Source organism: Chryseobacterium sp. MDT2-18, from assembly GCF_030815285.1.
Classification (GTDB): domain Bacteria; phylum Bacteroidota; class Bacteroidia; order Flavobacteriales; family Weeksellaceae; genus Kaistella; species Kaistella salivictor.
In genome coordinates, this window is sequence record NZ_JAUSWQ010000010.1 from 1 (window position 1) to 115,343 (window position 115,343).

Genomic DNA, 115,343 nt, shown 5'->3' on the forward strand with positions numbered 1-115,343 from the left:
ACCTATGAAAAATGAGTGGCGTCGCTGAACACCGAATAGCAAAAAGGCCTAACATTTTTACGTGTTAGGCCTTTTTTCTATTCGGCATAATGTTATGCGGCGTTTCTTATCCCATCCAAGTTTTCCATTTCTCAATCACTGTCCATTTTCCATTAATCTTTTGTAAAAAAAATGCCATTCCGTTTCCGCACGTGTTACCGCAGGAATAATTTGACTCAACATATGCAGTTTTTTTATCTTGTGAAAGATAAGGAATTGTAAAAGTATAATAACTCTGATAATTTCCATTTGCATTTTCCTGCTCATATTCTTTTTTTGTGGAGTGATGAAACCCTTTCAAAATTGTTTGAGGTAATTTTAAAGAATCAGGATTTGAATTTTGCGACAAAAGATATTGTAAATCTTTTTTGTCAAATCCAAGGGGTTTAGATTGAGGTCCCCATAAATGAAATAAACTTAATATATCCATATTATATGGTGGAACAATATATAGCGAATCTTTTTTAATGTATTTTCGTGAATCTATAATTTCTTTTTTATAAATATCTTCAATGATAACAGTATTATTAATTTTTGTTGCCTCAATTTTATCATCAATAATAACAACTCTAATTATATCATTAATTTCTCCAGAATTTTCGGCTAATACAAAACTTTTGTCTTTTGAGCAAGAACTAAATAAAATCAAAATCAAGAAAAATACTTTTATTTTCAAAACGGCTTTTTTAAAATGACGCATAACTCGTTTATATGTATGACACAGTCATACAAAGCCACCCGATTTGGGTGTATATGTATGATTATCGTCATACATTATTGCCTCGCTAAAATAGCGAAAATATTGTACAAATCATCAAACGGACTTTTTATCTGCTGCAGGCTCTTGGTGCTCACATGAGTGTAAATCTTCGTTGTCATTCTGTGTCCAGACAGTTCCTGAATATACCGGAAATCCGTCCCACGCGCTAAGAAGTGCGTGGCGTATCTGTGCCTCAGCCGGCTTGGTGATTTCAGCTTTAGTCAGCGTACGAATGGCAGTGAGGTCTGCTTTCATTAAGAAGATATAATCTGTAAATTTGCAGCATATCCCTTAACAAAATATGACAGAATTTATTCAGCAGCCGTGGCCGTGGTATGTCGCGGGACCACTGATCGGACTTACCGTTCCGGCGCTTTTAATCCTCGGTAACAAATCATTTGGAATCTCTTCTTCGCTGCGGCATATCTGTGCATCGTGTCTGCCGGCCAATATTCCCTTCTTTAAATACAACTGGAAAAAAGAAGTATGGAATCTCTTTTTCGTCTTTGGGATCTTCCTGGGCGGCGTGATCACCATGCTTTTCTTTTCAGATCCCCATCCCATAGATGTTCATCCGGATTTGGCTAAGGAACTTGCAGGATATGGCATCACCAATTACAGCAACCTGGTTCCCGTGGATCTCATGAACTGGGAGTCTTTATTTACACTGAGAGGTTTTGTGATGATGGTAGGCGGCGGCTTTATGGTAGGATTCGGTACCCGTTATGCCGGAGGATGTACCAGCGGACATTCGATCATGGGAATTGCCAATCTGCAGCTTCCGAGTTTAATTGCTACAGTCTGCTTTATGATAGGCGGATTTCTGATGGCCAATGTGTTACTACCCATTATTCTTTCCCTTTAAAATTAAAAAAATGCAGAAAAATATAGAAACCAAAGACGATCTGGAACTGAGATCACTGGATACCATGTGTGTGAACGAAAGCCGGTTACAGCACCGCGGGTATCATAACATTAAATATCTTGTGCTGGGCATCCTGTTCGGAATTCTATTTATAAAAGCGGAGGTGATCAGCTGGTTCCGCATCCAGGAAATGTTCCGCATGCAGTCTTTTCACATGTACGGCATCATTGGCAGTGCAATTCTGGTGGCGATGATTTCCATCTGGCTGATCAAGAAATTCAATATCAGAACGATTTACGGGGAAGAAATCATCTTCCATAAAAAGACCTTCAATAAAGGCCATATCTATGGAGGATTGATTTTCGGTTTCGGCTGGGCGCTTACCGGTGCATGTCCGGGGCCGCTGTTTGCGCAAATCGGTACCGGCGCTACCGTGGTCGTGGTAACACTGCTCAGCGCGATTGCCGGAACCTGGGTGTATGGCTATATCAGAGAGAAATTGCCGCATTAAATTGTAATCTACCGGAAAAACCCTGCAAAATGAATACAGAAAGAAAAGAGCACTGGGAAAAGGTATATGAGACGAAAAACCCACACGAAGTAAGCTGGACCCAGGAAGTTCCGGAAACTTCACTGGCGCTGATCCACTCGTTTGGATTAGACCGTTCCGCAAAGATGATCGATATCGGCGGTGGCGACAGCAAACTGGTGGATTTTCTGCTCGATGAGGGGTTTGAAAACCTCACCGTTCTGGATATTTCCGCTAAAGCGCTTGAAAAAGCAAAGAAAAGGTTGGGCGAAAAAGCCGGAAAGGTGACATGGATCGTGAGCGACATTACCGAATTTAAACCGGAAACGACCTACGATGTTTGGCACGACCGCGCGACTTTCCATTTCCTGACCGAAGAAACGCAGGTTAAAAAATATGTGGATATTGCTGAACAGGCGGTAAGCGGTTATCTGGTGATCGGGACATTCTCAGAAAATGGTCCGGAAAAATGCAGCGGTCTTCCGGTCAGACAATATACCACAGAAACACTTGTCTCTGTTTTCGCAGAAGGTTTCGAAAAACTAAGCTGCAGAACGGAAAATCATGAAACTCCGTTTGGAACGGAGCAGAACTTTGTGTTTTGCAGTTTCAAACGGAGCGGAGGATAAAAACAGGATCTTTTAAATAATGCAGTGCACGGCTGCGAAGACTTTGAACCGCCGTGGCCAGCTTTCGCAGGTTATCTTTTACCCAGGGTGATTATTGTTGAAAACAATCCCTAACGTACACTGATTTGCAATTGTTCTTCTTTACAGTATCCGGATTTATTGATTGATCTGTATTGTGAGTTCAGGACGGGGACAGCCTCGTTTTTCCTTCTGGGTTTCTGTATCAATGCTTGTACTGTGCTTGTACTGTGCTTCCACCTATCTGCAATATTCCTCCAATATAAGTCCAATAAAACTCCAATAGAATATTGGAGGAGCAATGCTTTTATAATGGTTTTTAATTGTATCTTTATCGGACTTAATCCGCTGATCGTTAGTAGAAATAGAGTTTTTCTGACGGGCGCTTGATGTTAATCCAACTCACAAGGAAATCGTTATGGCAAATTTAAAGAAAAACGGCAACCTGAGCGGTGCCATCGGCAATATTGTTTTTGTAAATGATGGCGACCGCATATTCGTGCGCTTGAAACCCGACAGCGTGAAGCAGTCGCCCCAAACCAAAGCGGCAGCAGGAGTTTTCGGACTGGTAAGCGCCAGGGAAAAGACGTTCCGGCTGAAATTATTGAAGGAGTTGGGCATTCCTGCGCTGCAGTATTTTGCGGCCCGCCACCGCGCAAGAATCCGGAAAACCATCATCGGAAATCCTGCAATCAGCCCAGGATTTGGTGATCCCCAAGGTTTGACAGGGTTCTCGTTTAATCCGAAAGCAGAATGGCAAAGCTGCACCAACTTTTTTCCGGAGGTAGAAAGGGTTTCGAACGGTGAAATGAAGGTGCACCTGCCCGAACTGAAATGGAAAACCCAGATCATCCCTCCCAAAAATTGCCGTGCAGCAGTACTCACGCTCTTTGCAATGACCGCCGACCTCAATAGCCCGTCAGTTCCCCTAAAAGTACTTTCGAAAATAGAAATGGAAATCAGCGCAACCGCCGCGGTTTCCGCCCGGGAATGGAGGATCCCGGTAGAACCGCCCGCAGGATGGCTGCTCATCGTAGGCTGCGTGAAGTTTAATACGACCCACCATGCCACAACAGTGCAGCAACAGTTTTCGGCAACTTATCTATGGGCGGGTCTGACGGAGGAGTAACACGGCAAGTCCGGCAACTGACAAAGAACATCCGCTGCTCCTGCATCATACTTTTCTTTCTAAGGAAGCAGCAGTCAGCGCCGCGTCTTCCTCACAATGCGGTGTTTGCCGCAAAAAGCAAACTGTTCTGATCCATCCGTTCCCTGCACAAAATATCCTGACTCTTTGAGCAATTGAAATACCTGCTCTTCATAATTACTGTATTTTCAAAATTCATTCTTGCTGATACATCAATGACGGGATTTTCTGCAATTTCAATATCAATAAACTTTGCTCAATGAATCATCAGTTGCTGGAGAATAGAGGTTGGTGGTGGGCTTTTTTTACAATTTCTGCAAGTACAGGATTAAGATAAATCTGGTTTAAAACCTCTTTAAATTTGCTTATAAAAAAAAATTTTCTTTTACCCCGACTCTAAAAGGCGGAAAAATTCATCAAAATTAAAGCCTTTAGAAATTGGGAAAATTAATTTTGTTAAATTTTAAACTGGCGCTTAGGTTGTCCCAGATAAAATTCAAGGTGAAAGCCTCGTCTGCATGATAACCCTTCGTTCATTGAAATACAGTTCATTGAATTTCAGTTTATTCAAAATTATTTCTGAACTTTTATACTGATGAAGTGGATCTAAGATTTATTGAAGAAAACAGGGCAGTTGCAATGCGTTTGGTCTGCCTCCAAAAGCTCATATCGTATTGGTAGGTACAAAAAAAGCTGCGGAATAACCGCAGCTTCTTTGAATAAAAAGGTCGTTTAGTGTTCTTCGTTTCCGTCAGCGCCGTGAGCGTGACCGTGCGCCAGCTCTTCCTCTGTTGCCGGTCTCGTGGAAGCTACTTCGATATCAAAGTGTAAGGTTTTCCCCGCCATCGGATGGTTAAGGTCAACCGTTACCCCTTCCGGAGTAACTTCTAAAACAACGCCGCTTACATGGTTTCCCTGAGCGTCCTGTAAAGGCAGCATCGCGCCGATTGGCGGCATTCCCGACTGTGCAAACATTTCTGCTGGCAGCTGCGCAATTGCGTTTTCGATGATATCGCCATAGCCTTCTTCCGGCGTGATGGTGAAAGATTTCTGATCTCCTGCAACCATTCCCTGAAGGTGTTCTTCAAACTTCGGCAACATCATTCCTACGCCATACAGGAAAGTGAAAGGGTTTTCGGCATCAGTTTTTTCAATGAAAGTTTTTTCACCGTTCTCTTCAATGGCGTTCAGCGTGTAATGAAGCGCTACTACGTGGTTTTTGTCTATTGTCATAAGGTAATGTTATCAAGGAGTTCTACCTCCTTTTTATTAAAATTGTATGTTTTAACGGGTAACTTTTAGGTTTATCCTATTGGGTGCAAAGGTACTGATTTCAAATAAAATACCAGTGGACAGAGAAATGAAGTTCTTTAATTCTTTCAGAATATAATTGTAAATTGCATAGAGGTTATTCAAAGAATATTGAACCGGAAATCCGAAAAATAGAAGAGAACACGTTTTATAGATCCTCTTTTTTATGACACGCGATGGCAGAACCCATTAATTAAAATACAGATTATGAATTCATTAGAAACCCTTTTCAGCCCTTATCAACTGGGCAGTATTACCTTAAAGAACCGCATTGTTATGGCACCCATGACGCGAAGCAGGGCAACCGGAAATATTCCGAATGATCTGATGGCCCAGTATTATGGCAGCCGCGCCAGCGCAGGATTGATTATTACCGAAGGAACCGCTCCTTCCCCAAACGGTTTGGGTTATGCCAGAATACCGGGTATCTACAGCGACGGACAAATTGCAGGCTGGAAGAAAGTCACCGATGCCGTCCATCAGGCTGGCGGTAAAATTTTTGTACAGCTGATGCATACCGGCCGGATAAGCCATCCATTGAACATGCCCGAAGGAGCGGAAGTCATTGGAGCTTCTCCCATAGCAGCAGTAAACACCCAGATGTACACCGATCAGGAAGCTATGCAATCTCTTCCTGTCCCAAGAGAAGTGGCAACAGTCGAAATCCCCACGATTATTGCTGAATTTGTACACGCTGCAAAATCAGCGGTTGCTGCCGGATTTGATGGGGTGGAACTGCACGCGGCGAACGGCTATCTGCTGGAGCAGTTTTTAAATACGGCTTCCAATCAGCGTACTGATGCGTACGGCGGTTCCATAGAAAACCGCAACCGTCTGGTGCTCGAAGCAGCTGAGGCCGTAGCAGATGCCATCGGTAAAGACAAAACAGGGATCAGACTTTCTCCTTTTGGAGCTTTTGGTGAAATGTTACCCGATGAAACGACCGGGGAACAGTACGCCCAATTGGCTGCAGGATTGAAAGCTATCGGTATTTTATATATCCATGTGGTCGATCATTCATCCATGGGGACGCCAACTGTTCCGCAATCTGTAAAAGATGCGATAAGAAAAGAATTTGGAGGTACCATTATTCTTTCCGGAGGATACGATGCGGACCGTGCTGAAGCGGATCTTAAAGCCGGAAAAGGGGATTTGGTCGCATTTGCAAGACCTTTTATTGCCAATCCCGATTTGGTGAAGAAGTTTGCTGCAGGAGCCGCTCTGGCTGCTCCGGACCCCGATACTTTTTATACCCCGGGAGAAAAAGGATATACTGATTATCCGGTTTCAGCAATTTAAATTGAGCATATAGCATTATATAACAAAGCAGGTCCGAATATTTCCAGGCCTGCTTTATTATTTCAAACATCAGTACTAAACTGCCAGATAGCCGCCATCTACCGCGTAATAGCTTCCCGTAACGAATGAGGCTGCATCCGAGGCCAAAAACAGACACATCGCCGCAACTTCCTCTGCTGTTCCGAGCCTGCCGAATGCGTGCTTGGATTCCAGATGGTTAATGGCTTCTTTCCCCATGCTTTCTTCATTGACCATACCGGTATAAATGAAACCGGGGCCTATTGCGTTGACGCGGATGTTTTCAGGACCGTGTTCCCAGGCTGCGGTTTTCGTTAAACCTACTACGCCGTGTTTGGCTGCCACATATCCCGCAGAATTTGCAAAACCCGCCTGTCCTAAAATAGAAGCAATATTGATAATGCTTCCACCACCGGCTTTCAGCATGGCGGGGATTTGGTATTTCATCCCGAAGAAGACGCCGGAAAGATTGACTGCAATTACCTTTTCCCAACCTTCCACAGACATTTCCTCTACTTTGTTGATCTCGCCTCCAATTCCGGCATTGTTTACTGAAAGGTGCAGAGCACCGAATTTTTCAACGGTTTCTTTTACCAGTCTTTCATGGTCTTCCGGACTTGCTGAATTGGCCTTCACGAACAGGGCTTCGCCGCCATTGTTTCTGATCAGTGCTGCCACTTCATTTCCGTGAGTTTCATTGAGGTCACTTACCGCCACTTTTGCACCTTCTTTTGCAAACAGCAATGCGGTTGCTTTACCAATCCCTGAACCCGCGCCGGTAATAACGGCGACTTTGTCTTGTAACTGTCCCATATTTTTGGTTTTTATTTTACTCAAATTTACGGATTTAAAGACTTGGAATTACTGAAATTGGTCACTTTAACAATGATTGATGACAGTCAGAATTTCAGAGAACAGCGGAAATACGCCTGTCCGGCAATGGTGATCCTGGAATGGAATCATAAGCAGGTGAATAACTGCACCGTGCCAATATTTTAGCAGGAGCAATCAGGAAGATGCTTCGGCGGGAAAGAAGGGAATGCTATTCGGTCTGCAACCCGACGGTCCCCGATTCTGTGAGGCGCAGAATGCCTTCCGTTAACCTTTCGGGATGTTCTGTAAATCCTTTAAGTTTACTCGATTTCCCTTTAATGATAATATCCTGAATCTGTTTTTCGGTGAGTTTCTTTCCGAACACGATAAATGGAAGTTTGAAACCACAGCTTTTATAACTGGAACAGCCGATGGCGGTTTTACCTTTCATCAGTTTGTTTTCCCTGCATTTCGGACAATCGGTTTCTTCCCAGATAATGGCAACCGTTTTTCGCGGCGTGGGGTCTTTCTTTTCTTTGGGCTGCACTTCCTGTTGAAAGGAAATTACTTTTGCCTTTTCGTTGATGACTTTTCGGGTGAGATCGGTCACCATTGCAATCAGTTCCTCTTTAAACTGACTGGCTTCATATTCGCCGCGCTCTATTTTACGGAGTTTAAATTCCCATTCTCCCGTTAATTCAGGGCTTTTTAACAGTTCATCCTGGATCGTATCGATCAGTTCGACGCCGGTGGAAGTGGCGAAGATGTTTTTTTTCTTACGCTCGATGTATTTTCTTCGGAAAAGTGTTTCGATAATATTCGCCCGGGTAGAAGGTCTTCCGATGCCGTTGTTTTTCATCATTTCGCGCAGTTCTTCATCATCCACCTGTTTTCCGGCGGTTTCCATGGCCCGGAGTAAGGTTGCTTCTGTATACGCTTTTGGCGGACTTGTTTTTCCCTGATGGATGAATGGTTTGTGCGGTCCTTTTTCCCCGGCTTTAAATTCGGGAATCAATTGTTCTTCCTCTTTTTCTTTTTTCTCGGTATCGTCTTTTTCTTTACTGTACACTTCGCGCCAGCCCAGTTCCAGAATTTGTCTGCCGGTTGTTTTAAAGGGAATGGTGCCAACCTGGCCTTCCACCAAAGTATTTGAGATTTTACATTCGGGGTAAAAAACGGCGATAAACCGTTTCGCGACCAAATCATAAATCAACTTTTCTTCTCTGCTTAAACTGGAAGAAGGCGGGATTTCGGTCGGAATAATCGCGTGGTGATCAGTCACTTTGGTATCATCAAAAACAGTTTTAGATTTGGGAATCGGCTGGGCTAAAAGCGGAGCGGTTAATTCCCAGTAAAAATTCATGCTCTGCAGAATAGCCGGTATCTGCGGATGCAGACTTTCGGAAAGGTAAGTGGTATCCACACGCGGATAGGTCGTATGTTTCTTTTCGTATAAACTCTGAATATATTTCAACGTATTCTCCGCAGAAAAACCAAATTTACGGTTGGCTTCCACCTGTAAAGCCGTCAAATCAAAGAGTCTTGGATTTTTCTCTTTACCTTCTTTAATTTCAAAAGAGATGATTTCGAAAAGATTCTGTTTCAGGTATTCCAGCCCTTTTTCGGCTTTTTCTTTCGTTTTTAAACGGTCGATGGCCGCATTGAAAATGACGTCGCGGTATTTGGTTTTCAGTTCCCAGTATTCTTCGGTATTGAAGGCGTCAATTTCTTTTTGTCGCTGAACGATCATGGCGAGAGTAGGGGTTTGAACCCGTCCAATGGAAAGAACACTTTTGTTGCCGCCAAATTTTCGGGTGAACAAACGGGTGGCGTTGATTCCCAAAAGCCAGTCGCCAATAGCGCGTGCATTCCCGGCCTGATAGAGGTTATGATAGTCTTCCGAAGGTTTCAGGTTGGCAAATCCTTCTTTAATGGCCACTTCGGTCAGTGAAGAAATCCAAAGTCTTTTGATGGGCTTTTTGCATTTCGCTTTGTGCAGAACCCAGCGCTGTATCACCTCACCTTCCTGCCCGGCATCCCCGCAATTGATGACTTCTTCGCAATCAGCAACTAGTTTTTCGATGATTTTAAACTGTTTTTCAACCCCCGGGTTTTCTATTAATTTTATCCCGAAAGGCTCCGGAATGATGGGAAGGAAAATAAGGTTCCACGATTTAAGATGCGGACTGTAATCATGTGGTTCTTTGAGGGTACAAAGATGACCAAACGTCCAGGTTACCCAATAGCCGTTGCCTTCGAAGTATCCCTGTTTGGGTTGGTCGGCTCCCAAAACTTTGGCAATATCCCGGGCAACACTTGGCTTTTCAGCAATACATAATTTCATAGTTCAGCTTCATTTTTTGGGCGACTGCAAATTTCAGTAATTTTTTCTAAACTATGGGTTCAAACCTGGGAAAAGAAATTCTTTCTGATTTCAAAAAAGGGTTTAGAAAACCGAAAGCTTAATGGTGGCCTTTAAACTGTAATTTTAACACCAACGCCAGGAATGTTTTTACAAAAGCGCGTCTGTTTAAATTTGTTTTAAAAACTGCAAGAATCAAAAAAGCGATAATCTTTTTTTAAGTTTTTCAAATGAACTAACAATTGTATTTACATTTCCAGAGAAAATCTTAATAATTTTAATTTTTTAACACCAATAACACGAACAATAATAGTTGTCTGTAAAAGCAGGTAATCTTTAAGTATTCCCACCAAAAAAACGCTCCCGAAAAATTCAGGAGCGTCAGTATTTTTAAATGAGTGGATTACAGATTCATAAAAAATTTCGGATTGACCGGCGTGTTGTTTTTGTGAACTTCGTAATGAAGATGAGGTCCGGTGGAACGGCCTGTATTGCCGGATTTTGCGATTACATCATTTACCGTTACCACATCATTTGCTTTGACCAGTATTTTAGAAAGATGGCCGTAGAGGGTATCCAGACCATTTCCGTGCGAGATAATGACACAGTTTCCGTAGCCGCTTTTTTCGCCGGCAAAAATTACTTTTCCTGAGGCCGCGCTCCGCACGTCGGAACCGTGAGCCACCGCAATGTCAAGCCCTTTATGGAATTTCATCTGGTCTTTTTCGGAGGGGGCGTTATTTTTCTCGGCTAATGGTTGGTTTGGATTGGGAACGATCATTTTTTTAGTCACATTTCCTACGCTGTCTTTTACTTCGATGTACTGTGGTTCAGCTTTTACGGAATGCACGGACGCCAACATCACCGTTTTTTCCGGGAACGGATTTTTTCTTTTTCCAAATTGTGAGGAAATGTAGCCGTCGGTAGGGATTCCCAAAGGAACCTGTTGTAATTTCTTCTGCAAATCCACCAGATACTGGCTGTACCGGTTGGTTTGTTTTGCCAGATAAACCGTATTGGAAATACTGTCTTTTGCGAGCATCTCTATTTTACCGTCAGATAAATTCTTTGCGGCCAAAAAGGAATTCAGTTCCCGGACGGTGTGGTCAACTAAAGTCAGGTTGTTCTTTAACTCCAGGTAATCGATGCTGTCTTTTTCAGTTTTAACCGGTACTAAATTGACCTGGTACGATTTATCGTCTTTTTCCGAATAGAGCTTTCCGATAAAGAGAGCCTGTCCGAAAATGACCAATACCAGGACTCCGAGGATTAAACTGATGTTTTTTTTACTGCTTATAAAATTCTTCATTATTAAACACTTAGTTGTCAAAAAATTGAGACTGCAAATTTATAAAATATTTTTAAAAGCTGTTTTTCTTGCGGGCACTGTGCGGGATGATTTTGTTCAGTTTATTACAAAACAATTGTTTGTCCTATTTCAGAAACCTTTAATATCTTTGTGCGGAAGATTCCCGTTTGTTCAGAACTTCTGAACAGCACCAAAGTTTTTTTAATTATGACAAAAAAGAAAGCCCCAAAATCGCAGACTCAGAACATTCCCGTTGGAGTAGTAGGAAGTGGTAGTTTTGCAACCGCAATCGTGAAAATGTTGGTCGAAAACAGCAAACTGGTTCACTGGTGTGTGCGGAATGAATATGTAAAAGGGGCTATTGAGCAACGCGGTCATAATCCCAATTACTTAACCTCGGTTTCTTTTGATCAAAAAAATCTGAAGGTCACTACCGATATCAATGAATTGGTCTCAGCGTGTGAAGTAGTGGTTCTGGCAACGCCGTCCATTTATCTTTCAGATGCAATGGATAAAATGACCTGCGATTACGGGGATAAAATTTTTGTTTCTGCCATTAAAGGAATTGTTCCCAAGGTAAATGATGTTGTGGCGCATTACCTTCGTGATGAATTTAAAATAGGCTTCCGCAATCAGGCGGTAATTGCCGGTCCCTGTCACGCGGAGGAAGTAGCTATGGAAAGGCTTTCTTACCTTACCATTGCCGTTGCGGAAGCGGAGGTTGCCGATAAATTATTTTCTCTGTTTTCTTCTGACTTTATCAATGTTCATTGCAGCAAAGATATTTTAGGGAATGAATACAGTGCGATTCTGAAAAATATTTATGCTGTTGGCGCGGGAATTTCTAGCGGTTTGGGATATGGCGATAACTTTACGGCTGTTTTTGTTTCTAATGCGGTACGGGAAATGGAGATTTTCCTGGAAGCAGTGTATGAAGTTCCGCGGGATGTGAATGAGAGCGCTTATCTCGGTGATTTACTGGTGACGGCGTACTCGCTGTTTTCCCGTAACCGGAATTTAGGAAATCTCATCGGAAAAGGGTACACGGTAAAATCGGCCATTCAGTCGATGAACATGATTGCCGAAGGATATTACGCAGCTGATTCAGTGTATCATACGGCAAAAAGCAAACAACTGAAAACACCGATTATCGATACCATTTACGGTATTTTATACAAAGAGAAAAATGCCGAAACTGAATTTAAAAAATTAACCTTACTCTTAAATTAGTGAAAACCAAGACTAAATATAGTGCGCAATCCTATTCAGTTTTAGAAGAGCGGTTGAATATTTGGTCTCATTTTATCGGTTTGCTCCTGAGTATCGTGGCATTCATTTTATTGGTGTTTCGCGCACTGGATTTAGGAAGTCAAAGGGCTCTCATCAGTTTTTCGATCTTTGGTCTGAGCATGATTGTCCTTTATCTGGCTTCTACATTATATCACTCCTCCAAAAATCCGAAAAGAAGATACCGCCTCAATATCTTTGATCACGCCGCGATATATGTTTTAATTGCCGGAACTTATTCGCCGTTCGCTTTGGTCTCGCTGAATGGCCACGAGGGGTATACGCTTTTTGCGGTCGTTTGGGGAATTGCCCTGTTTGGCGTCATTTTTAAAATTTTCTTTACAGGAAGATTTACCGTTTTATCCACTGCTCTTTACGTCGGAATGGGCTGGTTGATTATTTTCAGTTTTGACAGTCTGATGTATCATCTGGATTTCCGCGGATTGGTTTGGTTGCTCTCTGGCGGCATTTCCTATACCATCGGTGCGGCTTTGTACAGCATTCACCGGATAAAATTCAATCACGCCATTTTTCATCTGTTCGTTTTATTAGGAACGTTCTGTCATTTTATGTCGGTGTATTTTTATGTAATTCCTGTGTCCGGGAAGTAAGATCCTGTTTGTTTTCATCTAAGATCCTTTTTAAATTTGCTTTAAACATTCTCTTAGAGCCTGTTTAAAAAGGATAAAAATAGTTAAACCGCAAAATGAGCAAAAGAAAATCTAAAAAGAAAACACTCTAAAGACCAAAAAAGACAACTTTTTTGGACAGTTTCCTTATTTGCTCTTTTTGAAAAACTTAAAAGAAATATCCCTTTTGTGCCTTTTGTGGTTTTTACACAAATTTAAACAGATTGTAAAATAAGACAGTAGCATTTCAGTGCAGATTCAGTATTCTGAATTTTAACTGATCAAATCCAGGCGGGCGGTTATCCTATTTTTTTATAAATAACGGTTTAAGGAATTTTTAACAGCTTTTGTTTGAGCTAAAACAAAACTTTTACCGAAATTCGTTATCTTAAAATAGAATGATATGCCTACATCAGCCAATTATAAAGCCCTTCAATCCCATTACGACGTTGTTTTAATCGGCGGGGGAATTATGAGTGCCACCCTCGGAACCATGCTTCATGAACTTGATCCCAACCTGAAAATTGTGATTTTTGAAAGACTCGGCCGCTTTGCCCGGGAAAGTTCAGCGGCGTGGAATAATGCAGGAACAGGACATTCTGCCTTCTGTGAACTCAATTATACGCCGGAGAACGAAGAGGGTTCCATCGATATTTCCAAAGCTGAAAGTATTGCCGAACAGTTCGAAATTTCGAAACAGTTCTGGTCCTATTTACTTTCTAAAAAATATATTGACCGGCCAAAAGACTTTATTAATTCCTGTCCGCACATGAGTTTGGTTTTCGGAAAAGATGATGTTGATTTTTTAAGAAAGCGTTACGAAAAAATGATTCAGTCTGAATTATTTAAAGGAATGGAATTTACCACAAACCACGACAAACTGCGCCAATGGATTCCTTTAATTATGGACAAAAGAAAAGATAACGAAGTTCTTGCAGCCACGAAAATGGATTTGGGAACCGATGTCAATTTCGGAACATTAACGCGGAAAATGGGACGGTTTTTAGCAGAAGATTCCCAGACCGATGTTTATTTATACCATGATGTGAAAGATATTGATCCTTTGTCTGACGGAAAATGGTCGGTGAAAGTCAAAGACCGGATGCATTATAAATTGAGCGATGTCACCGCCGATTTTGTATTTATCGGTGCCGGAGGTTACGCCCTTCCGCTGCTCGAAAGTTCCGATATTCCCGAAAGTGAAGGTTATGGCGGATTTCCGGTTTCCGGCCAGTGGCTGGTTACCCATAACCCGGAATTAATCGCAAAGCACCAGGCAAAAGTCTATACCAAAGCCGGTGTGGATGCTCCGCCAATGAGTGTTCCCCATTTGGATCTGCGGATTATCGACGGAGAAAAAGCGCTGCTCTTTGGACCGTTTGCCGGATTCTCTACCAAGTTTTTGAAGGAAGGAAGCTACCTGGATTTACCGGAAAGTGTCAATCAAAAAAATATCAAATCCCTGTTTGGCGCATGGTGGCATAATCTGCCGTTGACGAAATATCTCGTACAGCAGGTCGCGATGACCAAAGTACAGCGCATGCAGCATTTAAGAGAGTTTGTAAAAGATGCGAAAGCAGAAGACTGGGAATTGAAAATTGCGGGACAAAGAGTTCAGATCATTAAAAAAAGTGAAGAAGAAGGCGGAAAATTAGAATTCGGGACAGAAGTCGTTGTGAATAAAAGCGGAACGATCGCCTCCCTGCTTGGTGCTTCTCCCGGGGCTTCTACGGCAGCATTTGCAATGCTTCAGGTCTTAGAGAAATGTTTTCCTGAAAAAGTGCAAAATGAATGGAAAGAAAAATTAACAGAAATGATTCCGACCTATGGACAGAAATTGGCAGATAATCCCGAACTTATCAAAAATATAAGAAAGTATAGCAAAGAAATACTCGAACTCGATAATTAGCAATTACTCATTTCCATTACCCATTGCTTATTTAAAAATGACAACCATTACCAAACCCAAAATTTCACCGGAACTGCTGGCAGCACTTCAGCCCAAAGTAGAACTGGAAAAGCAGGTCATCGTACACTGCTGTTTTCCGGCGACTCCTTTTTTGGATATGCTGATCCGTATCTGGCCATCTACCTTTCTGATTGATGAGAGCTTGGGACATAAAAGCACTTTGATTCACCACGAGAATATTTCTCTTTTTCCTTACTGGACAGAAGTCCCACCCATGAAAGATTATTGGTTTACCCTGGTTTTTTCCGGGTTGCCAAAAGCGTGTACTAATTTTGATTTAAAAGAAGAAATTCCGGAAGAAGGTGGATTCTGGATCAAAAATATTAAAAGAAATAAAACCGATATTTATAAAGTAAAAATTAATTAGAATGAAGAAAATCTATTTCCTGTGGATGATTCCCTTTTTGCTGGGAAGTTGCAACTCGCGATATGACGTAGTTTCAGTAAATAAAATGAACAAAGAAAGAAAACAGATTGCCCAGGATTTTGTTGAAACCTATTTTAAAAAATGTGAAAATAAAGACTATTCTGCATTTGAAGGATTTAACATTTCGAAAAAATTCCAGGCAAAGTTGTCCCCGGATTCCCTAAAAAGATCCTGCAATTACCTTTATTATAAAAATGGAAAAGTAACAGTAGAAAAGTTGGTTTCTGCCCATACTACAAAGTCGCCCAAAGATTTCATGGATGTTTTAAATTTTAAATTAAAGACTGAAAAATCTACAGAACCGGTTTATCTGCATCTCGGAATGTACCGGGATCAGAATTATATCGAAATGCCTTTTTACGTTTCTGCAGACGAAAGTTACTACGAAACCATCAGAAAAAAATACTACAAGAAATGAAAAATTTCTTCATTCTAATGATGGGTTTTCTGCTGACCTCCTGCGTTTCAAACATTCAGGAAAAGGAGTTTTCTGATGTTGAAAAGTTTCAGACAGAGTTGAACGCAGAATATTTAAACCCAAAGGAAACTCCCTTGAGGGGAAGTAATTTTACCAATTTCAAAAAGCATCCTTTCTTTCCTGTTGATTTAAAGTACCGCGTTTCTGCCAAATTCATCAAAACTGAAAATCCAGTAGCTTTTGAACTTCCCACGTCTTCCGGAAAAACCAGAACCTATCGGGAATTCGGCAAAGCGACATTTGTTTTAGATGGTCAGGAATTAACTTTAACGCTTTATCAAAACTTAGCATTAATAAAGACGAAAAAATACAAAGACTATCTATTTCTTCCCTTCCGGGATTTGACTAACAGCAAAGAAACCTATGGTGGCGGGAAATACATGGATTTGAAAATCCCGAAAAACGATGTCATTATTTTAGATTTCAACAAATCCTACCAACCCTATTGTGCGTATAACGCTTTCGATTACAACTGCCCGATTGTTCCGGCGGAGAATTTTTTACCGGTCAGAATTGAAGCAGGCGTTAGGTATGAAGATGTTTATCACCATTAAAATATCGGGCAAGTCTGGCGGCGCGGCGTAATTTGGCTCGATAGTTTCTATTCTTTAATATTAAACTTATGCTATGGAAGTTTCTCTTAAAAATCAAGTCGCCATAATCACCGGTTCTTCCAGCGGAATCGGAGCCGGGATTGCCCAGTCGATGGCAGCATCAGGCGCTACGGTTGTCATTAATTATCCCTCAGAAGGTTCTCTGGAAAAAGCCAGTGCCATTCTGAAAAAAATCACCAATAATGGGGGAAATGGAATCGTTTACCAATGCGATGTTTCCAAAGAAGACGAGGTTGTAAAAATGTTTCAGGAGGTTGTAGAACAATTAGGTACCGTTGATATTTTAGTTAACAATGCCGGAATTCAAAAAGATGCGAAGTTTACCGAAATGAATTTGGATCAATGGAATGCCGTGATTGGGGTTAATTTAACCGGTCAGTTTTTATGCGCCCGGGAAGCCGTGAAAGAATTTCTCAGAAGAGGAATTGATCCCTCCCGTTCGGTCGCCTGCGGAAAAATCATTCATATTTCATCCGTACACGAAATTATTCCCTGGGCTGGCCATGCCAATTACGCGTCGAGTAAAGGGGCGATCAGGATGTTGATGCAGACTTTGGCGCAGGAGTATGGCGCAGATAAAATCCGCGTGAACTCCATTTGTCCGGGCGCGATTCAGACTTCAATCAATAAAGATGCGTGGCAAACATCGGAGGAATTGAATTCTTTGCTCAAACTGGTTCCGTATAACAGAATTGGTCAGCCTCAGGATATTGGGAATCTGGCGGTATTTCTGGCGAGCGATCTGGCAGATTATATTACAGGAACCAGTATCTTTATCGATGGAGGAATGACCACGTTCGAATCTTTCTCAACGGGCGGATAAATTTTCCTTTTTTTAAGGATTGTAAAAAATTTTCAAGATTTTTATAAGGTGGTTTTGATCATCAGTAAAACTGCCTTTCTCACTGCATAATCATTGTTTCCGATGGAAGAATTTCTACATAACCATTGGCTTTAAAACTCAAAACAGGATGACTGAAGAAAATAAAAGACTCCCCGATATTGCCTGGAAAAAATGGGGTCCGTACGTCAGCAATCGCGAATGGGGAGTGGTTCGCGAGGATTACAGTGCCGATGGTGATGCCTGGAATTACACCAGCCACGATACTGCCGAAGCAAAAACTTACCGCTGGGGCGAAGAGGGAATTTGCGGAATTTCTGATGATAAACAGCTGCTCGTTTTCTCCTTAGGTCTCTGGAACAAAAAAGACAGCAGGATCAAAGAGCGGCTGTTCGGCTTATCCAACAGCCAGGGAAATCATGGGGAAGATGTGAAGGAATATTACTATTATCTGGACAATACGCCCACGCATTCTTACATGAAGATGTTGTATAAATATCCTCAAAACGCTTTTCCTTATGAAGATTTAATCCTTAAAAATGAACAGGCCGGAAAAGAAAATCCGGAATATGAACTCATCGATACCGGGATTTTTGACCGGAATGAATATTTTGATATTTTTATTGAATACGCCAAATCTTCTCCCGAAGATATGCTTATCAAAATTACGGTGACCAATAAATCGTCGAAAGACGCTCCTTTGATTCTTCTGCCCACCATCTGGTTCAGGAATACCTGGAGTTGGGGTTACGATGATTACCGGCCTCATTTAAACGCGGTAAATTCGGATCAGATTGCAGTTAATCATAAAGAATTAACCATAAAAAACATCTACGCTAAACAAACTTCTGACGTTCTTTTCTGCGATAATGAAACCAATTATAAGCGGTTATTTCAGTCTATAAATGCCGGAAAATATTGCAAAGACGGCATCAATGATTTCATTATTAATGGAAATGAAAACGCCATTAATAATGAAAATAATGGCACCAAGGCCTCTTTCTTTATCGATGAAACAATCCCTGCAAATTCGACACAGGTTTTTGAATTCCGGTTATGCGACCGGGATCTTGACCAGCCGTTTGCAGATTTTGATGTAATTTTTTCACAGCGGAAAACAGAAGCCGATGATTTTTATAAAGAGGTACAGAAGGGCGTAAAAACCGATGATGAAAAATTGGTACAGCGGCAGGCGTTCGCGGGAATGTTGTGGAGCAAACAGTTTTACCATTACAATATTGAAAAATGGTTAGAAGGTGATCCTGCTGAAATCCCGCCCCCGAAATCCCGAAGACATATCCGCAATGAAAATTGGGAGAATTTTAATTCTCTGAATATCATTTCGATGCCCGACAAATGGGAATATCCGTGGTTTGCGACCTGGGATCTGGCCTTTCATACTTTGAGTTTTTCTATTATCGATGCTGATTTTGCCAAACAGCAGTTGAAACTGTTGACCCTCGAATGGTTTATGCATCCGAACGGTCAGTTGCCGGCATATGAATGGGATTTCAGCGATGTCAATCCGCCGGTTCATGCCTGGGCAGCTTTCAGGGTTTTTAAAATTGATGAAGTCCTCAAAGGAAAACCTGACCTGGAATTTCTGGAAGGGGTTTTTCAGAAACTGTTGATGACCTTCACTTGGTGGGTCAACAAAAAAGACAATAATGGAAATAATATTTTCGAAGGCGGCTTCCTGGGTTTAGACAATATCGGAATTTTCGACCGAAATGAAACCCTGCCGTATGGGGAGAATTTAGAACAGGCCGACGGTACCAGCTGGATGGCGATGTTCTCACTGAATATGATGAGAATCGCCATGGAACTGGCTTTGTATAATAAAGTATATGAAGATATGGCCACCAAATTCTTTGAACATTTTTTAAGTATTGCCAATGCACTTGACAATATGGGAGAAAATGATTTTTCGCTGTGGGATGATCAGGACGAGTTTTTTTATGACGCGCTGCAGTTGAAAGACTGTACCAATATGTTTATGCGGATCCGTACCATCGTAGGTTTGATTCCCATGTTTGCCGTAGAGGTCATCGATGAAGAAATGCTCGATAGATTACCCGCTTTCAAAGAAAGAATGGACTGGGTCTTGAAAAACAAACCGAAGTTGGCTGCCCTCGTTTCCCACTGGCAGGTGAAAGGCGACGATTCCAAACATTTACTTTCTTTACTGAGAGGCCACCGGCTGAAAAAACTGCTCGAAAGAATGCTGAATGAAAAAGAATTTCTGAGCGATTATGGCGTGCGGGCTTTATCAAAGGAATATGAAGAAAATCCGTTTCATATTAATTTAGACGGAACCGATTATACCGTGAAATATCTCCCGGCAGAAAGTGACAGCGATATGTTTGGCGGCAACAGCAATTGGCGGGGACCCATTTGGTTTCCCATTAATTTTTTAATTATTGAAAGCCTGCAGCGCTTCTTCTTTTATTACAGTCCCGATTTTAAAGTAGAATGCCCGACCGGCAGCGGAAATTACCTGAATTTAGATGAGATTGCAGATTTTCTGGGAAAACGGTTGGCTGCGATTTTTTTAATGGATGAAAACGGGAAACGTCCTTTTAACAGACAATATCCGAGATTTCAGGAAGATCCAGACTTCAAGGATTACATTTTGTTTTATGAATATTTTCATGGTGATAACGGCCGTGGAGTAGGAGCATCGCACCAAACCGGCTGGACGGGCTTAATCGCAAAAATTCTGCAGCCACGGTTTTCTAAAATTCCGATGGAAAAAGTGCAGACGGAAATGCCTGATCAATCTGGTGTAAAAATTGATGCTCCATAAGGGAATCTTTAACTTAAAAATCATGGAACCAACTGATAAAAATAAACCCGCACCCATCGTAATTATTGCAATCGCTGTGATTGTCCTGATGATTATTTTCTATTTTATTCTCCTCATGTATTTCCCGAATATGTTCGAAAGTTTAGATATGGGAAAAAAATAAACCTGAAGAAATAAATGATGGATGTTTCAGAGCCTGTCTCAATTTGCTTAAAAAAAGAAATTTTCTTTTTCTTCAACCGTAAAGGGTGGAAAAGAAATGAAGAGAAATTAAGATTTTATTCGGGATTGCTGCGCAGATCTTCCTGAACTTTTTTGCAGCGTAAAAACTTCAGGACAACTGTTGACTTTATGACTATGCGGTTTAAAAAATAATTCACACCATCTTTTGCCACCTTTTGAATAACGAATTAAGATAAAGCTTTTGCCTCTTTTGCGGTTTTAAAAAAACTAGTATGCCTGTTTATTTTTAAACATTAAGACATGAAGAGAAATTAAGATTTTGTCCGGGATTACTGCGCAGATCTTCCTGAACTTTTTTGCAGCATAAAAACTTAAGAACAACTGTTGACTTTGTGACTATGTGGTTGGAAAAATAATTCACACCACCTTTTGCCACCTTTTGAAAAATAAATTAAGATAAAGCTTTTGGCTCTTTTGCGGTTTTAAAAAAAAACTAATATGCCTGTTTATTTTAAATTAAGAAATGAAGAGAAATTAAGATTTTATTCAGAGAATGGAAATGAATGATAGCATTAAAACTTAAACAGACTCTAAGTTTTAGAGTCTGTTTAAATTTAGTTAAACTACATTTATATTTTTGCCAGAAATTCCTCAAAAGCCGGAAATACAGAAACAGTTCCATCGGCCAATATTGTTTTGAGCTTTAAAATTTCTATTTGATTGATGGAATTTTCATCGAACGGCTTTTGCACGCGGACATAATTTTCGGTGAAACCGAACATGATTCCGTTTTTATTTTCATGCTCCCAAAGGACAGGAAGTGTTTTTCCAAGCTGGGTTTCGTAGAAAGCCATTTTCTTTTTCTCTGAAAGAATTCTCAGCATTTTATTTCTTCGCTTTCTTTCAGGAATTGGAATAACACCTTCCATTTCTGCAGCTTCTGTATTTTCTCTTTCTGAATAGGTAAAGACGTGGAGATAAGAAATAGGTAATTCATTCAGGAAATTATAAGTTTCCAGGAATTTTTCCTCTGTTTCTCCGGGGAATCCTACGATGACATCAACTCCAATACAGGAATCGGGCATCACCTGGCGGATTTTAGCCACCCGGTTAGTGTAGATCCCCGTCAGGTACCGGCGTTTCATTTTCTTTAATAAATCATCGCTTCCACTCTGTAAAGGAATATGGAAATGAGGCACAAAACGCTTGCTTTTCGCCACCAGTTCTATGCTTTCGTCTTTCAATAAATTCGGTTCAATGGATGAAATACGGATTCTTTCAATGCCTTCCACCTGATCTAATTCTGAAATTAAATCCAGAAAAGTATGTTCATGTTTTTTGTTTCCAAATTCACCTTTTCCATAATCGCCGATATTCACACCAGTTAAAACGATTTCGCGAATTCCTTTTTGGGCGATTTCAGTGGCATTTTTTACGACATTTTCTATGGTATCGGAGCGGGAAATTCCTCTGGCCAAAGGAATCGTGCAATAGGTACATTTGTAATCGCAGCCATCCTGTACTTTCAAAAAAGCGCGGGTTCGGTCGCCAATCGAATAACTTCCGATGAAGAAATCAGCTTCATCAATTTCGCAGGAATGAATGATTCCGTGGTTTTCTGATTTCTGCAAATCATCCAGGTAACTCAAAATATTGAATTTTTCCCTGGCTCCTAAGACCAAATCAACGCCTTCAATTGCAGAAATTTCTTCCGGTTTCAATTGGGCATAACATCCTAAAATAACGACCAAACCATCGGGATTGGCTTTCATAGCACGCTTTACATGAAACTTGCATTCGCGGTCTGCATTTTCGGTCACCGAACAGGTATTGATGATGTAGACGTTGGCGGGCTCATCGAAATTGACTTTCTGGTAACCGGCACCAGTAAGCTGACGGGCAATGGTTGAGGTTTCTGCAAAATTGAGTTTGCAACCTAAAGTATGAAAAGCGGCGGTTTTTAAGTGTAAGTGTTCCATAATTGAATGGTGCAAATTTAAAGATTATTTTTTTTGCAGGAAGGTAATTGGTGAGAACTTGGTTTTTGAGTGATTGGGTTTTGAGTTTTTTGAGTTTTTTGAGTTTTTGAGTGGTGATGTGGTGAATGGTGATTTGATGTTGTGATCAGGCGGATGTAAAAATAAGACGGTATGTTTTCAAAGCTGGGCAGTCTTGTGTAATTTGTGAGGGGGTTTTTGGTTTAAATTAGAAAAGAATCCAATGTTTTTTAAAACGGATTGAGGGATTGAGCAATTGAATTCAGATTTTTGTTGAGCGGAAAGACTTTATTATAAGGAGTTTAGTGGATCAAAATTGGACAAAGTAATTATTAACAATAATTTAATAAACCATCGATATAATTATGATAAATAAAAAACGTATCTTTGCAGCCAATTTATAGACGATCTTTTACATGAATTTATTTACGGAGACCAATTTAAGCCCTGAAATCTTGAAGGCAATTGGCGAAATGGGCTTTATTAGCCCAACAGAAATCCAAAAACAGACTATTCCTTTTATCTCTACAGATACACGCGATCTAATCGCACTTGCGCAGACGGGAACAGGCAAAACAGCAGCGTTTACGCTTCCGATTTTGGATATGATTGACGACGGGAGTCGCAAAATCCAATTATTGGTGCTTTGTCCAACCAGAGAACTTTGTTTGCAGATTACCAAAGACATTATTAATTATTCGAAATACATGCGGAACATCAAAACTACAGCAGTTTATGGTGGAAGCAGTATCAGTGATCAAATCAGATCGCTACGGGACAAACCACAGATTATTGTGGGGACGCCAGGTAGGGTGATTGACCTGATCAACAGAAAAGCCCTTGATTTCTCTGAAATCCAGTGGTTGGTGCTTGATGAAGCTGATGAAATGTTATCAATGGGTTTCAAAGATGACTTGGCAACTATTTTGAACGAAACACCGGAAACCAAACAGACTTTCTTATTCTCGGCAACGATGAATAGAGAGGTGGAAAGAATTTCTAAAAACTATTTAACGAATCCTCACCGAATTGTGGTGGGCTCTTTAAATGAGGTTAAGAAAAATATCAAACACGAATATTACGTGGTAGGGTACAGAAATAAAAAAGAAGCTTTGAAAAGACTGATCGATGCAAATCCAAATCAGTATTCGATTCTTTTCTGCAGAACCCGTATGGAAACTCAGGAAGTCGCTGACTTCTTGATGCAGAACGGTTACGCCGCAGATGCACTTCACGGTGATTTATCTCAGGCGCAACGGGATACGGTGATGAAAAAATTCCGTTTGAAAAATATCGATATCCTGGTTGCAACCGATGTTGCCGCGAGAGGATTAGATGTAGACTCACTGACCCACGTGATTCACTTCTCTTTACCTGATGATCCTGAAGTATTTGTTCACCGTAGCGGTAGAACAGGTCGTGCCGGAAAAGACGGTATTTCAATTGCATTGATTAAACCGGAGGAATCCAGAAAGTTAAAGCAGATCAAACAATCTACCAAGATTGAAATTATTGAGAAGAAAATTCCGACCGGTAAAAAAATTATCGAAGCACAGGTTGCCGGCGTATTTGAAAAATTATTTACAGAACACGAAAATCTAGTTGAATTCGACAATGAATTGATTCCGGATTTATCAGCCTTTACCAAAGAAGAACTGGTACACCAGTTATTGCAGTTGCAGTTGAGAGACATGGCGCTTTATTATAAAGATAAAGACGATTTGGTGGATCAGAAATTCAACAGCGATGACCGTGGCGGTGACCGTGGTAGAGATCGCGGCAGAGACCGTGACGGAAGAGGCCGAGACCGTGACAGAGGAGACAGAAGAGATAGCGGAAACCGTTTCAGCAATAACCGTGATGGAGGAAGCAGAGATGGTGGAAACCGCGATTCCAGAGATAGAGACGGAGGAAACAGAGGCGAGTCCCGAGACAGAAAACCGAGAAGAAACGATGGAGATATGGTAAGGTTTTTCTTTAACTTAGGAAAACGGGACAACCTGAAAAAAATTGACATGCTTGAAATCATCAACAAGTCAACTGAAAAATCAAGAAAAAGACCAGATATTGGTAATATCGAAATCTTGGAAAAATTCTCTTTCTTTGAAGTAGAAAAATCATTTAAAGACGAAGTTCTTAAAGGATTAGAAACTCAGAAGTTTAAAGGAAAAGATATGAGAGCAGAAGAATCTAACTAATTTTTCTTTCTTATTCAATACAAAACAGTTTCATTATCATTAATGGGACTGTTTTTTTTTTGATTAACGTTTGTGGCCTGTTGATTGATGGAGTTGCTTTCTTTTGTTAGGAACTATTTCACAATGTTAATAAAGATTAATATTAAAATGAAAAACTTATCAGTCTTTTTCGGAAATTTGCAGCACTAATTATTAAATGAATTATAATGGGAATCGGAAATATTTTTAAAATGTTCCAGCCGAAAGACAAAGTGTTTTTTGTACTGTTTGAAAAAGTTGCTGAAGAACTGGTAGCGATGTCAAAAGAATTTCACGAAAGTTTACTCGATTTTGATATCAATGATGATACCATGTTGCAGCACATGAGTGATTACGAACACCGGATGGATGATCTCACTCATGAGATTTTCGTGCAGCTGGGAGAAAATTTTATCACTCCCTTTGACAGAGAAGACATCAGTCATTTGGCCAGTGGTTTAGATGATATTGCTGACTTTATGTATGCTTCTGCTAAATATATTTATTTATACAAAGCACCACTGGATCCTGCTTACACCGAGTTTACACTGTTGATTTACAAATCATGTCTCGAAGTTCAGCTTGCCCTTAAAAACCTGAACGATTTCAAAGATCCGAAAGCCGTTAAAGAATCCTGTATTAAAATTAACTCTTTCGAGAATATTGCCGATGACGTTTTAAGCCAGGCGATCGTAAAATTGTTTGAGACCAACGATGCATTATTGATTATTAAAGTAAAATCAGTTTTGGAATATCTGGAAACAGTGACTGACAAAGCAGAAGATGTAGCCAACACGATTGACAGTATTTTGATTAAATACGCCTAATCTATTCCCTAATTTACTATAAACAAAAGAATGGATTTACCGATTCTACTCATCATCATCATTGCATTAGCACTGATTTTTGACTATATCAACGGATTTCATGATGCCGCGAACTCTATCGCGACCATCGTTTCAACAAAAGTTTTAACTCCTTTCCAGGCAGTTCTTTGGGCTGCCGTCTGGAATTTTGCAGCCTTTTTCCTTGCTGCCTATGTAATCGGCGAATTTAAGATCGGGAATACCATCGCCAAATCAGTGAATACCGATTTCATTAATCTGGAAGTCATCTTTGCCGGTTTGGTTGCAGCAATCGCCTGGAATTTATTGACCTGGTGGTTTGGGATTCCTTCTTCATCATCGCACACCCTGATCGGTGGATTTTTAGGAGCAGCTTTAATGCATGCTTTGGTGACTGACTATCATCTTATCGCGTTGGCACAGCCCAACCTGGATGTCTTTGATAAGCTGATTCTATCCTTTAAGCAACTCTTTACACAAGACATTGTCAGGTATGATAAAGTGATTCCGATCTTTTTATTCATTTTCTTGGCGCCATTGATAGGTTCTGCGATATCCATTTTGATCACCCTGTTTATCGTCAATGTCTCCAAAAGATCCAGTCCCCGTAAAGCGGATAATGTCTTCAAGAAACTACAGTTGGTTTCTTCCGCCTTATTCAGTTTAGGACATGGTACGAACGATGCACAGAAAGTAATGGGAATTATCGGAGCAGCCGTTATTTTTCATCACACGCATACCTTACAGGATCCTGTTTACCTGGCTTTAGACAGTACCCACCAGTTCAACTATTTTGTAGAACATTATTTCTGGGTTCCTTTTACTTCATTTTTAATGATTGCTTTAGGAACAATGAGTGGGGGTTGGAAGATTGTAAAAACCATGGGTACCCGAATTACGAAAGTAACGCCCCTGGAAGGAGTTGCCGCTGAAACGGCCGGAGCAATAACGCTTTTCATTTCAGAACATTTCGGGATTCCGGTTTCTACCACGCACACCATTACCGGTGCGATTATCGGGGTAGGCGTTACCAAAAGGGTTTCTGCAGTTCGCTGGGGAATCACGGTAAGTTTGCTTTGGGCCTGGATTTTAACCATTCCAATTTCAGCCTTCGTGGCAGGACTTACGTACCTGATCGTGGTCTTTTTAAAATAATCAGGACTTTTTATAAAATTAGAGCCATTTCGAAAGAGATGGCTTTTTTTGTGGAACAAGTCGATAACAACGCAGTGATGGAGTGATTGGGTGATTGGTTTTTTGAGTGAGTGATAAATATTAAAGTTTGCAGATGATTTCGAATAATTGAAAATCAGCCAATTGTATTTCTTTAACAAACGAAGAGTCTTTGTCTCTCTTTAGTTGAATGTAGTTTTTAGTTCATTTAATTTAATCTTGCGATGCAAGACAAAGTTTAAAATGTTTTATTGTGTTTATCTTTTTGTGCCGCATGTAACTTTTTAATAGGGTGACCTGGACAATTGACACCATGTCCTGAAAAATAGGAATAATTCCGTAATTTTGCGGTATGAATCAAGATACGATCTGTGCGATTGCGACCGCAAATGGAGTAGGCGCTTTGGGAATTATCCGCCTTTCCGGAGGGGAAGCCGTGAAAATTGCGCAAAAAACTTTTAAAGGAAAAAATCTGGAAGAAGTACCGTCGCATACGGTGCATTACGGCTATATTGTGGATGGAAATAGCCAGGAGGCAAAAGGAAAGAACAAAGATGAAAGAACAAAGATAATAGAGGACAGACCGGAGACGGAAGATGTTGAGCAATTCACCATTCAGAATGAATCGTCCGTCACCCAATACCCGACATCCAGCGATACCGAAGAAATTATCGATGAAGTGATGGTTTCTGTTTTCCGCGCACCCAAAACCTTTACGATGGAAGATGTGGTGGAAATATCTTTTCACGGCTCGCCGCATATTGCAAAGAAAATTCTGGAAGTTTTGGTAAAACACGGCGCCAGGTTGGCGAAAGCAGGTGAGTTTACCATGCGGGCTTTTATGAACGGCAGAATCGATTTGGCACAGGCAGAATCCATCGCTGATCTGATCGCGTCGGAAAATGAAGCCTCGCGGAAAGTGGCTTTGAATCAGCTTAAAGGAGGAATTACAAGTGAAATCTCCATCTTGAGAAATGACTTGCTGAATTTTACTTCGCTCATCGAACTGGAACTGGATTTCGGGGAAGAAGATGTAGAATTTGCAGACCGTACCGCCATGAATAAACTGCTGCAGAATCTTCGGCATAAACTGGGCGCTTTGATCGAGAGTTTCCAGTACGGAAATGCGCTGAAAAATGGAGTAGAAGTGGCCATCATCGGGAAACCGAACGCAGGAAAATCCACACTTTTGAATGCTTTGCTGAAAGAGGAAAGAGCCATTGTGTCGGAAATTGCAGGAACAACCCGCGATACCATCGAAGAAGTGATTCATCTGAAAGGAACGGCTTTCCGTTTTGTGGATACCGCCGGACTTCGGGAAACGACGGATGTTATTGAGAAAATTGGGGTGACGAAAGCGAAGGAGAAAATTGCCTCCGCGAAAGTGCTTTTGTATCTCTACGATGAGCAGGATTCTACGCCTGAAGAAGTGATTGCGTTTGTAAAGGAATTTCACCGCGAGGATTTAAAAATTGTATTGGTGCATAATAAAGTGGATTTGACGAACGACGAAATTCCAAACGAATTTGACTCGACCTTAAATCTGGAATTGTTTCCGGACTATTGTGATGAGTTATTAAGGATTTCCGCACGGGATCAAACCGGAATTGAAGCCGTAAAAACAGTCCTGATCGATTATGTAGAAAATTTAAAAGACCAGGAAAGCAATGTGATCATCACCAATCAAAGACATTACGACGCGTTGCGGAAATCTCTGCAGTCTGTCCTTCAGGTAGAGGAAGCAGTAAGTTCCGGAATTCACACCGAACTCTTGGCGTATGAACTGAGAAACGCTTTGGAGCAGTTGGGCGAGATCTCCGGTGAGTTCACAAATGACGAAGTATTGGGGAATATTTTTTCAAAATTCTGTATCGGAAAATAAATTGCTTTTCTTTTGGTTTCTTTTGTGTTTTTTTGTTTGATTTACAGTAGTTTATGTGAATTTTATTTTCTCTTGTTAGCGTTTATTTTATATATTTGTACATCCCTCACTAGAAGTTATTTACCACTCTCTCAAAATTCCTTATTTCAATAAATTTAAAGCAGCTTTAGGAAATGCTTTTGATGAAGGTTATCTTACAGTCAATTATGCTGCAAAAATAAAATCATTTGAGCAAGTTGAAATCCAGAGGGAATACTTGATATTTGAGGAATTACAATCTCTAGCAAAAGCAGAATGTAATATCCAGTGCTAAAAAAAGCATTTTTATTTTCTTGCTTATCGGGATTACGCAGGTCAGATATTAATACTTTGACTTGGTCAGAAGTTCCTGATGAAGGTGAGTTTTCTAAAGTCAATTTTAGGCAAGAGAAAACAGGTGGAGTTGAGTATTTGTATATCTCTGCACAAGCCATAGAACTTCTTGGAGAACGGCAGGATCCTCAGGATCTAGTTTTCAGAGGGTTGAAATATGGGATGACTTACAACACTGAAATTATTCGTTGGTGTAATCGCGCGGCAGTTCCTAAACATATTACTTTTCACTCCGCACGGTATACCAATGCAGTTTTGTTATTAGAAAACGGAGCAGATATTTACACTGTTTCTAAGAGGCTTGATCATCGAGAATTGAGAACAACTCAAATTTATGCAAAGATCGTGGATTCAAAAATGAAAGAGGCGGCTGAGGTTATTTCAGAATTATATATTGAAATGTAGATGATAATTTTTTTTGTGTTGCAATTCAAATCCTAATTTTTGACTCTTAAACTTTTCATTAAAGCGAATTTAAATTCAGAGTAATAGTTTTTAATCTTATTTGATAGTGTTTATATTGTAAATGATTGATTGCATTGCGTATATGGTTTTTGATGTTGACTTTTGTTTAAATTAATTAAACGAAACAAATGGAAAAGAATGAGGTTATTCTGCACAAACTTAACCGAAGTGAAAAGCATATTTTCGCTCTCAAAGCTATTCTTAATGTTAGGATTTTTAAAATCCTATATCTATAAACTCATACATGAGAATTTAATTCCCTTTTCAAAACCTAATAGAAAATTCTTTTTTTGATAGGAAGAAAATAGATGAGTTTCTGCGTCAGAATGCAAATAAATCGAAAGAAGAAATAAACAGAGAAGCCATAGAGTTTTCTCTGAAAAATAAAATTTAACCCACGGAGCCACATTTTCATTAATTTTATGAAGAAAACTTATTTCTTGGCAATCCAATTTCATGCTCTTGGGGATAAGGTTTTCTATGCGTCATACTCACGTCTTCATGTAGGTTTCTTGCGGTTTCTAAAGATTTTTCTTGGTCCATCGAATATCGTGGGTCAGGTATAAAAGGCATTTTTGCCATCTTATGAATCGTTATTGTCGGAAAATGAAAATCTACTTCTACCGTACCCAACAATAAATAACAGCCGCCACCTTGAAAAGGATATTGTTCCAGAACATTGGGAAAATGAGCCGTGTCAAAATATTCACCCTCGGCATCGATCCAGGTTCCGAAAAACATGGTTCCTCGTTTGGTGGGAACATGTTTTCTTGAAATCAGATAAGCCAGCATTTTCACTTGTCGCTTATGATATGTAATTAAATCTTTAGCCATGACTCTTCCTCTGTATCGGGTTTGTAAGAGGTCAAAAGGATTGAATGAAACGGGAAATCCTAAGGTCTCAATTTCATCAAATGCATCTTCAAATGGGTTTCTTTTTATTTTCGGAAGTTGATAGTTTTTCTGAGGTTCGTCCAGTAATGTTGGATGTTTGAAAACCACTTTATGCTTTCCTAAAATAAATCTGGCTTCGATCAATAATTCGTATTTTTGTTTTCCTGTGAATCTGAATGCGCCGACGAAAATCAGAACCTGTAAGGTTTCGATACCCATTGGAATCCTTTTTGTAAAATTCTCTAAAGAAGTATAATGGCCATTTTCCTTTCTTTCTTCAGGAATCAATTCCGCTAACTTTTTTTCTAATTTTTCTATGTGCATTAATCCTAAATAAACATCAGTTCCATAGACAGTGGTCCTGAATTCACTGAAGTTCACACACGGATTATGAATGGTTGCACCGGACATTTTCGCTTCGTGAACATACACTTCGGTTCGGTAAAATCCGCCACCATTATTAATGGCACACACCATAAATTCAATAGGGTAGTACACCTTCAAATACAAACTCTGATAACTTTCCACGGCATAAGAAGCAGAGTGGGCTTTACAAAATGAGTATCCGGCAAAAGATTCAATCTGTCTGTAAACCTCTTTTGATAATTGTTCGGGATGTCCGAGTTCTTTACAGGATTCAAAAAAATGATCTTTCACTTTTTGTAATGCCGATAAAGACCTGCCTTTACCGCTCATCGCTCTTCTCAAAACATCACCATCGGGAGCAGATAGACCGCCAAAATGCAGAGCTATTTTAATCACATCTTCCTGATAGACCATAATTCCATAGGTTTCCCCGAGTTCCTTTTTAAATATATCATGAATGTATTCGAACTTTCTGGGATTATTATGCCGGAAAATATATTCCTTCATCATTCCGCTCTGTGCAACACCAGGTCGTATAATAGAAGATGCAGCTACTAAAACTTTATAATTATCGCATTTTAATCTTCTTAATAATCCACGCATCGCAGGACTTTCAATATAAAAGCAGCCAATGGTTTTTCCGATGCTCAAAAATTCATTGCATTTTGTTTCATCTTTTGAAATGGTGGTGTCTTTAATATCAATGATAATTCCTCTCTTTTCTTTGATCAATTCTACGGTGTCTTTGATGGTTCCCAATCCTCTTTGGGATAGAATATCGAATTTTTCCAAACCGATTTTCTCAGCCGTGTGCATGTCGAACTGTACAATCGGAAAACCTTTAGGTGGCATTTCCAAGGCTGAATAATTGGTGATTGGTTCTTCGGAGATTAAGATTCCACAAGAATGCATGCTTCTTTGGTTCGGATATTTTTCTAACAGTTTCCCATATTGGTGAACTAATCTGAATACCGAATTATCATCATGTTGATCCATAGGTTTTCGGGTCAGTATATCCAATTCTTCTTTTGGTAGTCCAAAAGCTTTACCTACCTCTCTGAAAATAGATTTGTATTTAAACTCCACATTCGTTCCGCAGAATGCTACATGATCCTTCCCATATTTATGGAAGATATATTCCAAAATAGTATCTCTGTTTTGCCAACTCCAATCGACGTCAAAATCAGGCGGCGTTTTTCGGTTAAGATTTAAGAACCTTTCAAAATATAAATCCAATTCCAAGGGACAGATATCTGTAATTCCGATGCAGTAACTTACAATGGAGTTTGCACCGCTTCCTCTTCCCACGTGCATAAATCCCATGCTGTTGCTGTACTGGATAATATCCCAAGTAATCAGAAAATAGGCACAGAAGTTAAGCTGCTCAATCACCGCCAATTCTTTTTCTACTCTTGCTTGCGCTTGAGAATGATCTGCTGAATATCTTTTGCTCAGACCTTCATAAGCTAGCTGCCGCAAAAGTTTAGAATCATTTTCCTTGCTTCCTGTGAAATGCTTCTTGTTTTTAGGAATTGAAAAATCAAAATCAAAGCAGCATTCATTGACCACGAATTTGGTATTCTCAATGATTTGCGGATAATATTTATATTTTTCTAAAAGCTGTTTCTTGTTCACAAATGTTTCGGTGTCTTTACAATAATCACCCTCTGAAAGTTTCGTGATTAGCGTATTATGATCGATCGCTCTCAATATTTTATGCAATTCATATTCTTCATCAGTTTTGAAGGTAACTGGATGCAGAATAACCATCTTGTGAACCAAGTTTTTCAGTTCAGATTGCATCAAAAGGTTTAGTTCATCCTGTCTGATTCCTATAAATTCATGATCCAATAATCTTTCGGGAATATTCTGTAAAGGATAAATAACAAAAGTGTTTTCAAACTCGGGATTCGCTTTAGGAATTAAAACTCCATCACAATTGTATGCAGTTAAAAGTCGGTTGATTTCCCCAATCCCTTGTTGATTCTTTGCCAAACAGAGATAATACAATTCATTTTCAACCCGTATTTCAGCACCTACGATGGGCTTAATGTTGTTGACAGTACATAATTTATAAAAATCATAGATCCCCGTAACCGCATTAATATCCGTCAAGGCCAGGGTTTTGATACGATAATCAAGAGCCTGCTGAACCAAATCCTCAACAGAAATAGTTCCGTACCGAAGACTGTGATAGGAATGACAATTCAAAAACATAATTAACTATTTTATTAAACCTGATGCTCTTCCTACACTGGCGGTACCAAATCTATTTTTAATTTTATCCATCGTTTGATACAGGAGATCAATTCTTCTGTGTCTTCAAAAAGATTCATCTGATGACAGCCTTCTACCAAACCGGTGAACTTTACCCCAATCAATCGAATTCTCATACGTCTGGGATATACTTTTTTGAAGAGTTCTAAAACATACCTGAGCAATGTGTGATCCGCTGAGGTATGGGCAATTCGGCACTGCTTGGTCTCGAATAACCTCAGTGACCAAATGAGATATATTGGAATAATATTCCATATCACCTTTGATGACTTTTGCTTCGGGACATAACCTTAATGCCATTTTAATGGACATCGCACTTCGAACGCCAAAATATCTCGCTTCATAAGAGCAGGATGCTACCAAACCACGGTCTCCACCTCCGATAATCACAGGTAGTTTCTCCAATTCAGTATTTTTAAGTCTTTCACAGGAAACAAAAAAGGTATCCAAATCCATGTGTACAATTGCACGATTCATTTTACAAAACTATCACTATTTGTATCAAATTTAATTATATTTGTTGCTATAAATTATACCAATGTCAATTTTATCAGATAACATGCGCTTTTTGAGAACGAAGCAAAAATTCTCCCAACAAAAAATTGCAGACATACTTTTTATTACACGAGGTCGTTATGCAAAATACGAGGATGGAAGCTCGGAACCACCGATAGAAATTTTAATGAGAATTTCAAAGTATTTCAGTATTAGTATTGATCTTTTAGTTGGCGTAGATCTTAGAAAATATCTTTTAGAAGAAATGCTCAATCTTCCTGATAATCGTATTTTAGTTCCGATAACGGTGGATACTTCAGGGAATAATCAAATTGAAATTATTCCACAAAAAGCTTCGATGGGTTACCTGAATGGTTACAGCGATCCTGATTATATCGAAAGTTTGCAAACCATTTCTTTACCATTTCTTAGAAACGGAAAATACCGTGCCTTCCCGGCAAGTGGCGATTCAATGCCGCCCTATAAAGACGGAACTTATATTGTCGGAAAATACGTTGAAAATTTAACTGACCTAAAAACCGATAAAACCTATGTTTTTATCACGATAAATGATGGAATTATTTATAAAAGATTTCAATTTCATGAAGGCAATTTCATCTGTGTAAAGTCGGATAATAGCTTTTATGAACCTCTAAAAATACCCCTCATTGAAATTAAAGAAATTTGGGAATTTGCATGTAGTATCAATACTGAAGAGTTTGATGCTGAAGAGTTTTCAGGGCAAAATGTTCGTGGTTTGTTTTTAGAATTAAAACAAGAAATTAAGAAGATTGGTCAAAAGCTTTCAAAACAAGATTAAGATTTAATAGCTATGTTTTAGTAAAGCTAGTGGAAAGTTCGGTGGTAATTGACTACCTAGATTCGGTTTAAAGTGGCCATGTAAATTCGGTTTAAATTGTCCACCTCTTTTTTTGGGTAAAAACGACTGTTTTTCATGTGCTAATTTGTATTCATATATAATTAATTTTCGGCTCTGTTTATTCCTCTTTTTTGCGCATCGATTCTCCCTTCAGTTCGAGGCGGTGAGATTGGTGAAGCAGCCGGTCTCAAATAGCATCAGCAATGTTTTTTTCACCAATAATATCATACTAACCCTGAACCGGGATCTGTTAAGTTACCATAAAGAAGCATTGTTATGACGGTCTTCATTGATTTCCAAAAGGGTAATAATTCTGAGTCTCAACAAAAGTAAAAAAAGTGATTTATGATTTTACAGGAGTCACTTCTGTTTTGGCCGGAATGTCGGGCGGGAAATCTCTGACGGTTTATTATGTTGCTGAAAACGGCAAGAAATAAAAATGTGAGTGCTGTGATGAGTTTTTGGAACAACGATCAGATAAATCCTGAAACCGGGCTTCCACCTCTTTTGGAACAAATGATTAAACTGCAATAATCTCATTACAGCTAAAAACTAAAGTTCCGTTTTATCCGGCGGAAAATTGGGAAGAAGTTAAAAAGCAGAACAAAAAAAAGCTTCGAAAGAAGCTTTTTTTATAGATTTACTTGATTACTTTGATATCTATCGCAGAAAGTCCTTTCGGAGATCTTTCTATTTCAAAGGAGACCTTGTTGCCTTTCTTTACCATTTCTTCGCAATTGTTGCTGTGGAAGAAAATGTTTTCTTTGTTTTTGTCTTCGGTAATAAAACCGTACCCTTTTTCACTTAGAAAGGTAACGATCCCTGATTTAATTGGGTTTTCAGCTTCAATGGGCGCTGCACCCAACTGAATGTTGCTTACATCAATTTTGTTATCGTTACTTCTGTCAGGAGGGGTGGTTGTAAATTGCCCGTTGACATCAACGTACATAATCATGTCGTCTAAGCCTTTTCCTTTGTCATTGCTTTCTTTGCGCTCCTCACGGCGCATTGCTTTTTCTTTTTGCTTCTGAAGTTTTTTCTTAAAGTTTTCTTTTTTGGAGAAAGAATCCGCCATATATTTTTTTAATTTTTAGATTATCGGATAAGGTACAAAATAAATTAACACAATGCAACATAAATGATAAATATTGCATTCCGCAGAGTAAGACAAGTCTGCTCTTTTAATGCCTTAAACTACCATGGATAAGCATAAAACCTGATATCACCTGGCGGTAAAATAAATAACGTACTGTACAGCCGAAAGTAATAGTCACCGGCTTAAAATTATTTTAAACATAATAAGAGACAATATAATAACCCGTGTCTTTTTGAACTGAAAAAAAATATCTCTCACAGATTTAAAATGTGTTTACTTTATTTTGTTTTAAGCTGCCAAATCAGCGGAAACTATTATTAAAGCCATATAGCCATATCAAAAAATACAATTTTTAATACTTAAAAGTACTTAAAAAATCTTTATATTCAATCTAAGATGGTCTTTTCGGCAACATAATTTTTACTTAAAGAAGAAAAAAACTGATGCGACTAATGTGGTTTAAAATAAAAAATTGAAAGACTCTAACACTATCTTACCTTTTCGAACAGAAAAAGTTTGCCGCCGGTAAATGCATAACGCTGCATTAGATTCCCTTCTAAAACCATCGTTTTACTGGTAACATTAATGATAGAAATATAATTGCCCGAATTGTATTTTAAATAATTTTCTTTGTTTTTCGTCTGAGGATTTTTGCCAAACTTAAATTTGTATTTCACCCAGTCTTCTTTTTCGGTCTGGCAATGGACCGGTTGAAATTTCTCTTTATTAGACTTGAATTCGATGACCTCAAAACCTTCTGTACATTCGCTTTTAAAATTATTTGTCGGATCACTGTCCTGCGCAAACCGCTCGTAGGTTCCGTTGTAAACACCTACCACTTTCCAGGTTCCGTTTAAACGGTCTTCATCTATTTTTCCCTCTGCTTTTTGAACGGCCCAGCTTATGCCTTTTACAGTTCCTTTCACAGCGGAATACCCGATTTTAGCAGTCGTAGTAACAATCTTTGCAGCAGTAGAAACCACGCAGGAAGTGAGCACGAAACTCAGTAAAAGTAGAAGTCCGATTTTATTTGTTTTCATAATAAATGTCTTTATTTGACTGCAATTTACAGTAAATTTTAGTGAGGAAAAACGAAAAGAGTTCATCTTTTATGGTCAGACCTCAAAATGGTAGAAAACGAACAGTAAAATTGAAGACCTTCGAAATGAATATGTTGCAATGATTCTACGCTAAAAAATGCCAGATTCTCGTGACCACAAAACAGACAGTCAATCCATAAATAACAGGCAGAATGGTCGCAACAAAAGTCCATTTTCTGCTGCCGGTTTCTTTATAAATCGTATAAATGGTGGTGCTGCACGGATTATGAAGCAAACTGAAAAGCATCAGATTAACCGCGGTAAGCGTCGTCCATCCTCCGGCGTGCAATAAATGGGCGATTTCTGAATCACTTCCTTCAAACATCACGCCTGCTCCGGCGCCTAGGGCAGTGTTTCCAATAGTTAAAGTAGTAAGCATTAATATTGTTGGAATTACAATTTCGTTGGCAGGGATCGCTACGATATAAGCCAGCAGGATAACGCCGTTTAAACCGAGAAACATTCCGAAAGGGTCTAATCCGGTAATCATCCACAGTGCAATACTTTGATCGCCGACCGTTATATTGGAGATGAGCCAAATTGCCGCTCCGGCCGGTGCCGCAAATACAACGGCTCTCCATAATACAATTAAGGTTCTGTCAATTAAAGAAGTGTAAACGGTTTGTAAAACATTCGGAGGTCGGTAAGGTGGAAGTTCTAAAGTAAAGAATGACGATTCTCCTTTTAATAATGTTTTTGATAAAAGCCAGGACGTAAAAAAGGTAAAGGCAATTCCCAAAACTGCAATTCCTATAACCGCCAACATCGAAACGGTGCCTGCCCATTGACTGGGAACCAAAACGCCTAAAAATATGGTTGCAATAATAATCTGAGTAGGCCATCTTCCGTTACAAAGTGAAAAATTATTGGTAATAATTGCAATCAGCTTTTCTCTCGGACTGTTGATGATTCTGGTTGCGACAACGCCGGCAGCATTACAGCCAAAACCCATACTCATCGTTAAAGCCTGTTTGCCATGAGCTCCGGATTTTTTAAAAATACGATCCAGATTAAAGGCGACCCTCGGTAAATAACCAAAGTCTTCCAGCAAAGTGAATAAAGGAAAGAAAATAGCCATTGGCGGCAACATGACGGCCACGACCCAAGCCGTACCGAGATAAACGCCATCCACCAGAAAACCATTGAGCCACCACGGAAAGTTCAGGTTGGTCGCACCGTTTTTCAAAAACGGATGAATGGTATCTAATAATAAAGACGCCAACATTTGGGAAGGATAATTGGAACCCACAATGGTAATCCAGAGGATAACGCCTAACAGCAAAAACATAATAGGAAAGCCCCAGATCCGATGCGTCACAATATGATCAATGGCTCTGTCAACCCGAAATGAACGTTTGGACTGATCAGAGGAAACAGAATCTTTAACCAACTGCGCTGATTGTGCATAAATACTTTCTACCAGGTCATTTCGATACTCATCGCCCAGTTCAGTCCGTAAATTTTCAGCGGTTTCTAAAACAGGATTCAAATTCTGCCCGGATATTTCAGCAGAAAGCCGTCCTTCTTTTAATCCGGTAATAATGCTTTCATCATCTTCCAGTAATCGGATGGCGAGCCAGTGGGCATTTGGTAAATTAGAATCTAACTGAGCTAACAGACTTTCGATTTCAGAAACGGCTTTTCCACTTTGAGCAGATAATTGAAATGAATGGTGTTTGGCCGTTATAAAAGTTCCGTTGGCAACCTGTTTAATCGCTGCTAAAAGTTCAGGAATTCCTTTCTTGGAACGCGCACTGGTTGCCACCACGGGAATTCCTAAATCTTTAGATAATGTTCTTACATCAATTGAAATTTGGTGGCGGCGCGCTTCGTCCATTAAATTGAGACAAAGCACCACTTTATCGGTAATCTGTAAAATCTGCAAAACCAGACTTAGATTTCTTCGCAAACGGCTTGCATCGACGACCACAACGGTAACATCGGGCTGCCCGAATAAAACAAAATCTCTGGCAACCTCTTCATCTTCTGAAGTCGATAAAAGGGAATAGGTCCCTGGTAAATCGACGATTTTATAGTGACGGTCCTGATAAGAAAAACTCCCTTCAGCGCGCACTACCGTTTTGCCGGGCCAGTTTCCGGTATGTTGTTTTAGACCGGTTAATGCATTAAAAACAGTGCTTTTTCCTGTATTGGGGTTGCCAGCCAGTGCAACCGTATAATCTGAATTTCCCGCGGAAATACCCATTTTCATGAGTTCTGCAGATGGATTTAATTCGCAGGTATCACATGCTGTTTTCATATGGACTCTTTTACTTCGATTAAAACGTTTTGTGCATCTTCATTTCGCAGGGAAATTAAGGTGTCGTGAATGCTGTAGGCAATAGGGTTTCCGAGCGGACTGATATTCTGAACGGTAATTTCTGAACCACGAACGAAGCCCAGATCTTGCAGCCGCTGTCTGACTTCCCGGCTGCAGTTCGTTGAGAGACCGATGATTTCGGCGATTTGATCTTTTTGTAATATACCTAAATTTTTACCTGGTTCCATCCTGTTTTTTTAAAACTTCTACTTCTGATTAGAAAGGCTAAAATACAAAATTAGATTAACCTAACAATATGTTTATTTAAATCTAACAAGTTTAAAAAAATGGATCGGTGGTTGTTTGAGATAAAAAGGATTTTTTCCGGCAGAAAAAATTGCCGGTTCACAACAAAATAAACAGCGGATTGAAGATTTTAAAGTAGTTTTTTATTTCCATAAAAAAGTCAAAGAGCCAATCAAGGTACGAAATAATTAAATGAATTTAAGTTAAAGATGATTTCTTTCACCAAATATTGCTGATAATTTCCCTGCGATGCTGCATTGTTATGGTATTGTTAAAAAAATGATATTTATTACCTCAAATTTAAAATATAATATATAATTTAGCCCGCCCTAATAGAAAGTAACTAGTGCTTTTTTTTGATAAGGGATATTAAATATTTTTATAATGACCATCAAAGGACAAATTGTTGAAATCCCGGAGAATTCTCCTCTTTACAAAAGAGAGATTTCTGCGTTTTTGTCGAAAAAAGAATCGCTTCTCTGGGAATCTCAGAAGAACAGGTATTCTTTATTTGATGGGTTTCTGGTGGGAGAACATGCTGGAGTTGATCATTTTAAAACAGGTCAGCGAAAAGGAATCAATGTAGGTGGAAAAAAAAAGCCGCTTTATGTGATTGCCATCGATAAAGATGAGAACCGTCTTTTTGTAGGCGCTGGCGAAAACCATCCCGGACTTTGGGCAAATGTCCTGTCGTTCCCGGAAACCTTTTTTCACTGGAACCGGCAAATATCATTTACTCCGAAAGAACGGGAGAACGGAATCGCAGTAGAAGTGCTGGCTTCAGCTGTTGAAGAGAAAATACCGGCGAAACTGTATATTTTTGATGATACCGTTTTTTTTGAATTTGACAAGCCAGCTTTAATCACTATTAGAGAAAATCCGGTCTCTGTTTTTTACCGGAATACAATCATAGCAAATACAATTAATTAATTATAACATGAAACTAAAACTATCTTTTTTAGCAAGTATCATTTCGTTTTTCGTGTACGCCCAATCCGCACCTGCGTATTATTCCGGCGTTAACTTCAATAAAACCAAAAATGAACTGAAGGCAGAACTTGCCACATTAATTACAGCTACTCACACCAAAACCATTTCTTACAGTGAGTTGCAAACCCTGATGAAAACCAGTGATGTGGATCCTGAAAATCCGGCTAATTTGCTTTTGATTTATGGTTCTCAGAGCTCAGGAACCCATCAGAGAAGCCGCCCTATTGGTGGGTCATGGAACCGGGAACACGTTTATGCAAAATCACAGGGAACACCAAATCTGGGAACTTCCGGTCCGGGAGCGGATGGTCACCACCTTCGCCCTGCCGATATTTCTTTGAACAGCAGCAGAGGACATTTATCCTTTGATGATGGAGTAGGTCCGTTGGCCGGAAAAACAGCACGTGGTGGCTGGTATCCCGGGGACGAATGGAAAGGGGATGTCGCAAGAATCCTGATGTATATGTATGTAAGATACAATACAAGATGTCTGCCTTTGGGAATTACCATGAATCCAAGTACATACTCGGCAGACTTCCCGGATATTTTATTGAAATGGAATGTCGAAGATCCGGTTTCAGCTTTTGAAATGCAAAGACAGAATGTGGTGGCAAACACGCAGAAAAACAGAAATCCATTTATCGATAATCCTTATTTGGCAACGGTAATCTGGGGTGGTCCCGCTGCAAAGAATACCTGGCCGGATACTTTCAATGGTGGCGGGACTTCAGGAGATACCGAAGCACCGTCAACTCCAGTGAATCTTTCGGTTTCAGGAGTAACTTCTTCAAGTGTTGCTTTAACCTGGACGGCTTCTACCGACAATATTGCGGTAGCAGGATATGATCTGTTTGTGGATAATATTTACAAAACAAGCGTATCTTCTAATAATGCGACAGTTACAGGATTAAACTCTGCAACCACTTATTCTTTCTATGTTGTTGCAAAAGATACTTCCGGTAACAAATCTGCAAATAGTGACACTGTTCAGGGAACTACCGAAGCAGGTACCAGCCCGGGAACAGGTACATCTTGTGGTACTGAAGATTTTGAAAATATTCCGTCTACAGGAGGTACTCCTCCGGCTTCTTCATACGGCGACAGAACGTGGTCTGGAAACGGTATCGTCTGGACAGCCACCAACGCAAGAACCGACACCCAGATCTATATCGACGGGGCGGGTAACAAAGCAATTTGTGTTAAAAAAGGAGTTTTGAAATCTTCTGTGATCTCAGGCGGTATCGGAACACTGAAAGTGAAAACCTATCTGCCGTTTGCTGATTCGGCAGGAAATTATATTCTTAAAATTAATGGCGTGGTAAAAGGTCAGATTCCTTATTCTAAAACAGCAAAGACCCAAACAATTGAGAATATCAATGTTGAAGGAAATGTTGTTATTGAATTGATTGACGAAGCGACAAGTAACAGAGTTTCGTTTGATAATCTTTCCTGGACTTGTTATTCTTCGATGGCGACTGATGATGTTTCGGCCAAAAACCAAAAGATTACCATTTATCCAAACCCTGTAAAAAACAATGAGTTTTTCATCAGCGGAATCGATAAAAATGAAACCGTAAAGGTTTATAGTTTGAATGGACAGTTGTTACAAACCATCAATAATGTTAATGACAAAGAAAAAGTGAATCTTAAAAAACTTCCAAAAGGAGTCTATTTTGTGACTACAAAAACACAGTCTGCTAAAATTATCGTCGATTAATTCAGGGATTTCCTGATTGGCAAATAGCAAACAGCAAGGCCGGGAGATTTTTCTTCCGGCCTTTTTGTATTTTAAATGAAAGAGATACTTAAACCCTTAAAACTCCGCGAAATCCTCTGGCAGCATAATAAGATTCAGCGCCGTTATGATAAATAAAAATGGTGTCATACCGAAAATCCCCAAACAGAGCACCGCCCAACTTCCTGATTTTTTCCGGGGTTTTCAGCCAACTCGAAGTTTTGGTATCAAACGTTCCGAGTTTTTGTAATTCCCGGTATTCTTCTTCATTCAGGATTTCAATGCCCATCGATTCTGCGGCATCAACCGCATTGTTTTTTGGTTTGTTTTCCTTCCTTTTATCGAGTGCTGCTTTGTCGTAACAGAAGCTTCTGCGGCCTTTCGGACTTTCGGCGGCACAGTCATAGAAAAGATATTCTCCGGATTTCGGGTCAACGCCCACTGCGTCCGGCTCACCGCCGCTGTTTTCCATCTGGAGTAAAGATTCGCATTTCTTTGGGTTTTTGGAAAGTTTATCCTGGATATCTTCCCATTTCAAATCCTGATGCCGGTTCAGATTTGACCCAAAACGTTCCTTTAAAATCTGGAAAAGTTCATCATAATTGTTTATTGCAGCCATGTTTTTTTACTATTTAATTTTTGATGAATTAAATTTTACTCAGTTGAGTATCGGTTCTTTCATTCTGTGCACATTATTTTAATCCTTAAAATTACGATGTTTTTTTTACTTTAATTGCAAGTATCCGGTCACTTTCTATTCACTTTTACTTTGTTGTTAATTGAATTAAGCACTGAGTTTTTTGATTCCGTTCAATGAATTCCTTTTCGCAGCTGGAAGAAATTTATTGGCAAATCCTGGAATCATTGATAAGGTTTTTTCGTTAATATCTCTAAATTTTTCTTAAACTTTTTTGGTGTTTTTTGATAATGTTGCTGTTGGTCGATTTAAAAAGTCGTTCATCTATTTGCTGTTTCAGGTTTGAAAAATTATTTGAAAATTTACCTTATCAAATAGGCAACTTTGAAATAAGCCAATCTCTACTTTCTGTAAAATAAAGTAGCAAAGCATCTGCTGAATTTGATGATACAATTTTCAATCAAGATGCATTTCTACTTTGTCTTCAATTAATAAATAACCGTTAATTAGTACAAAATGAAACATTTAAAATTAGCCAGTCTCTTATTTTTAATCGGAATTTGTAGACAAATATCAGCTCAAACAGGAAGTCCAATACCTAATTCTTCCCCCGCAGATAATTCTGGGGTAAGAATTTCGGTGAGAGGGGGTTACGATTTTCCTACTTTTAAACATGATACTCCGTTTATAGATCATAAAGGCGGATTTGAAGCAGGTGCTTCTTTAGATTATTACTGGAACTGGTTCGGTATCGGTGGAGATTTTGATTATATTCAAAACAAACCGAAAAATACATTTCCAACAGTAAATTTAATTACCGCTTCCCAACAACCGATCAGTTCGGTAATTCTGGATGAACATAGAATTACCCGTTTGTTTTACGGGATAGGTCCCGATTTTCGATTTCTGATCAGTCCAGGGTCTGATTTCGAACTCAAGGTAAGAGCGGGATTGTCTTCTATAAAAGGCGGGGAAACGAGATTAAGAGGATTTGATAACTCGCCTGCAAATACTGACGGGATCCTGCTTAATTACCATGGTGGATTCGATGAGAAAAATGTTTTTGCGGGGAAAGCTTCTTTGCAGTTTAATATATTCTTTAGCAATAATATAGGTTTTACCGTCGGTGGTTATTATATGAACCATTTTAAAACATTTGATTTGAGAAACACAGCATTAAATGTTACTGATGCCTACTACGGTATTAACCCATCAGATGGAGCTCCTGTTACAATCAGTCCTGCTAACTTTGTACAAAGGGTTCAACCTACGAAAGAATCTTTGCAGTCGTTTGGCATTTTCGCAGGTCTGGTATTCAAATTTAATAAAAAAACAGAACAGGTTATGCCCGAACCAGCATCCTTGGAATGTGTCGTTACGGTAATGGCCAAAGATAAATATTCCCGGAAAGCAATTCCGAAAACCGACATCATTTTGCTGGATGAACATGGAAACACCATACAAAGTGGTGTCACTGATCAATTGGGTTCAATCACTTTTACTTCGGTTGTAAAAGGAAATTACATGATTACCGGAAATTATCAGGGAAGAGATCTGAACGGGAATATGATTGATGTTTCTGAGTTTGGTAATTGTACCATTGGTGGTATTACAAAAGAGATCTTGATGGTCAATGATCGTTTTGCGGTAATCGGTAACGCGACCGACTGTAAAACAGCTGAGCCCATCGCTAACGCAATAATAATGGTGAAAAATAACAGTTCCGGATATGTGGAAACGGTAAATACCGACCGTAATGGTGGATTTAGTTTCACTGCAATGCCGCAAACTTCTTACACAGTCTATGGTAAAAAATCAAACTTTATGTCGCAAACGGTAACATTAAATACGAATGATTATAGCTTGAGCGATTCGCAGACGATTCCGATGGAGGTTTGTATGGATAAAGCGGGCTGTAACGATTCTATTATTCTTAAAAATATTCTTTACGATTTCGATAAATCCTTCATTCGGGAAGATGCCAAACCCGAACTCAACAGACTCGTGCAGTTTATGAAAGATAATAGCGAAGCGAAGGTTGAACTGTCTGCATATACCGATTCGAGGGGATCAGATGCTTATAATCTGAAACTTTCTCAACGAAGAGCTGAAAGCGCTGTAGAATATATTATTTCACGGGATATCAGCAGATCCAGATTGGTTGCGAAAGGATATGGCGACAACCACCTGCTCAATAAATGTGCAAAGGGCGTTCTTTGTACAGAAGCAGAGCACCAAGTCAACAGACGTACACAGATGAAAGTGATTTGCCCTAATGCAAAATAAGTTCCCAGAAAGACCGCATCAAAATCATGATGCGGTTTTTTTTAATTTCTCTAATCTCCGTTCAGCATTGAGGTTTGATTTAAAAGTTCTCCATCCATAAAAAGAACTTTTGGCACAGTGTGAAAGTAATATTGGGTTTCGCTTTTATGAGGTACAGGATAAAAAAAAACAAAACACGGCGGCGTATTTTGTTTTTATAGTTATTGATGATCTTAATTTTATTTCACCGGAATATTCGCTAAAATTTCCTGTAAGAATCCCCAGAATTTCTGAACGGAAGGAATATTCGCTCTTTCATCCGGCGAGTGTGCGCCACGGATTGTCGGCCCGAAACTTACCATTTCCATATCGGGATAATTGGCACCGATAATTCCGCATTCCAAACCGGCGTGGCAAGCCACCACCTGAGGTTTTTCACCGAAATCTTTTTCGTAGATTTTCTCCATAATCTGTACGATTTCAGAACCGGGTTTTGGCTTCCAGCCAGGATAAGAACCGCTGAATTCTACGTCCATTCCTGCTAATTCATAAACAGATTTCAATTGTTCAGCCACGGCAAATTTTCCAGATTCAACGGAAGAACGGGAAAGATTTAAAATTTGTAATGCTCCGTTTTCCAGTTGTACTCTGGCGATATTGTTTGATGTTTCTACCAAATCTTTCACATCGGGCGACATTCTGTAAACGCCGTTGTGAGCTGATTTTAAAGCCAGAATTACTTTTTTCGAATCTTCTTCAGAAATTGCTTTTTCCGGTGTTGAGAAATTTTCGATATTGATGTGCAGATCTTTTTCTACAGAAGCGAATTCCTCCAGAATCGAAGTTTTCAAAATTTCAGCACCTTCCATAAATTCGACGGAATTCCGCACTGATAAAACCACGTTTCCTTCTCTCGGGATTGCATTGCGCAAACCACCACTGTCGATAGAAATTAACTGGATATTCTGGTTGTAAAGTCCGGTATATAAAAGCCTGCCCAAAAGGATATTCGCATTGCCGAAACCTTTGTGGATATCCATCCCGGAATGGCCGCCCTGTAGCCCTTTTACTTCTATTTTTACAATCTGTCCTTTAGGATCTTCCACACCGTAAGTTTGCGAAGCGGTGACATCTACGCCACCAGCGCAGCCAATATCGATTTCGTCATCTTCTTCGGTATCCAGGTTCAATAAAATCTGGCCTTCCAACTGTCCCGGTTTTAATCCGATTGCGCCAGTCATTCCCGTTTCCTCATCAATGGTGAAAAGCGCTTCCAAAGCAGGATGAGCAATGTCGTTGCTTTCTAAAATACTCATGATGGAGGCGACACCCAATCCGTTATCAGCTCCCAAAGTTGTTCCTTTTGCTTTTACCCAATCACCATCAACTTCCATTTTGATTCCTTCTGTTTCGAAATCAAAATCGATATCATTGTTTTTCTGGCAAACCATATCAAGGTGAGACTGCAAAACAATTGATTTTCTGTTTTCCATGCCCGCCGTTGCAGGTTTTTTAATGATCACATTGCCAACTTCATCAACCGTAGTTTCTAAATTCAGCTGCTCACCAAAGTTTTTAATAAATGCGATTACTTTTTCTTCTTTTTTCGAGGGACGGGGAACCGAATTCAATGCTGAAAAATTCTTCCAGATGATCTGCGGTTCGAGTTGTGATAATTCCATTTTATAATTTATTTAGCTCAAAATTACAAATAAAAAAACGCTCCTGAAATTTTCAAAAGCGCATTAGTTTAATTTTAAGACTATTTAACAGCCGCATTCTCCGTAAATCGGCGTGACTGTTTTCTCACCTTTTTTATTTTCTACGGTCATTGTTCCTTCGAACATCATCACTTCTTGCAGGCCTTTTATTTTTTTTCCTTCGATGGTTACCGAAAATTCATCATTCTTAATGGTTTTGCTAAAGTTTTCAGGATCAAAATCACCTTCTTCCATTTTAATTTTTACATTTTTTCCATCAATTTTCAAAAACGCACTGTTGCCGTAATCGTCAATATAAACGTATTTTTGATCGTGAAAGTCTTCTTTTGTTTTAGAAAAATAGCAGGAACAACCATTGACTTCGGCGGGAAAATCAAATGTTTCGAGGTTGATTTGGTTTAAAGTTTCCGGTACGTTTACAGAATCATTTACAATTTGTAAAGAGTCGGTGGTTACTTTGTTTTCCGAAATTTTCTCTTCTTTCTTGCAGGAAAACAACATTATTAAAGAAGCGATAATCATCAGTTTTTTCATTCGGTCTATTTTTTATTAAAGTTTATTTATTTTATCCGCGGGATCTTTCCAGCAAAACCATCATTAAAAAAGACAAAACGACCAACGATTCGTCCTGGTCATCGATGTCTTTTAAACGGTCAAGCTGAAACCTTCTTCCAATGAAAGAAGGCATTTTTTGTAATCGGAAATATGCTGTTCCGCCGGCATCTTTTACCGTGTAGGATGGATTGAGGAAATATCCGGTAAACATGCCGATAATGGGGATTTCGCTTACCAGTCCGTCCATAATTTTCACCCAGGCATTGTCTTCGCTAACGCTGAATTTAAGTTGGTCATTTTCATCAAAAAGTTCATAATGCGATTTCCAGAAAGAGCGCATTCCTTTTCTGGCGAGCCGGCCGTAATTTTTATTATTCAAAAGATCGCTGATGGAATAACTCGCATTAAAATCTAACCAGCGGTCGGCTTTAATTCTAAACAGTTCCTGAGATTTTGATTCGTCATTGAAAACAAGAACATCTTCTTTGAGTTTGAACATTTTCTGGCGAACGTAAGCTACATAATTTCCATTTTTATCGGTAATGTTAAAATCACTGGACAAAGTGGTAATTTTAAATTTAAAATCAAGAGGATAATTCAGATTTTTAAGGACCATTTATTATTTTTTTTAAAGATAATAAAATCTCCGAAACTTGGAACTTCTCTTATTAAACTTTATTTTTGTGAAATGGATTATCCGAGCAAAGTTTTAGCAAAAGCCGTGGATGAAATTTCCGGGTTGCCGGGAATTGGCAAAAAGTCAGCCTTACGGTTAGCCTTGCATCTTTTAAAACAGCCCGAAAGTCAGGCAATTGCTTTGGGGGATTCCCTGAAAAAATTAGTCACCGATATTAAATACTGCAAAAACTGTCATAATTTTTCGGATGCGGAAATCTGTGAGATTTGTGATAATCCCAAAAGAACAGAAGAATTATTGTGTGTCGTAGAAGATGTCCGCGATGTAATGGCGATTGAGAACACCGGCAAATTCCGGGGGAAATATCTGGTGCTTGGCGGTAAAATTTCTCCGATGGAAGGAATCGGTCCCAATAAACTGAATATTTCGTCCATCGAAAAAAAATTGGAAAACGGCATCGTTAAAGAACTCATTTTCGCCTTAAGTGCCACCATGGAAGGCGATACCACCGCGTATTATATTTATAAAAAATTCAAAAGTTCACCTGTTCGTTTTTCGACCATTGCACGGGGAATTTCGGTAGGTGACGAACTGGAATATGCCGACGAAATTTCTTTGGGAAGATCGATTCAGAATAGATTGCCTTATAATGAAAAAGATTAATATTGGCCATTGATGTTTTTAATTTAATAATTTAAAGCGCATGATTTCTGTAATAATTCCTGTTTATAATTGCGAAAAAAGCATTGAAAAAACTTTTATTTCCATAAAAAATCAGACTTGGAAAGGCGATTTTGAAATTATTGTTGTGAATGACGGCGCTACAGATGGCAGCAAAAATGTCATTGAAAGTTATCGGAGAAAAAATCCTGATCAGGATATTATTTTAATAAACCAGGAAAACGGCGGTGTGTCTAAGGCCAGAAATACAGCCATGAAAATCGCAAAAGGTGATTACATCGCTTTGTTAGATTCCGATGATGAGTGGTTGCCGGAAAAGATAGAGAGGCAGATGGAATTTCTGGAAAATAAAGATTTTAATATTGACTTTCTAGGAACAAGAAGAATAAACCATCAATTGCTTTATCCATATAAGGTAGATGAAAATAATCTGTCAGAAATTACTTTTCGAAGATTAATGTTGCGAAATGAAACACAGCCTTCTACCGTTATTTTTAAACGTAAGGTTTTGCAGAACAGCGGTTTGTTTGATGCTGATCAGCGATACGCCGAGGATTTGAATTATTGGTTAAGGATTTCCGAAAATAATAAAATGTATATTTTAAATGAAGAACTTCTTTTCGCTGGTTCTGGAAAAAGATCTTTCGGCATCTCGGGTTTATCCGCAAATCTCGAAGCAATGGAAAAGGGTTTCCAAAAAAATTTGAAGGAAATGTTGTTGCAGAATCGGATAAGATGTACCGAATATGCTTTATATGTTGTGTTTTATAAATTAAAATACGTGATTAGAATAAATCGTAATGCTTATTTAAAGCTAAAGGGAAGATGAATTTATCTATTATTATCGTTAATTATAATGTTACAGAATTATTAAGGAAATGCCTTTCCTCAATAGATTGTTTTGTTCAGAATGTTAATTATGAAGTTATTATCATCGATAATAATTCTTCTGATGCCTCTTGGCAAGACTTAATAACTGAATTTCCAAAGTTCAAGTTTATTGCTTCAGAAACAAATGAAGGTTTTGCAATTGCTAATAATAAAGCGGTCAAAGAAGCAGTAGGAAATTATATTCTCTTACTCAACCCCGACACCGAATTCGAAGATTACGATATGACAGAAATTATTGACTTTGCGAATTCCAGAGAAAATTTTGGTTGTTTGGGTGTTCATTTGCATGATGCGGAAGGGAATTTTCTTCCGGAAAGCAAACGGTCAGTTCCGGATATGTTTAATTCTTTTGAGAAACTGTTCACCAGTTTTAAGAAAAACACGTCAAAATCCTATTATAGAAATGATATTGGCGAATATGAAGTTGCAGAAGTGGATGTGGTAACTGGTGCGTTCCTTTTGATAAAAAAATCGACCTATGTAGAAATCGGTGGCTTAGATGAAAAGTACTTCATGTATGGCGAAGATATTGATCTGTGTTTTACCTTAGTTCGGAAAAATTATAAAAACTGGTATTACGGGAAATCTTCAATACTGCATCACAAAGGTGAGAGTACGGTAAAAGATCTGAAATATCTAGAGCGGTTTTATGGTGCGATGCAGATTTTTGTTGATAAATATTATAAAAAACAAAAACCAATACAATATGGTTTTCTGTACGCGGGATTAAAACTAAGACATACCTTAGAGAAAAATAAAAGAAAAAGAGATTCAAATTAATGAATCTCTTGGTTGTATTTAAATTACTTTACTTTTCTATTTTCCTGCAGGAGCCGGGACTGGCATTGTAGCAGAACTGTTTGTTCCGGGAGCAGTTTGTGGCGCAGGAGCTTCTCTCTTCGCTGGGGTCTGCTGGAAACTGGTAGTTGGTTTTGCAGTCAAAATAACACTTAACAAAATCAAGACTACAATAATTGCTCCTAAAGTCCAGGTTGCTTTTTCCATAAAGTCATTGGTTCGCTGAACGCCAAACTGGGCAGAAGATGTTCCTCCGAAAGTTCCCGAAAGACCGCCACCTTTAGGGTTTTGTGCCATAACCATAATGATTAGTAACATACTCGCAATCATGATAAGAACCATGAATAATGTAAATATAGTGCTCATTTTTTATTCTGAATTTTAGTGTGCAAATATAAAGCTTTTTTTGTAATTATTTAACATTAATAAAGAATAGTTGTAGATTTTTTCGAAAACTCAAAAGTCTGGAAATTGCATAGCAATAGGGATCAATGAAATTTTTGTGGTTCACACATTTAAAGGTAAGATTTTTATGACTTTGTTGTTCAAGAAATTACCGACGCAAATACAGCAAGGCGAAACAGTATGCTGTGTAAAAAGATCGCTTACTTAGATCCAGTTTAAATTTATTTTAAAACCACAACAGCCACAAAAGCTAAATCCTTTTTTTAAGTTTTTGAAAAGATCAAAAAGAAAAATGGCCTAAAAAGTTACTTTTTTTGTTCTTTTGGAGTTTCTACTTTTATATTCTTTTGTGGCACCATGGTTTTTAAATATTTTAATCATTTTTAAACCAGCTTTTAATTTTATTTTTCTCAAATTCAAATTTCGGTTTCAGACTTTTAAAAAGGCTATAAAATACGTACCTTTGTCTGTCAAATTTTTTATGAAAATGGAGTATTTAAAAGGACTGAATGAAGCGCAATATGAAGCCGTAACTACCCTGGAAGGACCGTTGATGGTTCTCGCCGGAGCCGGATCCGGTAAAACGCGCGTGCTTACGATGCGTATCGCTCATTTGATTACCAATCTGGTGGATCCTTTTAATATTTTGTCCTTAACTTTTACCAATAAAGCGGCAAAAGAAATGAAGGAAAGGATCGCAAAAGTAGTCGGTCAAAGTGAAGCGAAATCCCTTTGGATGGGGACTTTTCACTCCGTTTTTGCGCGGATTTTGAGGTCAGAAGCCCATTATATTGGTTATCCATCGAACTTTACCATCTATGATTCTCAGGATTCTTTGAATGTCATTCGAAAAGTATTGAAAGACCTTAAAATCGATTCCGATTTATACAAACCTAAAAAAGTTCAGGCGAGAATTTCTTCTTATAAAAATAATCTGATCACCGTAAAAGCCTATCTCAATAACCCGGAGCTTATTGAAGCCGACGAAAAAGCCAATATGAAAAGTATCGGCGTGATTTATCAGAAATATGTCGAGGCTTGTTTCAAAAACGGGGCGATGGATTTCGATGATTTACTCTTAAGAACCAATGAATTGTTAACGAGATTTCCAGAAGTTTTAGCGAAATATCAGGACCGGTTCCGTTATATTTTGGTCGATGAGTACCAGGATACCAACCATTCACAGTATTTAATTGTGAAAGCTTTAGCTTCTAAATTTGAAAATATTTGCGTCGTAGGAGACGATGCGCAGTCCATTTATTCTTTCCGTGGGGCGAATATTTACAACATCTTAAACTTTAAAAAAGATTATCCGGATGCGGTGACCGTTTCGCTGGAACAGAATTACCGCTCCACCCAAAATATCGTCAATGCCGCAAATGTGGTGATTTCTAAAAACCTGCAGCAGTTTAAGAAAAACGTATTTAGTGATAATGAAGAGGGTGAAAAAATTAAAGTGTACCGTTCACTTTCAGATGCGGATGAAGCCAATTTTGTTGCTTCTAATATTTGGCAACAGCATAATTCTGAACAGAAAAAATTTACTGATTTTGCGATTTTATACCGCACCAATTCTCAGACGCGGGCCTTCGAAGATGCGTTGAGAAGAAAGAATATTCCGTATAAGGTTTTCGGCGGATTGTCCTTTTACCAGAGAAAAGAAGTGAAAGATTTAGTAGCGTATCTACGGATTTTAATTAATGAAAATGATTCCGAAGCGCTTTCCAGAATTATCAATTATCCGGTCCGTGGAATTGGAGAAACTACGCAAAACAAATTAATCGTCTTTGCTGATTCTCAAAATATTTCGGTCTCGCAGGTTTTGGATAATCTGGGGTTTTATGCGCCTAACTTGAAATTAAATAATGGAATTTTAACAAAGCTTTCTGATTTTTGGTCGATGATTAAAGCATTTCAGGTCATGTTGAAAACCGAAAACGCATACTACGTCGCTATGGAAGTTGCGAAAAGAACGGGCCTTATCAAGTTTTTAAAAGACGATCAAACTCCCGAGGGAATTTCCCGGGTAGAAAATATTCAGGAACTGATGAACTCGATGCAGGGTTTTATCGAAGAGCAGCAACAGATAGAAGATGGTGATCCGTCGCTTTCCAGTTTCCTCGAAAATATCGCTCTTTCAGCAGATACGCAAACCGACAAAAATGAAGAGGGCGACCAGGTTTCACTGATGACGATTCACCTTTCAAAAGGTTTGGAGTTTCCGGTGGTTCACGTGGTTGGATTAGAGGAAAATCTCTTCCCGAGTTTTATGAGTTCATCCACCAGAGAGGAGTTGGAGGAAGAAAGACGGTTATTTTATGTTGCGTTAACCAGAGCTGAAAAGGAAGTGTTTTTTACCTACGCGGTTTCCCGTTTTCAATGGGGGAAAATTACGAGTGCAGAACCTTCTAGATTTTTAAGTGAAGTTGATGAGCAGTATCTGGAATTCGTTAATCCTGCGACCGAAAGCCGTTTCATGAATAATTCCGGTTTAAAATCGAATATTTTTGATGATGAACCTGCAGAGCCGAGATTCTTTAAAAAGAAAGAACCGAAGAAAACAATTGAAAGAAATGAGCCGCTTCCGGTGCCGCAAAATTTAAAACCTGTTGCGACGGCAAGAATCATCAACCCAAGTGGGAATTCTTCCCAGGATATCGAAGTGGGCGACAGGGTTCGTCACGACCGTTTTGGTGTAGGAGAAGTAATTTTCCTGGATGGAACTGATGCTCAAAATATCAAAGCAAAAGTGAAATTCCAGCATGAAGGCGAAAAAAATCTCATTTTGAAATTCGCGAAGCTGACGAAAATTTAAGGTGCAGTAAAAAAACTTTAACGGTGCGGTTTCAGAATTAAAAGACTGCGTAAAGCGATCAGATGATTGTGAGAATATGGAAGAAGTAATCCAAGAGAGTAACGCAGAGCCAAAATTTATAATTGTTCTTTGTCCTAAGATTCTTTTTTTATTAATTCGATCATTTTTCAGTTTTTAATGGAAAGTTGAAAACAGGAAATCGAGGAATATTATTTTAAATCGATGTCGATGGTTTTCTGATTCTTTTTTACTAATTTTGAGTAAAACTAAAACCTATCATCTTGAAACTCAACTCCATCATTGTCGATGATTGCGAGATTGACCGGTTGACGGTATTATCTTACGCCAAAAAATTCCCTATTCTTAATGTAATCGGAGTTTATTCTTGTGCTGAACATGCATTAAAAGCAATCAGGGAAAATGTAATTGATGTATTGTTTTTAGATATTGATCTTCCGGATTTATCAGGTGTCGAACTTCGGAAAAGTGCTCAGGAAGTTCCGGTATGTATTTTCATTACTTCCCATTCAGAATTTGCTGTAGAAAGTTTCGAGCTGGATACTTTAGACTTCATTGTAAAACCCATTAAATTTGACCGTTTCGAGAATGCCGTCAAACGGGTTGAAGAATTTATGGAGATTAAACTAAAAGCCAATTTGTTTGAATCAAGTTTAGGCAGCGATGTGATTTATATTAAAGAAGGTCATGAACAAACGAAAGTGAAACTTCACGACATTTTCTACATCGAAGCCCTCGGAGATTACTCTCTGATTATTACTTCACAGAAAAGACACTGTGTTTTATCAAGTATCGGCAATCTTTTAAAAGAGGTTGATTTTCAGTCATTTGTTAGGATTCACCGTAGTTTTGCAGTGCAGAGACAATTTGTTCAGAAGATCAATATGCACGAAATTATTTTGAACAATGAAGCTGTTATTCCCGTTGGAAGAAGTTTTAAAGACAACCTGAATCTGTTGATATAGCAAAGTTTCTATTTATTTCACCAATTCTTCAAACAGTCGCTCAAAAGTTCCATCTAAATCCTCAGTTTTCCCGGGATGCGGTCGCGAGGTTTGGATCACAGAGCTTCTAACTGCCGTTAACCACCGGAATCTTTCAGGAATGTCGAGTAAAGCGATCGGGCCGCCTTCTTTTTCTCCGCCTGCAACGTGTTTGAAATTTTCTAAATTTTTAAAAATATCTTCGAAATCGAGTTTGCTTTTCATAGACCGAAACTTTTCTGTACAAAGGTGAAATTCAAAACGGATGTATTTTTCTTTTTTCGAAAACATAATCAGGCCGATATTGAAAAATTCTTCTCTTTCAACTTTCGGTACGAGCCGAATGACTGCATATTCGTAAATTTTAACCTCTTGCATGTTGAGCTTCGTTTATAAAGTTTACAGAATGATCGCGGCGTGTTTTCAGGAAATTGAAATAGACTTCTTTAATCTGTTCCGGCGAATCGTCGGTATCGTTCCAGTCCAGCCAATCCAATGGAATTAATGCTACAATATCGTGCAGAATTTCATCAGTCAAAACGGATTTTGCAAACTGATCTGCTTCATCGAGCATGGTTGCCTGAGAAAGAAGAACGTGGTCTTTAATATAAGCAAATGGACTTAAAGCATGTTTCTCAAAATTCATCCACGAATGATGGAAATACAGGGAAGCTCCATTATCAATAAGCCAAAGTTCTTTGTGCCACATCAAAAGATTAGTATTCTTGAAAGTACGGTCGATATTGGTAATGTAACCATCTAACCAAACAATTTTCGATGCTAAAAAGGGATCAACTTTTACAGATGGATCATAAGCAATTGCTCCGGAAAGAAAATGCAGTCCCAGATTTAACCCTTCGGAAAACTTCAGCAAATCCTGAATTTCTTCATCGGCTTCTGTTCTTCCGAAATCGACATCGAGGTTGGCGAAAACCAGTTCGGGAATTGGCAATCCTAAAACCTGTGAAATTTTTCCACCCAATAATTCCGAAATCAACATCTTAACGCCGTGACCCGCACCACGAAATTTTAAGACATATTTAAAATCATCATCGGCTTCAGCAAGTGCGGGCAAAGAGCCGCCTTCTCTCAGAGGTAGAATATACCGCATGACGGTGACTGTTCTTAAAGACAAATCTTTCATAGAGGACAAAAATAAACATAAAAAACTTTAGAAATAAAAAAAAGTTGCCGCCAGCAGTAGGCCTGGTTGAAAATTTCAATCTTTTGTTCATGAGTCTTTGTCGTTTCTGAAACTTTGGTCCTTAAACATAATGTTGTAAACAAGAAAAAGACCGAGTCCGATTGCAATCATGAAAAAAATGAAAGGCAGAATTCCATATCCTAAAATAGAGTAGGAGGACGGGATCCTCATAAGTAATGCAGCTCCAATAATCATCGCGGCAATAATTAACCCCGAGGTAATGCGGTTAGCAACTTTTTGAAAACCATCGGTTAAGCGTGTTTCATCGATGGCATTAATCTTAATTTCAAATTCGTTATTGGCTAATTTTTCTGTGATTTTATTGAGGCGGCCCGGTAAATTTTCAGCGAGTTTTTTATTGTCTAATAATAACCCGTACACATTTTCAGGTTTTAATTCCTGTTTTATTTTTTTATTGACCATTCTTTGAATAAATTTTTGAATGGCTTGCTGTAAATTATACTTGGGAGTTAATACCGCAATGATCTGGTCTAGGTTTAATAAGATTTTCCCTAAAATATTCAGTTCCACCGGCAGTTTTATTCCATCGTCTGCGGCAATTCTATTCATCTGCAGCACAATTCTACCGGTTTCCATATCTTCAGCTTTCGTGCTTGTGCTTTCTAAGACAAGTCTATTGATGTTTTTTCTGAAGTTTTCAATATTTGCCGTCGCAGAATTATAGTCGCTCATTTCTAACAATGCTTCTGTAATGGCGTCGCCGTCTTTTTTGCTCATTCCGACCAGTAACATCATTATTTTTTCCATCATTTTAGGGCTGAATTTTGCCACCATTCCCAAATCCATCAAAGCGATTTGGTCATCGGAAGTTAAATGAATGTTTCCGGGATGTGGATCGGCGTGCGCAAAACCATCTACAATAATCTGTTTTAAATAAGCTTCAACAAGATCATCAATTAATGGATTAAAATCAGTTTCTAACTTTTTTAAATGACCGAGTGACGTGATTTTTTTACCATCTATAAAATCCATCGTCAATACTTTAGAAGATGAATATTCGACAACAGGTCGGGGAATGACGAGGTTGCTGTATTCTTTTAAATTTTCTTTAAGGACAATTAAATTCTGTGCCTCTTTATGGTAATCAAGTTCGTTGAGAAGAATGTAGCGCAACTCTTCCACAACATCGTCAATTGCATACTTTTTTGCCTCTTTGGAATGTGAGACCGCTATTGCCGCCATCTGTTTCAAAGCATCCAGATCATCGAAAAAATTCTTGCGGACCCCAGGCCTTTGAATCTTTACTGCAACCTCACGGCCTGTATGTAGAACAGCTTTGTGAACTTGGCCAATAGACGCACTTGCCAACGGAACGGGATTAAAATCAACAAATGCTTTGCTGATTTTAACGCCGATTTCTTCTTCAAAAATCTTTTCTACTTCTTGATAAGAAATGGTTTCTACATTATCCTGTAATCCAGCAAGTGCAACCAAGTAGTTGTCAGGCAATAAATCGGGTCGTGTTGAAAGAAGTTGTCCTAATTTAACATAGGTTGGACCCATTCTTTTTAAATCTTCCACAAGTTCTTCCGGTTGGTCATTGAAATCATCTTTGGGAATTTCTTCCAAGGTCATCTCATTCATTGCAGAATTCGTTGTAGATTTCACAATATCACTGTTGTAGTATTTGAGAATGAAACCAAAAAACTTGGTGTATTTATCGAGTTGTTCTAATGCCATAACATTTTTTTCTTGTACAAAGAAAAAAATGTACCATTAGAGCAATTTTATAGTGAAATGAGCAAATGTTTATCAAATTGATAAAAGTGTTGCTGCGATTTACCATTAAACTTAATTCAGATCAGTCGTTATGATAAGGTTTTCCCTGGAGAATCTGATCGGCGCGGTAAATTTGTTCTACAAAAAACAGGCGGATCATCTGATGGGTGAACGTCATTTTAGAAAGCGACATTTTCTCATTAGCCCGTGCATACATTTCATCTGAAAAACCGTATGCACCTCCGATAATAATGGAAACTTTTTTCACAGAGGAACTCATCCAGTTATCGATTTTGGCAGCGAATTCGCGGCTGGTAAACTGTTTTCCTTTTTCGTCGAGAAGGACAATGGTGTCGGAGTTTTCAATTAAATTTAAAAACAATTTTCCTTCTTCCTTTTTGAGTAAATCAGGACTGAGGTTTTTGGCGTTTTTTACATCGGGAATTTCGATGAGCTCAAAATTCCAGTATTTTGGCAGTCGGTTTTGGTAATATTGGACCAGATTGGTAATTTCTTTATCATCGGTCTTGCCCATGCAGACTAAATTAATTCGCATTTCATATCTTTGTTTTGCAAATATAAATTAATGGACATTAAAACTCCGCAATTCATCATCAAAATAAAAAATTTTCTGGATAAGATTCATATTCCCTTTTTAGGAATTTCTCTTTGGAAAATGTTTGAAATTTATGGACAAGGTGTTTTTAAAATGCAGATTGGCAGAAGCGCAGCGAGTATTTCGTGGAGTTTCTTCCTGAGCCTGTTTCCTTTTATACTGTTTTTACTTTCGCTGCTGCCCTATCTTCCGCATTACGATAAACTGCAGTTTTATATTTTTGAAGTATTGATGCAGAATATCTTGCCGGCCCGCATGCAAAGCGATGTTACGGGATATATTCAAAATTTTATTATTCCGAATATCAAAAATATCAGCAATATGACGATTGTGTTTGCAATGGTTTTTGCGGTAAATGGAACACATTCTTTGATTAACGGTTTTAATTTCAATACCAATTTACAACGGGGTCTTGTTAAAGAATATCTGGTGGCTTTCGTGATCACCATCGCATTTATTCTGCTGATTATTGCTTCCCTGTTGGGAATCTATTACAGTGAAGTGGTTCTGAAACTATTTACACCCCAAATTAATATTTCCTGGTTGGTCGATAATATGTCGAAGATTATTGGATTTATTTCGTTCCCGATCTTTTACTTTATTTTGTTGGCGCTTTTTTATTGGGTAGGTTGTTTGAAGATTACTACCTTTAAGCAAGCTGTTCCCGGTGCTATTTTAACTACAGTTTTATTTGTGCTGGTTACTTATTTCTTTGCCATTTACGTGAGAAATTTTGCGAGATACAATGTTCTTTATGGTTCCATCGGAACGATTATTTTGGTAATGGTTTGGGTGAATATCAATATTATTTTAATTTTATTAGGAAATGAATTGAATATTGCCATTAAAAGAGTTCGTGTCGAAAAAATGATTGCCGAAGAAATGACCTCAAATGATTTGCAATTCGATAAAGATTTGGTTTCAGAAACCGAGGATATTGAAGACCGCAATCATATTACTGTGGATCAATGATTGACAAGTATTACATCAAAATTTTCTAGGGTTAAATAAAGAAAAAATCTTTGTTCAAAGATAAAAACCGCCTGTTATCCTACGCTCTATTGCAGAATTTCCTTCTTTTTTCCAATATACTTTAACAAAGAAAAACCCGCGAATCCTGAAATTGCAGAAGCGACCAAAATGGCAAATTTGGCTTCATCCTGAATTTCAGGATGTCCTTTGAAGGAAAGTAAACCAATAAAAATAGACATGGTAAAACCAATTCCTGCCAGAAGTCCCGCGCCCAACATTTGAGACCAGGAACTTTTATCGGGTAAACTGCTGATTTTTAATTTAATGAAAATCCAGGAAAACAAGTTGATTCCAATGATTTTACCGAAGATTAATCCAAAGATAATTCCGTACCCAAAGTTGCTGAAAAGTCCGTCCACCATCCCATCTTTAAAAGTGATATTCGTATTGGCCAACGCAAAAATCGGCATGATCAGAAAGTTGACGGGTAAATGTAATTTCTGCTCTAATTTTTCTAAAGGTGAAATTTCAGTGGTAGAAGTATTGGTTGGAATCGTAAAGGCTAAAAGCACGCCTGCAATCGTCGCATGAATCCCCGAATGGTGCATGAAATACCAAAGAAATAAACCGGGAATTATATAGTAAATATGTTTTTTGAATTTAAAGAAATTCAGCAGGATTAACAGCACAACCACTGCAGCGCTTAATCCCAGATATTCCCAGTGAAGCTGGTCGGTATAGAAGATGGCGATCACCATAATTGCACCTAAATCATCCACAATTGCCAGAGCAGCCAAAAATATTTTTAAAGAAAGTGGTGCCCGTTTCCCAAGCATCGAAATAATGGCGAGAGAAAACGCAATGTCTGTCGCCATCGGGATTGCCCAGCCATTTGCATATTCGGTTCCGTGATTGAAAAAATAATAAATTAAAGCGGGAACCACCATTCCGCCGATTGCCGCGATAATGGGTAATGATGCAGATTTAAAGGATGAAAGTTCACCTTCTACGATTTCCCGTTTGATTTCTAAACCAACGAGCAAAAAGAAAATAGCCATCAAACCGTCATTAATCCAAATGCTCAGCGGATAATTAAGATGAAAAATTTCAGTTCCGATATGAGTATCCAGGACATTTTGAAATGAAACTCCGAGCGAAGAATTCGCAATAAAGAGTGATAGTAAAACACAAAGAATTAACAGTATTCCAGAAGATTGTGAACTGTGAAGAAATTTTTTAAAATATTCGGTGATGAGCATAGGTTTTATTTAGTGGTGTTTTTACATCCGTTTTACACGGGAAACACCGTTGATATTTTTGAGTTGTTTGAAAGTCTCGTCCAATTGGCTTCGGTTTCTCACTTCCAGATTAATGCTGCCTAAAAAGACGCCGTTATTAGATTCAATCGACATGCTTTTCATGTCCATATTCATGTTGTTGCTTATGACTGCCGTAATGTCGTTGATCATTCCCATTCGGTCGAGGCCTTCAATTTCAATTTTTATTCTGTTTTTGAAACTTTCCTCATTGACCCATTTTGCCGGTAAAACCCGATAGTCATATTGGGCACGGAGGTTTATCGCGTTGGGACAGTTGTCATTATGCACTTTAATTCCTTCAGAAATAGTGATGAATCCAAAAATTCTGTCGCCCGGAATTACGGTACAGCATTTCGCATACGAATAATTCATTTTCTGCTCATCTTTTCCGAAAACAATCATGTCGAGATTGGTTTCCGGGGTTTCGGTGAAGAGCTCGTTTTTCACGGGCGATTTGCGGAAACGCTGTAGGATATTACTGAAAATTCCTTTTCCTTCGGTATATTTTTTAATGTCACCGATGTCTAAATCACCATTTTGAAATTTGAGAAATAATTCCTGAGAACTTTTTAACTCAAAGAATTTCTGCATTTTATTAATTTCCTCATCGTTGAAATTAAGTTTGGCATGGCGCATTTTCCTTTGCAGGATTTCTTTTCCTTCTTCCACCAAACCGTTATTCTCAGAATTCAGAATGGCTTTTATCTTTGATTTGGCTTTCGAAGTGACTACAAAATCCAGCCAGTCAACTTTTGGTTTTTGGTTTTGTGAGGACAGAATATCAACCTGGTCGCCATTTAATAAAACATAAGAAATAGGGACTAATTTACCGTTTACTTTCGCGCCAAGACATTTTGTTCCTAAATCCGAATGCACCGAAAATGCAAAATCCAAAGCAGTAGAGCCAATCGGCAGCGTTTTTATTTCCCCTTTTGGCGTAAAGACAAAAACTTCTTTTGAATACAAATTAAGTTTAATATCATCTAAAAGTTCTGTCGTGGTCATCGACTGCTGATTTTCCAGCACTTCACGGATTTCTCTTACCCAACGTTCAAAGTTTTTTTCATCAGAACTCTGTTGGTAACCTTCCTTGTATTTGTAGTGAGCTGCGACACCTTTTTCGGCGATATCATCCATCCGTTCGGACCGGATTTGAACTTCAATCCATTTTTTATCGGGACCTAAAATGGTGAGATGCAGACTTTCATAACCCGTAGAACGCGGCTGAGAAATCCAATCCCGCATACGCTGAGGATTACTGTGATAAAGGTCCGTAACGATGGAATAGATTTTCCAGGCGAGAAATTTTTCGTTTTTGGCATCCGATTTATAAATAATTCTGATGGCGTAATTATCAAAAACCTCATCGAAAGTTACTCCCTGTTTGAGCATTTTACGGTAAATGGAAGAAATTGCTTTTGCTCTTCCTTTGATGGAAACATTTAGATTTTCATCTTCTAACTGTTCCGATACCTCTTTTTTAAATTCTTCGATGTATTTTTCGCGGCTTTCTTTCGCCAGTTCTAATTTCGAGGAAATGTCGAAATAGACTTCCGGATTATTAAATTTTAAAGAAAGATCTTCTAATTCTGATTTGATGTTGTACAAACCGAGGCGGTGGGCAAGCGGTGCATAAATATAAACCGTTTCCGAGGCGATTTTTTTCTGCTTCTCCGGCGTCATACTTTCCAGGGTCCGCATATTGTGCAGCCGGTCTGCAATTTTAATTAAAATCACCCGGAAGTCTTCGGAAAGAGTGAGCAAAAGCTTGCGGTAATTCTCTGACTGTATCGAAATATTCTGGTGATTCATCACCGCAATTTTGGTCAGTCCGTTGACAATATCTGCAATTTTTTTTCCGAATATTTTTTTGAGATCATCGTAAGTATAATCAGAATCTTCGATTACATCGTGAAGAAGTGCACACGCAATCGATGTAGCACCCAACCCAATTTCGTTGGCCACAATTTTTGCTACCTCAATCGGATGATAGATGTAAGGTTCGCCTGTTTTTCTGCGCTGGTCTTTATGGGCATCTAGAGCAATATCGAAGGCTTTCCGGATGAGTTTATTCTGTTCCTCATCCAGGTTGCGATACGTATTGGTGATTAAATCTTTATACCTTGCGAGAATTTCTTTATTTTCCTGTTCTAAATCGTAAACCATTTATGTAAGCCAATTAGGACACGAAAATAAGAAAAAAAGTCCAAAATGGTGGATAAAACCCAAAAAATGTATAGAAAGGAACTGGGTTTAGAATGAAGCCTGGACATCCGGAAATCATATCCGGAGTGATTATAAACAACGGGTGTCTGAGAATGCAAGCCTCAAAAAGTACAGAGATTTTTCTTTAGAGAAAAGTGATTTTACGGAAAGGGAAGGTTTAAAATGAGGTAGTCAACTGATCTTTAAACAATAAAGAACCTTTCAAATTTTGAAAGGCTCCCGGTTAAATCTGTTAAATAGTTGTAATATGAGGTTTAAATATGGTTCGCGAAAAATTCGCTGGCTTTTTAATTTACAATAGATCCGCAGAAAAAAATGCTAAAATACATGAACAAAATTATGATTCTGTGGAATTTCCAAAATTGACTTCAGCATTGATTCCTTCAGATTGACCGCGGTAATTAAGGCTCGGTGCATTGAAGATCTCTGCTTTTGCACGTAACGCCACTATTTTTTTTAGAATATCTAAAGATTTTGCATCGCGAAATTTTATATGTTCAAAATAGTTTTGATGAATGCAGTTGTTTTTTGAAAAGACTTCATTTACCTTTTCGATTTGTTCCGGATCTTTTACTTTTACACTGACCACCAAACTGTCGTCTTCAAGTTCGGTTTTGTCTTTAAAAAAATATTGCCAGATAGAGGTTTTTACTTTTTTATGAATTTTCTCTTCATGCAAATATAGAATGTAATCCTGATTCTGAATACCTGCATTTTCCAAGTCCTGACCAATTTGGTGAGACTGACTTTGGCTTTCAAATAAGCCTGTGATGATTGATGCCATTATTCTAAATTTTAAATTTACAATACAAAGTTTACATATTTAATGCGAAAAATACAAGTAAAAACGATAGTTATTATGTATTAATTGAAAACGAAAGGATATATTGTTAATATATTTAACTATTAAAAAATATAATTCTTTATATTTGAGCACAAAAAAAGTAAAAATGAAGAAGCTGATCCCTTTTGTTCTATTGATTTCTCAGTTTTGTTTTACACAGAATATTTCACATAATTTAGATGCTGCAACCAAGAAATTATTAGCTTCTGCCTCTGCATATTCCTCAATTGTTTCAATATATGTGGCGGACGATGGCGGTAATTTGGTGTATGAAAACAACGGTAATACGGGACTTTCCAGCGCTTCTACGCAAAAGATATTTACGGCCGCTGCAGCTTTAGAAACTTTAGGCAAAGATTTTCAATATGTCACCAGAGCCTATTATTCCGGGACGATTTCTTCAGGCTTTTTAGCGGGCGATCTTTTCATTACTTCAACCGGTGATCCCACTTTGGGAAGTTGGCGATATGATGGATATAAACCAGAAAATTTTAAACAAAAATTAATTCAGTCTTTAAGGGAAAAAGGGATTTCCGAAATTTCCGGTGATTTGATTATTGACGATTCCTATTTCGATTTTCTCGCGACTCCCGGCGGTTGGCCCTGGAATGACCTTGGGAATTATTACGGAGCAGGAGTTTGGGGAATCAATTGGCGCGAAAATCAGTTCGATATGCAGATACTCGGCGGCGAAATCAAAAAATTAAATGTCGATTTAACCAATGTGAAATGGGTGAATGATATTGAAACAGGCGGAACTTCTGACCAAAGTTTAATTTATACTGCGCCTCATTCGAACGTAGCTTATATTAACGGAATTTTGCCTTCTAAAGGGATTACGGTTTCCGGAGCAACTCCAAATCCTCCTTTAACTTTAGGACAGGAAATAAAAAGTTGGCTGAAAGAATCCGGAATTGAATTTAACGGAAAAGTGACTTCTGCCTCTCAACAGAGAATTGATGGGGAGAAAATAACTGCCGTTCCCAAGAATAATCTTTTGCTTGAATATAAGTCGCCGACTTTAGATAAAATTATCTTTTGGTTTATGCGGAAAAGCATCAATTTTTATGGGGAAACTTTAATTAAAACGTTAGGAAAAGAAAAGAAAAATGAAGGAAGCTTTGATGCAGGAATTTCCTACCTGAAAGATTTCTGGAAATCGAAAGGAATTAATCCGGCCATGATCAATTTTGCAGACGGCAGTGGACTTTCTCCGCAAAACTACGTTTCGGCAAAAGCAGAAGTGCAGTCGTTGCTTTACAGCAAAAAACAACCTTGGTTTAATGAATTTTATGAAGGATTTCCGACTCAGGGAAATGGCATGAAATTGAAAAGTGGAACCATGAAAGACACCAAATCATTTGCCGGCTACCATACTTCGAAAAACGGAAAAAAATATGTTTTCGCAGTCATTATTAATAATTATCAGGGCGGCAATGTCAGCGACGCATTATTGCAGGTGCTGAACGTTTTAAAATAGTTGTATTTTCGTGCAATGAAGAGACGCGGAATTTTTTCGAAACTCAATAACTGGATTATTTATATTTTGCTTACATCGGCCGTTGCCGGCGTGGTAGTGGCTTCTGTTGTTCTGATTAATTATTTGCGGAAAGAGGAAATCAAAAGGATTGAACTTTTTGCGACCACGATCAAATATCAGCAGAATGAAATCATCGAAGATCCCATGACTTTGGATTTGATTCTGCAGATTAATAAAACCAATAATACAATTCCTGTAATTGTTACCGATAAAAATAAAAAGCCACTGGGTATTGATTTTCAAAGAAATATCCCGGAAGAGATTCAGAATGATCCTCAGAAAATGCAGGCTTTGATCAATAAAATGGCGGGTTCATACAGTCCTATTGAACTGCAGATGCCGGATGGGAATAATCAATATGTTTATTACACCAATTCCAATTTGTTAAATAATTTACGGTATTCTCCCTATATTTTAGGACTGCTTATTTTGGCTTATATTTTCTTTTCTTTCTGGTTTCTGCGGACGATCAAGAAAACCGATGAAGGTTACGTGTGGGCTGGTTTGGCAAAGGAAACTGCGCATCAGATCGGAACGCCGCTTTCATCAATGATCGGTTGGATCGAAATCCTGCGCATGGAAAATGAAAACAGTGAAGGCGTAAAAGAAATCGAAAATGACATCAACCGGCTCAAAACAATTTCGGAAAGGTTTTCGAAAATCGGTTCCGTTCCCGAGCTTAATGATTTGAATATCAATGAAACAATTCAACAGAATTACGATTATCTGAAATCGAGAATTTCGCGGAAAGTAAGTTTTATGCTGATCTTGCCAAAAGAACAGATCCTGATTCCACACAGCAGAATTCTGCTGAGCTGGGTGATTGAAAATATTGTTAAAAACGCCGTCGATGCGATGAGAGGAGAAGGCCGCCTTGAAATCGAACTCTACGAAAAAAGCAAAAACATTGTGATCGATATTAAAGATTCTGGCTCAGGAATGACAAGAGCCCAAGCAAGAAATGCTTTCAAAGCAGGTTATTCCACTAAAAAAAGAGGATGGGGACTTGGTTTGTCTTTAGCAAAAAGAGTCATTAAAGAATACCACCGTGGCGATATCAAAATTGCACAAACCGAAATTGGCGTGGGAACAACGTTCAGAATTACCATGAGAAATTCTTAGTTTTTGTTTGTTTTACCAAAAGAAAAAAATGCCGTTTCCAGAAGAAGCGGCATTTTTTATTTTATAAAACGAGGTGTATTTTTTATACCGTTTATTTTTGCTGAGAATAATAAATGTAATAATTCTCATCAAATTTTACAGGATCTGCGGACGATAATGCCACCGTTTGCCAATTTTCAGTCGGATTGATTTCCTGGTTACCGTTAATTCTGAGCGGCAATTTTAAATCCTTTACAATCTGCGTATAGCGGTATTTTAAAGTATTTCCGGTTTGTGAATATTCTAAAGTCGGAATTTTGGTCGTTCTTAAATATTGGTCAAATACAGTAGAGAAATCAATCCCTGATTTTGTAGAAATATAATCTTCAACCTGTTTCGAAGTAACGGTTTGATGATAGAAATCTGTATTCAAACCACGCAGTATTTCTCTGAATTTTTCATCATTATTAATGACTTGGCGAATCGTATGAATCATATTGGATCCTTTGTAATACATATCACCGCTTCCTGATTTTGCAACTCCGTAAGGACCAATAATCGGTTCGTCATTTCTAATGTTTTTACGGATTCCGACCACGTATTTTTCAGCTGCTGCTTTGCCCATAAAATCCTCTACAAACAAGGTTTCCGAATAGTTGGTGAAACCTTCATGAACCCACATGTCTGCCTTGTCTTTTGCGGTGATATTATTGGCAAACCATTCGTGACCGCTTTCATGAATGATGATGAAATCCCAGTTTAACCCAACTCCGGTTCCTGATAAGTCACGGCCTAAATAACCGTTTTCGTAATTATTTCCATATCCGACTCCGCTTTGATGTTCCATCCCAAGATACGGCGTTTCTATCAGTTTATAAGAATCTTCGTAGAAAGGATAAGGTCCGAACCAGTGTTCAAAGGCTTTCATCATCGGCTTAACCTGTTGGAACTGCTTTTCGGCTTTCTCCAGATTATAGTCCAAAACCCAGTAATCCAAATCAAGCGCACCTTTTTCGCCCGCATACGTTTCTTTAAAATTGACGTATTTCCCAACATTAGGAACGATAGAATAAAGATTGATTGGATTCTTAACTTCCCACGTATAAACCTTTTTGTCTTTTTTAGATTTTTGGGCAATCAATCTTCCATTCCCTACACCAACCAAATCTTTTGGGGTAATGATTTTCATAATCATTCCATTGTCGGGTTCGTCACTCCAGAGGTCTTTTGAGGGCAGCCATACCGAAGCGCCGATTCCTTCCTGCGCCACCGACATCCACGGATTTCCGTGGGCATCTTTCCTGAAAACCCAGCCACCGTCCCAAGGCGCATTTTTGGCAATAACAGGATTTCCGGAAAACTGTATGGTGAAAGAATGCGTTTCACCTTTTTTATAATTTTTCTTCGCCGTAATGAAAACAAAATCACCTTCTCTTTTTGAAGAATATGATTTGGCGTCAGAACCGATGATTTTATAATTCATCGGCTGCTGCAGATCAATTTGAAATACAGGATTTTTAATGTCTTTTAAAATTTCAAAAGTAATTTTGTTGGTACCGGAAACCGACTGATCTGCGAACTTGGGTTCCACAGAAATTTCATACTTTTTGACATCCCAGAAATTCCTGAATTCGGTATTAGAGCCTTTTAACGAATCTTGTTTTGTGAATTGCTGTGCAGAAAAAACCGCAGAGGTAAAAATAAGAAGGGCAAGAGTTTTTTTCATTTTTAAAGAAATAAGTGGAGCAAATATAATTATTATTTTGTTTGGGGAATCTTTGGAACGTTATGTGTAAGTAAAATTCAGTATTTTTGAAAAAATTTTTGAATGAAGATTAGAATTATTTCCACCGTTTTTGCTTTGGTTTTTCTTGTTTCCTGTAATAAAGACAAGGAAATCCTCAATACTTTAAATGACTATAATCTTTCGATGGAAAGCAAAGGATATCATTTTGGTGATCATTTAGAGCTTCCGAAAGAGGTTACCGATAATGCTGAAAGTATCTCGATTAGTTTTGGTGACAAAGAAACCTCAAAGCTGGTAGTTGATCCCGCATATTTTACTTTAGGAGATAATCAGGTTACTTTTAATATAAAGAAAAAAGGCGGTGAGATTTTAAATCAGGATGCAACCATTAATGTTTTTGCTAAAAACCCGGAAACAAAATTATCTTACGAAATTATAAAAGAATACCCACACGATCCCAAAAGTTTTACGCAGGGTTTCCAAATCGAGGGCAGTACGATCTATGAATCGGACGGGCAAATGGGCGAATCCAGAATCTGGAAATATACTTTGGGAACAACCACTCCAATTGTACAGACTGCGCAGGCGGATGACGTTTTCTCGGAAGGTTGTGCGATTGTTGGCGATAAAATTTACCAGTTGACCTGGAGAAATAAGAAAGGATTTGTGTACGATAAAAATTCCCTGAAATTAATAAGTGAATTTCTTTATCCCAACGTGATGGGAGAGGGTTGGGGCTTGACTTACGACGGCAAAAATCTGATCGCTTCCGACGGAACAAAAAATATTTATTTTCTGAGTGTTTCTGATCCATCAAAAATGGTGCGGTATATTTCTGTCGCAGGAAATACAGAAGCCTATGATCAGATCAATGAATTGGAATATCACAAAGGATTCATTTACGCCAATGTTTGGCAGAAACCCATTATCCTTAAAATAAATCCCGCAAACGGGGAAGTGGTTGGCAAATTCGATTTTACCGAAATCGCAAAACTGAATACCAAAGATGCAACCAACGATGTATTAAACGGTATCGCGTTCAAAGGTGATCATATGTTGGTTACCGGAAAATTATGGTCTAAGATTTATGAGGTTTCGATAAAATAAATGAATGCTGAAGATTGGTGAAATTGTATGCCTGTTGTTATTTTGTTCACTCACTGCGCAGAAAACGCTGCCGTTTGATACTTTAAGAGTAAGCACCGCCAAGGATCTTTTTGCAGATGATTACGGAAATATTTATCTGTACCAAAACAAAGATTTCAGTTTTACCAAATACGATTCACTGGGAAACCAAAAAGCGAAACTGATGTTGACTTTGCCGTTTCGGATTCAGTCGGTGCAGAATCCTTTAAATATTCCCTCGTTTTCTGAAAATGCACAGGAATTAAAGTTTTTCGACCAAAATTTAAATCAGATTCAAACCATTAATTTGCGGCAGAAATTTGGTTTTATAAAAACCGCTTATGTCGAAGATCTGCAGCAGGTGTGGCTGTTAGATGAAAGTACGAAACGGCTGATCCAGTACAATTTCCGGGACGACCGTATCATCAATACCTTTTCATTTGATTTTAATTTTGAAAATGTCGCCGATCTTTTAATTTTCGAAAAAAAGGTTTATTTCTTATTTGGTGATCATCTGTCGGTTTATAATTTCAAATCAGAGAAAACAGCTGATTTTGAGCTGGAAAATGGCCGGAAACTTCGACGCGAAAATGACCGGATCTTTGTTGTTTCCAAAACCGCCATCTATAAAATAGAAGAGCACGCTTTGAAAACGGTTTTTAAGGCTGACAATTCGCAAATTGTGGATAAAAACTCTGCTTCTTATTTTGTTATCAAAGGGAACAAACTTTATCTTTACCCCCTCGAAAAAGAGGTCGGAATTAAATAGCAGTTTTCTTTCAGTTGAATAACAGAAATTTATTAAGTGTTTAATTCAACGACTTTTTTTCGAATATAAATTACTGATTCATTAAATAAAATTTAGAAATGCACATTGCTGTTACAGGAAATATCGGCGCGGGAAAAACGACTTTAACCACTATGTTATCAAAACATTACGGTTGGGAAGCGCAATTTGAAGATGTAGATCATAATCCTTATTTGGAGGATTTTTATGCCGATATGAGCAAATGGAGTTTTGCCTTACAAATTTATTTTTTGGGAAGTAGATTCCGCCAGGTAAAAGAAATTCGGGACAGCGGAAAAAGCGTCATTCAGGACCGTACGATTTATGAAGATGCACACATTTTTGCTGAAAATCTAAATGACATGGAATTGTTGACTGACCGTGATTTCGCCAATTATTCCTCCGTCTTTCATCTGATGAAAAGTTTTGTTTCGGCACCTGATTTATTGATTTATTTAAAGTCTGATGTTCCCAATCTGGTGAAGAAAATCTACAAAAGAGGGCGTGATTATGAAGCGTCAATTTCGATTGAATATCTTTCAAAACTGAATCAGAAATATGAAAGTTGGATTGCGGAATATAGCGAAGGAAAACTATTGGTCATCGAAGTAGATGATTTGGATTTTGTGGAGAGACCTGAAGATTTTGGTTTAATTCTGCAAAGAATAGAAACTGAGTTGCACGGATTGTTTTAAATTTTTCTTTAATATGGGAAAACGAAGTACCATCATTTGAGGTGTTATAAATAGTTTCAAAATCTTTGCGCTAACTTTTTAATTTAAATAAAAATGATTAAAATTCTTCATAATAATTCCTGTTCGAAAAGTCGCGGTATCTTAGAATATCTGGATGAAAACGGGATTCCTTTTGAAATTATTGATATCATCAGTCAGCCGCTGACCGAAATGGAGCTTCGGACTGTTTTGAAGAAACTTCACTGTCCGGTAAAGGATTTGGTGAGAACAAATGAGAAGTTATATAAAGATCAGTTTAAAGATCAGAATTTATCGGATGAGGATTTGATCCAGATGTTGATTCAAAATCCGGAGTTGATTCAAAGACCGGTAATCATTAAAGGTTCGGTGGCAATGATCGGCCGTCCTATCGAAAATGTAAAACTCTTTATCGAGAATTAATTAAATTAACGTTTTGAAAGCATCGTCGAGATGTGAATATTTAAAATCAAATCCATGCGATTTGATTTTTTTGTTGTCTGCCCGGCTGCCTTCTAAAATAATCGAACTCATTTCTCCGAAAACTGTTTTCAGTACAAAAGACGGAACGTTCAAAGGAAGAAAAAACTTGTCCGAAGCTTTTGCCAGTTTTTTCATGAAGTCTATATTCGTTATGGTTTCATCAGCGACCGCATTGTATTTTCCATTGATTGCAGAATTTTCAACAGCGGTTACATACATATTGACCAGATCATCGATATGAATCCAGTTCATCCATTGTTTACCGGATCCCACGGCAGAACCCACATTCAAATCGACGGTTTTTTTCAGCATCGGAAATGCTCCTCCTTCTTTTGATAAAACCATGGCTGTCCGCAAACAAACCACTCTGTCAGAAATTTCAGAGAATTGGTCCGCAGCTTTTTCCCAGTCTTCACAAAGTTTTGTAAGAAAATCAGTTTTTACAATTCCGGAATTTTCAGTTAAAATCTGGTCAGAAGTAAACGTTCCGTAATAGTTAATTCCCGAAGCAGAAATGAATGATTTTAAATGGATTTTCTTTTTCCGGCAATAATCAAAAAGCAGGTTGGCAGAATCAATTCTGCTGGAATGCATTTCTTTTTTATAATCGGCAGTCCATCTTTCGCTGATGTTTGCGCCCGCCAGATGAATAATGCAGTCGAGATTTTCAAAAGCTTTTTCGTCGATTTCTTTTTTAGCAACATTCCAGTAGAATTCATTTTTCTCATTACTTTTTGAGCGGCTTAGAATTCTTACAGAATGTTGATGCGCTTCCAGTTTTTTGACTAGTGCTTTTCCGACCAGTCCTGTTCCGCCTGTGATTAATATGTTCATACCGTTAATTAAAGGGACATCACTCCTTCGATTTCGCCCACTTTTTTATAAACGGAAATTACATGTTCAGCATCCAGGACAAAAGCCATAATACTGAGCGAGGTATATTTTGCGTTTTTGCTGTCCCGTGTTGTCAGGGTAAATTTCATATCATCAAAAACACGGTAAATTTCTGTGATTTTTTTTTCTTCATTTAAAACAATGAATTTGAACTGATAATCTTCGGGGAAATTGTGAGTGGCTTCCAGTTTTTCTTTTAAAGAAATGTAGAAATCTTCTGGGCTTTTATGATCTTCGTTTTCAATAATATTAGCCATTTTATATTTATTTTAGTTAAAAAAAATCCGGACTGAACCGGACTTCAAAGATAGTTAAATATATTTTTTATCGCGATCCGTTAAGTGAATTAAGAATCGTATTTGAATTTTGCTGCTCATGATTTTCAATAATATTAAAAAGCCCGTTGACCATTTGCTGAGCGGCGAATTTGCTTATTGACCCAGTCGCTAAATTATTGCTGTTCTGACCACCGAAAATACTTCCTAAAATATTGGTTCCTGACAATGCAGAATTCAAAGACTGCACTAATCCGAACTCGTTCAGTTTTGCATCAACCTTTGGTGCGATCGCGGCCATCAATTGTGCCGAAGTTCTTTCCCGTAACAGTTGTGTTGCGGCGCCACTTCCTCCCTGTACGATTCTTGCGGCATCTTCTGCTGTTAAAGAATTGACGGCATTTATCAAAATTGGCCGTGAAATATCAACGGTGAATGCTGCTGCGCTCGCGATATATTCTTTTTCTTTTTGAACCAGATTATTTAACCCTACTTTTTGCAAAGTATTATTAATATCTCTTAACTGTTGTGGCAATGCGGCTTCGATGAGTTGATTTCCCAAAAAACTGTCTTTACTGCTGAAGATATTTAAACCTTTCGTAATACCGCCTAATAAAATTTGTTTTAATACAGCTAAGCCAACACTTGAGGTTGCTATAGCCATACATGACTGTGTCGTAGTTCCGATTGTTGCGATGGCCATTGTGGCCACTAATATTGTATTTCTTCTCATAATGATTTTCTTAAGTAAGTATTTTTATTGTAGTCAAATAATACGCCAAAAAAATTACGGGTAATGATTAATGTCATTAACAAAAATTATAATAAAATTATATTCTCGTTAACATTGCATAAATTTTATATAACTTTGAAAGAGTTAGAACTAATAGGGTTATAAACAGATAATGGCTTTATTAAATATAGATAAAACTTTAAATATGAAAAACAGTAATCTAAAATTTCCTTGTTTAATAGCGGCGCTATACTTCGGTGTTAATGTTAGCGCGCAGGAAACTCGCAAGGACACCGCAATCAAAGAACAACTCATTGAGGAAGTGGTGATGATTGGTTATGGAACGAGAAAAAAAGTGGATAATACTACTTCAATAAGCTCAATCAATGCAGAGGAACTCAGTAAAACAAAGGTTTTAAATGCGACGCAGGCAATCCAGGGAAAAGCGGCAGGAGTTACTGTAATTGCTTCTGATTTGCCAGGCTCGACACCATCAGTTATTATTCGTGGTTTGGGTACGGCACTGAGTGGTAGAAATCCGCTGTATGTAGTTGATGGCCTTTTTGCTGATAATATCAATAATATCAATTCCAATGATATCTTAACGTACGACGTCCTGAAAGATGCTTCTGCACTTGCAATCTATGGAAATAGAGCCGCAAATGGTGTGATTATCATCACGACAAAATCCGGAAAAGGTAAAAAGATTTCTGTAGAATATGATGGTTTGGCAGGAGTAAGAATGCCGTTGAAAAAAGTGAAAATGGCAGGTAGTAACCTGTTCTCTTTTTATACGAATACCGCTTTGCAGATGACCAAATTCTCCCAAGATCAACCGGTTAATACAGATTGGTTTAAAGAAATAACCCGAACTGGAACCTTCAATCAACATAACTTATCTTTATCAGGAGCTTCGGAAAATGCGAAATATTTCTTGAGTTTAGGAAATTATGACGAAAAAGCAATTTTACAGGGAACTGATTATAACAGAAGTACGATAAGAACGAATAATGAATTTAAGGTATCCAAAGGTATTGTGCTTACCCAAACATTATCAGTTGCGTTTACCAATGTTACCCCAAAACCTTTGAGTGCTTTTACTGCTGCTTATAAACAGTCGCCTCTTGTGCCGGTTTATTTTCCGGGTGGTCAGTATGGCGTTTCATTCGTAGGAGCAAACGGTTTTGCTTCGCCGACCGGTTCCTCCTTTAATAATGTTGGAAATCCGGTTGCACAGCTGAATTTATTTAATGAAAAGCAAAAATCAATGCAGCTGCAGGGAGGTTTAAAACTAGACCTTAATCTGATGAAAGATCTTAAATTTACATCTCAGTTCTCTGGTGAATACTATAATTTCAAGAGTTATAACTATGCCGATTTGTTGAGCATTTGGTTAGCGGCTGATCCTACGAGAAAAGTTTCTGATTACAAACCGACTGATAATGTGAATACCTTATTTAATGAGAAAAAAGATTATTTTAATTGGAGCTTAACCAATTACTTAACCTATGCCAAAAAATTCGGAATTCATGATATTGAAGCTACGATAGGTACTGAAGCAGCAGTACGCGATGGGGAAAATACAATAAGTACTACCCGAAAAAATATGGTTCTTAACAGTAATTATTGGGATCTGTCGGGAACGAATTATCTGGATCAGCTAATCTCTTTATATAGTGTAAATGGAAATAAAAATACCACTAATTCTTATTTTGCCAGAGCACAGTATAAATTAATGAATCGGTATTTATTAACGGCGACGATTAGAAGAGATGGTTCATCACAATTTGCCGAAGGTAATAAATGGGGAACTTTTCCTGCTTTCGGAGCAGGTTGGGTGGTTTCTGAAGAGTCTTTCCTTAAAGACGTTTCTTTCTTAAATATGTTGAAATTAAGAGGCGGTTGGGGAAGACTGGGAAACCAGAATATCCCGACCAATTATCTGCCTTTTGCCAGTGGAGACCATTACAACTATGCTTTTAATGGTAATGCCATTTCCAACGGAACAACTTTAGATAAAATTTATGATCCTAATCTGTCTTGGGAGATAACAGAAGAATCCAGTGCAGGACTTGATTTTGAAATGGTGAACAGAAAGTTAAAAGGTTCCGTGGATTTCTATAACAGAATCACCAAGAATATTATTTTAGCAATGATTCCTGTTTCAACTTCTGGAATTTCTCAAAATGGATATGCTCATTTGGGTGAAGTAACCAACAAAGGTTTCGAACTGATGCTGAGCTGGGATGATAAAATCAATGAAAACTGGGGTTATAACCTAAGCGGAAATTTTTCACACAACAAGAATAACTTAAGCAAACTTGCTAATGAGAATGTAAATCCTATTAAAGGAGGTGATTTAGCAAACGGACAATATACCAAGTACCTTAGTGATATTGCTGTTGGGCAACCATTAGGTAGTTTCTGGTTATGGGAGGTGAGCGGAATTGATACCGATGGTAAATTTACTTATGTTGATACTAACGGGAATGGAAAAACTGGTGCTGATGATTTAGCAGATCGTAAATTCTTCGGTTCTTATATGCCTACTTCTACGTACGGTGTCAATTTAGGTGTAACTTTCAAACAACTTGATCTCTCTGTAAATGGCTACGGAACATTTGGAGCTAAAGTATATAATGGTAAAAAAGCACAGCGTTTTGATGGTGAAAATATCGAATACAATGTAGCTACAGATTTCTACAGCAGTACCAATACGGGTTCATCCAATCCTGCGCCTTTCAATGCAGTGCCATTAGCATCAAATTATTATTTAGAATCAGGTGATTTCTTTAGAATTAATAATATTGCATTAGGATATACCTTATCTAAACCAGTTGATTATTTATCTTCTTTACGGGTCTATGTGAGTGCTGTTAACCCATTTATCACGCAGAAATTTACTGGGTTCTCGCCAGAACTTAATGCCAATGGGGATCCTTATGGATTAACCGGTGTTGAGTTAGATGCATATCCAACATTGCGATCTTTTGTATTAGGAGTAAATTTGAAATTTTAAAAATTTAAAAAAATGAATAAGAAAATAATAATATTATCATCATTACTTTTATTTTCACTCTCTAGTCAGAGTTGTCGTAATGATTTTTTAGAGGTAAAACCAACAGAAGCAATTTCTACTGACGACCTGTCTTTGCTCAATAATGACACCGGTGCCGAAAGTTTCGTTTCTGCGATTTATGCTAAATATTTAGATTGGAATATCAGTTCGTTTTCCTGGGTTGGCATTACAACCATTGCATCTGATGAAGCTGATAAAGGGTCTTCACCGGGTGACTCAGGTGGTGACAAAGATTTATTAGATGCCTTGAATTTCACTGCAACAGGAAGTTCTTTTCAAGATGTATGGCAAGGTCATTATCAGGCAATCAACCGGTCTAATCAGGCATTGTCTTATCTTCCTCTGCTTACCAATGCCAATGCAGATCTTAAAAATCGATTAACAGGAGAAGCTAAATTTCTTCGTGCATTCTCCTATTTTATTTTAGTGAGATCTTTTGGAGGTATACCTGTTGTGGATCACGTTCCAGTTGCGGGAAACGAAGCCGATAGAACAATGTTGCTGACCAGAAAATCAAAAGAAGAGGTTTATGCTTTCATTATGAATGACTTGAATGATGCAATTGGAGCCTTACCAGATAAAAACACTTACTCGGCTGCAAACAAAGGTCGCGCTTCAAAAGGTGCAGCTTACGCACTGCTGGCGAAAGTAAATCTTTATCAAAAAAATTGGCAGAAAGTGATTGATAATTGTAATTTGGTAACAGGTTATTCACTCACACCCAACTTTGCAGATATTTATAAAATTTCAGGAGAAAATAATCAAGAATCCATTTTTGAAATCCAGGGAAAAGGGGGGCCACAACAACCCGGAATTCAACAGTATTCTCAGACCCAGGGTGCACGTGGTGCAGGAGGCTGGGGTTGGGGTTTTGCAACACCATCTCAAAATTTAGTGGATGCCTTCAACGCAGCGGGTGATACCAAAAGAAGAGATGCAACGATTATTTTTAGAAACTCAACTTTATATGATGGCAGAGTTGTACCGGCTACAGTAGAAAATCCTTTTTACAATTACAAAGTATATTCTTCCAATTATACAGGGGATGATTACTCTGACACCAATATCAGATATCTTAGATATGCCGAGGTTTTATTAATGAAAGCTGAAGCCATGAATGAATTGGGTCAAACTGCCGCCGCACTTCCATTCTTAAATCAAGTTAGAAACAGAGCGGGATTAGCAAATTCTACGGCAGTTTCACAAGCTGATGTAAGAACAGCAATCTGGCAGGAGAGAAGATTAGAATTAGCGCTGGAACATGACCGGTGGTTTGATTTGGTAAGAACAGGACAGGCAAAGGCAGCGATGGCCGCAGACGGAAAAACTTTTGTCGTAGGAAAACATGAAGTATTTCCTTTGCCGAGTTCTTTTATTGCTGAAGCCAAAGGATTATCTGCGCAAAATCCTAACTATTAATTTTCAAAAAATATTGATTATGAAAAATAGAACATTAATTAAATATATCGGGGTAGCTTTTTTGATGGGTGCCATTACACTGAGTTGTGAAGACAGTATTGACCGTGATAATCTTCCTGTCCCGTACGCAGCCATCGGCGGATATGAAAATTCAGATGATGTTGCCGCTGCCAATCTTATCACCAAACTTAGCTTTGAAGACAATCTGAATGATAAATACAATAATATAACTAATGCTATAGGGACTTCAGTAGCATATGATTCCGGGGTTAAAGGAAAAGCGTACAGCGGTTCTGATTCTCAGAAAAGATATGCCGTTGCAAATATTTCGCCCGCGGTTACCGGACTTAGCGCCTTTACTTTTTCATTTTGGATGAAAAGTGCCAATTCGGTAGATCCGGCAACTCCAGGTCAGGGGAAAGGAGCGCAGGGAATTTTTTCAATTGTCCGCCCAACCGAATTTTGGGGTGGAATTAATTTATTTATTGATAACCCGGACAATGCAAACCCAGACCGTATCCGCCTAAAACTTTCGGTGGAAAACGGAAGACCTGCAGTGGACTGGAGAGGGCAAAGCGTGATGATGAATATCGATGGAAGCAAAAATAAATGGATTTATGTTACCGTAACTTATGACCCGGCAACCAGCAAGGTAAGTGCTTATCTCAATGGAGAACCGGCAGCTAATCTAACAGGTTTTCCTTTTGCTCCTGCCGGGGGAGTTACAGGTTCTGCGCCATGGTTTGCAAAAGATCCTGGCGGCATCGATAATCCAAATGGTGTTCCTGGTTATGGTGCAATTCAAATGGTTGGGACCAATGGCAAAGTGGTAATAGGAACACACCAGTTTGATACTAATCCTCCTCAAAACAATGGCTCGCCGCAAGATTGGGCAACAAGTTTTGCCGGAATGTTAGATGAATTTAGAATTTATAATATTCCATTGAAAAGTGCAGATGTAAACGCACTGTACAAACTGGAAAAAGACAACAGATAAACTCATAACAGAGCCATCGTGAGGTGGCTCTTTTGATATAAAATTAAATGAAAACATCAATCCAATTATTGGCTGCAGCTTTTTTGCTTGTTTCATGCTCGCGTGATTCTCCACCAAAAAGTGGCGGAACACCAATTGGCGGCGGCGGTAGTGAACCTCCGATAAATGCTGTTTATACCGATCCTCAAATTATCGGAATGACTCAAAAAGGAGTTACCAAATATTTTTGGGATTATGCAGAAGCGAATTCGAAATTAGCACGGGAACGTTACCATACCGATAATCCGGGAACAGATGCTTCAGTGATTACTGCGGGAGGTTCTGGTTTTGGTTTAATGACCATTCTGGTAGCCATTAAAAATGGTGATGTTCCACGGACTGAAGCCGTTTCCAGATTGACAACTTCTCTTAATTTTTTGCAGAATGCCAACCGTTTTCATGGTGCCTGGCCTCATTGGATTAATGGTAACAATGGAAATGTGATTCCTTTTGGTACAATGGATAATGGCGGTGATCTGGTTGAAACAGCATTTCTTGTTCAAGGGCTAATCTGTGTTCGGGAATATTTTAAAACTTCTACTGATGCACAGGAACTCGCTTTGAGTAAAAAAGCTGATGAACTCTGGAGAGGTGTCGAGTGGAATTGGTATACACAAGGTCAAAACGTTTTGTACTGGCATTGGTCGCCCAATTACGATTTTCAGATGAATCTAAAAATACAGGGTTATGATGAAACTTTAATTACGTATATTTTGGCGGCGGCTTCACCCAATTATTCTATTGATAAATCAGTTTACCAACAGGGGTGGGCTAGAAATGGGAGTATAAAAACTGCCGCATCACAATATGGAATCCCATTAATAGTTAATCATAATGGAGCAAGTGGAACAGTAGGACCAATGTTTTTCTCACACTACTCTTTCCTTGGTTTGGATCCTCGAGGACTTTCCGATGAATACGTGAATTATGGAGATGTTGCGACAAATCATGCAAAAATAATGCATCAGTATGCTATAGAAAATCCTAAAAACTGGACGGGTTACAGTACAAAGAATTGGGGATTAACTGCAAGTTACAGCCGAAACGCAGATGGGACAACAGGCTATTCTGCCCATCAGCCAAACAATGATTTAGGAGTGATTTCTCCTACAGCGGCCATTTCCAATATAGCTTATACTCCCGCAGAAAGCATAAGCTATTTAAGGTTTTTGTACAACGAAAATTATACGAAATATGTTGGTGTAGCAGGTCCATATGATGCATATTCAGTCCATTATAATTGGGTTACTCCAAGATATTTAGCAATAGATCAGGGAACAATTTCTCCAATGATTGAAAACCATCAGTCAGAGTTCCTTTGGAAATTATTTATGAATGCGCCGGATATTAAGCAGGGATTAATTAAATTGGGCTTTCATTCAAGCAGATATGGATTTTAAAAAATTAAAAATTTCGAAATTAATTAGGTATTCATGAAGAAAATTATTCTTATTTCTACATTGGCCGGTGTGTTGTTAATGTCGTGTGAAAGTACGAAACCAGTCATTAAAGCAACCGAAAATCAGATGATAAACAAATCAGATGAAGCATTGATGAATCAAGTACAGAGAGATGTATTAAAATATTTCTGGGAAAATGCTGAACCCAACTCCAGGTTAGGACGGGAGCGTTATCACGAAGATAATATATATCCTCAAAATGATAAAAACGTTATTACTACTGGAGGCTCAGGTTTCGGAATGATGACCATTTTAGTCGGAGTGGAAAGGAAATTTATTCCTCGTAAGGAGGCCGTGCAGCGATTAACGACGATGGCAGATTTTCTGGCAAAGTCAGACCGGCATCATGGTGCTTGGTCGCATTGGATAAATGGAGAAACCGGAAAAACAGTTCCATTTGGTAAAAAAGATAATGGTGGTGATTTAGTAGAAACTGCATTTTTAGTTCAGGGAATTATTTCAGTGCGCGAATACTTTAAAAACGGAAATCAGGAAGAAAAAAATCTTGCCCAGAAAATGGATGATCTTTGGAAAGGAGTAGAGTGGAACTGGTACACCAAAGGTGGCGAAAAAACGCTCTATTGGCATTGGTCTCCGACCTATGGTTGGGAAATGAATTTCCCTTTAAAAGGATATGATGAAACTTTAGTAACCTATATTTTAGCCGCCTCTTCACCAACCTATCCAATTGATGCGGAAACCTATTATAAGGGATGGACGAGAAACGGAACTTACACTACCGATAAATCCAAGTACGGATTGCCGATGTATGTGAAACATAATGGCGCTGAAGAGTATGGCGGTCCGCTTTTCTGGGCACAATATTCTTATCTCGGATTAGATCCAACTGGTCTCTCTGACCGGTATGTTGCCAACTATTTTGATCTTAATAAAAATCAGGTCCTAATTGATTATAAATACTGCGTCGAAAATCCAAAAGGTTGGAAAGGTTACGGACCAAATTACTGGGGACTTTCAGCAGGTTATACGAGAAATAATGATGGTTCTGTTGGTTACACTGCGCATACTCCCATCAATGATTCAGGGGTAATTAATCCTACCGCAGCGCTCAGCAGTTTTCCTTACACGCCAAAAGAATCGATGGATTTTTTAAGATTTTTATATCAGGAAAAACCAGAATTCATTGGCTCTGCTGGTCCCTACGATGCAACTTCAATTAATTATAATGACTGGTTTACGCCAAGATATTTGGCAATCGATCAGGGCACCATTTCACCCATGATCGAGAATTTCAGAACAGGTTTACTATGGAATTTATTTATGAATGCCCCTGAAATTAAGCAAGGACTGAAAAAATTAGATTTTAAATCAACAAAGTACACCTTTTAATTTTTTAACGATTGAAACCATAGAAAAAATCATTCTAATCCGAAGTTGTATGAGTGATGCTCGCTCAAAAAAATAGAGTAAAGAAATAAACGAAATTTAATTAAAATGAAAAAAATAGTTTTGCTGGCAGCGATGGCACTTTCGCCTTTGGTAATGGCACAGGATATTGTCAATAAACCGGTACAGTCTTTCCAGACCAGTCAGTATAAAGCCAAGAAAAAAGTTTTTATCGAAAATCTTTTGGCGAAAATGACCTTAGATGAAAAAATCGGTCAGCTTAATTTACCGAGTGCCGGAGATTTTACCACCGGCCAGGCGCAAAATTCCGACATCGGAAAAAAAATTGAAGACGGTCTGGTCGGCGGACTTTTCAATATTAAAGGAGCTGATAAAATCAAAGCCGTTCAGAAGGTCGCCGTTGAAAAAAGCCGTTTAAAAATTCCACTCATTTTTGGGATGGATGTCATCCATGGCTATGAAACAAATTTCCCAATCCCATTGGGGTTAGCAGCCTCTTGGGATATGGATTTGATTCAGCAGTCCGCCAGAGTTGCCGCCAAAGAAGCCACTGCAGATGGCATTTCCTGGACATTTTCCCCAATGACGGATATATCCCGTGAACCAAGATGGGGAAGGGTTTCTGAAGGATCCGGCGAAGATCCGTACTTAGGAAGTGAAATCGCAAAAGCAATGGTTTACGGTTATCAAGGTAAAGATTTATCACATCGTAATACCATCCTGGCGTGCGTGAAACATTTCGCCTTATATGGCGCTCCTGAAGCGGGTAGGGATTACAACACGGTTGACATGAGCCGCCTCAGAATGTTTAACGAATATTTCCCACCTTATAAAGCGGCAGTAGAAGCCGGCGTAGGCTCTGTAATGGCTTCTTTTAATGAAGTCGACGGAATTCCCGCCACAGGGAACCGATGGCTGCAAACGGAAGTGCTTCGGAATCAGTGGGGTTTCGATGGGTTTATTGTCACTGATTATACAGGGATTAATGAAATGGTAGATCATGGCATGGGAGATTTACAACATGTTTCTGCAATGTCACTGAATGCAGGAATCGATATGGATATGGTGGGCGAAGGTTTTTTGAAAACCTTAAAGAAATCCCTGCAGGAAGGAAAAGTGACTCAAGCGTCCATTGATCTCGCTGCCAGAAGAGTTTTGGAAGCAAAATATGATTTAGGATTGTTTGATGATCCCTACCGATATGGTGACGCAAAATTGGCCGCCAAAGAAGTGTACAGCTTAGAGAATAGAAATATTGCAAGAAATACGGCCGCACAGTCAATGGTTTTGATGAAGAATGAAAATCAGATTTTACCGCTGAAAAAATCAGGAACCGTGGCAGTCATTGGTCCACTGGTGAACAACGCGCTTAATATGGCTGGGACGTGGAGCGTTGGTGCAAATCATGCTAATTCTGTTTCTTTAGTAAAAGGACTGCAGGATAATTTGGGCAAACAGGTAAAATTCCTTTCAGCAAAAGGCGCCAATATCGATTACAGTGAAAAGCTCGAAAATATCTATGCTGCACATGGAAAACTAACAGACCGGGATTCCCGTTCGAAAGAAGAATTGCTGAAAGAAGCAATATCAGTTGCTAATCAGGCAGATGTAGTTGTACTTGCCATCGGAGAGTCTGCAGAGATGAGTGGGGAGTCTTCTTCCAGAACAGAAATTGATATTCCGGTTTCCCAGGTTGATTTATTAATGGAGTTAAAGAAAACAGGAAAACCAATCGTAGTCGTTCTTTTCACTGGAAGACCATTGGCTTTAACCAATATGAAAGATATTCCAGACGCCATTTTAAATGTTTGGTTTCCGGGAACTGAAGCAGGAAATGCCATTACAGATGTTCTTTTTGGAAAAGTAAATCCTTCCGGAAAATTACCGATGACGTTCCCAAGAAGTGTAGGTCAGGTTCCATTATATTACAATCATAAAAATACCGGACGACCTTTGAGTGCTGAAAAAACAGAAAAATGTGAATATGAGCGATTCCGTTCCAATTTTATGGACGAATGCAATACGCCGCTTTATCCATTCGGTTATGGGCTGAGTTATACCCAGTTTAATTATTCGGAAATAGCGGTTTCTAATGTAAATCCAAACGGAAATCAAACCATCCAGGCATCAGTTACGGTGACCAACACTGGGAATTATGATGGTGCAGAAGTAGTGCAGCTTTATATAAGAGATATTGTGGGCAGCATTACAAGACCTGTGAAAGAATTAAAAGGTTTCCAAAAAATATTTTTAAAGAAAGGGGAAAGTAAGAAAGTAACTTTTAATATCTCTCCCGAAGAACTGAAATTCTACAACCATTCCTTGAAATATGATTGGGAAGCAGGTGACTTTGATATTATGATCGGTACCGATTCTGAACAGGTGAAAACTGTAAAAATCAATTGGAATAAGTAAAATAGAAACTATCAATAGAGCCGTTTTCAAAATTAATGAAAGCGGTTTTTTTTGTCCGTTTATTATTATTATTTTTGGGGCACTAAATAAAAAAATTGTAATGAGAGAAAAATTCATTAGGTGGGGATTAGTTCTTCTGGTGGTAACATGGGTAATATCTATATTAATTAAAACTCATTATTGGATCCCGATTCTGCTTAGTTGTATTTATATATTGGGGCTTTACAACAGTTTCCAGACTAAACATGCCATTCTTCGTAACTTTCCGGTGTTGGGTTATTTCCGGTATTTTTTCGAAGAAATTTCGCCTGAAATGCAGCAGTATTTCATCGAAAGAGAAACTGATGGAAAACCTTTTCCAAGAAACGAACGTTCCGCTGCCTATAGAAGAGCAAAAAACATTAGTGATACAGTGCCTTTTGGGACACAATTAGAGATCAATAACAGAAAATACGAAGGAATAAAACATTCGATATACGCCAAATCACCTTCAGAGGAATTACCTACCGTATTGGTCGGCGGCGATCAGTGTACTCAGAAATACAAAGCGTCACTTTTCAATATCTCTGCCATGAGTTTTGGATCATTAAGTGACCGTGCGCAGATGGCTTTAAACAGAGGTGCAAAAAAAGGTGGATTTTACCACAATACAGGAGAAGGTGGAATTTCGCCTTATCACCTGGAAGGTGGTGATTTATGCTGGCAGATCGGAACCGGATATTTCGGTTGTAGAGATGACCACGGTAGATTTTCACCAGAGATTTTCAAGAAAAATGTGTCGATTCCAGCCGTAAAAATGATCGAGATAAAAATATCTCAAGGAGCAAAACCAGGACACGGTGGAGTATTGCCGGGTTCTAAAAATACGCCGGAAATTGCAGCCATTCGTCACGTACAACCGGGTATGACTATTATTTCGCCACCATCGCATTCTGCATTTTCTGATGCGGCGGGGCTGCTGAGATTTGTACAGGAATTAAGAGAACTTTCAGGCGGAAAACCAGTCGGTTTCAAATTATGTATCGGTGATACCAAAGAGTTTGAAGATATTTGCGCACAGATGAATGTATTGAAAATTTATCCTGATTTTATTACCGTAGATGGAGCAGAAGGAGGAACAGGAGCCGCACCGCCAGAATTTTCTGATGGAGTGGGAATGCCATTGGAACCTTCTTTAATCTTTGTCAATAGAACTTTGACCAATTTCAATGTAAGAGATAAACTGAAAGTAATCGCAAGTGGCAAAGTATTGACTTCACTTGATATCCTGCGCGCCATTGCGATGGGGGCAGATATGTGTAACAACGCCAGAGGATTTATGTTTGCTTTAGGCTGTATTCAGGCATTGAGATGTAATACCAATACTTGTCCGACCGGAGTGGCGACCCAGGATAAAATGCTTATTAAAGGATTAGATGTAACCGATAAGAGTGAGCGTGTATATCACTTCCACAAAAACACTTTGCGTACCTGTAACGAGCTTATTGGCGCTGCCGGAAAATCGTCGTATAGCGAAGTTGATGCAAATATGTTTATGCGCGGAGACGAATTTGAGCATCTTGCCGATTATTACTTCCCGGATATTTTAGGAAATGTAAAAACACCCGCAGGGAAATATTAAAATTTGTAAAAACAAATAAGTTGCTATTAATTAAAAACTTCAGAATTATTTCTGAAGTTTTTTTGTGTTGAACTGATTGATGAAAATGACGAAAGATAATGGAAGTAATCGACAGATGATATTGAAAGTTAATTCCGGCTTCAAGAGACTATCTTTATGGTTTTTTTTATTTGAATCTTATTGTCAAATATTGATAATACAGCATTTTTTAAAGCATATGGAATAAATGGATTCTATAAACAAACCGGACACAAACAGTACAGCAGGGAATTAGGGATTTCCTCAAAAGAGCCAAAAATATCACCGCATAAATCTAGAATTCAAAATGTTTTCCTTCTGGTTTGGATCATTTATTTCCTGAACTTAACTTCATTGAAGACCAATAATTCAGTTCGGTGAAATTTAGAGAAAATTCCAACCTTTGAACTGAAAATTTAAACCAATGAATATAAATTCACTATTCACTATTCACTATTCACTATTCGGATCAGTTTCAAAACTTGGGGGCTAAGCAAAAAATTTTGGATAATCTGAAAATACAGTACTTGGCCAGCAATCGGATTTCAGTGCGGGCGCTAAAAAGATATTGGAACACCGCAAACTATGCCCATTTGTACCCATTTCTCCAGATAACAAAAGTGTACTCATCCCCATACCAACCCCTGGCTTATGCTGACCTTATGCTGACTGTATGCTGACCCCTATCATTGTTTTAGGAGGTGAATATCGATTTCGGAGAACAATTGAAGATCTGCCTCCTCTTTATTGGTCGTTTAGACCAGCAGAAATTTAAGAAGTTAACAGTCTTCAAAATTAAATATTTATATCTTTCTCCAAGTTTTGGGCTTGATTTCCATTGACCATTACATTTATCCAAAAAAATCCGCTATCAAATAAATGATAACGGATTTTACTTATTTCAAAAACTCTCTTATGCTTCTTCAGCTGGAGTCTCTTCTGTTGTCACTGCTTTTGGTTTAGCAACTGGTTTAGGAGCTTCTACCACTGGCGGAGCATCAGAAACGATTTCGAATTCGTAGCTGTATTCCACTTCTCTGTGAAGTCTGATGATTGCAGTAGATTTACCAGTTCTCTTAATGTTGTTCCCTGGAATCTTGATGTATTTTTTATCAACCTGTACCCCTACTTTAGATAATTCGTCAGAAAGGTTAGCGTTGTTGATTGAACCAAACAATTTGTCACCAGTACCCACTTTAGTGGCGATAGTGATGTTTGTCTTTTTCAATTGATCTACGATTGCATTTGCAGCCGCAACCAATTTCGCTTCTTCGTCTTTTCTGGCTTCTAAAGTTTCTGCTAAAGCTGCTTTGTTTTTCGGCGTTGCCAAAAGTGCTAATCCTTGTGGTAACAAGAAGTTTCTTGCATAACCAGGTTTTACACTTACTGTATCAAACTCTAAACCTAAGTTTTCTACGTCTTTTTTTAGGATAATGTCCATTGTTGTTGTCCGTTTTTAATTTTAGAAAAAAGAATAATCTTCTTTTATCAAAAAATCGTTAGAATTAATTTATAAATCAGCAACAAAAGTTTTGAAAAAGAAACTTAATCAAATTAAGTTTCTTTTTTTATTCTTTTATCTATTTTGTCTTATTTCAAAAGATCCGCTACATAAGGCATCATTGCCAAATGTCTTGCTCTTTTGATGGCTGCAGATACTTTTCTTTGGTATTTCAAAGAAGTTCCTGTATATCTTCTTGGTAAAATTTTACCTTGCTCGTTAACGAACTGAAGAAGGAAATCTGCATCTTTATAATCTACATGTTTGATTCCGAATTTTTTGAATCTACAGTATTTTTTGTCAGATTTTGTATTGATGTCAAGTGGAGTTAAAAATCTTACTTCAGATTCTCCTCCTGCTGAGGCTTGTTTAGCCATATCATCTATTGCCATGTCTTTTCTTTTTTAAGGGTTAAAATTAAGCTTTCGCAGTTTTCACTTTCGCTCTTCTTGTTACTGCATACTCGATCGCATGTTTGTCAAGTTTTGTAGTCAGGTAACGGATGATTCTCTCATCACGTTTGAAAGCAAGTTCCAGATCTGCTACTACATTACCTTCACCTTTGAATTCGATCAAAGTGTAGAATCCATTCTTTTTTAATTGAATTGGATAGGCTAATTTTTTCAGTCCCCATTTTTCTTTGGCAACGATTTCGCAATTGTGTGAAGTCAATAAGTCTTCAAATTTTTTCACTGCTTCCTCCACCTGTGCGTCAGATAGAACGGGAGTTAAAATGAAAACAGTTTCGTAATTGTTCATAATGTTAATTAATTTTGTTAATTATTTCGAGGTGCAAAAATATAACTTCTTTTTGTAACATGCAAGAAAATGAACGCACTAAAGCTGTTTTTGGAAGTAATTCCGGAAATATTCGAAATATAAACTGGTTTTTATCTTAGCCCGGATCGAAACGGCATCCTTTTTTGAGGAGGAACGACGAAAAAAAGATACAGTGGAGAGCCGGACTGAACAGGTAAAAATACCCGGCTTTGTAGCTCCTTATTATTTCCTTAATTCCTCCAGATAGATCATTTTTAATTGATCATATAATGAATGCCTGCTCACTAAGACCGAGATGAGCGAAGAAACCATGCCAGCCAGCATCAGATAAAAAATTAAACTGTGGCGGTCGGTCATTTCGAGAACAATAATCGAAGAGGTAAAAGGTGCGCGGGTAATTCCGGTAAGAAAGGCAACCATTCCGGTTAAAATAACTACGTTGGTTTCATCTGCTGTGAGACTGATCCAGCCGGCGATAACCGAACCTATGCTTGCTCCGGCAGACAGGGCAGGCGCAAAAATTCCGCCTGCTCCACCTGAGGTGAATGATAAAGCGGGACCGAGCATTCTGAACAAGGGCATGTACCAATCTTCGTTTTTATCGGCAGTGAAAAGCACCCTTTGCATAATTCCTTTTCCCGAACCTAATATTTCTTCATTGATGAAATAGGCCAGCGAGGCAATGATTAAAGCACAAATTACTAAAAAAATAATATTGGACAGGTCGGTTTTCAATCTTTTTTTCCAGGCACTGATGCCGAGCATGATGCGCGATAACTGGCTGGCGAAAATTCCGGAAACAGCAGAGGTCAAAATCACAGGAAAAATAATCATCATGCTGATATTGCTGGTTTTTGGATATCCTAAATACAAATACGATCCTGCAAAAGTCTGGGCGGTTAAGCCGGCAATGATGACCGCGGTAAATAATGCGGTTTTAAAGTAATTAATATGCGTTTTCGAAAGTTCTTCGACCGCGAAAACAATCCCGCCAAGCGGTGTATTGAAGGCGGCAGAAAGTCCGGCAGCTGCGCCGGTCATAATCATGTTTTTCTTTGAAATCTTGGGCCACCATTCTGGCAGATATTCGTTCACTTTTCTAAAAACTGATCCTGCGATCTGTATGGTGGGACCTTCCCGACCCACAGCACCCCCACCAATAACCAAAATAATTGATGAAAGAACCTTGAATAAAATGATTTTTATACTCAGTAACCGGGATATTTTATAGTGTTCCCTTGGATTGGCTAATTCTACAGCTGCCATTACTTGTGGTATCCCGCTTCCCTTGGCGTACGGGGCAAATTTTTTGACGAGCCACCACGACAGCACAAATGCAATGGGAGCGGTGATGAAAATAAGCCAACTGTGCCACCGCATCATCGCATGCATCAGATTTTCTCCCCATTGAAAAAGTTGAGCGTAGAAAACTGCGAAAACGCCAGTAATAAAGGATCCGATCCAAAACGGAATAGCCTGTAAGAGATTATGCTTCAGCTTTTCATTGTGAATATTGTCAAAAGACCATTTAATGGAGCGGCGAATAAGTATGAAAAGACTTCGCATGATGCAAAAATATAATTTTTAAATGGTTCAAATTGACTAAATCATGGTATTTTTTGAACCCAATAATATGTTTTTTTAAACTCAGAATTTTTTTTAATTTCCAGATTACGAAGTTTAAAATGCAAAATCTTTCATTCTTGCGTGGGCGAGTTCAGCTTCATTCATCCAGATTAAAAATGCTTCTAATTTGTCCTGTAACTTTTGTCCCGAATTATATTTTTTATAAAATGAAATTTCAAAGATATCTTTATCAAAATCCGTAAACTGCCAGGAATTAAGGTAAAACAAAACAAAGTCATCTTTTTTAATGGTTTCTACCACCATCTTTTCATAGTAGGAAAGTGGCAATATTTGAAAAATAAAATCATTGTAAGGGATTTGAGAATATCTGGAAATGCTTTCGTACAGAATACTCAGCCCATTCTTTTCGATAATCGGTGTTTTCCTCTCCAATCTTTTAAAAGGAAATGCAAAAGTGGTTTCTTCGATTAGGGAAACGTAAGTGAACCGCAAATGTAGAATTTCATTCAAATCAAAAGCATTTTCCTTCATCCGAATTCCGCGGATTTGCTTTTCAATAAGTTCTTCCGTGTTTTTCTTAATGCGTTCAATTTCCTCTAAACCGGTATCGAAATAATAAAAAGAAATTTCATGACCTTCATTGATTATTTTTTTAATCAATGTTTCGAGCTGAGGAATAATTGATATTTCAATGAAAAATGTTGCGCGGATTTCTCTCCTTTCCAGACTTCGCAGAAGCGCTTTCGTATTTTGAATGGTAATTTCTAAAAGCTCATCACTGCTCAATCCACCGACATTTTTAAATTTACGATCAGGATTAATTATGTTAAAAGTTAATAAAATCATTTCGTTACCGTATTGCTTTGGTGAAAGTATAAAAAAATCTGCAAAATCATCGGGAGAAATTCCTTTGATTTTGCAGATATAATATAATAGAAAGTTTTCTTCCTTTAGAAAGGAGAAAAAGCAACTCTTAGTTTTTCGCCAACTTCACTTTCAGGTTTTCCAGCATATCTTTCGTCATTTCGCTGATGCCGTAATCGTAGGAAAGTCCCCAGTCTTTTTTCGCCACCGAATCATCGATGGAAGCCGGCCAGGAATCCGCGATTTGCTGACGGAAATCCGGTTGGTAATCAATCGTGAAATCCGGCATTTCTTTCTTGATTTCTTCCGCCAGTTCTTTTGGCGTGAAAGACATTCCTCCTAAATTGTACGCGGTATGAACGGTCAGGTTTTCTTTCGGAGCATTCATTAAATCAAGCGTTGCCTTAATTGCGTCATTCATATACAGCATCGGCATTCCTGTGTTTTCAGAAATAAAACTCGTGTATTTTCCCTGTTCTACGGCTTCATAAAAAATTTCTACTGCGTAATCCGTTGTTCCGCCACCAGCTGGAGTTTTCCAGGAAATCAAACCGGGATAACGAATGCTTCTTACATCAACAGCGAATTTATTATGGTAATATTCGCACCATTTTTCACCCGCCATTTTCGAAATTCCATACACAGTTGTCGGATTCAAAACTACTTCCTGCCTAACATTTTCTTTCGGGATTCCTGTACCGAAAACGGCAATAGAACTCGGCCAGAAAATCTTCTTAAGCAAACCTTCCTTCGCCATTTCACAGAACTGAAGCAAAGGTTCGATATTCAGTTTCCAGGCAAAAAGCGGCTGTTTCTCAGAAGTTCCCGACAGCAAAGACGCCAGATGATATACGGTAGTGATTTCATAATCTTTAATAACCTGTCTTACCAATTGCGTATTGGTCACATCCATCCTCTCATAGAATCCCGCGGAAGTCAGGTTTTTATCCCAACGGTCGAGTCCGGAAGCCACCACATTTTCCGCGCCGTGAATTTCAACTAATTTATTCGTAAGTTCGGTGCCGATTTGTCCCAGAGCACCGGTGATAAGTATTTTTTCCGTGTAGGATTCCATATTTAAAGTTTAGATTTCGCACAAATTTAGCAAAATCGGATAGCATAAGGAATAGGATGAGTAAAATAATTTTTTGGACGGCTGTTTCCGGCTGAAATTTACGCGGAGCCTGTCGAAGTATTGCCGGTTTTTTTTTCCGCTTCGTTCCATAAAAAGTATTCCACTCAAACCTAGCAAAGTCGTTCGGAGATTTAAATAAAAAAATATAAACTGTATAATAAAGTCGGGTCATAAATGAGGATTCCAAAGGAAAATCTTCGCCAATCCATCCATTTTCGTTATTTTTGATAAATTTTTTAGTCATGAAAAAACTGGTGTTATCATTCGTTGTTATTTCCCAATTTGCTTTTGCGCAATTCACCGACATTAATATTGTAAAAGAAATTCACACCAAAGAAAAAGGTTTGGTCGTTTCTGCGCATCCGTTAGCCAGTGAAGCTGGAGCGAAAATCATGAAATTGGGCGGAAATGCCTACGATGCGGTCATTGCAACACAATATGCTTTAGCGGTCGTTTATCCGCAAGCTGGAAATATCGGTGGCGGTGGTTTTTTAGTCGGCGTAAAAAATAACGGCGAAAAATTCACCATCGATTTCCGAGAAACCGCACCGGAGAAATCATTCAGAGATATGTATCTTGATAAAAAAGGAAATGCCAATACCGATCTGTCCCAAAATGGAAGATTGGCAGTCGGGATTCCGGGTTCTATTGCCGGATTTTATGCGACCTTGAAGTATGGCAAATTGCCGATGCAAAAACTGATTCAGCCCGCAATCGATTTAGCGGAGAAAGGTTTTGCAATCACAGAGAAAGAAGCCGACTTGCTCAATAATCAAATGGAATTCTTCAACCAGCATAATAAAAATAAAACCGTTTTTCAAAAATCAACACCTTGGAAACAGGGTGATATTCTCATTCAAAAAGAATTGGCTGCAACTTTAAAACTGATTCAGAAAGACGGTGCAAAAGCCTTCTATGAAGGGAAAACCGCTCAACTCATTATTGATGAAATGAAACGCGGAAACGGAATTATTACTTTAAATGATCTTAAAAATTATAAAGTAGTGGAAAGAAAACCCCTCACTTTTAATTATAAAGGAAACGAAATCGTATCCATGCCTTTGCCTTCAAGCGGCGGAATTCTTTTAGCTCAAATGCTGAAAATGAGCAGTTTTGAAAATATCGAAAAGTACCAACAGAACTCTACGCCGGCCGTGCAAATTATGGTGGAAGCTGAGCGCCGTGCTTTCGCGGACAGAGCTGAATATATGGGAGATCCCGGATTTATCAAAGACAAAACCGAAATGTTGATTTCTGACGATTATTTAAAAAACCGCTGGAAATCTTTTAATAAAAATGCAGCGACGCCAAGTTCAGAAGTCGGGAAAATTATTCCACAACCGAAAGAATCTACAGAAACAACGCACATCTCCATCGCTGATAAAGAGGGAAATGCTGTTGCGGTTACAACAACGTTAAACGGGTTGTACGGAAGCAAAGTGGTCGTTTCCGGTGCCGGTTTTTTCCTGAACAACGAAATGGATGATTTCTCCGTAAAACCAGGCGTTCCGAATATGTTTGGTGCTGTTGGTGGTGAAGCTAACTCCATTCAGCCGGGAAAAAGAATGTTGAGTTCGATGACGCCAACCATCGTTTTGAAAAATGGAAAACCGTATATCATCGTGGGAACTCCTGGTGGAACGACGATTCCAACTTCGGTTTACCAATCGATTGTGAATGTGATCAATTTTAAACTGAGCCCGAATATGACCGTCAATACCCCGAAATTTCATCATCAGTGGCTTCCGGAAACCGTTATGGTAGAAAATAATTTTCCTGAAACAACGATCTCAGATTTAGAAAAAATGAATTATAAAATAGAAAGGGTTTCACAAATCGGAAGAACAGAAATGATCGTTATCGACGGAAATGGAAATGCGGTTGCTGTGGCGGATGGCCGCGGTGATGATTCGGTTGGAGTTGAATAAAAATGAATATAATGGAAAGTACTGGATTCAGGCAGAAACTGAGCGAGAAAATATTATCCTATAAACCCGATTTCAATCTAGAGGTTTTGAATTCGGGTTTAAATCAATTTCAAATAACGGACTGCAAGGCAGACGAAGATATTGTGAAAACAGGCGAAGTCTGTAAAAAGATCTTTTTTGTCGAAAAATCGATTTCCCGGTGCTATTTTCTGGGAGAAGATGGTGAGGAGAAAACACTTTGGTTAGAGCCGGAAATGAGTTTTATGACAGATTATGAAAGTTTTACCTTACAGTCAGCAAGTAAATGCAATATTCATCTTTATGAAGATTCTCTTGTTTATTCGATTGACAGGGAGGTTTTATTTAATCTTTATATGACCTATCACGAATGGGCGTTGGTAGGTATCGCAATTATGGAGGATCATTTTCTCAATTTATTCAAAATTACAACCACCATTCACTTCAATAATGCCAGTTCTAATTATGAACATGTGGAAAGTTTTTTCACGAAATATTTAGATGTGGTGCCTTTGAAACATATTGCATCCTGGTTTAATATTTCTGCGGTGCATCTTTCAAGGATTCGTGCAGAAAGGAGTAAAATAGCTGCAAATTAACATATGTTAAGTTGATTGCGGGAGTGGTGTTTTATCTTTGCCACCGATTCTATGACACATGATGAATAAGAGAGTAATCTCATTTCTTGCCTTTGCTGTATTCAAAATATTCAAGAACTTAATGTAAAAATAGTTTTCAATTTTATTTAATTAAAATGATATGATGCAGCAAAGGGGCAAGTTTTTATACTTCTGAATGGAGAAAATTATTTCTTTTCTTTTAATCACATAGCATGCAAATATCTACAATCGGAAATTCGTAAACTGATTATCAAAAAACCGCATGTAAAACCGTAATTCTATGTACGTTTTGCAGTCTTTTGAAATCAAATTTTTGTTGCTAAAAATAAGAAAGACTATGAATTTATTTTCCTGCCAGTTTTTTCAACATTCCGTTAAAGATCAAGCCGTGAAAAGGCAAGACCGAATACCAGTACAATCTCCCCGATAAACCGAGCGGACGAAAAGTGGCCTCTTGATGCAAAACGCCGTTTTTGATTTTAAATTCCAGCCAGGCTTCTCCCGGAAGTTTCATTTCGGCAAAAAGCAAAAGTCGTTTTTTATCTCTGTCAGCATACAAAACGCGCCAGAAATCTACAGAATCTCCGGCTTCTAAATCATTGATGTTTCTGCGGCCCCGTCTTAAACCAACGCCTCCAAAAAGTTTATCTAAAAATCCACGGATCCGCCAAAGGAAATCTGCATAATACCAACCGGTTTTCCCACCGATACTGAAAATCCGTTCTAAAGTTGCGGCTTCATCATCCACTTTAATTTCGCGGATATCTTTAAAACAACCTTCGTCCGGAACTTCCAGATATTGCCAGACTTGGCGGCTGTGAAACTGATTGCTGAAGGAATCAAACCAACTCGACAAAACATCATTCTGCTTGATTTTGTCAAATGCCTGACGGATTGCTTCCTGATAAGAAAAAAGATGAATGTTTAACTGCTCTGCCAAATTGTTTTGGTGCGCGACCACATCGATTTTCATCGAATCGACTAAATTTTTTGCCAGAAAATAACTCGTCGAAGTCACGAAATACAACCAATAAGAAGACAGTTTCGGCGTCATCACCGGAACGATGAAAATATAGCGTTTCAAACCGCGGATTTCTGCGTACTGCAAAAGCATTTCTTTGTAAGTGAGAATGTCGGTTCCGGCGATATCGTAATTTTGATTATAGGTAAATTCTTTTCCCAAAACGCCTACCAAAAACTGCATCACATTTCTTATCGCAATCGGCTGACATTTGGTATTGAGCCATTTCGGCGTAATCATGAACGGTAATTTTTCAACCAGATCTCTGATGATTTCAAAAGAGGCGCTTCCTGAACCCACGATAATCCCGGCCCGAAGACTGGTTAAACTGTAAACGGAACTTTTCAGCGCCTCTTCTACATTTTTTCTGGACTGAAGATGTTTGGAAAGTTTTTGTTCATTAATAATTCCTGTCAGGAAAATCACCTGTTTTACCGAAGTTTGTTCTAAAGCACGGCGAAAATTCTCTGCGGAAATTTTTTCCTTTTCCTGAAAATCACCTTCGCTGGAAGACATCGAATGAATTAAATAATAAGCTGCTTCTATATCTTTCGGAATATTATTTAAAGAAGATTCATCTAAAAAATCATTCTCAATCACTTCAATTTGCCCGAGTTTTTCTTTAAATAATTTAAGCCCGAAACGGTTTTTATCCCTTACAGAACATACCACATGATGGCCTTCTTCCAACAACTGAATCAGAAGCCTTTTGCCAATATAACCGGTAACGCCTGTAAGAAGGATTTTCATGATGCAAATGTTTTTTCTAAAATTTTGAAACGGCTTTCAAAGATAAATTTCACTTTATCCCGCACTAATTTTCCGGCCAGAAAATCTCCCAAAATCCCGAAGGGCATTTTGAAATTAACGATGTCGGTCATTTTCACTTTTCCGTCTGCTGCTTCTTCAAAATGATGTTCGTGATGCCACATCGCATAGGGACCGAATCTTTGTTCATCCACAAAAAACTGATGATCTTCCAAATGCGTGATTTCTGTAATCCAGTTCGATTTTATAAATGGTAAAACACCGATTTTATAAGTGATAATTTGACCTTTGTACGTTTTGTTTGGTGGATTATTGGTAATCCTAAAATCCATTTCTTTCGGCGTGATTTTATCTAAATTCGTTGGCAATGTAAAGAATTTCCAAGCTTTATCAAGTGAAAGCGGTAAAATCTGTTCGGAAGTCAACGTGTAAATTCCGGATTGTTTGGTTAAATTAATTTTCATGGCTGGATTTAAATAATTTCTTGGTTTTTAAATATTCAAACAAAAGCGTAATCGAGTAGAGCAGTGCGAAACAGTAAAAACTGTCTTCCACCGGAATCGTTCCCATGCGTATTCCCAGATTCTGAGTGTTGTCATAAGAAACGACGGGCAAATCAGAATAACTTCCTGTTAAAGCCGAGTTTACAAAGTAGAAAGGGATGAATATAATGACGAAACTCAGATAAAATCTTTGGGCATATTTCCATTGAAAAATAATCTGTCCTAACATTAATAATGTAAAAAGCCCGATACAAACGAAGGTGTACATTTTATCATAATTAAAAACGGTTAGCAATAAACCGACCGCGAAAAGAAGGTAAGTAATCCATTTCGTCACCTTTGCAGATAATTCAATATTGGGAAAGAAATATTTTAAAGAATAATGAATAAATATACTGGCATAAGGAATCAGCAAGAAAAACAACCATTCTTCAATAGGCAATTTTAGAATCCTGAAACCTATTAAATATTGGTCATTAAAAGCCCAGACATTTTGATAAGCAAAATAACTGTCCCATAAAATAAAGAAAATTCCCACAACCGCAATCGAGGTGAAATACGCTTTCCAGTGCTGAATGAAATGCATTCTTTTCTTCTCAAAACTGTAGATGAAAGGAATTAAAAAACTGAAAACATCTAAAAGTAAGTAATAATAAGATTGCAAAATTTATTTTTTTAAAGTTGATAACCGGGCTTCTTTGAAATAATGGAGCGGCACGAAAAGCATTCCGAAACATTCGCCGTCTTCTTTGCCCAAATGTTTGTGGTGCATTTTATGTGCTTTTCTCAACCCACGGAAATACCAGTTGTTGGTTTTGTCGAACCATTTGAATCTCCGGTGAATTAAAACATCATGAACCAGAAAATAACACATTCCGTAAATTAAAATTCCTAAGCCTACGAAGAACATCCAGTTCAGTTCGCCACGCGTTCCGAAGTAAAAAAGTAAAATACTAGGAATTGCGAAAACGACAAAAAAAGCATCGTTTTTTTCAAATACGTGAGGGTACCCGGGCTGATGATGATCTTCGTGCAGGTACCAACCCAAACCGTGCATGATGTATTTGTGTGTAAGCCAGGTAACTCCCTCCATGCCGATAACAATTACGATTGTTAACAGAATATATCCAATAATTTCCATTTTATAATTTTAAATAATCTTTGATGTATAGTTTCAAATCTTCATCATTTGTGTTTTTGTATTCCTTCGCCAAAAAATTTCGGTCTTCTTTAATCTGCTGATTATATCCTAAAATTGAAGGCGCTTTTTCCTGGGTGATTAAACGCATTAATCTGATTTCTAAATTTTTAGGATCTGCTTTTAAAGCCTGTTCCATTGTTTTCTTTCCCTCATTAAAGTAAGACATTTTTTTCAGCGGATTAAAGGCATGTTTTGCCATAAAGAATTTCCCTACGGCTAAAAATCCCCCGTAAACCGGTTCTTTCGAATTCCGGTAAGCAGTGCTGGATTTTTCAATCAATATTTTTGCCGATTTTTCAGAACTTTCACCCGTTTTCAGCAAAGTTCGCAATTCTTTTACATTTTGAGAAAACATCATATTGGAAATCAATAAAATTAAAAGCAAGCTCAATTTTTTCATTACAGCAGATTCAGATTTTTGTTTAAAATCATTTCCCCAAAGAGGTACATTTTTCGGGCATTTGAAACGCGTATTCTTTTGGTTAAAAGCAATTCTGGTTTCGTCCTTCTTATTTTCTTAAACAAATTAAAGTAATATTTGTAGGCCATAAAAACGGCTAACCTGCTTGAAATTGGAAGCATTTTTATTCCAATTTTAGCGTGTTCGAAATCATTGGCGATATCTTTTTCAATTTCAATTTTATCTTTCTCTGAAAAATTTTTAAAATCGACTCCGGGAAAATAAGTCCGGTTGAGATCAAGAAAGTCAGCACTGATATCCCTTAAGAAATTGATCTTTTGAAAAGCGGCTCCTAAACTCTGTGCATAAGGTTTCAGTTTTTCATATTCTTCAATATTGCCATTGACAAAGACTTTAAGACACATCAACCCTACGACTTCGGCAGAACCGTAAATATATTCGTTGTATTTTTCATCATTCAGATCTTTAATTTCTCCCAAATCCATTTTCATTGAATGCAGAAAAGCATCAACCAAATCCTGCGGAATATTTTTCTCACGCTGCGTTAAACAGAAGGAATGTAAAATTGGATTGAGGGAAATACCGTTTTCTTTTGCAGAATGATAATTTCTCTCAAATTCTGCCATTAATTTAACTTTGTCATAATCGTGAAAAGTATCCACAATCTCATCTGCCAATCTTACAAATCCGTAAATGTTATAGATATGTTGGCGGATTTCCGGTTGAAAAAGAGAAGACGCCTTGTAGAACGAGGTGCTGTATTTTTCGGTGACCATCTTCGAAGATTGCCCACAAAACGAATTAAAAATTTCTAAATTATTCATCGTTAGAATATTTTGTTTTGATGTTGAAGAATGTAATCTGTCACTACTTTTCCGGAGATTAAAGCGGGCGGAACACCCGGTCCGGGAACGGTAAGTTGACCAGTGTAGAATAAATTCTTTATTTTTTTGTTACTGATGCTTGGCCGTAAAACAGAAGTTTGTAATAAGGTGTTGGCCAATCCGTACGCGTTACCACGGCAGGAGTTGTAGCGCTCTTTGAAATCCTGTACCCCAAAACTTTTTTTGAACAGTACTGAACTTCGCAAATCTACACCGATGTTTTTTTCCACCCGATCCATAATCAGTTCGAAATACCGGTCATGAATATCCTGACTATCCTCTAAATCTACCGCTACAGGAATTAAGAAAAAGCCCACTTCTTTTCCTTCCGGACATAAATCCAAATCCGTTTTCGACGAGAAATTGGCATAAAACAAAGGTTTTTTTGGCAATTTCGGTTCATCATAAATATCAACAGCATGCTGCCCGAAATCGGTATCGAAGAATAAATTGTGATGCTGCAGTTCCGGAACTTTTTTGTCAAACGCTACATAATATAAAAAGGACGATGGGGCAAAAACTTTCTTTTGCCAATATTTGTCGCTGTAGTTTTTTTGATTAGGATTTAAAAGTTGCTCGGTATGAGCATAATCCGCACCGGAAATTACCAGATCGGTATCGAAGAAACCGTGAGTGGTTACAACGCTTGTCGCCGCATTGTTTTCAGTTTCTATTTTTATTACATTTTGATTAAGGTGAAATTCAACGCCTAATTCTTTTGCCAACTTCACCATTCCCAGAGCAACTGCATTAAAGCCTCCTTTCGGATACCAGGTTCCCAAACCAAAATCGGCGTGATTCATAAAATTATAAAACGCCGGCGTATTCTGTGGTTTCGCTCCCAAAAACAGAACGGGAAATTCCAGAATACTTTGAAGTTTTGGATTTTTGATGTTCTTTCTTACCGTCTGCGAAATGTTTTGAACAAACAGATTTAATCTGGAGGCTGTCTCTAAACTGACCAGTTCTAACAAAGATTTCCCGGGATTGTACACCAAATCTTTCATCGCGATTTCGTAATTTTTACGGGAATCTTCCATGAATTTCCGCAAATGCTTTCCGCTTCCGGGTTCTACTTCTTCAAATTTAGCAATGATTTTTTCAGGTTCATCAGAAATATCGATGTAGTCATCTTTCCCGAAAATAACTCTGTAACCGGGAGATAACTTCTTTAATTCATAATAATCAGAAACATTTTTGCCGAAATCAGCAAAAAACCGTTCGAATATATCCGGCATCCAATACCAACTTGGTCCCATGTCAAATTTAAATCCAGCAATTTCCAGCATAGAAGCTCGGCCGCCTAACTGTTCGTTTTTTTCTAAAACCTGAACAGAATAGCCTGCTTTAGCCATGTAACAGGCAGAAGCAATAGCGGAAAATCCGGATCCGATAATGATTACTTTTTTCATCTCTTTTAATAATGGAACAAAAATATACTTTTATTTTATAAATAGAAAATATTTTTACTAAATTTGTGCTTTAATTTAAAACCAAGATATGAAAAATACAGAAGTAACTCAGGAAAAAATTTTAGATATTTATTCTAAATATGTTCTTCGAAATAATAAAAAGCCATTGAATGTTTTCACTTTCTGTGATGAACATGAGCTCGATGAATCTCAATTTTATTTCTTTTACGCTAATTTCGACCAGCTCGAAGCAGATTATCTTAAATATTTTATGAACCAAAGTATCCTCCTTATTTCTAAAGAAGAAGACTATGAAGGGGATGATGCCAAAACAAAAATGCTCTCCTTTTATTATACCTTTTTTGAACAGTTGACGATGAACAGAAGTTTGGTGATTTACCTTATCGGTTCAGACAAAAATAATTTGGATCATCTGAAAAAATTGTGGCCGCTGAAAAAAGAGTTTCAGTCCTTTATTAGATCATTAGCTATTTCGCATCCATTGATGGAAAGTCAAAATGAAAATATGGCCAAAATAGAACGGTTCAAAAACAAAGGCATCGAAGAATTATATTGGGGACATTTTCTGACCACGCTGAAATTCTGGATAGAAGATACGAGTTCTAATTTCGAGAAAACCGATATTTTTATTGAAAAATCAGTGGACACCAGTTTCGAACTTTTTGAAATTAAACCTTTGAAGAAATTAGTCGATTTGGGAAAATTTCTCTTTAATGAAAAAATAAAAAACAATTCATGAAAACCTTAGATAAAATACCAACAAGTAAAATCCAGCGTGCCGGTAAATTGATTTCCACCGGTGCTAAAGTTGGCGTGAATTATTTAAAATACTACGGTGAAAAAATCACCAAAACGGAAGATGAAGCCAAAGACAATCTCAATAAAAATAACGCAACGGATATTTATGACAGTTTAAAAGAATTGAAAGGAAGCGCGCTGAAAGTTGCCCAAATGTTGAGCATGGAAAAGAATATTTTACCGGCAGCTTACGTGGAGAAATTTTCTTTATCCCAGTTTCAGGTTCCGCCACTGTCGGCGCCTTTGGTGACCAAGATCTTTAAAACGTATTTTGGAAAAAGGCCCAATGAGCTTTTCGATGAGTTTGAGCCCAATTCCACCAATGCTGCAAGTATCGGTCAGGTTCATAAAGCTAAAAAAGACGGTAAAGAACTGGCGGTAAAGATTCAGTATCCGGGAGTTTCCGACTCTATTTCCTCTGATTTGGCGATGGTAAAACCCATTGCGATGAAGATGTTCAATATCAAAGGGAAAAACTCCGATCAATATTTCAAAGAAGTGGAAGATAAGTTGCTGGAAGAAACCGATTATAATTTAGAAATCAGTCAAAGTTTAGAAATCAGAAAAAGTTGTGAATCCTTGCCAAATCTGGCTTTCCCCGATTATTATCCGCAATATTCCAATGACCGGATTATCACGATGGACTGGATGCACGGAATCCATCTTTCGACTTTCTGTGCCGCCAATCAGGACCCAAAACTGGCGAATAAGGTTGGTCAGGCGTTGTGGGATTTTTATATGTTTCAGATTCATCAGTTGAGAAAAGTACACGCGGATCCGCATCCGGGGAATTTTTTGGTTTCTGAAGAAGGAACTTTAATTGCTATTGATTTTGGCTGTATGAAAGGTATTCCTGAGGATTTTTATATTCCTTATTTTGAACTGGCAATTCGGGAAAATTTAGAAAATAAAGAGTTTTTTGACCGGAAATTACTGGAACTGGAAATTATAAGACCTGACGATTCTGCTGAAGAAAAGGAATTTTTCACGCAGATATTCTATGAATTGCTGTATTTGTTTACTACTCCTTTTCAGGAAGAAAATTTCGATTTCTCCGATGGTAAATTCTTTCAAGCGATTGCAGATCTTGGTCAGAAATATGCCAAAAACACCCAAATCAAAGGCAGAAATGCCAATCGCGGATCGAGACATTTTATTTATATGAACCGTACCTTTTTCGGACTTTATAATTTAATGCACGACATCAAAGCCAATCATATTCTTATTAATAATTATAAAAATTTTATTAAAAATTGATTTTAACTGAACAGCAAACCGACCGGATTATCGAAATGGCCTGGGAAGACCGAACGCCTTTCGAAGCCATTTTCTATCAGTTTGAGTTGGCAGAAAAAGACGTCATCGCTTTGATGAGAAAAGAATTAAAAAGGAGTTCATTTAATTTATGGCGCAAACGGGTGAATTCGGGAGCGAGTCAGAAACATTTGTATAAAAGAAATAATGAGATCAACCGGTTTAGATGCACCAGACAAAGAACGATTTCCGGTAACAAAATAAGCAAGAGATAAAATGGATAAGGAGGACGAGATTTTAAGTATTAACCGCGATCAGATTTTGGAAAGTGAAAAACTTTACCGGGTAAAATTGGTTAATTCTTTAGCGGGAATTCGTCAGGTTGTTTTGGTTGGAACCAAATCTAAAAGTGATTACGAAAATCTGGCGGTTTTCAGTTCGTTGATTCATTTGGGTGCAAATCCACCTTTGTTTGGGTTGATTTCAAGACCGGATTCTGTGGATCGGGATACTTTGGAAAATATCAGAGAAACCGAAAGTTATACTTTAAATTTCATTGATAAACAGTGGGTGAAACAGGCGCATCAGACTTCGGCGCGTTATCCAAAAGAGGTCTCAGAGTTTGCGGAAGTTGGTTTGACTGCGGAATATTTGGAAAACTGCTTTTCTCCATTTGTAAAAGAAGCTCCCATTAAAATAGAAATGAAACTGCAGCAAATTTTAGATATCGAGATTAATAAAACCAAAATGATTATTGGAAGCATCGAAAGCCTGTATCTTCAAAAAAACAGATTGGCAGAAGATGGCTTGGTAAAGCCGGATCACTTATTGTTAAGTGGTGGTCTGGATGCTTATTACAGCGGTGAATTTATTACGCAGTTGCCTTATGCAAAACCTTAAAATTAATTTGAGTTTCAGTGAGAAATGTGAAGAAAGAACATTTGCCGGTGAAGATTTATCAGACTTGTCAAAGGCCTTTTTCCTGGCGCAAAAAATGGGAAAAAGATTGGGAGAAGGTAAAGTTTTGTAGTGAAAAATGTAAAAAAAATAAATCCATAAATAACGACTGTTGACCATGAAAAATATACTGATCATAGGTGCCGGAAAAGGAATTGGACTAAAATCTGCGCAGCTTTTAAAAGATGAAAATCTGTACACCATTTCCCGAAATCTCACTCCAGAACTGGAAAGTTTAGGAACTCATTTTTTTCAGCTGGATATATCCAAAAATGATCTAAGTGAAGTATCTTTACCTGATGAATTGCACGGTCTTGTTTTTTGTCCCGGATCGATTAATTTGAAACCGTTTAACCGTCTTTCAGAAGCAGATTTTTTGGCAGACTTTAATCAGAATCTGATGGGTGCGGTGAAAATTATTCAGAAATGTCTGCCGGCTTTGAAGAAATCGAAATCGGCAAGTATCGTTCTTTTTTCAACGGTTGCGGCCAAAGTAGGAATGCCATTTCATACTTCAGTTGCAGCAAGTAAAGGAGCAATCGAAGGTTTTGCAAAGAGCCTGGCTGCCGAACTGGCTTCTGCGAAAATAAGGGTGAATGTCATTGCGCCTTCGCTTTCGGATACGGCATTGGCGGCGCAACTTCTTTCCACTGAAGAGAAAAGAGAAGCCTCGGCAAAAAGACATCCGTTGCAAAGAATCGGTTTGCCAGACGATAGTGCGCAACTCGTTGAGTTTCTGCTTTCAGATAAAAGTTCGTGGATCACAGCCCAAATTATTGGAGTTGACGGCGGTCTGGGAAATATTAAACTTTAAAAAGTTATGGAATTAAATTTAATTATAGAGATTTTAAAAGAACTCGATTCTTTTCAGAAAATTCAGCCGGGAAGTCAAAAAACGCTGGAAGATTTCAGAATGTATCTGAATGAAAAAGCCTACGAAAAAGAAACCCCCAGAAATTTAACCGAAAAGTTTGATCTGGAAGTGTACGATCTTGAAAACGAAATTGCCAAACAGGTAATTATGCTTGGTAGATATTCTAAACAGTTGATCCGAAAGTCTTTGGAGGATAATCCTAATTTGGTCAATGAAGATTTTACCTATCTTTTCAGAATGATGGATTATCCGTCGCTGACCAAAATGCAGCTCATCGAAAAAAATGCCCATGAAAAACAAACCGGCATCGAAATTATCAAAAGATTGGTAAAAAATGGTCTCTTAATTGAAAGTCCTGATCAAAATGATAAAAGAAGCACCCGGATTTCGGTAACCGAAAAAGGAAAAAAAGTTTTCCTGGAATCGATGAAAGATATTACCATCGTCTCTAAAATTATGTGCGGAAAACTCAACGGGGAAGAGAAAGGAAATTTGCTGAATTATTTGAAAAAGCTCAACACTTTTCACCACACCGTTTACACGAATTTTAAAAATGAAGAATTGGTAAGAATCCTTCAAATGGTAGATCATGACTGATAAAATTTCTGTTTTTTGGTTCAGAAGAGATTTGAGATTGTCTGATAATCACGGATTATTTGAAGCGCTTCAATCTGCTGAAAACGTTTTACCCATTTTTATTTTCGATACCGAAATTCTTTCGAAACTTGAAAATAAAGAAGATAAACGAGTCGATTTTATTGTTCAGGTTTTGCAGATTCTGAATCAGTTTTTAGAAAAATCCGGAAAATCAATTAAAATTCTTCATGGGGAACCTTTAAATGTATTTAAAGAACTTATTGAGAATTACGACATAGAAAAAGTTTTCTGCAATGAAGATTATGAACCGCAAGCCATTAAAAGAGATGATGAAATTGCGCAGTTCTTCACTGAAAAAAATATTGGATTTCAGTCCTTTAAAGATCAGGTCCTTTTTCACAAAGGCGATATTTTAAAGTCCGACGGAAGTCCGTACACGATTTACACGCCCTATTCGAAGCAGTGGTTAAAAATGTATAGTGATGAAGAAGAGGAGTCTTATCCCAGTGAGAAACTCCTTCATCATTTACTTGATGTAGAAAAACAGGAAATTTCCCTGCAAAAAATAGGATTCAAAAAGACAACTTATCAGTTTCAAGCTCCTGCCATCAATCGTGAAATTTTGAAGAATTATCACGAAACCCGCAATTTTCCATCGACGCCAACTTCTGAAATGAGTGTTCACCTTCGTTTCGGAACAGTGAGCATTAGGAAGCTGGCTGCTGAAGCCAGAAAGCTGAATGAGACTTATTTAAAGGAATTGATCTGGCGGGAATTTTTTATGCAGATTCTTTATCATTTTCCGAAAGTGGTTACAGAATCTTTCAAAAGAAAATACGATCATATTACCTGGTTATATGATGGAGAACTTCTCCGGAAATGGCAGGAAGGAAAGACCGGATATCCACTTGTAGATGCCGGAATGCGGGAACTCAACGAAACAGGTTTGATGCACAACCGCGTAAGAATGGTTTGTGCAAGTTTTTTCACCAAACATCTTTTAATGGACTGGCGAATTGGTGAAGCCTATTTTGCGGAAAAATTATTGGATTACGATTTATCTGCGAATAATGGAAACTGGCAGTGGAGTGCAGGAACTGGTTGTGATTCGGCTCCGTATTTCAGGGTTTTCAATCCGGAAGAACAGCAGAAAAAATTCGATCCTGATTTTAAATATATTAAAAAATGGGTGAAAGAATTCGGAACAAAAGATTATCCGGAACCGGTTGTAGAGCACAGGTTTGCGCGTTTGCGGGCTTTGGAAACGTATAAAAAAGGATTGCAGGATGTGTGATTTTTATATTCCAAAATTAACCATTAAGCTTTTTATGAAAGAATTAAGTGCAGTAAGATTTCCTTCGGAAATTGGAAATTAGCAAACCCTGAGGAACTTTTGAATAAGACTTTGTTGCTTAAAGTAAAATACTCTTTAAGATTCGTTTTAACTAAAAATAAATACTTTTCGGTTTTATCAGATCAGAATCTTCAGACTTTTCGGTAAGACTTTAATATGAACAGGGGAGTCGATTTCATTGTATTCACCGTCTAAATGCCAGTCTTTGGTATCCACCGTAAAATCAATTTCAGGGACAGAAAGGAAAGTTACATATTTGTTTTCCTTCAACGTTTTCGAAAACATTCTGAAGGCAAATGCGGCACCATGACGTAAAGGGAATTTTTTCACCAGAACAATTTCTGCCAAACCATCCACCGTACTTGCATGCGGAGCGATATAAGCATTATTCCCGAACTGTCGCGTATTGGCAACGTTTAACATTAAATATTCGCCATTGTGTTTCTTAAACTGTTCTGACGGAAATTTCACTTGGATCGGTTTGTAATGAAAGAAAGTTTTTATCGAAGTTTTAATATAGTTTTTAAAACCGCGGCTGGTTTTTTCAAATTCCTTCACTACTTTTCCGTCGAAACCCGTTCCTGAAACATTAATTGAAAGCCGGTCATTCACTTTAAAAGTGTCGATTTCCCGGTATTTATTGGCTCTGATTTTTGCTAAAAGTTCAGCCAAATTTTTAGTAAAATTCGTCTCATTTGAAAATCCGTTTCCTGAACCTGCCGGAAAAATGGCCAGAATTTTACCGGTATTAATCAACTGCTTCGCGACTGAAGAAATAGTTCCGTCGCCACCTACGGCAACAAAAATATCAATATTTGCAAAATTTTCACTGATGAACTGCTCAGTTCCTTCTAAAGATTCTGAGATGTAGAAATGCGGATTTTTAACCTGTTTTTGAAGGGAATCTAAAAAAGGCTGGTAGTTTTTCTTTGCAGAAAAAGGATTGATAATAAAGGCGACATTCTTCATGGTTGGCAAAAATAGAAAAAGCAGGCGATAAAAACCTGCTTTTAGGAAATATTATAAATTTTGTCGTTTGATGAACTCGTCTGTTAAAAGTAGTTTGATATCCGAAAGAGGAACTTTGATTAAAACCGTACCCGCAGCATACGCCGTGATTTCATACTGGTTATAGAGGAAATAGAGATTTTTATCATCAAAATAAAAATTGTTGTTAAGTGGAATTTGTTTCACCAAAAGCATTTCAAATTGTCCTTTTCCTCCGTCATTTTGGATGAAATTATTCATTAAAATCGGATCCCAGATCTTCGAGTCCTGATTGGCAACAATATCTGATAAATGGAGCGTTTTATTGTTCTGTAAATCAAAAACTTTATAAGTTTCAAAATAATAACCGTGAGCGCCACCCGTATAGCCATCGCCGGTGTACTGAACAGTCAGGAAATTATTTCGGTGAGAAAACAGATTCATATTCGAATTTTTTTCCCAGTTCTGGGCGAATTCGGGTTTGTAATCCTGTAAGGCATTCTTCTCTTCTTCGTAAAATTCTTTCATTTTCAGATCTAATGCATCCGCGATATTGGCCTTGGAATATTCGGTTAACCGAATTTCTTTTGGCGCATAAATAGAATCTAAAAGTGCTTTGTTTTTAAGAGTCGGAAAAACCAATATTTTAGACTGAAATTTGACGGTGAGGTTTTGGTCAATTTTTAGCGAATCGTTCACTTTCACGGAATCAAGCGGAAAGTTGCCGGTGGTAGAAGTGATTTTTTCAACGGTTCCATTCGACGTTTCTGCTGTAGATTTTTCTTTGTTACAACTCATTAATAAAACTGCAAATGCGACTGATATGGCCAGTAAATTTTTCATTCTGAAATTTAATAAAAATATATAACTTATAAAAACGGAAATTCAAATTTTAAGGTTTGAAAAAAAACCGTCAATTTGACGGCTTCTTACAAAAATTCTCATCATTATTTTCTGTCGTCAGGCAAAGCATTTGGGTTATAAACTGAATCACCGAAAGCGAGAACCGGAAAACCGATAAATGGTAATATCACCAAAAGTACCGTCATCAAAGTATCTTTACCGAAAAATTTGGATAAGCGGTCTGCTACTATAATTCCAAAAATAATGTTGACAAATGGAACCATCAAAAGAATAAACCACCAAATGGGTTTTTTAATGATGTCAAGCAAAACAATAGAGTTGTAAATTGGAATAAATGCTGCCCAGGCATCTTCTCTTCCTGCTTTTTGAAAAATTTTGTAGAGACAGAACGAAAAGAATAAATAGACAAATAAATAGAAAATAAGCATTCCGAAGCCCATGGCCATAGTGCCTGCTACATCGCCGGAATTCATTCCATCGTAAGGATTAGTCTGTAATAAAGTCATCATAGTATATTATTTTAAGTTTTATCAAATATATAATATTATTTCAGAAAATGAATTAAATTCTCACGTATCTTTAATTCATAGTAGTGATACCATAAAAAAAGCTGTTCAAATACATGAACAGCTTTTTAAGAATTTATTAAAGACGATTAAACATCAATTTTCGCATAAATCGCGTTTTTCTCGATGAAATCTCTTCTTGGTGGTACTTCGTCACCCATTAACATTGAGAAAACGTTGTCTGCCTCGGCTAAACTTTCAATGGTAACTTGTTTCAGGATTCTGCGTTCAGGATTCAAAGTAGTATCCCAAAGCTGTTCCGGGTTCATTTCCCCAAGACCTTTATAACGCTGAACTTCTACACCTTTTCCGTCTGGCGACAATTCAAGAGTAACCTCTTCGCGTTCTTTCTCGTTGTAAGCATAGATTTTTTTGTTTCCTTTTTTCAATAAGTATAAAGGAGGTTGAGCGATATAGATATATCCGTTCTCGATTAATTCCTTCATATATCTAAAGAAAAAGGTGAGGATCAAAGTCGAAATGTGCGCTCCGTCGATATCCGCATCGGTCATAATCACCACTTTATGGTAACGTAATTTTGCGATATTCAGAGCTTTGCTGTCTTCTTCAGTTCCTACAGAAACGCCAAGTGCGGTATAGATATTCTTGATTTCTTCGTTGTCGTACACTTTGTGAACCATTGATTTCTCTACGTTCAGGATTTTACCACGCAAAGGAAGGATTGCCTGAAAATGTCGGTCACGGCCTTGTTTTGCAGTTCCACCTGCCGAATCTCCCTCGACCAGGAACAGTTCAGAAATAGCAGGATCTTTGGAAGAACAGTCAGAAAGTTTTCCCGGAAGTCCACTTCCGCCCATCGGCGATTTACGCTGAACAAGCTCTCTTGCTTTTTTCGCAGCCTGTCTTGCTTTTGCCGCAAGAACTACTTTTTGTACGATGAGTTTGGCTTCGTTAGGATTTTCTTCTAAGAAATTAGAAAGCATTTCACCCACGATTTTATCAACCGCACCGGAAACTTCTGAGTTCCCTAATTTTGTTTTGGTTTGGCCTTCGAACTGAGGTTCCATTACTTTTACCGAAATTACTGCAGTTAATCCCTCACGGAAATCATCTCCGGTAACTTCTACTTTTTCTTTTGCAGGAAGTCCTAGTTCATCAGCAAATTTCTTTAATGTTCTCGTTAATGCTCTTCTGAAACCTGCAAGGTGAGTTCCTCCTTCATGGGTATTGATATTATTGACGTAAGAATGCAGGTTCTCGGTATAAGAAGTGTTGTATCTCATCGCAACTTCCACAGGAATACTGTCTTTTTCACCTTCCATGAAAATTACATTATTCATAATGCTTTCACGGTTTCCGTCGATGTATTCTACAAACTCTTTTAAACCACCTTCAGAGTGGAAAGTGTCATGTTTCTGTACGCCTTCTTCATCTACAACTCTTTCATCCGTCAAAGTGATGGTGATGCCTTTATTCAGATAAGAAAGTTCGCGGAGTCTGCTTGCTAAAGTATCGTAGTTATAAACCAATTCCTGGAAAATCGTATCATCCGGTTGGAAGAAAACTTCTGTTCCTCTTTCAGTAGTGGTTCCGATTTCTGCGACATCTGCCAGTGCTTTTCCTTTGGAGTATTTTTGCTGATAAATTTTACCGTCTTTGTAAACAGTCGCAATCAGCGAATTAGAAAGTGCATTCACACAGGAAACTCCCACCCCGTGAAGACCGCCGGAAACTTTGTAAGAATCTTTATCGAATTTTCCACCGGCGCCGATCTTGGTCATTACCACTTCCAGAGCAGATTTTTGCTCTTTTTCATGGAAATCTACCGGAATACCACGGCCATTATCTTTTACACTGATGGATTCGCCTTCGTGGATTACTACAGAGATTGTGTCGCAGTGTCCTGCCAGGGCTTCATCAATAGAGTTGTCGATTACTTCATAGACCAAATGATGCAGACCTCTGGATCCTACATCTCCGATGTACATTGATGGCCGCATTCTCACATGCTCCATTCCTTCTAACGCTTGTATGCTACTCGCTGTATATTCTTTTTGGCTCATATTTTTACTGTTCATCAAAGCGAACTGGCTTTGAATTTTAAATACATTTTAATTAAAGTTTGCTGAAAAAAGGAGTGTAAATACTCCATTTCAAAAGGCTAACAAAGATACTGAATTCCGCCGGAATATAAAAGTTAAAGAACCTATAAAATTGCAGATCTTCTTCACGAAAAAATCCTCAAAAGTTTGAGGATTTGAATCTGTAAAATGATTTTAAATTGAATTAAACCAAAGTTGCGTTCACTTTAATTTCAGTATTTAATAATTTCGAAATCGGACAGTTTTTTTCTGCATCCGCAACTAATTCATCAAATTTTTCTTTTGAAATTCCCGGAACATTTGCGGTCAGGGTTAAACTTGATTCTGTAATTTCACCTTTTGTTGGATCTAAATTGATGACACATCTCGTTTCTAAGTTTTCTGCTTTAAAGCCTGCTGCGTCAATTTTAAAAGACAAAGCCATGTTGAAACAACCGGCGTGAGCTGCGGCAATCAATTCTTCAGGATTTGTTCCCACGCCTTCTTCGAAACGGGAATTGTAAGAGTACTGTGTCTGGTTCAAAACCGTACTTTGAGTGGTAAGTGTTCCTTTTCCTTCCTTACCTGAGCCTTGCCAAATGGCTGTTGCATTTCTTTTCATAATACTGTTTTTTAGATGATTATACTAATTTCATCAATACAATATCGTCAATTTTTTCCACTTTGACCAAATTATACTTGGTTAAGTTTTTGGAAGCTTTGTCCCATTTTTTTCCGGAAAGTTCACTTTTCACTTTTACAAGTGCCAGATTCAAGGGTTCTTCCTGACTTTTCAAAATTTCCAATATCTTTTTTTCATCTTCATCCAGTTCGAAAGTTGGAGCGGCTTTTTCCGGTTTCATTTGCGGGAAGAATAAAACTTCCTGAATCGATGGATTGTTCGTTAAAAACATGATCAAACGGTCCATTCCGATTCCCAGTCCTGAAGTTGGAGGCATACCGTATTCTAAAGCTCTCAGGAAGTCTTCATCGATAAACTGGCCTGCTTCGTCATCTCCTTTTGCTGCAAGTTTTAACTGTTCTTCAAAACGTTCTCTCTGGTCGATCGGGTCATTTAATTCCGAATAGGCATTGGCGATTTCTTTTCCGCACACCATTAGTTCAAAACGTTCTGTTAAACCTTCCTTGCTTCTGTGTTTCTTTGTTAATGGCGACATTTCGATAGGGTAGTCGGTAATGAAAGTCGGCTGGATAAAGTTTCCCTCGCATTTCTCACCGAAAATTTCATCAATCAGTTTTCCTTTCCCCATCGTTTCATTCACTTCAACACCAATTGATCTTGCAAAATCAAACAGTTCCTGTTCAGTTTTTCCGGTGATATCGAATCCTGTAAATTTCTGAATCGCTTCTGTCATCGAAATCCTTGGATATGGCGCTTTCCAGCTGATGGTATGTTCGCCAAAAGTAGAATCTGTAGTTCCGTTAACTTGGATGGCAGAAAATTCCAACAGTTTTTCCGTGAAATCCATCATCCAGTTGTAGTCTTTGTAAGCAACGTAAATTTCCATTGCGGTAAATTCCGGATTGTGCGTTCTGTCCATTCCTTCATTTCTAAAGTTTTTCGAGAATTCGTAAACACCGTCGAATCCACCAACAATCAGTCTTTTCAGATAAAGTTCGTTAGCAATCCTTAAATACAATGGAATGTCTAAAGCATTGTGATGCGTGATAAATGGTTTTGCTGCAGCTCCTCCTGGAATCGCCTGTAAAATCGGGGTTTCCACTTCGAAATATCCTGCATTATTAAAGTAAGTCCGCATTGCATTGAACAGTTTTGTTCTTTTAATGAAAACTTCTTTCACTTGCGGATTGACCACTAAATCTACATACCTTTGTCGGTACCGAAGTTCAGGATCGTTGAATCCATCAAAAATATTTCCGTCGGCATCCACTTTCGGTAATGGGAGCGGACGTAAGGCTTTGGTTAAAATTTTGAAATTGGTCACTTTTACCGTCATTTCACCAACCTGGGTGTTGAAGAGTTCACCTTCGATTCCGATAATGTCACCAATATCTAAAAGGTGTTTGTAAACGTCGTTATAAAGCGTTTTGTCTTCACCAGTACAGATTTCGTCACGGTTAAAATAAACCTGGATTTTACCTTCCGAATCCTGAAGTTCAGCAAAACTTGCTTTCCCCTGAATTCTCCGGCTCATCAATCGGCCTGCAATCGTAACTTTTTTACCTTCAACAAAATCCTGCTTGATGGTTTTGGTGGTTTCTGTAATTTTATATTCTTCGGCCGGAAAAGCGTTAATTCCCATTTTTTCGAGGGTTTGTAGCTTTTCTCTTCTGATGATTTCCTGTTCTGATAACTGCATTTTTCTTGCTATTTTAAGTCTGCAAATTTAGTAAATTTTTCGCTATGAAAAGAACCCTGCAATTCACTGCGAAATTTAGCAAAACTGTACTTTTTTCATTTTTAATGTGCCTTATATTTTTGAGATTTCATTTCGAAAAGCATGATTTTTATTTGTATTCATTCCAAATCTTCACATTATTCTCTTCTGTAGTCAAATTTTGTTAAATTTGTACAGTGAAAAAATGGGTTGTTTATTTTTTGTTATTTACTTATCTCACTTCTTTTAGTGAGGTGAGACAATTAGCGAAAATTCCCAACCTGATCGAACATTTTATTTCACATAAACTTTCCAATTCAGAAATGTCGGTTTTCGCATTTTTCAAAATGCATTATATTGATGAACAGGCGAAAGACAGTGACTATAAACAGGATATGAAACTCCCGTTCAAAACGCATGATTTTTCAAGTACTGTTGTTAATCTCAATATTCCACCTGAACGACCGATTCTAAATATTCCACATGGTTCAATTTTCGTAGACCGTTCCAGCAATTTTTCTTATTCTGAGAAATATTACCCTTCTGTTTTTTCTAAAATCTGGGAACCTCCCAAAATTTAATTTAAAATTTTCAGTGCAAATTTTCAGGTCAAATCTTTAGGTTTCGACGGTAATTGACCTTACTTAATCTTTAATCTTAAATTAAAACGATGAAAAATTCACATCTGCATTTGGTTGTAAATCATTTGCCTATCATATTTCCTATTGTGGGAATCATCATACTTTTTCTCGGAATTTTTACAAAATCCGAAGTTAAAAAACGCAATGGCTATACTATTTTTATTCTGGGGGCTTTGGCGTCTATTGCGGCAATGGCTACCGGTGAAAATACTGAAGATGCTATAGAAAAACTACAGGGAGTTTCCAAAGATCTTATTCATATTCATGAAGAAGCAGCAGAACTTTTTGCAGGTTTTTCTTACGTTACAGGCGGTTTTTCGCTTCTTGCACTTTTTTCAAGTTGGAAAAATTATTCAATTTCCAGATTTGCTCCTTATATTGTTGGTTTACTCGCAATTATAACCTTATTTTTTGCTCAGAAAGCAGGGACAACTGGTGGAGAAATTCGGCATACTGAAATAAGAAGCGGTTTTTCTGCAAATCAACAGGAAAGTATCGGAACCGACGACAAAAAAACAAGTGATAGAGACCATGATTAAACTTAGTGCTGATGGAGTTTATGGCTCTATCAGCGCTTTTAATTAAAAGAAATATGCTTAATAAAATTATAGAATTTTCTATAAAAAATAAACTGATTATCATTTTAATGACGCTTGGTTTAATTGTTTATGGACTGTTCGAACTCAGAAAATTGCCCATCGATGCGGTGCCTGATATCACCGATAATCAGGTTCAGATTATTACGGTTTCCCCAAGTTTGGGTGCGCCGGATGTAGAACGTTTTATCACTTTTCCTTTAGAACAGATTAATTACAATATTCAGGGAATCAAAGAAATGCGGAGTTTTTCACGCTTTGGTTTATCTGTAATTACCATTGTTTTTCATGATGATGTTGATCTGTTGGTCGCACGTCAGCAGTTTGCAGAAAGACTGCAACAGGTTTCCAAAGATATTCCCACCAATTTGGGCGTTCCACAAATGGCGCCGATTTCCACCGGTTTAGGAGAAATTTATCAATATGTTGTCCGGCCGAAAAAAGGGTACGAACACCGTTATAATCCGATGGAATTGCGAACCATTCAGGATTGGATTGTCCGCCGGCAATTGCTCGGAACTCCCGGCGTTGCAGATGTCGCCAGCTTTGGTGGCTATTTAAAACAGTATGAAGTTGCTGTAAATCCTGCTGTTTTAAAATCGATGGGCGTAACGATTTCGGAAGTTTTTAATGCTTTGCAAAAAAATAATCAAAATACCGGTGGTGCCTACATTGAAAAAGGCCCCAGCGTTTTATTTATCCGCACAGAAGGTTTGATGAATAAAATTCCGGATATTGAAAATACAGTGGTCAAGAATTTGGCTGACGGAACGCCTGTCCTTATTAAAAATATTGCAAAAGTCCAGTACGGAAAAGCCATTCGGTATGGTGCGATGACTTATGATGGCGAAGGCGAAGTTGCGGGTGCGGTCGTCATGATGATGAAAGGTGCCAATTCGAACGAAGTGATCAAGGAGGTAAAAACCAGAATCGCAGAAATCCAGAAAACACTTCCCGAAGGCGTAAAAATAGATGCCTTTCTCGACCGCACCAAGATGGTGAATAACGCAATAAGTACCGTCAGTAAAAACTTGTTGGAAGGCGCACTGATCGTTGTTTTTGTACTGGTTTTATTTCTCGGAAATTTCCGTGCGGGATTATTGGTCGCTTCCGTCATTCCTTTGGCCATGCTGTTTGCGATTATTATGATGAATATTTTCGGCGTTTCAGGAAACTTAATGAGTTTGGGCGCGCTGGATTTCGGTTTGATTGTCGATGGTGCGGTGATTATTGTCGAAGCCATTCTGCACCGTTTCAAACATTTAACCAAGTTTCAGGATAAAAAGATTTCTCAGGAATTTATGGATCGCGAAGTGTACACTTCTTCCAGTACCATGATGAATTCAGCGGTTTTCGGACAGATTATTATTCTTATTGTCTATCTGCCAATTTTAACTTTGCAGGGAATTGAAGGAAAAATGTTCAAACCAATGGCACAAACCGTGATCTTCGCGCTGCTTGGAGCATTTATCCTGTCACTGACATATATTCCAATGATGAGTTCCCTCTTTCTTTCTAAAAAAATTGATTTAAAGAAAAACTTTTCAGACAGGATGATGGAGAAATTCGAAATCTTTTATCACCAGACTTTAAATTTTGTTTTAAAAATTCCAAATCTGGTTTTCTTTAGCGTTGTCGGATTATTTTTCGTGTCTTTATTTGTAATGTCAAGATTAGGCGGCGAATTTATTCCCTCTCTTCCGGAAGGTGATTTTGCCGTCGATACCAGAGTTTTACCGGGAAGCAATCTGAAAACTTCAACGGATGCCGTTTTGAAATCCCAACAGGTTTTATTGAAGAAATTCCCGGAAATCGAAAAAATTGTCGGCAAAACCGGAAGCAGTGAAATCCCAACCGATCCAATGCCGATTGACGCCAGCGATATGATGATTATTCTGAAACCCCGAAAAGAATGGACTTCCGCAAAAACCTATGACGATCTCGCGGAAAAAATGTCAGCAGAATT

Annotated in this window: 103 protein-coding genes and 2 pseudogenes (1 of these 105 running past the window's edge); 56 read left to right on the forward strand and 49 right to left on the reverse strand. The window is 38.2% G+C overall.

Annotation, left to right across the window (positions count from 1 at the left end; translation table 11 throughout):
* Window positions 1-106: 106 nt before the first annotated feature.
* Both QF004_RS10555 and QF004_RS10560 read right to left on the reverse strand, forming a co-directional pair.
* Window positions 107-715 carry a hypothetical protein gene (locus QF004_RS10555; RefSeq protein WP_133440188.1) on the reverse strand — a complete coding sequence of 203 codons (609 nt, stop codon included), beginning with the start codon at window positions 713-715 and terminating at the stop codon, window positions 107-109.
* A 98-nt stretch (window positions 716-813) separates the two neighbouring features.
* On the reverse strand, window positions 814-1,014 hold the full coding sequence (locus QF004_RS10560; protein WP_307426284.1) for a tyrosine-type recombinase/integrase: 201 nt from the start codon (window positions 1,012-1,014) through the stop codon (window positions 814-816).
* An 86-nt stretch (window positions 1,015-1,100) separates the two neighbouring features.
* On the opposite strand from QF004_RS10560, the gene QF004_RS10565 reads away from it, so the two are divergent.
* The 4 genes from QF004_RS10565 (at window position 1,101) to QF004_RS10580 (ending at window position 3,969) form a co-directional block, all read left to right on the forward strand.
* Window positions 1,101-1,664, forward strand: a complete 564-nt coding sequence (locus QF004_RS10565; RefSeq protein WP_307426022.1) for a YeeE/YedE family protein — start codon at window positions 1,101-1,103, stop codon at window positions 1,662-1,664.
* A 10-nt stretch (window positions 1,665-1,674) separates the two neighbouring features.
* Window positions 1,675-2,175 carry a DUF6691 family protein gene (locus QF004_RS10570; protein WP_133440196.1) on the forward strand — a complete coding sequence of 167 codons (501 nt, stop codon included), beginning with the start codon at window positions 1,675-1,677 and terminating at the stop codon, window positions 2,173-2,175.
* Between the two features lie 29 nt (window positions 2,176-2,204).
* Window positions 2,205-2,822, forward strand: coding sequence for a trans-aconitate 2-methyltransferase (locus QF004_RS10575; protein ID WP_133440197.1), 618 nt, complete (start codon window positions 2,205-2,207; stop codon window positions 2,820-2,822).
* Between the two features lie 436 nt (window positions 2,823-3,258).
* Window positions 3,259-3,969 (forward strand): hypothetical protein, encoded by a 711-nt coding sequence (locus tag QF004_RS10580; RefSeq protein ID WP_307426027.1) that lies wholly within the window; start codon window positions 3,259-3,261, stop codon window positions 3,967-3,969.
* A 750-nt stretch (window positions 3,970-4,719) separates the two neighbouring features.
* Here the strand turns inward: QF004_RS10580 and QF004_RS10585 are convergent.
* On the reverse strand, window positions 4,720-5,220 hold the full coding sequence (locus tag QF004_RS10585; protein ID WP_133440199.1) for a peptidylprolyl isomerase: 501 nt from the start codon (window positions 5,218-5,220) through the stop codon (window positions 4,720-4,722).
* Between the two features lie 285 nt (window positions 5,221-5,505).
* Between QF004_RS10585 and QF004_RS10590 the strand changes: the two genes are divergently transcribed.
* Entirely contained in the window at window positions 5,506-6,597 is a 1,092-nt protein-coding gene (locus tag QF004_RS10590; protein ID WP_307426031.1) for an alkene reductase, read from the forward strand.
* Window positions 6,598-6,672: 75 nt separating this feature from the next.
* On the opposite strand, the gene QF004_RS10595 is transcribed toward QF004_RS10590, so the two are convergent.
* The gene (locus tag QF004_RS10595) at window positions 6,673-7,428 is read right to left on the reverse strand and encodes an SDR family NAD(P)-dependent oxidoreductase (RefSeq protein WP_133440201.1); all 756 of its coding nucleotides are present in this window, start codon (window positions 7,426-7,428) and stop codon (window positions 6,673-6,675) included.
* Window positions 7,429-7,470: 42 nt separating this feature from the next.
* On the opposite strand from QF004_RS10595, the gene QF004_RS10600 reads away from it, so the two are divergent.
* A complete protein-coding gene (locus QF004_RS10600; protein WP_307426035.1) occupies window positions 7,471-7,614 on the forward strand; it encodes a hypothetical protein in 144 nt (47 codons plus the stop codon).
* 43 nt (window positions 7,615-7,657) lie between these two features.
* Here QF004_RS10600 and QF004_RS10605 read toward each other — a convergent pair whose 3' ends face one another.
* Both QF004_RS10605 and QF004_RS10610 read right to left on the reverse strand, forming a co-directional pair.
* The gene (locus QF004_RS10605; RefSeq protein ID WP_307426037.1) at window positions 7,658-9,772 is read right to left on the reverse strand and encodes a type IA DNA topoisomerase; all 2,115 of its coding nucleotides are present in this window, start codon (window positions 9,770-9,772) and stop codon (window positions 7,658-7,660) included.
* 421 nt (window positions 9,773-10,193) lie between these two features.
* Entirely contained in the window at window positions 10,194-11,099 is a 906-nt protein-coding gene (locus QF004_RS10610) for a M23 family metallopeptidase (protein ID WP_307426039.1), read from the reverse strand.
* A 207-nt stretch (window positions 11,100-11,306) separates the two neighbouring features.
* On the opposite strand from QF004_RS10610, the gene QF004_RS10615 reads away from it, so the two are divergent.
* The 9 genes from QF004_RS10615 (at window position 11,307) to QF004_RS10655 (ending at window position 20,313) form a co-directional block, all read left to right on the forward strand.
* Window positions 11,307-12,329: an NAD(P)H-dependent glycerol-3-phosphate dehydrogenase gene (locus QF004_RS10615; protein WP_307426043.1), complete on the forward strand. Its 1,023-nt coding sequence runs from the start codon at window positions 11,307-11,309 to the stop codon at window positions 12,327-12,329.
* Window positions 12,329-12,997, forward strand: a complete 669-nt coding sequence (locus QF004_RS10620; protein ID WP_307426046.1) for a hemolysin III family protein — start codon at window positions 12,329-12,331, stop codon at window positions 12,995-12,997. The genes QF004_RS10615 and QF004_RS10620 overlap by 1 nt, the downstream gene beginning before the upstream one ends.
* Before the next feature lie 421 nt (window positions 12,998-13,418).
* The gene (mqo, locus tag QF004_RS10625) at window positions 13,419-14,924 is read left to right on the forward strand and encodes a malate dehydrogenase (quinone) (protein ID WP_307426049.1); all 1,506 of its coding nucleotides are present in this window, start codon (window positions 13,419-13,421) and stop codon (window positions 14,922-14,924) included.
* Between the two features lie 37 nt (window positions 14,925-14,961).
* Window positions 14,962-15,351: a hypothetical protein gene (locus QF004_RS10630; protein WP_133440207.1), complete on the forward strand. Its 390-nt coding sequence runs from the start codon at window positions 14,962-14,964 to the stop codon at window positions 15,349-15,351.
* A gap of 1 nt (window position 15,352) precedes the next feature.
* On the forward strand, window positions 15,353-15,829 hold the full coding sequence (locus QF004_RS10635) for a hypothetical protein (protein ID WP_133440208.1): 477 nt from the start codon (window positions 15,353-15,355) through the stop codon (window positions 15,827-15,829).
* On the forward strand, window positions 15,826-16,443 hold the full coding sequence (locus tag QF004_RS10640) for a DUF1684 domain-containing protein (protein ID WP_246012333.1): 618 nt from the start codon (window positions 15,826-15,828) through the stop codon (window positions 16,441-16,443). Before QF004_RS10635 ends, QF004_RS10640 begins: the two co-directional genes overlap by 4 nt.
* 73 nt (window positions 16,444-16,516) lie before the next feature.
* Window positions 16,517-17,326 carry a glucose 1-dehydrogenase gene (locus QF004_RS10645; protein ID WP_307426052.1) on the forward strand — a complete coding sequence of 270 codons (810 nt, stop codon included), beginning with the start codon at window positions 16,517-16,519 and terminating at the stop codon, window positions 17,324-17,326.
* Between the two features lie 148 nt (window positions 17,327-17,474).
* The gene (locus QF004_RS10650; RefSeq protein ID WP_307426054.1) at window positions 17,475-20,150 is read left to right on the forward strand and encodes a glucosidase; all 2,676 of its coding nucleotides are present in this window, start codon (window positions 17,475-17,477) and stop codon (window positions 20,148-20,150) included.
* 22 nt (window positions 20,151-20,172) lie between these two features.
* Window positions 20,173-20,313, forward strand: a complete 141-nt coding sequence (locus QF004_RS10655) for a hypothetical protein (protein WP_165983209.1) — start codon at window positions 20,173-20,175, stop codon at window positions 20,311-20,313.
* Between the two features lie 649 nt (window positions 20,314-20,962).
* Here the strand turns inward: QF004_RS10655 and mtaB are convergent.
* A complete protein-coding gene (mtaB, locus tag QF004_RS10660; RefSeq protein ID WP_133440211.1) occupies window positions 20,963-22,312 on the reverse strand; it encodes a tRNA (N(6)-L-threonylcarbamoyladenosine(37)-C(2))-methylthiotransferase MtaB in 1,350 nt (449 codons plus the stop codon).
* A 434-nt stretch (window positions 22,313-22,746) separates the two neighbouring features.
* Between mtaB and QF004_RS10665 the strand changes: the two genes are divergently transcribed.
* From QF004_RS10665 to QF004_RS10685, 5 genes are all read left to right on the forward strand, one after another.
* Window positions 22,747-24,528 (forward strand): DEAD/DEAH box helicase, encoded by a 1,782-nt coding sequence (locus QF004_RS10665; RefSeq protein WP_133440212.1) that lies wholly within the window; start codon window positions 22,747-22,749, stop codon window positions 24,526-24,528.
* Window positions 24,529-24,734: 206 nt separating this feature from the next.
* Window positions 24,735-25,373, forward strand: coding sequence for a DUF47 domain-containing protein (locus tag QF004_RS10670; protein WP_133440213.1), 639 nt, complete (start codon window positions 24,735-24,737; stop codon window positions 25,371-25,373).
* A gap of 30 nt (window positions 25,374-25,403) precedes the next feature.
* Window positions 25,404-26,546, forward strand: a complete 1,143-nt coding sequence (locus tag QF004_RS10675) for an inorganic phosphate transporter (RefSeq protein ID WP_133440214.1) — start codon at window positions 25,404-25,406, stop codon at window positions 26,544-26,546.
* A gap of 370 nt (window positions 26,547-26,916) precedes the next feature.
* The gene (mnmE, locus tag QF004_RS10680; protein ID WP_307426066.1) at window positions 26,917-28,446 is read left to right on the forward strand and encodes a tRNA uridine-5-carboxymethylaminomethyl(34) synthesis GTPase MnmE; all 1,530 of its coding nucleotides are present in this window, start codon (window positions 26,917-26,919) and stop codon (window positions 28,444-28,446) included.
* A 306-nt stretch (window positions 28,447-28,752) separates the two neighbouring features.
* The gene (locus QF004_RS10685) at window positions 28,753-29,223 is read left to right on the forward strand and encodes a site-specific integrase (protein ID WP_246012335.1); all 471 of its coding nucleotides are present in this window, start codon (window positions 28,753-28,755) and stop codon (window positions 29,221-29,223) included.
* Window positions 29,224-29,703: 480 nt separating this feature from the next.
* Here QF004_RS10685 and QF004_RS10690 read toward each other — a convergent pair whose 3' ends face one another.
* Window positions 29,704-32,760, reverse strand: coding sequence for a DNA polymerase III subunit alpha (locus tag QF004_RS10690; protein WP_133440216.1), 3,057 nt, complete (start codon window positions 32,758-32,760; stop codon window positions 29,704-29,706).
* Window positions 32,761-32,766: 6 nt separating this feature from the next.
* Window positions 32,767-33,297, reverse strand: a pseudogene (locus QF004_RS10695) (hypothetical protein).
* 61 nt (window positions 33,298-33,358) lie between these two features.
* On the opposite strand from QF004_RS10695, the gene QF004_RS10700 reads away from it, so the two are divergent.
* Entirely contained in the window at window positions 33,359-34,135 is a 777-nt protein-coding gene (locus tag QF004_RS10700) for a LexA family transcriptional regulator (protein ID WP_133440217.1), read from the forward strand.
* Window positions 34,136-34,313: 178 nt separating this feature from the next.
* On the opposite strand, the pseudogene QF004_RS13980 reads toward QF004_RS10700, so the two are convergent.
* The 5 genes and pseudogenes from QF004_RS13980 to QF004_RS10720 form a co-directional block, all read right to left on the reverse strand.
* Window positions 34,314-34,379 (reverse strand): annotated as a pseudogene (locus tag QF004_RS13980) (hypothetical protein); the annotation flags it as partial.
* Between the two features lie 456 nt (window positions 34,380-34,835).
* Window positions 34,836-35,270 (reverse strand): cold-shock protein, encoded by a 435-nt coding sequence (locus QF004_RS10705; protein WP_133440218.1) that lies wholly within the window; start codon window positions 35,268-35,270, stop codon window positions 34,836-34,838.
* A gap of 509 nt (window positions 35,271-35,779) precedes the next feature.
* Window positions 35,780-36,331, reverse strand: a complete 552-nt coding sequence (locus tag QF004_RS10710) for a hypothetical protein (RefSeq protein ID WP_307426074.1) — start codon at window positions 36,329-36,331, stop codon at window positions 35,780-35,782.
* Window positions 36,332-36,476: 145 nt separating this feature from the next.
* A complete protein-coding gene (feoB, locus tag QF004_RS10715) occupies window positions 36,477-38,651 on the reverse strand; it encodes a ferrous iron transport protein B (RefSeq protein WP_307426077.1) in 2,175 nt (724 codons plus the stop codon).
* Complete coding sequence (locus QF004_RS10720; protein ID WP_307426079.1) at window positions 38,648-38,899, reverse strand: FeoA family protein; 252 nt, start codon at window positions 38,897-38,899, stop codon at window positions 38,648-38,650. The genes feoB and QF004_RS10720 overlap by 4 nt, the downstream gene beginning before the upstream one ends.
* Before the next feature lie 442 nt (window positions 38,900-39,341).
* On the opposite strand from QF004_RS10720, the gene QF004_RS10725 reads away from it, so the two are divergent.
* Complete coding sequence (locus QF004_RS10725; RefSeq protein WP_307426081.1) at window positions 39,342-39,887, forward strand: tRNA methyl transferase PRC-barrel domain-containing protein; 546 nt, start codon at window positions 39,342-39,344, stop codon at window positions 39,885-39,887.
* Between the two features lie 7 nt (window positions 39,888-39,894).
* Window positions 39,895-41,664, forward strand: coding sequence for an endonuclease (locus tag QF004_RS10730; RefSeq protein ID WP_307426084.1), 1,770 nt, complete (start codon window positions 39,895-39,897; stop codon window positions 41,662-41,664).
* A gap of 88 nt (window positions 41,665-41,752) precedes the next feature.
* Here QF004_RS10730 and QF004_RS10735 read toward each other — a convergent pair whose 3' ends face one another.
* A complete protein-coding gene (locus QF004_RS10735) occupies window positions 41,753-42,301 on the reverse strand; it encodes a DUF4256 domain-containing protein (protein WP_307426087.1) in 549 nt (182 codons plus the stop codon).
* A gap of 534 nt (window positions 42,302-42,835) precedes the next feature.
* Between QF004_RS10735 and QF004_RS10740 the strand changes: the two genes are divergently transcribed.
* Complete coding sequence (locus QF004_RS10740) at window positions 42,836-44,605, forward strand: OmpA family protein (protein ID WP_307426089.1); 1,770 nt, start codon at window positions 42,836-42,838, stop codon at window positions 44,603-44,605.
* 218 nt (window positions 44,606-44,823) lie between these two features.
* On the opposite strand, the gene QF004_RS10745 is transcribed toward QF004_RS10740, so the two are convergent.
* The 3 genes from QF004_RS10745 to QF004_RS10755 all read right to left on the reverse strand — a co-directional run bounded on the left by QF004_RS10745 (window position 44,824) and on the right by QF004_RS10755 (window position 47,476).
* Window positions 44,824-46,266 carry an aminoacyl-histidine dipeptidase gene (locus QF004_RS10745; protein ID WP_307426092.1) on the reverse strand — a complete coding sequence of 481 codons (1,443 nt, stop codon included), beginning with the start codon at window positions 46,264-46,266 and terminating at the stop codon, window positions 44,824-44,826.
* Between the two features lie 84 nt (window positions 46,267-46,350).
* Window positions 46,351-46,839: a hypothetical protein gene (locus QF004_RS10750; protein WP_307426095.1), complete on the reverse strand. Its 489-nt coding sequence runs from the start codon at window positions 46,837-46,839 to the stop codon at window positions 46,351-46,353.
* A 31-nt stretch (window positions 46,840-46,870) separates the two neighbouring features.
* On the reverse strand, window positions 46,871-47,476 hold the full coding sequence (locus QF004_RS10755) for a hypothetical protein (protein WP_307426097.1): 606 nt from the start codon (window positions 47,474-47,476) through the stop codon (window positions 46,871-46,873).
* 72 nt (window positions 47,477-47,548) lie between these two features.
* Here QF004_RS10755 and recR point away from each other — a divergent pair, with 72 nt between their 5' ends.
* From recR to QF004_RS10770, 3 genes are read left to right on the forward strand one after another with little or no spacing between them, the layout of a single operon-like run.
* A complete protein-coding gene (gene recR, locus QF004_RS10760) occupies window positions 47,549-48,160 on the forward strand; it encodes a recombination mediator RecR (protein ID WP_133440229.1) in 612 nt (203 codons plus the stop codon).
* Window positions 48,161-48,200: 40 nt separating this feature from the next.
* Window positions 48,201-49,007, forward strand: coding sequence for a glycosyltransferase family A protein (locus QF004_RS10765; protein WP_133440230.1), 807 nt, complete (start codon window positions 48,201-48,203; stop codon window positions 49,005-49,007).
* On the forward strand, window positions 49,004-49,849 hold the full coding sequence (locus QF004_RS10770; RefSeq protein WP_307426101.1) for a glycosyltransferase family 2 protein: 846 nt from the start codon (window positions 49,004-49,006) through the stop codon (window positions 49,847-49,849). Before QF004_RS10765 ends, QF004_RS10770 begins: the two co-directional genes overlap by 4 nt.
* A 36-nt stretch (window positions 49,850-49,885) precedes the next feature.
* Here the strand turns inward: QF004_RS10770 and secG are convergent, their stop codons facing one another.
* Entirely contained in the window at window positions 49,886-50,233 is a 348-nt protein-coding gene (secG, locus tag QF004_RS10775) for a preprotein translocase subunit SecG (RefSeq protein WP_307426103.1), read from the reverse strand.
* Window positions 50,234-50,759: 526 nt separating this feature from the next.
* Here secG and QF004_RS10780 point away from each other — a divergent pair.
* Window positions 50,760-53,087: an ATP-dependent helicase gene (locus QF004_RS10780; protein WP_307426107.1), complete on the forward strand. Its 2,328-nt coding sequence runs from the start codon at window positions 50,760-50,762 to the stop codon at window positions 53,085-53,087.
* A gap of 281 nt (window positions 53,088-53,368) precedes the next feature.
* Window positions 53,369-54,070 carry a LytTR family DNA-binding domain-containing protein gene (locus QF004_RS10785; protein WP_246012336.1) on the forward strand — a complete coding sequence of 234 codons (702 nt, stop codon included), beginning with the start codon at window positions 53,369-53,371 and terminating at the stop codon, window positions 54,068-54,070.
* A 12-nt stretch (window positions 54,071-54,082) separates the two neighbouring features.
* On the opposite strand, the gene QF004_RS10790 is transcribed toward QF004_RS10785, so the two are convergent.
* The 4 genes from QF004_RS10790 to rlmH form a co-directional block, all read right to left on the reverse strand.
* Window positions 54,083-54,466, reverse strand: coding sequence for a DUF3037 domain-containing protein (locus QF004_RS10790; RefSeq protein ID WP_307426112.1), 384 nt, complete (start codon window positions 54,464-54,466; stop codon window positions 54,083-54,085).
* Window positions 54,453-55,232, reverse strand: coding sequence for a HipA family kinase (locus QF004_RS10795; protein ID WP_133440236.1), 780 nt, complete (start codon window positions 55,230-55,232; stop codon window positions 54,453-54,455). Before QF004_RS10795 ends, QF004_RS10790 begins: the two co-directional genes overlap by 14 nt.
* 87 nt (window positions 55,233-55,319) lie before the next feature.
* Entirely contained in the window at window positions 55,320-56,993 is a 1,674-nt protein-coding gene (locus QF004_RS10800) for an AarF/ABC1/UbiB kinase family protein (protein ID WP_307426117.1), read from the reverse strand.
* A 121-nt stretch (window positions 56,994-57,114) separates the two neighbouring features.
* Window positions 57,115-57,588, reverse strand: coding sequence for a 23S rRNA (pseudouridine(1915)-N(3))-methyltransferase RlmH (rlmH, locus tag QF004_RS10805; protein ID WP_133440238.1), 474 nt, complete (start codon window positions 57,586-57,588; stop codon window positions 57,115-57,117).
* Between the two features lie 30 nt (window positions 57,589-57,618).
* On the opposite strand from rlmH, the gene QF004_RS10810 reads away from it, so the two are divergent.
* Entirely contained in the window at window positions 57,619-58,620 is a 1,002-nt protein-coding gene (locus QF004_RS10810; protein WP_307426125.1) for a YihY/virulence factor BrkB family protein, read from the forward strand.
* 86 nt (window positions 58,621-58,706) lie between these two features.
* Here the strand turns inward: QF004_RS10810 and nhaA are convergent, their stop codons facing one another.
* The 3 genes from nhaA to QF004_RS10825 form a co-directional block, all read right to left on the reverse strand.
* Window positions 58,707-59,879, reverse strand: coding sequence for a Na+/H+ antiporter NhaA (gene nhaA, locus QF004_RS10815; RefSeq protein ID WP_133440240.1), 1,173 nt, complete (start codon window positions 59,877-59,879; stop codon window positions 58,707-58,709).
* A 21-nt stretch (window positions 59,880-59,900) separates the two neighbouring features.
* Window positions 59,901-62,105, reverse strand: a complete 2,205-nt coding sequence (locus QF004_RS10820; protein WP_133440241.1) for a bifunctional (p)ppGpp synthetase/guanosine-3',5'-bis(diphosphate) 3'-pyrophosphohydrolase — start codon at window positions 62,103-62,105, stop codon at window positions 59,901-59,903.
* A gap of 397 nt (window positions 62,106-62,502) precedes the next feature.
* Entirely contained in the window at window positions 62,503-62,949 is a 447-nt protein-coding gene (locus QF004_RS10825) for a hypothetical protein (protein WP_307426132.1), read from the reverse strand.
* A 166-nt stretch (window positions 62,950-63,115) separates the two neighbouring features.
* Between QF004_RS10825 and dacB the strand changes: the two genes are divergently transcribed.
* On the forward strand, window positions 63,116-64,489 hold the full coding sequence (gene dacB / locus QF004_RS10830) for a D-alanyl-D-alanine carboxypeptidase/D-alanyl-D-alanine-endopeptidase (protein WP_307426135.1): 1,374 nt from the start codon (window positions 63,116-63,118) through the stop codon (window positions 64,487-64,489).
* A gap of 15 nt (window positions 64,490-64,504) precedes the next feature.
* Window positions 64,505-65,671 (forward strand): HAMP domain-containing sensor histidine kinase, encoded by a 1,167-nt coding sequence (locus tag QF004_RS10835; RefSeq protein ID WP_133440244.1) that lies wholly within the window; start codon window positions 64,505-64,507, stop codon window positions 65,669-65,671.
* A gap of 91 nt (window positions 65,672-65,762) precedes the next feature.
* Here the strand turns inward: QF004_RS10835 and QF004_RS10840 are convergent, their stop codons facing one another.
* On the reverse strand, window positions 65,763-67,376 hold the full coding sequence (locus QF004_RS10840) for a M1 family metallopeptidase (RefSeq protein WP_133440245.1): 1,614 nt from the start codon (window positions 67,374-67,376) through the stop codon (window positions 65,763-65,765).
* A gap of 102 nt (window positions 67,377-67,478) precedes the next feature.
* On the opposite strand from QF004_RS10840, the gene QF004_RS10845 reads away from it, so the two are divergent.
* From QF004_RS10845 to QF004_RS10860, 4 genes are all read left to right on the forward strand, one after another.
* Window positions 67,479-68,504 (forward strand): glutaminyl-peptide cyclotransferase, encoded by a 1,026-nt coding sequence (locus tag QF004_RS10845; RefSeq protein ID WP_133440246.1) that lies wholly within the window; start codon window positions 67,479-67,481, stop codon window positions 68,502-68,504.
* A gap of 4 nt (window positions 68,505-68,508) precedes the next feature.
* Entirely contained in the window at window positions 68,509-69,291 is a 783-nt protein-coding gene (locus QF004_RS10850; protein ID WP_307426136.1) for a hypothetical protein, read from the forward strand.
* Between the two features lie 98 nt (window positions 69,292-69,389).
* The gene (locus QF004_RS10855) at window positions 69,390-70,004 is read left to right on the forward strand and encodes a deoxynucleoside kinase (protein ID WP_133440247.1); all 615 of its coding nucleotides are present in this window, start codon (window positions 69,390-69,392) and stop codon (window positions 70,002-70,004) included.
* A gap of 93 nt (window positions 70,005-70,097) precedes the next feature.
* On the forward strand, window positions 70,098-70,445 hold the full coding sequence (locus QF004_RS10860) for an arsenate reductase family protein (RefSeq protein WP_133440248.1): 348 nt from the start codon (window positions 70,098-70,100) through the stop codon (window positions 70,443-70,445).
* Here QF004_RS10860 and QF004_RS10865 read toward each other — a convergent pair whose 3' ends face one another.
* The 3 genes from QF004_RS10865 to QF004_RS10875 form a co-directional block, all read right to left on the reverse strand.
* Window positions 70,446-71,339 carry a TIGR01777 family oxidoreductase gene (locus tag QF004_RS10865; protein ID WP_133440249.1) on the reverse strand — a complete coding sequence of 298 codons (894 nt, stop codon included), beginning with the start codon at window positions 71,337-71,339 and terminating at the stop codon, window positions 70,446-70,448.
* A gap of 8 nt (window positions 71,340-71,347) precedes the next feature.
* Window positions 71,348-71,656: a DUF493 family protein gene (locus QF004_RS10870; RefSeq protein ID WP_133440250.1), complete on the reverse strand. Its 309-nt coding sequence runs from the start codon at window positions 71,654-71,656 to the stop codon at window positions 71,348-71,350.
* 67 nt (window positions 71,657-71,723) lie between these two features.
* Window positions 71,724-72,407, reverse strand: a complete 684-nt coding sequence (locus tag QF004_RS10875; protein ID WP_133440251.1) for a DUF4197 family protein — start codon at window positions 72,405-72,407, stop codon at window positions 71,724-71,726.
* 205 nt (window positions 72,408-72,612) lie between these two features.
* On the opposite strand from QF004_RS10875, the gene QF004_RS10880 reads away from it, so the two are divergent.
* From QF004_RS10880 to QF004_RS10910, 7 genes are all read left to right on the forward strand, one after another.
* The gene (locus QF004_RS10880; protein ID WP_307426149.1) at window positions 72,613-75,426 is read left to right on the forward strand and encodes a SusC/RagA family TonB-linked outer membrane protein; all 2,814 of its coding nucleotides are present in this window, start codon (window positions 72,613-72,615) and stop codon (window positions 75,424-75,426) included.
* A 12-nt stretch (window positions 75,427-75,438) separates the two neighbouring features.
* On the forward strand, window positions 75,439-76,905 hold the full coding sequence (locus QF004_RS10885) for a RagB/SusD family nutrient uptake outer membrane protein (protein ID WP_307426152.1): 1,467 nt from the start codon (window positions 75,439-75,441) through the stop codon (window positions 76,903-76,905).
* Window positions 76,906-76,924: 19 nt separating this feature from the next.
* Window positions 76,925-77,902 (forward strand): LamG-like jellyroll fold domain-containing protein, encoded by a 978-nt coding sequence (locus QF004_RS10890; RefSeq protein ID WP_307426154.1) that lies wholly within the window; start codon window positions 76,925-76,927, stop codon window positions 77,900-77,902.
* A gap of 47 nt (window positions 77,903-77,949) precedes the next feature.
* A complete protein-coding gene (locus QF004_RS10895; RefSeq protein ID WP_307426157.1) occupies window positions 77,950-79,341 on the forward strand; it encodes a glucoamylase family protein in 1,392 nt (463 codons plus the stop codon).
* A gap of 33 nt (window positions 79,342-79,374) precedes the next feature.
* Entirely contained in the window at window positions 79,375-80,751 is a 1,377-nt protein-coding gene (locus tag QF004_RS10900) for a glucoamylase family protein (RefSeq protein ID WP_373456901.1), read from the forward strand.
* A 105-nt stretch (window positions 80,752-80,856) separates the two neighbouring features.
* Window positions 80,857-83,184 (forward strand): beta-glucosidase BglX, encoded by a 2,328-nt coding sequence (gene bglX / locus QF004_RS10905; RefSeq protein ID WP_307426160.1) that lies wholly within the window; start codon window positions 80,857-80,859, stop codon window positions 83,182-83,184.
* A 100-nt stretch (window positions 83,185-83,284) separates the two neighbouring features.
* Window positions 83,285-84,805 carry an FMN-binding glutamate synthase family protein gene (locus tag QF004_RS10910; protein WP_133440258.1) on the forward strand — a complete coding sequence of 507 codons (1,521 nt, stop codon included), beginning with the start codon at window positions 83,285-83,287 and terminating at the stop codon, window positions 84,803-84,805.
* 931 nt (window positions 84,806-85,736) lie between these two features.
* Here the strand turns inward: QF004_RS10910 and rplI are convergent.
* The 6 genes from rplI to QF004_RS10940 all read right to left on the reverse strand — a co-directional run bounded on the left by rplI (window position 85,737) and on the right by QF004_RS10940 (window position 90,630).
* Window positions 85,737-86,264 carry a 50S ribosomal protein L9 gene (gene rplI, locus QF004_RS10915; protein ID WP_133440259.1) on the reverse strand — a complete coding sequence of 176 codons (528 nt, stop codon included), beginning with the start codon at window positions 86,262-86,264 and terminating at the stop codon, window positions 85,737-85,739.
* Between the two features lie 149 nt (window positions 86,265-86,413).
* Window positions 86,414-86,716, reverse strand: a complete 303-nt coding sequence (gene rpsR / locus QF004_RS10920; RefSeq protein ID WP_133440260.1) for a 30S ribosomal protein S18 — start codon at window positions 86,714-86,716, stop codon at window positions 86,414-86,416.
* A gap of 25 nt (window positions 86,717-86,741) precedes the next feature.
* Window positions 86,742-87,083 carry a 30S ribosomal protein S6 gene (gene rpsF / locus QF004_RS10925; protein WP_307426168.1) on the reverse strand — a complete coding sequence of 114 codons (342 nt, stop codon included), beginning with the start codon at window positions 87,081-87,083 and terminating at the stop codon, window positions 86,742-86,744.
* A 243-nt stretch (window positions 87,084-87,326) separates the two neighbouring features.
* Window positions 87,327-88,670 carry a chloride channel protein gene (locus QF004_RS10930; protein ID WP_307426169.1) on the reverse strand — a complete coding sequence of 448 codons (1,344 nt, stop codon included), beginning with the start codon at window positions 88,668-88,670 and terminating at the stop codon, window positions 87,327-87,329.
* Between the two features lie 114 nt (window positions 88,671-88,784).
* Window positions 88,785-89,537: a polysaccharide deacetylase gene (locus tag QF004_RS10935; RefSeq protein WP_307426172.1), complete on the reverse strand. Its 753-nt coding sequence runs from the start codon at window positions 89,535-89,537 to the stop codon at window positions 88,785-88,787.
* A gap of 127 nt (window positions 89,538-89,664) precedes the next feature.
* The gene (locus QF004_RS10940) at window positions 89,665-90,630 is read right to left on the reverse strand and encodes an NAD-dependent epimerase/dehydratase family protein (protein WP_307426175.1); all 966 of its coding nucleotides are present in this window, start codon (window positions 90,628-90,630) and stop codon (window positions 89,665-89,667) included.
* A 302-nt stretch (window positions 90,631-90,932) separates the two neighbouring features.
* On the opposite strand from QF004_RS10940, the gene ggt reads away from it, so the two are divergent.
* Both ggt and QF004_RS10950 read left to right on the forward strand, forming a co-directional pair.
* Window positions 90,933-92,618: a gamma-glutamyltransferase gene (gene ggt / locus QF004_RS10945; protein WP_133440265.1), complete on the forward strand. Its 1,686-nt coding sequence runs from the start codon at window positions 90,933-90,935 to the stop codon at window positions 92,616-92,618.
* A gap of 11 nt (window positions 92,619-92,629) precedes the next feature.
* The gene (locus tag QF004_RS10950) at window positions 92,630-93,235 is read left to right on the forward strand and encodes a Crp/Fnr family transcriptional regulator (RefSeq protein ID WP_133440266.1); all 606 of its coding nucleotides are present in this window, start codon (window positions 92,630-92,632) and stop codon (window positions 93,233-93,235) included.
* A 364-nt stretch (window positions 93,236-93,599) separates the two neighbouring features.
* Here the strand turns inward: QF004_RS10950 and QF004_RS10955 are convergent, their stop codons facing one another.
* The 7 genes from QF004_RS10955 to QF004_RS10985 are packed head-to-tail and all read right to left on the reverse strand — an operon-like array spanning window position 93,600 to window position 99,466.
* A complete protein-coding gene (locus QF004_RS10955; protein WP_307426183.1) occupies window positions 93,600-95,027 on the reverse strand; it encodes an SDR family oxidoreductase in 1,428 nt (475 codons plus the stop codon).
* On the reverse strand, window positions 95,024-95,509 hold the full coding sequence (locus QF004_RS10960) for an SRPBCC family protein (protein WP_133440268.1): 486 nt from the start codon (window positions 95,507-95,509) through the stop codon (window positions 95,024-95,026). Before QF004_RS10960 ends, QF004_RS10955 begins: the two co-directional genes overlap by 4 nt.
* Complete coding sequence (locus tag QF004_RS10965) at window positions 95,499-96,212, reverse strand: lycopene cyclase domain-containing protein (RefSeq protein ID WP_307426187.1); 714 nt, start codon at window positions 96,210-96,212, stop codon at window positions 95,499-95,501. Before QF004_RS10965 ends, QF004_RS10960 begins: the two co-directional genes overlap by 11 nt.
* A 3-nt stretch (window positions 96,213-96,215) precedes the next feature.
* On the reverse strand, window positions 96,216-96,689 hold the full coding sequence (locus QF004_RS10970; protein ID WP_133440270.1) for a sterol desaturase family protein: 474 nt from the start codon (window positions 96,687-96,689) through the stop codon (window positions 96,216-96,218).
* Between the two features lies 1 nt (window position 96,690).
* Window positions 96,691-97,149 (reverse strand): hypothetical protein, encoded by a 459-nt coding sequence (locus tag QF004_RS10975; protein ID WP_307426192.1) that lies wholly within the window; start codon window positions 97,147-97,149, stop codon window positions 96,691-96,693.
* Window positions 97,149-97,994: a phytoene/squalene synthase family protein gene (locus QF004_RS10980; RefSeq protein ID WP_307426195.1), complete on the reverse strand. Its 846-nt coding sequence runs from the start codon at window positions 97,992-97,994 to the stop codon at window positions 97,149-97,151. Before QF004_RS10980 ends, QF004_RS10975 begins: the two co-directional genes overlap by 1 nt.
* Window positions 97,995-97,996: 2 nt before the next feature.
* Window positions 97,997-99,466 (reverse strand): NAD(P)/FAD-dependent oxidoreductase, encoded by a 1,470-nt coding sequence (locus QF004_RS10985; RefSeq protein ID WP_133440273.1) that lies wholly within the window; start codon window positions 99,464-99,466, stop codon window positions 97,997-97,999.
* Window positions 99,467-99,554: 88 nt separating this feature from the next.
* On the opposite strand from QF004_RS10985, the gene QF004_RS10990 reads away from it, so the two are divergent.
* The 8 genes from QF004_RS10990 to QF004_RS11025 are packed head-to-tail and all read left to right on the forward strand — an operon-like array spanning window position 99,555 to window position 105,261.
* Entirely contained in the window at window positions 99,555-100,226 is a 672-nt protein-coding gene (locus QF004_RS10990) for a TetR family transcriptional regulator C-terminal domain-containing protein (protein WP_307426197.1), read from the forward strand.
* Window positions 100,223-101,542, forward strand: coding sequence for an AarF/ABC1/UbiB kinase family protein (locus tag QF004_RS10995; RefSeq protein ID WP_307426201.1), 1,320 nt, complete (start codon window positions 100,223-100,225; stop codon window positions 101,540-101,542). Before QF004_RS10990 ends, QF004_RS10995 begins: the two co-directional genes overlap by 4 nt.
* Window positions 101,539-101,814: a TIGR03643 family protein gene (locus tag QF004_RS11000; RefSeq protein ID WP_307426203.1), complete on the forward strand. Its 276-nt coding sequence runs from the start codon at window positions 101,539-101,541 to the stop codon at window positions 101,812-101,814. The genes QF004_RS10995 and QF004_RS11000 overlap by 4 nt, the downstream gene beginning before the upstream one ends.
* Before the next feature lies 1 nt (window position 101,815).
* On the forward strand, window positions 101,816-102,439 hold the full coding sequence (locus QF004_RS11005; RefSeq protein WP_307426206.1) for a flavin reductase family protein: 624 nt from the start codon (window positions 101,816-101,818) through the stop codon (window positions 102,437-102,439).
* A gap of 26 nt (window positions 102,440-102,465) precedes the next feature.
* The gene (locus QF004_RS11010) at window positions 102,466-102,612 is read left to right on the forward strand and encodes a DUF2256 domain-containing protein (protein ID WP_307426209.1); all 147 of its coding nucleotides are present in this window, start codon (window positions 102,466-102,468) and stop codon (window positions 102,610-102,612) included.
* 2 nt (window positions 102,613-102,614) lie between these two features.
* A complete protein-coding gene (locus QF004_RS11015) occupies window positions 102,615-103,310 on the forward strand; it encodes an SDR family NAD(P)-dependent oxidoreductase (protein WP_307426212.1) in 696 nt (231 codons plus the stop codon).
* Between the two features lie 6 nt (window positions 103,311-103,316).
* Window positions 103,317-103,967, forward strand: a complete 651-nt coding sequence (locus tag QF004_RS11020; protein ID WP_133440278.1) for a MarR family winged helix-turn-helix transcriptional regulator — start codon at window positions 103,317-103,319, stop codon at window positions 103,965-103,967.
* Window positions 103,960-105,261, forward strand: a complete 1,302-nt coding sequence (locus QF004_RS11025; protein WP_307426218.1) for a deoxyribodipyrimidine photo-lyase — start codon at window positions 103,960-103,962, stop codon at window positions 105,259-105,261. Before QF004_RS11020 ends, QF004_RS11025 begins: the two co-directional genes overlap by 8 nt.
* Before the next feature lie 177 nt (window positions 105,262-105,438).
* Here QF004_RS11025 and QF004_RS11030 read toward each other — a convergent pair whose 3' ends face one another.
* The 6 genes from QF004_RS11030 to lysS all read right to left on the reverse strand — a co-directional run bounded on the left by QF004_RS11030 (window position 105,439) and on the right by lysS (window position 112,122).
* Window positions 105,439-106,290 carry a diacylglycerol kinase family protein gene (locus QF004_RS11030; protein WP_307426221.1) on the reverse strand — a complete coding sequence of 284 codons (852 nt, stop codon included), beginning with the start codon at window positions 106,288-106,290 and terminating at the stop codon, window positions 105,439-105,441.
* Between the two features lie 51 nt (window positions 106,291-106,341).
* A complete protein-coding gene (locus QF004_RS11035) occupies window positions 106,342-107,151 on the reverse strand; it encodes a DUF3298 and DUF4163 domain-containing protein (RefSeq protein WP_133440281.1) in 810 nt (269 codons plus the stop codon).
* A gap of 104 nt (window positions 107,152-107,255) precedes the next feature.
* Complete coding sequence (locus tag QF004_RS11040; RefSeq protein ID WP_307426225.1) at window positions 107,256-107,681, reverse strand: DUF5684 domain-containing protein; 426 nt, start codon at window positions 107,679-107,681, stop codon at window positions 107,256-107,258.
* Between the two features lie 146 nt (window positions 107,682-107,827).
* The gene (gene gyrB / locus QF004_RS11045) at window positions 107,828-109,762 is read right to left on the reverse strand and encodes a DNA topoisomerase (ATP-hydrolyzing) subunit B (protein ID WP_133440283.1); all 1,935 of its coding nucleotides are present in this window, start codon (window positions 109,760-109,762) and stop codon (window positions 107,828-107,830) included.
* A 223-nt stretch (window positions 109,763-109,985) separates the two neighbouring features.
* The gene (locus QF004_RS11050; RefSeq protein ID WP_133440284.1) at window positions 109,986-110,402 is read right to left on the reverse strand and encodes an OsmC family protein; all 417 of its coding nucleotides are present in this window, start codon (window positions 110,400-110,402) and stop codon (window positions 109,986-109,988) included.
* A 19-nt stretch (window positions 110,403-110,421) separates the two neighbouring features.
* On the reverse strand, window positions 110,422-112,122 hold the full coding sequence (lysS, locus tag QF004_RS11055) for a lysine--tRNA ligase (RefSeq protein WP_307426234.1): 1,701 nt from the start codon (window positions 112,120-112,122) through the stop codon (window positions 110,422-110,424).
* A 215-nt stretch (window positions 112,123-112,337) separates the two neighbouring features.
* On the opposite strand from lysS, the gene QF004_RS11060 reads away from it, so the two are divergent.
* The 3 genes from QF004_RS11060 to QF004_RS11070 all read left to right on the forward strand — a co-directional run.
* Window positions 112,338-112,721, forward strand: a complete 384-nt coding sequence (locus QF004_RS11060; protein WP_133440286.1) for a hypothetical protein — start codon at window positions 112,338-112,340, stop codon at window positions 112,719-112,721.
* 89 nt (window positions 112,722-112,810) lie between these two features.
* Complete coding sequence (locus QF004_RS11065; RefSeq protein ID WP_307426238.1) at window positions 112,811-113,320, forward strand: hypothetical protein; 510 nt, start codon at window positions 112,811-112,813, stop codon at window positions 113,318-113,320.
* 53 nt (window positions 113,321-113,373) lie between these two features.
* Window positions 113,374-115,343, forward strand: the 5' portion of a protein-coding gene (locus tag QF004_RS11070; protein ID WP_307426241.1) for an efflux RND transporter permease subunit. 1,207 nt of this gene lie beyond the right edge of the window; only the first 1,970 of its 3,177 coding nucleotides appear in the window; the start codon lies at window positions 113,374-113,376; its stop codon lies off the right edge, out of view.

Bases quoted from the DNA above. Each gene is read 5' to 3' on its own strand.
- QF004_RS10955 (WP_307426183.1), bottom strand. From the start codon at position 95,027: ATGAAAATCCTTCTTACAGGCGTTACCGGTTATATTGGCAAAAGGCTT.
- QF004_RS10755 (WP_307426097.1), bottom strand. From the start codon at position 47,476: ATGGTCCTTAAAAATCTGAATTATCCTCTTGATTTTAAATTTAAAATT.
- QF004_RS10735 (WP_307426087.1), bottom strand. From the start codon at position 42,301: ATGGCTGCAATAAACAATTATGATGAACTTTTCCAGATTTTAAAGGAA.
- QF004_RS11025 (WP_307426218.1), top strand. From the start codon at position 103,960: ATGACTGATAAAATTTCTGTTTTTTGGTTCAGAAGAGATTTGAGATTG.
- QF004_RS10730 (WP_307426084.1), top strand. From the start codon at position 39,895: ATGAAACTAAAACTATCTTTTTTAGCAAGTATCATTTCGTTTTTCGTG.
- QF004_RS10930 (WP_307426169.1), bottom strand. From the start codon at position 88,670: ATGCGAAGTCTTTTCATACTTATTCGCCGCTCCATTAAATGGTCTTTT.
- QF004_RS10740 (WP_307426089.1), top strand. From the start codon at position 42,836: ATGAAACATTTAAAATTAGCCAGTCTCTTATTTTTAATCGGAATTTGT.
- QF004_RS11035 (WP_133440281.1), bottom strand. From the start codon at position 107,151: ATGAAAAATTTACTGGCCATATCAGTCGCATTTGCAGTTTTATTAATG.
- QF004_RS10840 (WP_133440245.1), bottom strand. From the start codon at position 67,376: ATGAAAAAAACTCTTGCCCTTCTTATTTTTACCTCTGCGGTTTTTTCT.
- QF004_RS10795 (WP_133440236.1), bottom strand. From the start codon at position 55,232: ATGAAAGATTTGTCTTTAAGAACAGTCACCGTCATGCGGTATATTCTA.
- QF004_RS10665 (WP_133440212.1), top strand. From the start codon at position 22,747: ATGAATTTATTTACGGAGACCAATTTAAGCCCTGAAATCTTGAAGGCA.
- QF004_RS10570 (WP_133440196.1), top strand. From the start codon at position 1,675: ATGCAGAAAAATATAGAAACCAAAGACGATCTGGAACTGAGATCACTG.
- dacB (WP_307426135.1), top strand. From the start codon at position 63,116: ATGAAGAAGCTGATCCCTTTTGTTCTATTGATTTCTCAGTTTTGTTTT.
- QF004_RS10995 (WP_307426201.1), top strand. From the start codon at position 100,223: ATGAAAACCTTAGATAAAATACCAACAAGTAAAATCCAGCGTGCCGGT.
- QF004_RS10985 (WP_133440273.1), bottom strand. From the start codon at position 99,466: ATGAAAAAAGTAATCATTATCGGATCCGGATTTTCCGCTATTGCTTCT.
- QF004_RS10615 (WP_307426043.1), top strand. From the start codon at position 11,307: ATGACAAAAAAGAAAGCCCCAAAATCGCAGACTCAGAACATTCCCGTT.
- QF004_RS10700 (WP_133440217.1), top strand. From the start codon at position 33,359: ATGTCAATTTTATCAGATAACATGCGCTTTTTGAGAACGAAGCAAAAA.
- QF004_RS10765 (WP_133440230.1), top strand. From the start codon at position 48,201: ATGATTTCTGTAATAATTCCTGTTTATAATTGCGAAAAAAGCATTGAA.
- QF004_RS10865 (WP_133440249.1), bottom strand. From the start codon at position 71,339: ATGAACATATTAATCACAGGCGGAACAGGACTGGTCGGAAAAGCACTA.
- secG (WP_307426103.1), bottom strand. From the start codon at position 50,233: ATGAGCACTATATTTACATTATTCATGGTTCTTATCATGATTGCGAGT.
- gyrB (WP_133440283.1), bottom strand. From the start codon at position 109,762: ATGAGCCAAAAAGAATATACAGCGAGTAGCATACAAGCGTTAGAAGGA.
- QF004_RS10595 (WP_133440201.1), bottom strand. From the start codon at position 7,428: ATGGGACAGTTACAAGACAAAGTCGCCGTTATTACCGGCGCGGGTTCA.
- QF004_RS10855 (WP_133440247.1), top strand. From the start codon at position 69,390: ATGCACATTGCTGTTACAGGAAATATCGGCGCGGGAAAAACGACTTTA.
- QF004_RS10655 (WP_165983209.1), top strand. From the start codon at position 20,173: ATGGAACCAACTGATAAAAATAAACCCGCACCCATCGTAATTATTGCA.
- QF004_RS10975 (WP_307426192.1), bottom strand. From the start codon at position 97,149: ATGAAAAAATTGAGCTTGCTTTTAATTTTATTGATTTCCAATATGATG.
- QF004_RS11050 (WP_133440284.1), bottom strand. From the start codon at position 110,402: ATGAAAAGAAATGCAACAGCCATTTGGCAAGGCTCAGGTAAGGAAGGA.
- QF004_RS11020 (WP_133440278.1), top strand. From the start codon at position 103,317: ATGGAATTAAATTTAATTATAGAGATTTTAAAAGAACTCGATTCTTTT.
- QF004_RS10980 (WP_307426195.1), bottom strand. From the start codon at position 97,994: ATGAATAATTTAGAAATTTTTAATTCGTTTTGTGGGCAATCTTCGAAG.
- QF004_RS11065 (WP_307426238.1), top strand. From the start codon at position 112,811: ATGAAAAATTCACATCTGCATTTGGTTGTAAATCATTTGCCTATCATA.
- ggt (WP_133440265.1), top strand. From the start codon at position 90,933: ATGAAAAAACTGGTGTTATCATTCGTTGTTATTTCCCAATTTGCTTTT.
- QF004_RS10705 (WP_133440218.1), bottom strand. From the start codon at position 35,270: ATGGCGGATTCTTTCTCCAAAAAAGAAAACTTTAAGAAAAAACTTCAG.
- QF004_RS10750 (WP_307426095.1), bottom strand. From the start codon at position 46,839: ATGAAAAAACTGATGATTATCGCTTCTTTAATAATGTTGTTTTCCTGC.
- nhaA (WP_133440240.1), bottom strand. From the start codon at position 59,879: ATGCTCATCACCGAATATTTTAAAAAATTTCTTCACAGTTCACAATCT.
- QF004_RS10825 (WP_307426132.1), bottom strand. From the start codon at position 62,949: ATGGCATCAATCATCACAGGCTTATTTGAAAGCCAAAGTCAGTCTCAC.
- QF004_RS10630 (WP_133440207.1), top strand. From the start codon at position 14,962: ATGACAACCATTACCAAACCCAAAATTTCACCGGAACTGCTGGCAGCA.
- QF004_RS10720 (WP_307426079.1), bottom strand. From the start codon at position 38,899: ATGGAACCAGGTAAAAATTTAGGTATATTACAAAAAGATCAAATCGCC.
- mnmE (WP_307426066.1), top strand. From the start codon at position 26,917: ATGAATCAAGATACGATCTGTGCGATTGCGACCGCAAATGGAGTAGGC.
- QF004_RS10780 (WP_307426107.1), top strand. From the start codon at position 50,760: ATGGAGTATTTAAAAGGACTGAATGAAGCGCAATATGAAGCCGTAACT.
- QF004_RS10585 (WP_133440199.1), bottom strand. From the start codon at position 5,220: ATGACAATAGACAAAAACCACGTAGTAGCGCTTCATTACACGCTGAAC.
- QF004_RS10990 (WP_307426197.1), top strand. From the start codon at position 99,555: ATGAAAAATACAGAAGTAACTCAGGAAAAAATTTTAGATATTTATTCT.
- QF004_RS11040 (WP_307426225.1), bottom strand. From the start codon at position 107,681: ATGATGACTTTATTACAGACTAATCCTTACGATGGAATGAATTCCGGC.
- mqo (WP_307426049.1), top strand. From the start codon at position 13,419: ATGCCTACATCAGCCAATTATAAAGCCCTTCAATCCCATTACGACGTT.
- QF004_RS10860 (WP_133440248.1), top strand. From the start codon at position 70,098: ATGATTAAAATTCTTCATAATAATTCCTGTTCGAAAAGTCGCGGTATC.
- rplI (WP_133440259.1), bottom strand. From the start codon at position 86,264: ATGGACATTATCCTAAAAAAAGACGTAGAAAACTTAGGTTTAGAGTTT.
- QF004_RS10790 (WP_307426112.1), bottom strand. From the start codon at position 54,466: ATGCAAGAGGTTAAAATTTACGAATATGCAGTCATTCGGCTCGTACCG.
- QF004_RS10565 (WP_307426022.1), top strand. From the start codon at position 1,101: ATGACAGAATTTATTCAGCAGCCGTGGCCGTGGTATGTCGCGGGACCA.
- QF004_RS10710 (WP_307426074.1), bottom strand. From the start codon at position 36,331: ATGAAAACAAATAAAATCGGACTTCTACTTTTACTGAGTTTCGTGCTC.
- QF004_RS10725 (WP_307426081.1), top strand. From the start codon at position 39,342: ATGACCATCAAAGGACAAATTGTTGAAATCCCGGAGAATTCTCCTCTT.
- QF004_RS10610 (WP_307426039.1), bottom strand. From the start codon at position 11,099: ATGAAGAATTTTATAAGCAGTAAAAAAAACATCAGTTTAATCCTCGGA.
- QF004_RS10910 (WP_133440258.1), top strand. From the start codon at position 83,285: ATGAGAGAAAAATTCATTAGGTGGGGATTAGTTCTTCTGGTGGTAACA.
- QF004_RS10575 (WP_133440197.1), top strand. From the start codon at position 2,205: ATGAATACAGAAAGAAAAGAGCACTGGGAAAAGGTATATGAGACGAAA.
- QF004_RS10590 (WP_307426031.1), top strand. From the start codon at position 5,506: ATGAATTCATTAGAAACCCTTTTCAGCCCTTATCAACTGGGCAGTATT.
- QF004_RS10950 (WP_133440266.1), top strand. From the start codon at position 92,630: ATGGAAAGTACTGGATTCAGGCAGAAACTGAGCGAGAAAATATTATCC.
- QF004_RS10970 (WP_133440270.1), bottom strand. From the start codon at position 96,689: ATGGAAATTATTGGATATATTCTGTTAACAATCGTAATTGTTATCGGC.
- QF004_RS10745 (WP_307426092.1), bottom strand. From the start codon at position 46,266: ATGGAATTATCACAACTCGAACCGCAGATCATCTGGAAGAATTTTTCA.
- QF004_RS10875 (WP_133440251.1), bottom strand. From the start codon at position 72,407: ATGAGAAGAAATACAATATTAGTGGCCACAATGGCCATCGCAACAATC.
- QF004_RS10580 (WP_307426027.1), top strand. From the start codon at position 3,259: ATGGCAAATTTAAAGAAAAACGGCAACCTGAGCGGTGCCATCGGCAAT.
- QF004_RS11030 (WP_307426221.1), bottom strand. From the start codon at position 106,290: ATGAAGAATGTCGCCTTTATTATCAATCCTTTTTCTGCAAAGAAAAAC.
- QF004_RS10940 (WP_307426175.1), bottom strand. From the start codon at position 90,630: ATGGAATCCTACACGGAAAAAATACTTATCACCGGTGCTCTGGGACAA.
- bglX (WP_307426160.1), top strand. From the start codon at position 80,857: ATGAAAAAAATAGTTTTGCTGGCAGCGATGGCACTTTCGCCTTTGGTA.
- QF004_RS10960 (WP_133440268.1), bottom strand. From the start codon at position 95,509: ATGAAAATTAATTTAACCAAACAATCCGGAATTTACACGTTGACTTCC.
- QF004_RS10895 (WP_307426157.1), top strand. From the start codon at position 77,950: ATGAAAACATCAATCCAATTATTGGCTGCAGCTTTTTTGCTTGTTTCA.
- QF004_RS10885 (WP_307426152.1), top strand. From the start codon at position 75,439: ATGAATAAGAAAATAATAATATTATCATCATTACTTTTATTTTCACTC.
- lysS (WP_307426234.1), bottom strand. From the start codon at position 112,122: ATGCAGTTATCAGAACAGGAAATCATCAGAAGAGAAAAGCTACAAACC.
- QF004_RS10650 (WP_307426054.1), top strand. From the start codon at position 17,475: ATGACTGAAGAAAATAAAAGACTCCCCGATATTGCCTGGAAAAAATGG.
- QF004_RS10850 (WP_307426136.1), top strand. From the start codon at position 68,509: ATGCTGAAGATTGGTGAAATTGTATGCCTGTTGTTATTTTGTTCACTC.
- QF004_RS10800 (WP_307426117.1), bottom strand. From the start codon at position 56,993: ATGGCATTAGAACAACTCGATAAATACACCAAGTTTTTTGGTTTCATT.
- recR (WP_133440229.1), top strand. From the start codon at position 47,549: ATGGATTATCCGAGCAAAGTTTTAGCAAAAGCCGTGGATGAAATTTCC.
- rlmH (WP_133440238.1), bottom strand. From the start codon at position 57,588: ATGCGAATTAATTTAGTCTGCATGGGCAAGACCGATGATAAAGAAATT.
- QF004_RS10835 (WP_133440244.1), top strand. From the start codon at position 64,505: ATGAAGAGACGCGGAATTTTTTCGAAACTCAATAACTGGATTATTTAT.
- QF004_RS10900 (WP_373456901.1), top strand. From the start codon at position 79,375: ATGAAGAAAATTATTCTTATTTCTACATTGGCCGGTGTGTTGTTAATG.
- rpsR (WP_133440260.1), bottom strand. From the start codon at position 86,716: ATGGCAATAGATGATATGGCTAAACAAGCCTCAGCAGGAGGAGAATCT.
- feoB (WP_307426077.1), bottom strand. From the start codon at position 38,651: ATGAAAACAGCATGTGATACCTGCGAATTAAATCCATCTGCAGAACTC.
- QF004_RS10770 (WP_307426101.1), top strand. From the start codon at position 49,004: ATGAATTTATCTATTATTATCGTTAATTATAATGTTACAGAATTATTA.
- QF004_RS11005 (WP_307426206.1), top strand. From the start codon at position 101,816: ATGGATAAGGAGGACGAGATTTTAAGTATTAACCGCGATCAGATTTTG.
- QF004_RS10640 (WP_246012333.1), top strand. From the start codon at position 15,826: ATGAAAAATTTCTTCATTCTAATGATGGGTTTTCTGCTGACCTCCTGC.
- QF004_RS10670 (WP_133440213.1), top strand. From the start codon at position 24,735: ATGGGAATCGGAAATATTTTTAAAATGTTCCAGCCGAAAGACAAAGTG.
- QF004_RS10935 (WP_307426172.1), bottom strand. From the start codon at position 89,537: ATGATTTTATTAACTTTTAACATAATTAATCCTGATCGTAAATTTAAA.
- QF004_RS10810 (WP_307426125.1), top strand. From the start codon at position 57,619: ATGGACATTAAAACTCCGCAATTCATCATCAAAATAAAAAATTTTCTG.
- QF004_RS11015 (WP_307426212.1), top strand. From the start codon at position 102,615: ATGAAAAATATACTGATCATAGGTGCCGGAAAAGGAATTGGACTAAAA.
- QF004_RS10645 (WP_307426052.1), top strand. From the start codon at position 16,517: ATGGAAGTTTCTCTTAAAAATCAAGTCGCCATAATCACCGGTTCTTCC.
- QF004_RS10890 (WP_307426154.1), top strand. From the start codon at position 76,925: ATGAAAAATAGAACATTAATTAAATATATCGGGGTAGCTTTTTTGATG.
- mtaB (WP_133440211.1), bottom strand. From the start codon at position 22,312: ATGGAACACTTACACTTAAAAACCGCCGCTTTTCATACTTTAGGTTGC.
- rpsF (WP_307426168.1), bottom strand. From the start codon at position 87,083: ATGAACAATTACGAAACTGTTTTCATTTTAACTCCCGTTCTATCTGAC.
- QF004_RS10880 (WP_307426149.1), top strand. From the start codon at position 72,613: ATGAAAAACAGTAATCTAAAATTTCCTTGTTTAATAGCGGCGCTATAC.
- QF004_RS10690 (WP_133440216.1), bottom strand. From the start codon at position 32,760: ATGTTTTTGAATTGTCATTCCTATCACAGTCTTCGGTACGGAACTATT.
- QF004_RS10820 (WP_133440241.1), bottom strand. From the start codon at position 62,105: ATGGTTTACGATTTAGAACAGGAAAATAAAGAAATTCTCGCAAGGTAT.
- QF004_RS10635 (WP_133440208.1), top strand. From the start codon at position 15,353: ATGAAGAAAATCTATTTCCTGTGGATGATTCCCTTTTTGCTGGGAAGT.
- QF004_RS10605 (WP_307426037.1), bottom strand. From the start codon at position 9,772: ATGAAATTATGTATTGCTGAAAAGCCAAGTGTTGCCCGGGATATTGCC.
- QF004_RS10870 (WP_133440250.1), bottom strand. From the start codon at position 71,656: ATGGCTAATATTATTGAAAACGAAGATCATAAAAGCCCAGAAGATTTC.
- QF004_RS10845 (WP_133440246.1), top strand. From the start codon at position 67,479: ATGAAGATTAGAATTATTTCCACCGTTTTTGCTTTGGTTTTTCTTGTT.
- QF004_RS10675 (WP_133440214.1), top strand. From the start codon at position 25,404: ATGGATTTACCGATTCTACTCATCATCATCATTGCATTAGCACTGATT.